Below are 113,727 nucleotides of genomic sequence, written 5' to 3'. Positions count from 1 at the left end.
GCCGGACGCCCCCGAGTTGGCCACGTTCCGCTCGGCGATCGCAACGTCCTCGCCGGCACGGGCGAGGAACAGGGCGGTCGCCAGCCCGGCAATTCCGCCACCGATGATCAACGTTCCGACCTGGGTCGGCGGCAACCGCTCGCCGGGGGGAGCAGGTCGGTCCGGCAGATGGGCGCGGCGATGGCCGCCCCACTCGGGCTTCTCGACCGCCAGCGCCGCCAAAGGCACGGGCCGCAGGGGCATTTGGGCCGCGAGCTTGGGCGCGACGGCCCGCGCCTGTGGATCGCGGGCGGCGAGTTGGGCAAGAACCGGTCCGCAATACCGGCCTTGGCAACGGCCCATTCCGGCGCGGGTCAGCCGCTTCAGGCTCGCCATGTCGCCATGGGCGCTCCCGCGCAGGGCGCGCTCGATCGTCTCGAAGCTCACCGCCTCGCAGCGACAGGCGAGGGTCTGCGGCGCGGGCCGAGACGGTTCGTCGGCCGCGAACAGCGACCAGAGGGCCGCCTGAAAGCGCTCGTGGCGGGCCAGTCGCCGCCGGTCGGCCCGCTCGTCCCCTTTCGCGCCCTCAAGGTTCTGACGACGGGCGATCTCGCGCGCTGCAAGCCGTCCCTGCGCCATCGCCACATGGGCACCGGCGAAGCGGCCCGCTTCCCCCACCACGAAAACGTCCTCCAGCGATGTCGCGCCGTTCTCGTCTCGCACAACTTCCAAGCGGCCGTCCGCCTCGCGATGGGCGCAGCCGAGAAGCCGCGGAAGCTCGTTGGCGGACGCAAATCCGTTGCCGACGACCACCGCATCGACAGCGACGCGCCGCTCGCCCTCCGCCGTGGAGAAGATCGCCGCCTCGACTTGGCTCTCGCCTTCGATGCGAAGGAGGCTGGCGCCCCAAAGGAGTTCGATCCGCTGGCGCGCCAGCCGCGCCATCTGCTCCAGGCCGCGCAAGGCCAAGGCGGGATGCGCCGCGATGAGCCGCGTGGCCTCGCGGCGGCGGGACGAGGGAGACGGCGCCCGTTCCAGCACGGCGACGACGTCCGCGCCCGCCTTCTTCAGTTCCAGGGCGACCTGGATGTTCAGCGGCCCGTTGCCGGCGACGAGAACGCGGTGTCCGATCGGAACGCCGTAGGAGCGGATCAGCGTTTGCGCGCCACCTGTCGTGGTCACGCCCGGCAGCGTCCAGCCCGGCACGGCGAGCGGGGTCTCGAAGGCGCCGGTCGCGACCACGAGCACGCGCGGGGCGATGCGGCCCGCGCGCCCGTTCGCCACCGTCGCGAGCACGAGGCGCCCCACAGCATCGCGCTCGGCTCCCCATACGAATGTTTGTTCCCGCAAGACGACCCCAAGGCCCCGCACCCGAGACACGAGGTGCGCGCCCTCGCGCATCTGACGGTCGGGCTCACCTATCGCGGGGTGCGCGCCTTGTTTGAAGTACTGGCCCCCAGGGGCGGGACGCTCGTCGATCACGACGACACGGATGCCGTGCGAGGCCGCCGTCTCGGCCGCTGCCAGCCCCGCCGGACCGGCACCGACAACGAGCATATCGACCGCTTCTTCGGGTATGGCGATGGGCGGCTGCGCAAGATCGGCGAGCGTGGGATCGAGCAGGTCGGGCCTTGCGGGCTGAGTCTCGATCCGCTGGCCATCCACGATCTTGGTCAGGCAAGCGCGCTGGCCGGCGGAACCGTCCACCATTACGAGACAATCGTGACAGACGCCCATGCCGCAATAATGGCCACGCGAGCTTCCGTCCCTCCCCTGCGACTGCGCGCGGATCCCCGCCGCCACAAGTGCGGCCGCGACGCTCTCGCCCGGGACGGCCGCCAGCGGGCGACCATCGAACGTGACCGTCGCAATCGCGCCATCACGAACCGAGGTGGGCCGAACCACGCGCATGGTCTCAGGCGGCCAGAGAGCGCGTCAGGCCGAAACGCTCGACGAGAGCCTTCATGCGCGCGTCGTCCGCAGCCGGTAAAGGCAGACGCGGCGGACGCGGACCCCCGACAGAGAAGCCCATATGGCCGAGCAAGGACTTCGTGCCGGCAACGTAGAAATGTCCGCCGACCGCTTCGATCAACGGCAGCCATTCGAGATAGAGCGCATGCGCTTCCGCGATGCGGTTCTCGTCCTTCACCAGTTCGAAGATGCGCGCCATCGGGCCAGGGGCGACATTGGACGCGACGGCCACCCAGCCTTCCGCCCCCTCCACGAAGGATTCGAACCCGAGAATGCCACCGAACACGGTCATGTCGTTGCCGGCCTTGCGAATGATGTCGCGGACCCGCGTGACCTCCAGCGTCGATTCCTTGATGTAGTCGCAGCCGTCGATCTCGGCGATACGCGCCACAAGATCGGGCTTCAGATCGACATTGGCCGTCGCGGGATTGTTGTAGACCATGATCGGAATGCCGACGCTCTGCGCGATCGTGCGATAATGGTGGACGATCTCCTCGTCGGTCGGTGTGGAGTAGAAGGGGGGAATGATCATCGCGCCGCTGGCGCCGAGGTCCTCCGCCTGCCGCGTCAGGCGCACGGCCTCTCGCGTGTCCTCCGCGCCGGTGCCCAGCAGCACCGGCACCCGGCCTGCCGCCGCCCCGATCACGGTGCGGGCCACGGCGAGACGCTCGTTCTCCGACAGCGACAGGAACTCGCCGGTCGAGCCCAGCGGAATCAATCCGTGGATGCCCTCCTGGATCTGCCAGTTCGTGAAGGCTTCGAGGGTCTGGAGATCGAGTTCCCCGTCAGCGTCGAAGGGTGTGATCATGACGGTGTAGACACCGCGGAAGGCTTTGGCCATGTCGAGGAGATCCGTTGAAGGGATGGGTCAGCGTCGGTCGGCAGCCGCAAGCGGCTGGTCGGCGCGTCCGAAGCGGCGCTCGATGCGGCGCTGCACGATGTCCCAGAGCGTTGTTAGGAGGAGGTAGTAGAGTGCCGCGACGGTGAAGAGTTCCAAGACCTGGAACTGCTCTTGGATCAGCACCTGCGTGCGCCGCAGAAGCTCTTCCATCGAAATCACCGAAGTCACCGAGGTCGTCTTGAGAAGGCCGTTCACCGAATTGCCGAGCGGCGGCACGATGATCTTCAGCGCCTGGGGAATGACGATGTAACGCATGATCTGCGGCTCGCGCATGCCGACCGCGCGGGCGGCGCGGACCTGCCCTTTCGGAACGGCCTCGATGCCGGCGCGGATGATCTCGGCGAGATAGGCCGCCTCGTTGAGGGACAGGCCGATGAGAGCGGCCTGCCAGACGTTGAAGCGAATGCCGAGTTCGGGAAGCGCCGTGTAGATGACGATGAGTTGGACGAGAAGCGGCGTGCCCCGGAACAGCCAGATGTAGGCCCCCGCCACCCCCGACAGGAGACGGCTCGGGGAACGCCGCAGGAGGGCAAGGCCGAAGCCAAGCGCAAGTCCGGCAAGAATGGCGACCACCGTCAGCCAGAGCGTCGTGAAGACGCCTTGGAGAATGAAGGGGTTCACGAGGTAGCCGAAGAAACCCGGCCAGCTCCAGTTCAGCATCTGCTCTCGTCCTTCCGCGCGAACGGCTTCAGCTCAGCGAACGGCTTCAGCTCGCCGGTCCCTTGACAGCGAGCGCGCCCGCCGCCGGCTCGACCCCGTATTGGGCGAAGAGCTTGTCGAAGGACCCGTCGGCCTTCATCTCGTTCAGAACCTGCAGGACCGCGTCGGCCAGGGGGCGGCTCTTCATGGCGAGCGCCACCGGCGTCGGCCCGATGCCCCCGAGGGCGCGGTGGAACTGGCCGCGCTTGGCATATTCCTCCGCGACGCCGTCGATGGACACCATCGCATCCACCTGCCCCGCGCGCAGCGCCTGATAGGCGAGGGCGAAATTGTCGAAGGTGCGGACGGTCAGCCCTTCCAGACCCTTCTCGCGCAGTTGCGCGTCGATGGCCTTCGCCTGCTTCTCTTCGAACCCGCCGATCTCGACACCCACGGAATGGCCGGCGAGATCCTCCAGCTTCTCCACCTTCACGGCGGACTGGGTGGCGGTGGAAATGCTGATCGCCTGATTTTCGTAGGGGATCATCTGCATAATTTTCGCGCGCTCTTCGGTAAAGAAGATGCCGGTGTTGATGAGGTCCCAGCGGCCGGACTGGAGGCCCGGCACCATCGCCGAGAACTCGATCCGCACATATTCGGGCTCCAGGCAAAGGCGTTTGGCGATCTCGGTCCCGAGTTCGACCCGCATGCCCTTCAGCTGCCCCGAGGAGTCCACGAACTGAAGCGGGGGCAAGGTCGGGTTGGTCGACATCACCAGCTTGCCGGGCTGAATCAAGGCGTCGGAGGGAACACGCGGCTGACAGTCCTGCGCGTGAGCGATCGTGGACAGGAGGGACAGGCCGAGGGTCAGGGCGGAAATCGCAGCACGCATCTGATGGGAGCTTTCTCAGGGAGGAACGATCATCGCATTCTAATGGTATACCACTATCATGCAGCAAGATTTTCGCTTCCGCAAGCGCCTCCGATGCGATGAGAGAATAAGGTTCGAATGTCGGACGAGGGCCGAGAGCATGCCCTCCCCCGCCGATCTTGCGTACCTGCCTCGGGGGTCTGCCTCGGTGGCTGTGGCCGCCTCTCTCTAAAAGCGTTCGAGAATGCGCCGCCGGATGCCTTCGAGATGATGTCGCATGGCCTCGGCGGCGTCTTCGGAGTTGCGGGAGGTCAAAGCGGTGAGAAGGTTCCGATGCTCCGGCCCGTCGGCGTTGCGCAGCGGCCGACGCCCCGTCTGGCTCTCGTAGAGAGTGGTGTAGCGACGCATCTCGCTCAGCACCCGTTCCATGAAGGGATTGCCCGAGCGCGACGCGATGGTGCCGTGCAGGTCGTCATCGAAGGCAGCGAGGGCCTCGCGCGAGGGATCCGCCTCCGCTTCCAGGCTGGACAGGCCGGCGTCGAGGCGTTGGAGATCGTCCTCCCCGATGGCCCGCGCGGCGAGCGCGGCCGCCGAAGGCTCCACCAAGGTCCGCATGTCGAGGCTCTGGAGATAGTCCGAGAGACTGATCGCCCGGATCGTCAACGCGCCGGTATTGCCGCGCACGAGAAGCCCCTCCCCGGCAAGGCGGCCGAGCGCATCGCGCAAGGGCGAACGGGACAGGCCGATCTCGGCCGCCAGACGTCGTTCCTGGATCGGCGTGCCGGCGGCCAGGCGTGCCGAGAGGATGCCCGACAGGATATGTCGATAGGCCTGTTCCGACAGGCTGCCCGTTTCCTCGTTTTGCAGATGGTCGCTCATCGTCGAAGGTTTCCCGTTCCCTGCTTGCCGACAAGTGGTATACCGGCAATCGAAGCAAAGCGTGAGCGAGGACAGGCGGGCCGAATGGAACCATCGAGCGCAGCACCGGGTCGCGCTGCGATCAGCGAGCGCGGTCTCAACCTCGTCGGACTCGCCTATCGCTCCGTTTCCGACATGATCCGCGACCGCCGCCTTCGTGGCGGGGATGTGATCGTCGAGGCCAAACTCGCCGAAACCCTTGGAATTTCACGCACGCCCATGCGCGAAGCCTTGCAGAGGCTGGAAGGAGAAGGTCTCGTCCACAAGGGCGATGGCCGCAACTATGTCGTTCGCCGGGTCGAGCTCGGCGAATATCTGCAAAGCCTGAAGCTGCGTCTGCTGATCGAGCCGGAGGCGGCGGCGCAAGCGATCGGCAGCATCCCGAACAGGCAGATTTTCGCCGTTCGCCACGAGATCAACGAGTTGCTGACGGCCACGACCTACCATACGGATCGGCATTGGCTGTCCGATGACAATTTGCATGGCATGATCATCGAGCATTGCGGCAACGAGGTCATGGCGCGCGTTTTGCGCGAGCTTCGAGCGACGACGCGCCTCTTCGAGATCGACCAGCTGAAAGACCGCTTGATCCCGGACTCGACCGAGCATCTGCGGATCATCGAGGCGCTTCAGGCCTCCGCCGTCGCCGAAGCGAGGGAAGCGGTCGCGGCTCATGTGCGCAGCCTCATCGACTTCGCGCTGCAATCGCTCCTGCCGAAGTAAGCCAGCGGAAGCTCTCCCGTTGTCGAATTCCGAGAAGAGCCGGCAGCCGTTTCGTTTCAATGCCTCCGGGCTGTCCGGCTTTTCCAACGCGAAGCCTTCGGAACACCTTCGAAGCCGTGGAACGAGGCCAATGCTATGGCGCCCTGACATTGGCCGGCCGGGTCCTATCTTCGTCCTCGACGATCCGATGACGACAACCCTTCGAGGGACTGAACCATGGACTTCGTGAAGCTCGGCCGCACCGGCCTCGACGTGTCACGCCTATGCCTCGGTTGCATGAGCTACGGCGAACCGGGGCGCGGCAACCACGCCTGGACGCTGCCCGAGGCGGAGAGCCGGCCCTTTCTTCGCAAGGCGCTCGATCTCGGGATCAATTTCTTCGACACCGCCAATGTCTATTCCGATGGCTCCAGCGAGGAGATCGTCGGACGGGCGCTGAAGGAGTTCGCGCAGCGCGACGAGGTGGTGGTGGCGACCAAGGTGCAGGGCCGCATGCGGCCGGGGCCGAACGGAGGCGGCCTGTCGCGCAAGGCGATCCTCAGCGAAATCGACGCCAGCCTGCGCCGGCTCGGCATGGACTATGTCGATCTCTACCAGATCCACCGCTTCGACCCGGAGACGCCGATCGAGGAGACGCTGGAAGCGCTGAACGACGTGGTGCGCGCCGGCAAGGCCCGCTATATCGGCGCGTCCTCCATGCATGCCTACCAGTTCGCCAAAGCGCTGGCCATTTCGGAGCGCCGGGGCTGGGCGCGCTTCGTGACGATGCAGAACTACGTGAATCTGCTTTATCGCGAGGAGGAGCGCGAGATGCTGCCCCTTTGCCGCGAGGAGGGAATCGGGGTCATTCCATGGAGTCCGCTCGCGCGTGGGCGTCTGACACGCGACTGGGACGAAGCGACGAACCGTTCGGAGACCGACACGTTCGGCCGAACCCTTTACGCCGACACGGCCGACGCCGACCGCAAGGTGGTGGAAGCGGTGGCTGCGGTCGCCGCCGCCCGGGGCCTGCCACGGGCGCAGATCGCGCTGGCCTGGGTGCTGCAGACGAGCCCCGTCGCCGCCCCGATCGTCGGCGCCACCAAACCCCATCATCTCGACGACGCCGTTTCGGCCCTCTCCGTTCGACTGACGCCCGAGGAAATCACGGCGCTGGAAGAACCCTATGTTCCCCATGCGGTGACAGGCTTCTCCTGAGTGCTTCCGCCAATCCACGCGGCATAGCGCCTCTTGGAGCGGCACGCCTGTGAGCTCGATCTGAAGATGGCCGAGCCGATAGGCGTTTCTCGGAGCGTAAGGTTCGGATAGGCGGCGGGCGCGCGATCGACGCCCATGCGATCGCCGATATTTTAGTTGCGACCAGAGACTGGGCGCGGCGGATCGTTCCTCCAGTTTCGTCGTCGTTGACGGGATGCACCACCGGAACAGGAAAAGCGCCCGGCACCGTGCCTCCATTTAGCGAACCACAGCCGGGTCCGATTGCCGTCATGACGCTCGAAATCCTGATCGCCTTTCTCGCACGCCTGTCACTCGTCCTTCTGTTTCTGCCTTTCAGCGCGCTCGACAAGCTGCTGAACTTCGCGGCCGCGACCGAGCAAGCCGGTGAGGCCACGAGCAGCCGAGGGCTGGCGAAGGCTCTCATCCTCACCGGTCTCTTCGTCGAGGTGGTGATGTCGCTGGGCGTCCTGACCGGCGTCGCGGACCGGCTCGCCGCTTTCGTCCTGGCCGGGTACTGCGCGGTCACAGCCGCTCTGTTCAAGCCATTCTGGCGTGCCCCCGACTTCCGGCTCCGCGGACCGTCGAAGGGGCGCGAGACGATGTGGGACTTTCCCAAGAACTTCGCCGTTGCCGGCGGCTTCCTTCTCATCACCTTCGGGACGCAGGCCGGCGATGCGGATGCATTCTTCGCCGCGCCCCTATCATCGACCCACCCCTATGCCACCGGAGCCAACCCATGAGCGACGACAAGCCCACCGTTCCCTATTGGCACCTCTACACGGACGACGACGGCGTCAGCCGGCAAAAGCGCTGCACGATGACCGAGTTCGAGCTCAAGAGCATGCAGCCGCCCGCGGCGCCGCAGTGGCAGGGTCACAAACATCACGACGGCATGACGGTGATGGTGACGGTACAGCCGGCGGGTTGGGAGGGCGCCTGGCACGAGAACCCGTCGCCGCAATGGATTATCCCGCTTTCGGGTCGCTGGTACGTCGAGTCCATGGACGGCACGCGCGTCGAGATGGGGCCGGGCGAGATTTCCTTCGGCGAGGATCAGGGCACGCGCGAGCGGGACGGCCGCAAAGGCCATATGTCGGGGACGGTGGGCGACGAGCCGGCCGTCCTGATGGTGGTGCAGTTCGACACCAAGCGCGAGCAAACGACGCCGTGCCGCTTCGTTTGACCACCCGCGTTCCGGATGTTGGCTTGGCCCAGGCCGACTTCCGATTCGAGACGGTGGAGCCCGAGTTCGACCATCTGACGCTGTCCAACGCGCCGGTGGAAGTGCTGGCGACGGGCTTCCGCTGGATCGAGGGGCTCGTGTGGATGGGCGACTGGGGGACGCTCCTTTTCCAGGATCTGCCGCGCGGGCGCACCATGGCGTGGAGCGAGCGAGGAGGGCTCGCCGTCTGGCGCGAGCCTTCCGGCAACGCCAACGGCCAGGCGCGCGATCGGGAGGGCCGGGTGGTCGCCTGCGTCAACCTCGAACGCGCGGTCGTGCGGATCGAACACGACGGGAGCATCACGCCGCTCGCCACCCATTTCGAGGGGTGCCGGCTGAATTCGCCCAACGACGTCGTGGTGAAGTCCGACGGGTCGATCTGGTTCACGGACCCGCTCTACGGCATCGCCAACGACTACGAGGGTGTGCGGCAGATGTCGGAACTTGCCCCGACAATCTATCGCCTCGCCCCCGAAAGCGGCGAACTCACCGCCGTCTCGCGCGACTTCCAGGGGCCGAACGGCCTCGCCTTCTCACCCGACGAAACGCTCCTCTACGTCGCCGAGACGGGCGACCAGCGGCATTCCGATCCCACGCAGGTCTTGCGGGTGCTGCCGGTCTCGGACGACGGACGATCGCTCGGGCCGATGCGCGATCTCGCCAAGGTAGCGCCCGGCTACACCGATGGGTTGGCCGTAGACGAGGCGGGGCGCATCTGGTCGAGCGCGGGCGACGGCGTCCATTGCTTGAGCCCCGACGGTCGGCTTCTCGGGCGTATCCGATTGGGCATGACCGTCTCGAACCTCACCTTCGGCGGCGGCTCGTATCTCAACCGTCTGTTCATCGGAGCGAGCCATACGCTCATGGCCGTGTTCCTCAACACGCGGGGGGCGCGCTGGCCATGAGAGATCTGCGCATCGCGGCCGTCCGACTGGCTTGCCGGAACGTCGAGGCGGCACTCGGTTTCTACGTCGCAGCTTTCGGGTGCCGCGAGACGGCCTCGGGGAACGGCACGCGCGCCCTGCTGCTTGGTGCGCAGCGTCTGGAGTTCATGCCTGCAACACAGGATAGCGGGCCATCGCCGCCCTCGAACGCCGCTGCCTTCCAGCATTGCGCGATCATCGTCTCGAATATGGACGAAGCGATGCAGCGTTTGGGGAGCGTGCCCGGCTGGACGGCGATCTCGTTCAATGGCCCCGAACGCCTGCCCGAAGCCTCGGGCGGGGCGAGGGCGTTCAAGTTTCGCGATCCGGATGGGCATCCGCTGGAGCTTCTCGAGTTTGCGCCCGACAAGGTTCCCGCCATCTGGCGCCGCAGCGATCCAGGCCCATTCCTCGGCATCGACCATTCGGCCATCACCGTATCCGATACGGACCAAGCCATCGCGTTCTGGCGCGAACTCGGCTTCGAAGTGACGGAGAGGCATACGAACCGCGGCCCCGAGCAGGCGCGGATGGACGGCCTTCACGTCCCGCACGCCATCGTCGAGGTGACGACGCTCATGCCGCCCGGCGGCGCACCACCTCATCTCGAGCTCCTCTGCTACGCCGAGCCCGACACCCTGCGCGAAAGGGCAGCGGACGGTTCACCCTTCGCAACCTCGCTGCTATTTCGTGACACCTCTTCCCGGAGCGGTTCGGGTGCGGACCCTGATGGGCATCGCTTCAGCATCCAAGCCTGAGGACCTCCAAACGCCCCATCATCAGATGATGGACGGTCACGATGATCCAGATCGTCGCTCCTTCCATCAGTCCGATCGTGGTCGGCGCGATCGGGCTTGAGGTCGCATCCATGTCGCGTGCTGACGGATTCGTCGCTCGCAGAACTTTGGAACCGCTCCAACGACGCGTCCCTTGTTGCTTCAAACGGCGCCCACCGCAGCGGTGACGCAGACTTGGAGACGACACGATGACACGTCCGCCCCTTCCCTACAGTCCCGACGTCGAGCAGCCGAGCGAGGGCGAGCAGAAGACGATCGACGGCATCATCCAGGGCATGACGCAGCAGTCGCAGACCGTGGAGAAGCGCGAGCACCACGCCGTGCGGGCGAGCCATGCCAAATCCACGGCGCTCGCGGTTGGAACGCTGGAGATTCCCAAGGGCCTGCCCCCCGAGCTCGCCCAGGGCCTGTTCGCCCGTCCCGGCACCTATCCCGTGGCGGTGCGCTTCGCGCAAGGACCGGGCGAGCATCTCGGGGACCGCGTTTCCACCCATCGCGGCATGTCGATCAAAATCTTCGACGTCCCCGGCGAGAAGCTGCCGGGCCACGCCACGGATACGCAGGACTTCGTCCTTGCCAGCGGCACGACCTTTCCCTCCGGCACGGCGGAAGGTTTCTTGCGCGACGGCACCGTGATCGGCAAGGCCACGGGCCTGCCGGAAGGCGCCAAGAGCGCCGTCGCCTCGCTGGCGCGCAACTTCAACCGGGTGCTGCATGCCTTCGGCACCGAAAGCCCGAAGGCCGACTTCTTCGGCCACCCGTTCTCGCATCCGCTGGCCGAGCCTTACTACAGCCAGGCCCCCATCCGCTTCGGCGATCATGTCGCCAAGCTCGGCGCCTTCCCGGTTTCGCAGGCGCTGGAGGCGCTGAAGGACTGGCGGCTCGACCCCAAAGACGATGAGGATGGCTTCCGACATGCGGCAGTGGATCATTTCCGGGCGAACGAGGTCGTGTTCGAGCTGAAAGCGCAGCTCTGGCGTGATGCGGACAGCCAGCCGATCGAGGACGCCTCGGTCGAGTGGTCGGAGGAGACGAGCCCCTTCGTCACCGTCGCCACGATCCGCCTGCCGGCCCAGGACGCCTACAGCACCGCCCGTCAGCGCTACTTCGACGAGGAAATGACCTTTCGTCCGGCGCACAGCTTGGCCGCGCACCGACCCCTTGGCTCCGTGATGCGGGCTCGCCTTCAGGTCTATCAGGCGCTGTCCGAGTTCCGGCATCTCGAGAACGGCATCCCCGAGCAGAACCCGGCCGCGATCGACGCCATTCCCGCGTGAAGGGTTCCGCCGGCTTGTCCCGGACCTGACCCCTCCCGGAATGGCGGTGCCATGGGTAAATTGGCCGCTGGTGAACCAAAACCAGCGGCATCCAATCGCCACGCGCCTGGAGGTGTCGGAGGCAAGAGCCTGGTGAGGTAGGCGATGCGCCGGTTGCAAGTCGTCGCGCGGATGACCAAAGAGCCGAGCGTCTTGTTGTTTTACGCAGGGATCTCGTTCCCGGTAGCCACCTGAAGGATTGCTTCCTAAGGAGTACGGATTATCAGGCGGCACCTCAGGATCACGCAAGGGATCACCATTAGGGTTGGTCATGCGAGCGGTTCCTCCCACGCTCGTGTTACCCATGGCGCCCTTGCCGGTCCTCCCCCGGCGAGGGCGTTTTCATTTCGACGATCCGTTTCCTGTCAGAAGGAGGATTGTCTGGCATCTTGGGTTCAAACCGGCCCGCAGCTATCGCCGAGGATCAAGGCCGGCTGGAAGATGACGTTTCGCGGTGCGGCCGCGGGGCCTCGCTCTATCCGATCGACCAGCAGCCTCAGCGCCTCGTTCGTCATTTCCGAGATCGGATGTTCCGTTCGCGTCAGGCGTGGGCGCAGGCCTCCGATGCCCGGAATGGTGTCGGTGGAGGCGATGGACACATCATGGGGACAGGACAACCCGAGGTCGGCGAGCGCCCGCATGACCCCAAGCGCCATGACGCCATTGGCGACATAGATCGCCGTGGGACGGTCCGCTCCCGTCAGAAGCTCTCGCGCGACCGAATAGGCGACGTCCTCGCGGAACGCACCATTGCGGACGTGCCCGGGCTCGGGCTCAAGGCCGCGAGCGGCCATTCCCTCGAGGAGCCCGTCCAGACGCCCCTGTCCCGTCGTCAGGTGAAGCGGGCCGGTGATGGTCGCGATGCGGCGATGACCGAGATCCAGCAGGTAGTTTGCGACCTGCCGAGCCGCCGACACATTGTCGATCGTCACCGTATCGCAGCGATCGTCCGCGACACGGCGGCCGAACAGGACCGTTGGAATTCGGCCCCCTTCCCCCTCGCGACCATCCAGGCGCAGGCTGGCATCGATGGGAACCAGCATCAGGCCGTCGCACGACAGGGCGCGGACCCGAGCGAGAATCCGCCGTTCGTTCTCGGGCTTCTCGTCGCTGTTGAACAGAACCAGCGAATAGCCCCAATCGGCCACCGCCGCCTCGGCGGCGCAGACGATGCGGGCGAAGAAGGGGTTGGTGAGGTCGGACACGGCGAGCGCGATCAGCTGGCTGCGACCGCGCTTCAGGTTCCGCGCGGCCGATAGCGGCGCATAATCCAGATCGTCGATCGCCGCCAGCACGCGGGCCCGCAGCAGGGGGCTGACATAGGCGGTTTCGTTGACCACCGCCGACACGGTCGCCGTGGAGACGCCGGCGGCCTTTGCGACGTCGCGGATTGTAGCCAAGCGAGCACCGTAGCTAAACGTTTCGGCAAGGCGTTCGGAACGCCTTCTGACTCAGATACCGTTATCCGATGGCGAGCGAACGTCAATGCCCTTGCATTCTCGAGATTGTTCGGAAAGATTAGCAAAACGGTTCGCTCTTGTTCGCCGGGAGGGCAGCGGGAGCCGAAGCAACCGTGGGAGGATCCGATGAACGCTTCAACGATCGCCATTGTCGTGGCCGGCCTTGCCGCGACGCTCGCCCCCGCCATCGCCCAGGACAAGCCGCTTCTGGGAATCGTCTCGATCTCGGCCACCGAAGCCAACAACGTGCGCTACATCGCGGGCGCGGCGGCCGCCGCCGAAAAGGCCGGCTGGACCGTATCGGTGATCGACGCCGCCGGCAGCGCCGATCAAGCCAATTCGGCGATCCAGAACTTCGCCGGGCGCGGCGCGGGCGCGATCATCGACATGGTCTTTCCTTATTCGTCGATCGGCGCGGGCTTGGCCGCCGCCAAGGATGCGGGAATTCCCGTCGTCACCTGGGGCGGGGGCCTCGGCTCCTCGGTGGCCGCGACCAACGGATCGGGCGCGCCGATCGCGCAGCCCGTGATCGAGAAGATGATCGCCGATCTCGGCGGCAAGGGAAGCCTGCTGGCCCTGACCTACCGCACCGGCGAGGTCTGCCGAAATCGCGAGGTTCTTCTGGACGAGATGCTGAAGGCAAGCCCCGGCATCACCGTCACGAAGAACGAGGTGCGCATTCCCGGCTATTTCGAGGACGGCGCGCAATATGCCAACGCCTGGCTCGCGTCGCACCCGGCCGGCGACGGCAATCTCGCGATCTGGGGCTGCTGGGACGATCCGGCCATCGGGGCGATCGGGGCGCTGCGCCAGCAGGGCCGCGACGACGTAAATGTCTATGGCGTCAACGGCAACGCCCAGGCGATCGAGAACGTTCAGAACGGCCACATGACCGCGACCGCCTGGGAGAACAGCTACTCCGAGGGCCAGCGCATGGTGGAGATGCTGGACGAGATCAAGAAGGCCGGAGCCGGCTGGACGCCGAAGGCCGCCGAAGTGCCCGCCATCCTGGTGACCCGGGACAGCGTCGCCGACTTCGTGAAGCAGCATCCCGAGGCACTCGGCAAGTGATGTTGCAGGCCGCGCCGCGACCGGCCGAGAGCAGGACCATGCCCGATGGGGTTCCCTTCCTCTTCGCCGAGGACATCGCCAAGTCCTATGGCGGCGTTCAGGCGCTCAAGGGCGTCTCGCTTCGCGTGCAGCCGGGCGAGGTGCATGGGCTGGTCGGAGCGAACGGGGCGGGCAAGTCGACGCTGATCCGCATCCTTGCCGGGCTGACGGAGCCCGATCGGGGGCGGATCGAGGTCGACTGCAAGCCGGTCACGATCACCGCGCCCCAGCGCGCGGCCGATCTCGGCATGACGTTCATCCATCAGGAACTCGCCTTCGTGCCCGGCATGACGGTTCTCCAGAACATCATGCTGGGCCTGCCCAAGCGGCAGCGCTTCGGCGTCGTGGACTGGCGGTCGATCGCCCGCGAGGTCGAGCCCGTGGCCCGGCGCGTCGGCCTCGCCGCCCCGCTTTTTTCGAGCGTCAAAGGCCTGTCGGTCGCCGAGAAATGGCTCATCAACATCTGTCGCGCCCTCGTGCGGAAGGCCCGCCTCATCGTGATGGACGAGCCGACCGCCTCCCTGTCGGCGACCGAGGCCGAGACGCTTCTGCGCATCGTGGAGGACTTGTCGCGCTCGGGCGTCGCGGTGCTCTACGTCTCGCACCGGCTCGACGAGATCCTGCGCATCTGCCATCGCGTCACCGCATTCCGCGACGGTCGGTCGGTGGCGACGCTCGAAGGCGCCGGGTTGACGAGACCCGCGCTTGTCGACGCGATCGTCGGCGGCGCCGTCGAAAACCTTGAGAAGTCCGCAGCCGACCTTGGTCGCAACGAGGTCGTGCTGGCCGTCTCCGGACTGACGCGGCGCCCGCGCGTGCGCGACGTCAGCTTCGAGCTTCATCGCGGCGAGGTGCTCGGCATCGGCGGGCTCGTCGGCGCCGGGCGAACCGAACTCGTGCGCCTCGTCTACGGCGCCGACCGACCCGACGGCGGCGCGATGCGCCTCGACGGCGTCACCTTCGCGCCGCGCCGCCCGGCGGATGCCGTGAAGGCCGGCCTCGGCCTCGTGCCGGAGGAGCGGCGCAGCGAGGGCTTGGTGCTCACGAAGAGCGTCGCCTTCAATCTCACCCTGTCCAGCCTGTCGCGGATCGTCTCCAGCCCGCATCTGCCGCTCGTCAGCGCCGCCCGGCAGCGGACGCTGTCGAACGATGTGATCCGCGACCTCGCGATCAAGACGCCGGATATGCACGCGCCTGTCGGGCGCCTCAGCGGCGGCAACCAGCAGAAGGTCGTGATCGGCCGCTGGCTGCTGCGCGCGCCCAAGATCCTCATCCTCGACGAGCCGACGCGCGGTGTCGACATCGGCGCCCGGGGCGAGATCCACCGCCTGATCCGCGATCTGGCGCGGCAGGGCATGGCCGTTCTCGTCGTCTCCTCCGAGCCGGACGAGTTGCCGGACCTTTGCGACCGGGTGCTGGTCATGGCCGAAGGCCGGATCGTGCGCGAATTGGCGGGGTCCGCCCTGACCCGCAGCGCCATCATCGAGGCAAGCTACGCCGAAGGGCGCAACGCCGGAGACCCGACATGACCGATGCCAGCGCCCCGACCCGCCGCCTTTCGCCCCGGGCGAAGACCGCGCTCGGCATCTTCGCGCGCTATGCGACGATCATCGGCCTCCTGGCCATGATCGCCGCCTTCGCGGTCCTGTCTCCGCGCGCCTTTCCGACCCTCAACAACTTCACCAACGTCCTGAACCAGGCGTCGCTGACCATGATCATCGCGGCCGGGCTGACGCTCGCGGTGGTGGTCGGCGAACTCGATCTGTCGGTCGGCTTCGCGGCCAGCCTGCACGGCATCCTCGTGACCGGCCTCATCGTCTCCAACGGGTTGCCGATCCCCCTCGCGATCCTGATCGTCCTTTGCGCGGGCGCTCTGATCGGCCTCGTCAACGGGCTGATCGTCACCAAGATTAAGGTCAACTCGGTGATCGCCACGCTGGGCGTCGGCACGATCCTGACCGGTCTCGCCTTCGCCTATTCCGCCGGCGTGCCCATCGTCTCGGGCGTGCCGGAGGCGTTTCTCCAGCTGTCGCTGGGGCGCTGGCTCTTCGGCATTCCCAACAACATCGTCATCATGGCGCTCGTGGTCGGCGGCCTGTGGGTGCTGGTGGAGCGAAGTGCGCTTGGCCAGGAGATACAGGCGGTCGGCGGCAATCCGGCCGCGGCGCGGCTCGCCGGCATCGATGTCGACCGCATCAAGATTCTGGGCTTCGTGATCTCGGGCGTCTGCGCCGCGCTGACCGGCATCCTCCTCGCCTCGCGCCTGGGCAGCGGCACGGCCAGCGCGGCCGACAGCTATCTTCTGACCGCCTTCGCCGCCGTGTTCCTCGGCTCCGCCACGTTGCGGGATGGCGAATTCCACATTTTCGGCACGCTGATCGGTGCTCTGATCATCGCCTTTGGCTTCAACGGCCTGAACATCTTCGGCGCGCCCACCTTCTCGCAATACGTCCTCCAGGGCGCCATTCTCATCCTGGCCGTCGGGCTTTCGAGCCTCGGCCGTTCGATCGCGGAAAGCTGACATCCATGCCCGACACCGACGCGCCGAATTGGGACGTTCACGTCATCGAGTTCGCCCGGTCCAAGGACCAGCTCGTGGCCGGCCTCGTGCACGGAGCCTATGACGAGGGCACCGTGGACGTGCCCTTCTCCTTCGTCCTTGCCCGAAGCGGGGATCGCGTGGTGCTGGTCGATACCGGCTTCATGAAGGAAGGCAGCGGCGAGGCCATGAGCGTGAAGTTCGGCGTGCCCTTCTGGGTGTCGCCGCTGCGCATGCTGGCGGCGCTCGGCGTCGCGCCGCAGGACGTCACCGACATCGTGCTCAGCCACGCCCATTTCGATCACATGGGCTCGATCCACGAGTTTCCCCACGCGCGTCTCCACATCCAGAAGACCGAACTCCTGTCCTGGATCGAGGCGCTCGCCCTGCCGCGCCAGTTCGGCTACCTCACGGAGATCATCAATCCGGACGATCTGCGCAACGCCTTCGACGCCTCGCTCGAGCACCGTCTGAACCTCGTGGAAGGCGACGTCGACGACCTCCTGCCCGGCCTGCACCTGAGGCTGGGGGCCGGCCACACCGTCGGCCAGCAGTTCGTGATCGTCGAGACCGCGCGCGGTCGCCTCGTCATCTCGGGCGACTGCGTCTATTCCAAGCGCAACATCTGCGGCCACAATCACGACGGCGTCTATGTCCCGCTCGCCAACGCCACGGGCAGCGTCTGGGATCAGCTCAAGACCTTCGACCGCATCAACCGCGAGATCGCAGGCGATCTCGGCCGCCTCGTGATCCTGCACGACATGCAGCGTTGGCCGAACCTGCCGGTGGTCGAGGAGATCGAGGGCTTCCGGATCGTGAAGGCGTCCTGAACCAGGGGTGATCCGTTCCGTTTGGAGACGTCGGTCCATGTTGCGCCGGAGGCGGACGGACCTCGATGGGCCCGAGCGGTCGTGGCGCGCGATCGCCCTCCTCTGTCTCGCCTTCGCGATCGCCTTCGTGGAAGAGGATCAAGCGACCAACACGGGGCGACCGGGCCTTGGGTCCGCCCTTGAGGTGAGCCGTTCCCTGTCGGATGGCTGCTCACTTGCTACGACGAGGATAAGGAAGGATGGCTGTTGGAAGATGTAGGCCCCTCTCCGAAGGCTAAAAATGGATCGCTGGACCGAGTTTCAGGTGTTCGTCGCCATCGCCGACGAGCGAAGCATGACCCGGGCGGCGAGCGCGCTGGGCCTTTCCGTCTCCGGCATCAGCCGCCACCTCATGAATCTCGAGGCCCGTCTCGGCGCGCGTCTCATCCAGCGATCGACACGCCAGCTCAGCCTGACGAGCGAGGGCGAGGCGCTTCTTTCCGACGCCAGAGAGCTGCTCTCGACCTGGGCGGCAGCGGAAGCCAACGTCACGGCTCGCTCGCACGCCCCGACGGGACGGCTCCGCGTCGGGGCGTCGCTGTCCTTCTCGCTCTTGCACCTCATGCCCGTCGTGGCGCAGTTCCGGCGGCTCTACCCCGCTCTCTCGATCGAGATCGTTTCCTCGAACCGCTACTACGACATCATCGAAAACGGGCTCGACCTCGCGATCCGCACCCGCCGCGTCGAGGCCGACAGTTCGATCACCATTCGGCGACTGGGAGAGACGCGTCGGCTTCTTGCGGCGTCGCCGGATTATCTGGCCCAAAGGGGTGTGCCTGAGCACCCGCGAGAACTCCTCGGTCACGACCTCGTTCTCTACACATTGGCCGACAATTGGAACGAGTTCCGCTTCCGCCGGGGCGAGGAGGAGGCCACCGTCAAGGTCGAGGGGGCGATCCTCGCGAACGACGGGCAGTTGATCTGCCAGGCCGCCCGCGACGGGCTGGGGATCCTCGCGCAACCCACCTACATCGTGCAGGATGATCTCGATGCCGGGCGTCTCGTCCGGGTCCTCGACGACTGGGACCTGCCGCGCCTCATCATGAACGTCGCCTATCCCAGCAAGTCCTTCGTCCCGGTGAGGACGCGGTTGTTCATCGACTTTCTCATCGACCGGTTTCGCTTGAACGACTTCGAGAACCGCTGGACGCGCTGACAGGCTTTTTGCTTCGTACGCAATAATGTTTCCCAATCTGGCTTCTTTGTCTCAGCTGGAGTGAATGTTAGGCAATCCTTGTCGCCACGTCTCGTGGCCCACGAACTGCTGATCACCGACATTCGACTGGGAGGATGATATCATGAAGGGCCTACTCGCCGCATTCCTGGTTTCCGCCGCGTCCCTTGCGGGCGCCGCTCACGCGCAGACGGCGGAGAAGGTCTTCTTCCTTCTGCCGAACACCACGACCATCCGCTTCGAGAGCCGTGACGCGCCCTTCTTCGTGGAGGCGATGAAGGAGATGCGTCCGAACGCTGAGGTCACCGTGCAGAACGCGCAGGGCGACCCGCAGCAGCAACAGAAGCAGATCGAGGATGCCATCACGCAGGGCGCGAAGCTCATCCTTCTGACCTCGGCCGACGCCAACCTCGTTGCCGGCGGCATGGCCGCGGCCCAGGCCGCCGGCGTGCCGGTCGTTCTCTACGACCACGACGCCGTCGGCGGGAAGGCCGAGGCCCATGTCGTGTTCGACACCCTCGCGGTCGGCCAGGCTCAGGGCAAGCGCGCCGCCGAGCTGATCGGGAAGATGGACAAGACCCCCGTCAAGGTCGCCCGCGTCAAGGGCAACCAGGGTGAGTATGGCACCGGGCAGTACGAGAAGGGCCAGGACGAGTTCCTGAAGCCGCTGATCGATAGCGGCAAGGTCAAGGTCGTCTGCGAGCAGTACACGCAGAACTGGGACCCGACGCTGGCCCAGTCCTTCGCCGAGGACTGCCTGACCAAGAACGGCGGCGACGTCGACGTCTTTCTCGGCATGAACGACGGCACGACGGGCGGCTCGGTCGCGGCCCTGCTCAGCCAAGGCTACAAGCCCGGCGACAAGCTCGTCACGGGCGGCCAGGACGCGACCGTCGAGGCTCTGCGCTACGTCGCGCAAGGGTGGCAGGACAATTCGGTTCTCAAGGACCTCAAGGTCGAGGCGACCGAAGCGGCCAAGGTCGTCACCTCCATCCTCGACGGCAAGGGCGTTCCGCAGGACCTCGTCAACGGCAAGGTCAACAACCAGTTCATGGACGTGCCGGCCATCCTCCTGCCCGTCGAGAACATCACGAAGGACAACCTCGGCGAAGTCGTCACGAAGGGCGTCTGGACTTGGAAGGAAATCTGCCAGGGCATCGAGACCACCGAGGTCTGCAAGGCGAACATGTAACCAACGGGGCGGACGGCCCCGCCGTCCGCCCTCTCTGATCTCGGGAGGATCGACCATGTCTGCACTTATCGCCGAACGGCCAGCCGCAGCCCAAAGTCGCGGGACCCCGTTGGTCTCGCTGCGCAACATCCAGAAGCATTTCGGCTCGCTGCACGCGCTGCGCGGCGCGTCCGTGGAGGTCTATCCCGGAGAGATCGTCGCCCTCGTGGGGGACAACGGCGCCGGCAAGTCCACCCTGGTCAAGGTGATGGCGGGCGTCCACGCGGCGGACTCGGGCGAGTACCTGTTCGAGGGCAAGCCCGTCACGGTGAAGAAGCCGACCGACGCGACCGCGCTCGGCATCCAGACGGTCTACCAGGACCTGTCTCTGTGCAGCAATCTCGACGCCGTCCAGAACCTTTATCTCGGCCGCGAGGTGACCGGGTCCTGGTGGGGCGGCGGACGGATTCGCCGCGCAGAGTGCGAAGTCAGGGCCCGTGAACTCCTCACCCGGATGCGCCTCGGCAACCTGTCCCTGACGCGGCCGGTCGGCGCGATGTCGGGCGGCCAGCGCCAGAACATCGCCATCGCCCGGTCGATCCTCGAAACGCCCAAGGTCGTCATCCTCGACGAGCCGACGGCAGCCCTCAGCCACTCGGCGGCGGAAGGCGTGGCAACGCTCATCCGCACCCTGGCCGACCAGGGGCTCGGCATCGTGATCGTCAGCCACGACATCCACCATTTCGTGGTGAACGCGACCGACCGCATCGAGGTCATGCGCCTCGGCGCAAATTGCGCCAGCTTCAAATCCAAGGACGTCACGGGTGAGCAGGTCGTCAACGCGATGGTCGGCGGCAACGAAGGCGTCAATCTCGCGGGTTGACCGCGCTTCCCCCATCTCGAGGTAAACCCGATGGCCACCACCATGACCGTTGATGCGCCCGTGAAGCGTCCGCGTCGGAGCTTCGGCGAACTGCTTGCCAACGACCTGCGCGCCCTGCCGATCGTCATCGGCCTGATCGCGCTCGGCATCTTCTTCGCATCCCAGAGCGACGTGTTCCTGACGTCGCGCAACCTTTCGAACCTGCTGCTCCAGAGCACGGTCGTCGGCATCATGGCACTGGGCCTGATGTTCGTGCTTCTGGTGAAGGAGATCGACCTCTCGATCGCCGCGATCAACGGTGTGACCTCCGTGCTCATGGCCAAGTTCGTGGTCGAGTTCGGCGTCTCTCCCTGGATCGCCATTCCCATCGCCATCCTGGTCGGCGCCGCCATCGGCAGTTGCTCGGCGCGCTGGGTGACCTTCGTCGGCGTTCCTTCCTTCGTCGTGACGCTCGGTCTCGGCCTCGCCCTCAACGGCCTGCAACTGATCCTGCTTCCGCAGACCGCGCGGTACGGCTTGCAGCAGACCGGCATCGAGAAGATCGCCCTCACGAACATCAGCGGCGTCTGGGCCTGGTTGGCCCTGGCGATCGGCATTCTTGTCTACGCGGCCCTGGTTCTGTCGGATGTCGCACGCCGGAAGAGGAACGGCCTCGAGGTCTCCTTCCTCCCGTCCGTCGTCGTTCCGATCGCCGCCGCCGCTGCGTTCGGGGCCGTGGTCGTGGCGATCCTGACCGCCCACCAGGGCATTCCGCTGATCGTGCTCATCTTCGCGGTTCTCCTCGGCGTCGGCGGCTACATCCTCAACAGCACCCAGTTCGGGCTGTATCTCTACGCCGTCGGCAACAACGAAGAGGCCGCCCGGCGGGCGGGCATCAAGGTCTCCCGCATCAAGATGGCGGCCTTCGCCATCGCAGGCGGGATCGCGGCCCTGGCGGGCGTCATCGCGGCCTCGCGCACGCTCGGCGTCGGCGTCTTCTCCGGCGGCGGCGTCGGGGGCGGCACGCTTCTCCTAGAGTCCATCGCGGCGGCTGTCATCGGCGGCGTCAGCCTCTTCGGCGGCCGAGGCTCGATCCACGCGGCGCTGCTCGGTGCCCTCGTGATCGGCACCGTCAGCAACGGGCTCAACCTGATGGGCGTTGAGAACGAGGTCCGCCTGATCGTGACCGGGCTCCTGCTCGTGCTCGCCGTCTCGATCGACAAGCTCATCGAACGGGCGACGGGTCACCAGAGCTTCTGATACCGCCAGCGTCCCGGGCATCACCAAGTCCGGGACGCGGGACAAGCGACACGACAAGGGCCACCGACATGAAGATCGACGACATCGAACTCTGCGCAAGCTACTGGACGGTCGCCGGGCCGGTGTGGCCGGGCTCCCCGACCGAGGTCAGCCCCTTCTCACTTCAGGAGCGGGCAGAGGTCTGCGGGCGGATCGGCTGGCGCGGCATGGGCTTCGTCCTCGACGACATGAACGCCGCGATCGAGCAGTACGGCCTTCCGACCGTCAAGCGCATCTTCTCCGACAACGGCATCCGCCATGTCGAACTCGAATTCCTGGTGGACTGGCACCTTGCCGACGCGAGGCGCGTGGCGTCCGACGCCATGTTCGAGCGGAAGCTGGAGATCAGCGCCGAACTGGGCGTCGAGAAGATCAAGATCGGCGGCGGCGTGTTCGAGGAGGGCGAGCCGGACGTGCCCGCCATGCGCACCGCGCTCGCCAAGATCTGCGAGCGGGCGGCGCCCCTCAACATCGACATCGTCATCGAGTTTCTGCCCTTCGCCAGCATCAACTCGATCGAGCGTGGTGTCGCGCTCTTCGACGGGCTCGGGGCCGCGAATGGCGGCCTTTTGGTCGACACCTGGCACATCCAGCGCGGCGGGATGACGGCGGACGACATCCGCAAGATGCCGCCCGAACTCTTGAAAGCCGTGGAACTCGACGATGCCGGACCGGAGGTCCTCGGGGACCTGTTCAACGACTCCACCCACTACCGCCGCCTTTGCGGCGAGGGCTCGATCGACATCGCGTCGCAGATCCAGGCGATCCTCGACGTCGGCTATCGCGGCTACTGGGGCGTCGAGGTGATCTCGGCCTATCACCGCTATCTTCCGCTGGAGATGGCCGCGCAGCGCGCCTTCGACACGACGATGCGGCAGTTCCAGTCCGTGAACCTGCCGGTCGTCTGACCCACTCGTTTGGAGCCCGCCGGCTCCGTTGCCGAACATCGAGGAATTTCGAACAATGGTTAGAATTGCAGTTCTCGGCGCAGGGCGCATCGGCAAGATCCACGCGGCGAGCGTGGCAGCGAACCCCAAGGCGACGCTGGTCGCGGTCGCCGATCCCTATCCGACGACGGTTCAGCCCGTGGCTCAGGCGCATGGCGCCGAGGCGATGACCGACGTCCTGGCGGCGATCACGCGCCCGGATGTCGATGCCGTGGTCATCGGCACGCCCACCGATACCCATGTCGAATATCTGACGAAGGCCGTGGAGCTCGGAAAGGCGGTTCTCTGCGAGAAGCCGATCGATCTCGACATCGCCGAAAGCGAGAAAGCCGCCGCCAATGTCGAGCGTCTGGGCGGCAAGGTGATGCTTGCCTTCAACCGTCGCTTCGACACGACCTTCGCCGAGATCCGCCGGTCGATCGACGCCGGGCGCATCGGGGAGGTCCGTCAGGTCGTCATCTCCAGCCGCGACCCGGGAATGCCGCCTGCGGCCTACGTGAAGAGCTCCGGCGGCATCTTCCGCGACATGACGATCCACGACCTCGACATGGCCCGCTGGCTGCTCGGCGAGGAACCGGTGCTGGTCACGGCCGTCGGTTCGCGACTGGTCGATCCCGACCTTCTCGAACAATATGACGACTACGACACCGTCATGATGACCTTGCAGACCGCGAGCGGCAAGCAGGCGGTCATCAACAACTGCCGCGAGGCGGTCTATGGCTACGACCAGCGCGTCGAGGTGCTGGGCTCCACCGGCCTGCTGACGCACGACAACCTTCGTCCGACGACGATGCGCCTCACCACGGCCGAGATGACCGACGCGCAGGAGCCGCTCCTGAACTTCTTCCTCGAGCGCTACGCGCAGGCCTACCGGGCCGAGATGAATGCGTTCATCGACGCGGTCGCCGGCGACAAGCCGATGCCGACCACCGTGCGCGACGGGGTCCTGGCCCTGCGGTTGGCGGAGTGCGCAGTGGAGTCCGTCCGCACGGGTCGCGCCGTCGCCGTCTGAACGACAAGCAGAATGGGAGGAAGACCGTCATGACCTACGCCATCGGAAACGACGTCCCGCTCGGGATCGCCTGCCTCGGCATCACGCACCCTCATACCTCGGGACGCGTGAAGGCGTTCCAGCGCATGTCGAACGCGAAGCTGCTCGGCGCCTTCGACAACAGCCCGCTCCTCGACCCATTCGTCGACGCCATGGGGATCGCCAAGCGCACCAAGGGGGAGATCCTCTCCGACCCGGACGTCCACGCGGTCCTGATCCATCCAAAGAGCTACCTCATGGCTGACTGGGCCATCGAGGCGATGGAGGCCGGCAAGGCCGTCCTCTGCGAGAAGCCCGCCGGCCGTGGATCGGTCGACACCGTGCGTCTGGTCGAAGCCGTCGAGAAGACGGGTCAGCTTTTCCAAGTCGGTTACTGCTGGCGCTACGCACCCTCCGTCGACCGGATGCAGGAGGTCCTGAAGGCGGGCCAGCTCGGCAAGGTGCTCCAAGTCCGGGCCCACGCGGGCTGCTCGCATCATGAGGCGGACACCGACCATATGCGCCAGCCCGGCGACATCGGCGGCGCCTTCTACGTGATCGGCTGCCACACCATGGATCGCCTGCTCCTGCATTTCGGGATACCGACGTCGGTGAATGCCCGCATCACCAAGTTCGAAGGGGTGATGACGCCGAACGCCCGCGAGGACGCGGTCGGGGCGATCCTGAACTACCCCGACAAGATCATCACGGTCGACTTCATGTCCTGGGACCCGCTGCCCTGGACCGAGAGCTGGGACATCACCGCCTACGGCACGGAGGGCGTCATGCACTCTCGTCCGCTCCCGGCGTCCTACAAGCTCTACAGCACGGGCAAGGCCGGGCTCCCCGAGGGCTGGACCGAGTGGAACGAGACGAGCTTCCCGGAGATTTGGGCCGTCCGAAAGACGGTCTACTCGCCCGAGATCGCCGAGATCGGGAACCCCGTCTATTTCGACCGCGAGGCTGCGGCCTTCGCGAATTCCCTGCGGACGGGCGCGCTCTCGAACGTCCCGGCGAGCCAAGCCCACAACATCAACCGTATCCTCGAGGCGCTCTTCCAGTCGTCCTCCCAGAACGGTGCCGAGGTCCAGCTCTGACCCGATCCGGGACGGAGATCGTCGTGCGAGCCGAAACGTCCTACCCGCTGCCGGAGTCGATCAATGATCAAGCATATCGTGATGTGGAACATGGCCGGCGAAACCCGGGAAGCCCGCTCCGAGGCGGCGAACTTCCTGCGGACCCGCTTCGAGGAGCTGCGCGACGAGGTGCCCGGCCTTCTCCACCTCGAAGTCGGCCTCGACCATAGCTGCGTCGACTATGCCTGCGACGTCGTTCTCTACACCGAGTTCGAAAGCCAGGAGGCGCTCGACGCCTACGCGACCCATCCCGCTCACATGCGGGTGAAGGGCGAGCTCGGCCAGATGCGGATCGCACGCTACCAGGTCGATTACGCCGTCGCCGGAAGCGCTGCCTGACCCTGTTACAGGACTGATGCCATGAAGGACTTCCTCTACACGGCGCATCCCTCCCGGGTCCTCTTCGGATCGGGAAAGGTCGCCTCCGTTCGCGACGAGGTCGAAGCTGTTGGGTCGAGCCGGGCGCTCGTCCTCTGCACGCCGCCTCAGCGTGCGCAGGCCGAGATGGTCGCGGACCTGCTCGGCTCCCGCCTCGCGGGAATCCATGATGGGGCCGAAATGCATGTTCCGATCGAAAGCGCGCGCCGAGCGCGCGAGATCGCCGCCGAATTGGGAGCGGACTGTGCGGTCGCCGTGGGCGGCGGCTCCACGATCGGCCTCGGCAAGGCGATCGCCCTCGAAGCGACGATCCCGATCGTCGCGATCCCGACCACCTACGCCGGCTCCGAGATGACGCCGATCTACGGAATCACGGAGGGGGGTCTCAAGAAGACGGGCAAGGACGCACGCGTTCTGCCGCGCTCCGTCATCTACGACCCCGACCTGACGATGTCCCTGCCGCTCGGCATGTCGCTCGTCAGCGGCATGAACGCCATCGCCCACGCCGCCGAGGGGCTCTACGCCCAGGACGGGAACCCGGTGATGTCACTGATGGCCGAGGAAGGCATCCGTGCCCTCGCGCAAGGCATGCCCGGGATCGCCAAGGCGCCCGACGACAGGGAAGCGCGGTCGCTCTGCCTCTACGGCGCCTGGCTTTGCGGCACGGTGCTCGGGCATGTCGGCATGTCCCTACACCACAAGCTCTGCCACACGCTCGGCGGCAGCTTCAACCTGCCGCACGCCGAAACGCACACGGTCGTGCTGCCGCACGCTCTGGCCTACAACAGCCCCGCCACGGCCGAGGCGATGGGCCGGATCGGACGGGCGATCGGCGCCTCCGACGCGCCCGCCAGCCTCCACCGCATGGCGTCCGACCTCGGCATGCCGACGGCGCTGCGCGATCTCGGCCTGAAGGAGGCCGATCTCGACCGGGCCTGCGAGATCGCGTTGTCGAACCCGTACTGGAACCCGCGCCCGATCGAGGCGGCGCCGCTGCGCGCCCTTCTGCAACGCGCCTGGGAGGGCGCGGAGCCACAGCCTTGAACACAGAGATATTCGCGTTCGGCCTCGACCGATCGTGAGCGCCGGGGACGGCAACCGACCGTCGCCCCCCGCCGCTTGCCGAAGACAGGACCCGACGCCGAGAGGGAGAGAACGAGATGACCCCCTACTTCACAGAGGAAGGCTCCGTAGAGGCGGTGAACGCCCGCATGACGCCGGACGCGAACCCGCGCCTCGCCCATATCATGGCCTCGCTGGTCAAGCACCTCCACGCCTTCGCGAAGGAGACGCAGCTCACGCAGGAGGAGTGGGAGGTCGGCATCGACTTCCTCACGACGACGGGCAAGATGTGCTCGAACGAGCGGCAGGAGTTCATCCTCCTCAGCGACACGCTCGGGTTCTCCATGCTGGTCGACGCCATCAACAATCGCCGCCCCGAGGGCGCGACGGAGAACACGGTGTTCGGTCCCTTCCACGTGGCCCACGCGCCCGTACGTGAGATGGGGGACAACATCTCGCTCGACGGCAAGGGGGAGAGTTGCCTCTTCGAGGGCCGGGTGGTGGACCTCGAGGGCAACCCGGTCGAGGGCGCCCGGGTTGACGTCTGGTCCGACAACGCGGAAGGCTACTACGACGTGCAGCAGCCCGACATCCAGCCGAAGTGGAACAACCGCGGCATCTTCGTCACCGGAGCCGACGGCCGCTACAGCTTCGCCGGGATCAAGCCCGTCTCCTACCCGATCCCGGACGACGGGCCGGTCGGCAAAATGCTTAGGCACCTCGGCCGCCATCCCTACCGCCCCGCGCACATGCACTACCTCGTGACGGCGCCCGGCTTCCAGAAGGTCGTCACCCACACGTTCGTCGGGGACGACGAGTACCTCGACTCCGACACAGTGTTCGGCGTGAAGCGGTCCCTGGTGGCTCCCTTCGAGCGCGTCGAGGACGGGGACACGAACTGGCGCTCGCCCTTCGACTTCGTGCTCGTGCCCCTCACCGGGACGAACGGCTCCTCGGCCCACTAGGAAGACGCAACCATGGACAAGACAGTTTCGGACCTGGCGACCGCGGTGGCGGTCGTCGAGGACGGCATGACCGTGATGATCGGTGGCTTCGGCGGCTCGGGCGCGCCGATCGAGCTGATCCACGCGCTGATTGACCGCTTCAATGCCACGGGCTCGCCCAAGGACCTCACCGTCGTCAACAACAACGCGGGCAACGGCCATGTCGGGCTCGCGGCGCTGATCGAGCAGGGCATGGTGCGCAAGCTTATCTGCTCCTTCCCGCGCTCGGCCGACCCGAAGGTCTTCACCGAGCGGTACCTGGCCGGACAGATCGAGCTGGAGCTGGTGCCGCAGGGCACGCTCGCCGAGCGCATCCGGGCCGGCGGCGCGGGCATCCCCGCGTTCTACACGCCGACGAGCTACGGGACCGACCTCGCCAAGGGCAAGCCCGTCGAGGAGTTCGACGGCCGTCCCTATGTGCGCGAGCGCTGGCTGAAGGCCGACGTCGCGCTGATCAAGGCCTACGAGGGCGACCGCCTCGGGAACCTCGTGTTCAACAAGGCCGCCCGCAACTTCAACCCCCTCATGGCGACCGCCGCCGCGGTGACGGTCGCGCAGGTCTCGCAGATCGTCGAACCGGGCACCATCGATCCCGAAGCGGTCGTGACACCCGGCATCTTCGTGCAGCGGGTCGTCGCCGTCGCCGATCCCGCGCAAGAAGAAGACCTCAACCGCGCCAACGCCGTCTATCCTCCGAGGGCCGCATGAGTTCGAAACTCTCCTCCACCCAGATCGCCTGGCGGGCCGCCCAGGACATCACTGATGGCGCCTACGTGAACCTTGGCATCGGCTTCCCCGAGATGGTGGCGAAGTTCCAGCCCCCGGGGCGCGAGGCGATCTTCCATACGGAGAACGGCATTCTCGGCTTCGGCGAGGCGCCCAAGGTGGGCGAGGAGGACTGGGACCTCATCAATGCCGGAAAGAAAGCCGTGACCCTGAAGCCCGGCACGGCCTTCTTCCACCATGCCGACAGTTTCGCCATGGTGCGTGGCGGGCATCTCGACGTGGCGATCCTCGGCGCCTACGAGGTGGCCGAGAAGGGGGATCTCGCCAACTGGTCCACGGGGCCGCGGGGCGTGCCCGCTGTCGGTGGGGCGATGGACCTTGTCCACGGCGCCAAGCGCGTCGCCGTCATCACCGACCACGTGACGAAGGACGGCAAGCCCAAACTCGTGAAGCGCTGCTCGCTGCCGCTGACGGGCGTCGGTTGCGTCACCCGCGTCTACACGAGCCTCGCGGTCATCGACATCGAGAACGGGCGCTTTGTGCTGCGCGAGAAGCTGCCGTCCCTGTCAGTCGAGGACCTGCAAGCCCAGACGGGCGCCGAACTTGTCGTCCCCGGCCCCGTCGCCGACCTTGTCGTACCGGAGCTTTGAAATGAGCGAAGCCTTCATCTGTGCCTACCTGCGCACGCCCATCGGCCGCTTCGGCGGCGCGCTGTCCTCCGTCCGGGCCGACGACCTCGGGGCCGTGCCCCTGAAGGCGCTGATGGAGCGTCATCCGTCAGTCGACTTCGGCGCGGTGGACGAGGTGATCTTCGGCTGCGCCAATCAGGCGGGCGAGGACAACCGCAACGTCGCGCGCATGTCCCTCCTGCTGGCGGGCCTGCCCGAGACCGTGCCGGGAACGACGATGAACCGCCTTTGCGGGTCCGGCATGGATGCCGTCATCACGGCAGCGCGGGCGATCAAGTCGGGCGAGGCCGAGCTGATCATCGCGGGCGGCGTCGAGTCGATGTCGCGCGCGCCCTTCGTCATGCCGAAGGCCGAAACAGCCTTCTCGCGTCACGCCGAAATCCACGACACGACGATCGGCTGGCGCTTCGTCAACCCGTTGATGCAGGCGCAGTACGGCGTCGATTCCATGCCCGAGACGGGCGAGAACGTCGCCGAGGATTTTGGCATCTCGCGCGAGGACCAGGACGCCTTCGCCCTGCGCTCGCAGAACAAGGCCGCGGCGGCGCAGGGCAACGGGCGGCTGGCGAAGGAGATCGTTCCGGTGACGATCCCGCAGCGCAAGGGTGATCCGAAGATCGTGGATGCGGACGAGCATCCGCGCGCGACGACGATCGAGACCCTGGCCAAGCTGCCGACACCCTTTCGCAAGGGCGGCACGGTGACGGCGGGCAACGCCTCAGGCGTCAACGACGGCGCGGCGGCGCTGATCGTGGCGAACGAGGATGCTGCGCGTCGCCACGGCCTAACGCCGATCGCGCGCATTCTCGGCGGCGCTACGGCGGGCGTCGCCCCGCGCATCATGGGCTTCGGGCCGGCGCCGGCCTCGAAGAAGTTGATGGCCCGCCTGGGGCTCTCCCAGACCGACTTCGACGTGATCGAGCTGAACGAGGCCTTCGCGAGCCAGGGCCTCGCGACGCTGCGCGACCTCGGCATCGCGGACGACGACGCGCGCGTGAACCCGAACGGCGGCGCCATCGCGCTCGGCCATCCGCTCGGCATGTCGGGCGCCCGCATCGCCGGCACGGCGGCGCTGGAACTTGCGCTGACGGGCAAGCGCCACGCGCTCGCGACAATGTGCATTGGCGTCGGCCAAGGCATCGCCATCGCGCTGGAACGGGCGTGAGGCGCTTGCCTAGCGTGGGCTAGACCCAGGAATCATCGATCAGAGCCAAACGATGATGATAGCGGCGGTCCAGTTGGTTGAAGAGAAAGTGTACGCGCATCGGTCGTAGCGAGTTGCGATGCGCCTGACGTCCTTGAGCTTGGGGAACAGGTTTTCGACCTTGTGGCTCTGGCGGTAGAGGATCGTGTCGTAAACCCTGACGACAAGTCGAACCGACGTGCATGCACGGGAAACGCGATCACCAGCCTTTGGCCGGGTATCTCATTATACCAGTTGACAGGCTTGGCTCCGCACGATTTCCTTCCCTCGACATATAGCCTGGGAGGGTGATCATGCGAACATATCGGGATGCGATCGGCGCCGTCGGACTCTGCGCAGCCACTCTTCTGGGCAGCACCGGTTGGGCCAGCGCGCAGGCACAGACCTTGACGTTCTGGACGCTGAATTACGACGCGGCGTCGGCAAATCAGGCTCTGCGCGACATCGCGACGGAGTTCGAAGCCAAGAACCCGGGCACCAAGATCGAGATCGTTCAACGCGCGGTCGACGAGCACAAGACGGCTCTGCGCGTCGCAGCCGGCTCGAATCGCGGCCCCGACATCTTCTTCAGCTGGGCGGGTCTGGGGCTCGGCGGCGAGTATGTGAAGGCCGGCCTGTCGCGCCCGCTCGACGCCTATTACACCCAGTACAAGTGGAACGACGAGCTTCTGCCCTCGGCGGCGGCGTTCGCCGACCTCTATCCCGGCGGCAAGCACGGCGTGCCGTTCACCTTCAAGGGCGAGGCGGTCTACTACAACAAGAAGCTTTTCCAAGATGCCGGCATCACGGCCGAGCCCAAGACCTATGACGAACTTCTGGCCGCGGCGGAAAAACTGAAGGCTGCGGGAACCCCGGCCTTCACCTTCGGCGGTTCGGTCAACTGGCATGTCATGCGCCTGCTGGACGTTATTCTGGAAACGAAATGCGGGGCGGACAAGCACGACGCCCTCAAGGCGATGAAAACCAGTTGGACGACGGAACCCTGCGCCACGCAGGCGTTTACGGAGTTCGCCAAATGGACGAAGGACTACACGTTGCAGCCCTTCATGGGCATCGACAACAAGCAGTCGTTCAGTCTGTTCGTCGCCGGTCGCGCGGCCATGATGCTGGAAGGCGACTGGCTCGTGGCGCAGCTCGCCGGCACGGCCAATCTGGACGACTACGGCGTCTTCCCGTTCCCGACGGACACCAACCGCCTTTACGGCTTCGCCGAATACAATTACGTCAGCAGCAAGAGCGCCAATCCCGACCTTGCCGCCAAGTTCCTCGACTACTTCATCTCCACGGACACGCAGCAGAAGCATCGGGGCCAGATCAGCGCCATCTCGGTGAACAAGAACGTGCGCTATGACGACCAGCGGCCCATGGAGGCCGAGTGGCTCGGCTTCTTCAAGCAGTACGACAAGATCTACATGAACGGCGATCAGGCGTTCCCGCTCGACGTGACGACGGAGTATTTCCGTCTCATCAACGAGGTTGCCGGTGGCAACATGGAGCCGGCGCAGGCCGCGGCCGATCTTCAGGACTTCATCGAGAGTCGCGGCTGAGCTAGGCGCCCGCTTTCCTCGATCCGAGCGTCCGCACAGGCGGACGCTCGAGCCCAACCGGACAAGGCCGCCGGAACGGCGACGCTCGGCCCAAGAGAACCCGTGATGACCCTGCGATCCCGATTGAGCGATCCGCGCGTGCAGGCCTTCGTGCTGCTGGCGCCGGCTTTCCTGATCTATGCCACCTTCGCGCTCTACCCGATGATCGACGTGATCGGGCTGAGCTTCCACCGTTGGAACGGGCTGGACCCCGAACGTCGCTTCGTCGGGCTTGCCAACTACCGGGCGATCTTCACCCGCGATCCCGTTTTCTGGAGAGCCTTCCACAACACGGTCCTGTGGACCGTCCTGTCGATCGTCTTCCCGCCGATGACGGGCCTTCTTCTGGCCCTCGGGTTGAACCGGAAGATTTTCGGCCGCAACTCCTTCCGGGCGATCTTTTATCTTCCCGTGATCATCGCGCCGATCGCCGTCGCGACGATGTGGAAGTGGATGTACGACCCGTTCTACGGCCTGTTCAATGGCCTCCTAACCTCGCTGGGCCTCCAGGCTTGGATCATGGATTGGCTGGGCGATCGCGACATCGCGCTCTACTCGATCTTCGTCGCCTATTTCTGGCAGTCGGTCGGCTTCTCGATGGTCCTGTTCCTGGCCGGGCTCCAGGGTGTCTCGGGCACGCTCATCGAGGCGGCGCGCATCGACGGCGCCGGGCGCTGGTCGATCTTCCGGCACGTTACGCTGCCGGCCCTGCGCCCCACGATCACCATCGTGCTGGTCCTGTCCACGATCTCGTCCCTCAAGGCCTTCGACATCGTCTACGGTCTCACCGGAGGAGGTCCGGCCCAATCGACGCAGATGCTCGCGCTCTGGGCCTTCACGCAGGCCATGCAGATCTTCGATTTCGGCAGGGGCGCCGCGATCTCAGTGGTTCTTCTTCTCATCACCTTGGCTATCGTCGTTCCCTATCTGCGCTGGACGCAGAAGCACGAGGAGCGCGACCAATGAGCTTGGCCCCTCCTTCGCTGACCTCGAAAAGTGTGGACGTCATCGCCCGGCCCAGCGCGCTGAGGGACCCCGTCCTTCTCGGATTGTTCGTCGCGCTCCTGCTGGTCGCCGTGATCTGGATCGCGCCCTTCGTGTTCATCGTCTTCACGTCGCTGAAGACGCAGGCCGCCGTCACGGCGACGGGCGCCTTCGTGCCGCCCAGCGAACTCGCCTTCGAGAACTATTCCGACGCCTGGAGCCGGGGGAACTTCGCAAGCTCCTTCTTCAACAGCGTCATCATCACCCTCGTGAAGGTGCCGATCGGCCTGATGCTCTCCGCCATGGCCGCCTATGCGCTGGCCAAGATCCAGATGCGCTGGGGCAAGCTGCTCCTGCTGCTCATCGTGTTCGGAACCATGATCCCGTTCCAGGTCATGCTGGCTCCGCTCTTCACGCTCGTGAACTCGCTCGGCCTCATCGACACCTATGCCGGCGTGATCCTCCCCTATATCGCCTTCGGCGTTCCCTATCAGGTCTTCATCCTGCACAGCTTCTTCCGGGGCATTCCCAAGGAACTCTCGGAAGCGGCGCTGATCGACGGCGCGGGGCATTTCACGATCTTCCGGCGCATCTTCCTGCCGGTCTGCCTTCCCGTTCTGGCCGCTCTTCTCATTCTCGACTTCGTCTCGACCTGGAACGAGTTCGCGATGGCTCTGGTGCTGCTGCAGGATCAGGGAATGTGGACGCTGCCATTGGGGCTCATGTCCTTCCAGGGCCAGTTCTCCAGCAATTACGGCCAGTTGAACGCGGCCATCGTGATGACCGTGCTGCCCGCGACGCTCGTCTACCTCATCTTCCAAAGGTACTTCGTGTCCGGCCTCACCTCCGGCGCGGTCAAGGGCTGACCGAACCTCCATCGCCTTTCATGCAAGGGAATTCCATGATCAGTGCATCCGTCGAAAAATGGGGCGTGTTCGAAACCTCGCTCGAAGGACCTTCCAGCGGCAATCCCTATCGCGACGTCGAGCTGGACGCGCTCTTCATCCAGAAGAGCCGGGAAATCCGCGTTCCCGGTTTCTACGACGGGGACGGCGTCTATCGCATCCGGTTCATGCCCGACACCGAGGGCGAGTGGACCTACCGGACCCGGTCGAACTGCGCGGAGCTCGACGGCCAGTCAGGCGCCTTTCAGGTCGGCCCCGCCGGGGCGGCCAACCACGGCCCGGTTCGCGTGCGCGACAAGTTCCACTTCGCCCATGCCGACGGAACGCCGTTCCTGTCGTTCGGAACCACCTGCTATGCGTGGACGCACCAGCCGCTCGAGATGCAGGCGCAGACGCTGGAAACCCTGAAGCAGGCGCGATTCAACAAGATCCGCATGGGCGTTTTCCCGAAGGACTATCCCTACAACACCAACGAACCTTTGCATCGCTGCTTCGAGACCGGCGCCGATGGCAGCCAAGATTTCGACCGCTTCAACCCCGCGCATTTCCGCCATTTCGAGCGCCAGGTCGCCGCTTTGTGCGATCTCGGCATCGAGGCCGACATCATCCTGTTCCATCCCTACGACCGCTGGGGATATAGCGACATGAGCGCCGAGCAGGACTATCGCTACGTCGCCTATCTCGCCGCGCGTCTCTCGGCCTATCGCAACGTCTGGTGGGCGCTGGCCAACGAATACGACTTCCTGCTGGACACCAAGCCGATGGAACAGTGGGACCGCTACTTCCATATTCTGGAAGAGAACGATCCCTACCAACATCTGCGGTCCATCCATAACGGCGAAGCGACGATGAACTTCAATCATCGCAAGCCGTGGGTCACCCATGTCTGCATCCAGAATCCCGACGTCAAACGAACGCAGGAATGGCGTGACGCCTATGGAAAGCCGGTGGTCAACGACGAGCCGGAATACGAGGGCGACATCGTTCAGAGCTGGGGCAATCTGAGCGCTCAGGAGTTGGTCCATCGCTTCTGGCTCACGGTGACGCGAGGCGGCTACGCCGGACACGGCGAGACCTATTCCCATCCTGACGACCTGATCTGGTGGGCCAAGGGCGGGGAGCTGCGCGGCGAGGCCTGGAAGCGCATCGGCTTCCTGCGCGACCTTCTGGAAAAGGACGACGTCACCGGCCTCGACCCTCTGGGCAAGTTCGGGTCGTTTCCATGGACGCGCGTGTCGGGGGCCAGCGACGGGCGGACGCGCTACATCTATCTCGGCGAGCATCAGCCCATCGTCTGGTCGACGGGCTTGCCCACGGAAGGCGACGACTACGAGGTCGACATCATCGACACCTGGAACATGACCGTGACGCCCGCGCGCAAGGTCGAGGCGCCCATCCCTCACCCCACACGGCATGGCTCGATCGTGCGGGGCGGCAAGGCGGACGCGGCCTTCGGCGTGGAACTTCCAGGCCAGCCCTATCTTGCGCTGCGCGTGCGCCGTAGCCGCTGACCGACGCCGGGCGAAGGATCAACTCATGGCCACCCTGAATGTGCGCAACCTCAAAAAATCCTACGGCAGCGTCGACATCATCCACGGCGTCGACATCGACATCAAGGATGGCGAGTTCGTCATCCTCGTCGGCCCGTCGGGCTGCGGGAAATCGACCCTTCTGCGCATGATCGCCGGTCTGGAGGACATTTCGGGCGGCGAGATCCTAATCGACGGCGGCGTGGTCAACGGCCTGCAGCCGAAGGATCGCAACATCGCCATGGTGTTCCAGAACTATGCACTCTACCCGCAGATGACAGTCGCGCAGAACATGGGGTTCGCCCTGGAGATGGCGGGCGCGAAGCGGGCCGAGATCACGCAGAAGGTCGGCCGGGCGGCCGACATTCTCGGCCTGACGCCGCTTCTGGACCGCCGCCCCTCGCAACTGTCCGGCGGCCAGCGCCAGCGCGTCGCCATGGGCCGCGCCATCGTGCGCGATCCCAAGGTCTTCCTGTTCGACGAACCCCTCTCCAATCTCGACGCCAAGCTGCGCGTGAAGATGCGCGCCGAGATCAAGGCGCTCCACCAGCGGCTGAAGACCACGATCGTCTATGTCACGCACGACCAGATCGAGGCGATGACCATGGCCGACAAGATCGTCGTGCTGCAGGGCGGCCGGATCGAGCAGATGGGAACGCCCCTGGAACTCTACGACCGACCCGACAACATCTTCGTCGCCGGCTTTCTCGGCTCGCCCGCGATGAACTTTCTGGAGGGGCGCCTGCGGGCGGGCGAGGCGCCGGTGCTGGAAACCAAGGCGGGAACCGTGGTCCCCCTTCTGTCCGCTCCGGCGCAGGCGGCGGATCGCGACATCGTCGTCGGTATCCGTCCCGAGGATATCGCGTTCGGTACCGAAGGGGATGGCGTGCCGGCGTCGGTCACGGTGGTGGAACCGACGGGATCGGAGACCCATGTCGAACTGGACGTCGCCGGCACGCCGATGACCTGGGTCCTTCGCCAACGCGTCGATTTCCAACCCGGCAACCGCGTGATGCTGTCGCTGGCGTCGGCCAACACGCACTTCTTCGACAAGGCGACCGGCAGGCGTCTTTAGCGCTCCAGTTGCGTTTTGGACGAGAGATGGGCCTGTCGAGCGTCGGCTCGATGGGCTCCTCGCCAGAGCGACCACGCGAAGACGCCGGCGGGCCGAAAATCCCGATCGCCATCCCTCGCCGCTTCGGGCGAAGGCACTTATCCAAGCAGCGGACCGTCCTTTTCAGGGAGCCGATCCGAGCCGGACCCTCCGATCTGCGTGGCGATCCAACTCGCGAAGGATTGCGCTATGGGAGCGGAAATCTGGCCGTCGGGTATGGCGATGTAGTAGGCCATCTCGGTGGCGAGCGGCTTGCCTTCGATCGCGACGAGTTGCCCGACCTGCATCTCACGCTCGATCAGATAGGTCGGCAGAAGCGCCGCGCCCATTCCCGCCAAGGCGGCTTCGATCAGGAATGAAAACTGGTCGAACCGATGCCCGCGAAATCCGCGCGTCACGTCCCCGCCGTTGAGCGAAAGCCATTGCGACCAGAGCGCGGGGCGCGATGTCAGGTGCAGCAGCGGGATGTCGTCCCGGAGCGAAGGACCCTCCGTCAGACAGAACGGAGCGGCGACGGACACCACTGTTTCGGCGCAGAGATAGGAGCAGGTCGCACCGGGCCAGGTCGGTTTTCCATAATGGATGGCCAGATCCGCGCCGGCCTCGACCAGATCGAAGCAGTCCGAGCGGGACAGGATCGTGGCTTGAAGCCCGGGATGGAGTTCCAGAAAGCGAGGCAGGCGGGGCGTCAGCCAGCGGCTGCCGAAGGTCGGCAGCGTCGCGATGGTCAGATGACCCGTCACGTCGCGCGAACTGGCGGCGCGAAGCGTCAGATCTTCCACGCCGCGCAAGATGGCGGCGACCTCCCCCCGCAGCCGCTGCCCCGCGCCCGACAGAACCACGCGCTGGCGCACGCGTTCGAACAGAACGATGCCCAGCTGCGCTTCGAGGTCGCGGATCTGTCGGCTGACGGCGCTCTGAGTGAGATTGAGCTCGACGGCCGCCCGGGTGAAATTTCCATGCCGCGCGGCGGCGTCGAACACCTGCAGCGCCGAGAGTTCAGGCATCAGGCTACGGCTCAACTTCATTCCCGCCTCGCATCAAGTCAGTCCAAAAAAGCGGGATCGCCGCACTGCCTTATGCTGTATGAGGATCATCTCAACGTAAAGCTCTGCGGACGACGCCATGACCGAAAGCCGCCTCGCCTCCCCCGACGCCATTCGCGCTCGATTTTCCAACGCCATGTCGGCCATGTATCGCCGGGAGGTTCCGGCCTACGGCTCGCTCATGGAACTCGTCGGCGAGGTGAACGGCGATGTCCTGAAACGAGACACGCGCTTGGCGCAGGATTTGGCGGAAACCGAACAGCTCGGCCGCATCGGCGACGAGCGTCACGGCGCCATCCGCTTGGGAACGGCGCGCGAACTGGCCACGATCCGCCGACTGTTCGCGGTGATGGGCATGGTGCCCGTCGGCTATTACGATCTGTCCGAGGCCGGCGTGCCCGTTCATTCCACCGCGTTCCGCCCCGTGGGCGAAGCTGCGCTGCGCATCAATCCGTTCCGCGTCTTCACCTCCCTCCTGCGCCTGGAACTCATCGACGACGAGGCGTTGCGAGCCGAAGCGGAAGCGGTTCTCGCAACGCGCGATATCTTCACGCCCGGCTGCCTCGCGCTGATCGAGAAGGCCGAGATCGAGGGCGGCCTGTCGGACGAGGATGCGGACCGGTTCGTGGCGGAAGCGCTCGAAACCTTCCGCTGGCATCCCGAGGCTCTGGTCAGCGCCGATCTTTACGGGCGGCTGCACGACGCCCACCGTCTGGTCGCCGACGTCGTGTCCTTCAAGGGCCCGCATATCAACCATCTGACGCCGCGCACGCTGGATATCGACGCGGTGCAAGCCGACATGCCGAAAAAGGGCATTCAGCCCAAGGCCGTGATCGAAGGCCCGCCGACGCGCCGGTGCCCGATCCTCCTGCGCCAGACCTCGTTCAAGGCGTTGGAGGAGGCCGTGACCTTCCCGGGTGCCGAGGCGGCCAGAGGCTCGCACACGGCGCGCTTCGGCGAGATCGAGGCGCGGGGCATCGCCCTCACCCCGAAGGGGCGCGCCCTCTACGACAGCCTTTTGACGAAGGTCCGCTCGCGGATCACCCCGGCGGCGGACGGCTCCAACGCGGCGGAGTACGAGCGCGTGTTGGCGGAGGTCTTCGAGGCCTTCCCGGACGACTGGCGCGAGATCCGCCGGCAGGGGCTCGGCTATTTCGAATGGCGGGGAAGCGCGGCCGGCATCCCCTCGCCCGATCTCGAAGCCCTTTTGGACCAGGGCGTGCTGCGCTGCTCGCCCATCGTCTACGAGGATTTCCTTCCCGTTTCGGCAGCCGGCATCTTCCAGTCGAATCTCGGCGATGAAAGCGTGCAGAGCTTCGTGGCCAGCCCGAACCAGCGGCGCTTCGAAGCCGATCTCGGCGCGCCGGTTCTGGACGAGTTCGCCCATTACGCCGCCATCGAACAGGCATCCCTCGACGCCTGCCTCGCCGGCGGCTCGTCCCTCGCATGACGGCCCTTCTCGACGCGCTGCGAGGCGCGCTGGGCGCCGAATTCGTGATCGAGAACCCGGCGGATCGCGAGCGGTACGAACACGGCGCGCGCTACGACAAGGGGCAATGCCTGGCGGTGCTTCGTCCCGCCGATACGGCGGAAGTCGCCGCGTGCCTGCGGCTTGCCGCCGAAAGCGGCGTTCGGATCATTCCCCAGGGCGCCAATACCGGGCTCGTGGGCGGATCGACGCCGGATGGCGCGGGCCAGGATCTCGTGCTCAGCCTGGAGCGGCTGAAGAGTTTCGCCTTCGATATCGACAATGGAGCGGTGCGCGTCGGCGCGGGCCTGCTTCTGTCCGACCTCAACGCCCGGCTCGAACCCGAAGGCATGGTCTTTCCCATCGATCTCTCAGCCGACCCGTCGATCGGCGGCATGATCGCCACCAACACCGGCGGCGCGCGCTTCCTGCGCCATGGCGACGTGCGGGCCAATGTTCTGGGTCTGACGGCCGTCCTGCCGGACGGGCGCGTGGTTCGTCTGGGCGGGGGCGTGCGCAAGAACAACACCGGGCCGGACTGGAAACATCTTCTGATCGGCACAAGCGGCGCGTTCGGCGTCGTGACGGAAGCCGAGCTTCGCGTTTCGGCCCTGCCGCGCGAGACCGCCGTGGCGCTTCTGGTTCCCGCCGCTCCGGAGGCCGTGCTGCCCGTGCTGCGCGCGATGGAGCGCCGCTTCGGTCCCATGCTGAGCGCGTTCGAGGGCATGTCGTCGGGCGCGGTGGAAGCCGCTCTCGCCCATGTCCCGGCCCTGCGCAATCCCTTCTCTCCCGATCCGATCCCCGACTACGCCATGCTCGTCGAGATCGCCCGGACCATGCCCGCGCTGGAGGGGGAGGTTCCGCTCGAAGACCTGCTCCAGTCCGGCCTTGCCGCCTTGATGGAGGAAGAGCCCGATCTGCTCCTCGACGCCCGCTTCGGGCCGCCCGAGCGCGGTTGGGCGCTGCGTCATGCCCTGTCCGAAGGGGTGAAAGCCGCCGGAAAGCTGATCGCCTTCGACCTCGGCTTCCGGCGGGGGCAGACCATGCCCTTTCGCCTTCACATGCAGCGCGAGCTGGCGCGGTTGCATCCCGAGATCCGCGTCTGCGATTTCGGGCATTTCGGAGACGGCGGCCTGCATTTCAATCTCGTCGTTCCCTTCGGCAGTCGCTGGGCGAGCGACGAGGCGGCCGAGAAGGCGCTGCGCGACCGCGTCATCGCCGTGGCGGTCGAGGAGTTCGGTGGAAGCTTCAGCGCCGAACACGCCATTGGACGGCGCAACCAAGCCTATTTCGATGCCTATTCCGACCCACGGCTGAAGGCGTGGTCGGCGGCGATCCTGCAAACTTCGGGCGACACGCGCATCGGCGCCGCCCGCTTCGACTGACGAGGACACGAGATTGACCGACACCATCGCCAAGGACACGGCCGACCTGCTGGGCCGCATGAGCGTTTCCTCCAGCTTGTACACGGGCGGAACGCTGACGAGCTTCTCGCCGGTGACGGGCGAGGCCATCGCCGCGCTGCCGGAGCAGAATGCGGCGGCGGCCGGGGAGGCCGTCGGCCGCGCGGTTCGCGCTTTCCGGCTTTGGCGCGACGTTCCCGCCCCGCGTCGCGGCGAGCTGGTGCGGCTTCTGGGCGAGGAGCTTCGCGCCGCGAAGGCGGACCTCGGGCGCCTCGTATCGATCGAAGCCGGCAAGAGCCCCTCCGAGGGTCTTGGCGAAGTGCAGGAGATGATCGACATCTGCGACTTCGCGGTCGGCCTGTCGCGCCAGCTCTACGGTCTGACCATCGCGACCGAGCGGCCCGGCCATCGCATGATGGAGACCTGGCATCCGCTGGGGCCCGTTCTCGTCATCTCAGCCTTCAACTTTCCCGTGGCCGTTTGGGCCTGGAACGCCGCGCTCGCGCTTGTCTGCGGCAATCCGGTGCTCTGGAAACCGTCCGAGAAGACGCCGCTGACGGCGCTGGCCTCGCAGGCGATCCTCGATCGCGCCCTCGCCCGCTTCGGCGATGCACCCGACGGCCTGTCGCAGGTGCTGATCGGCGGCCGCGATCTCGGCGAGGCGCTGGTGGAGGACCACCGCGTTGCCCTGGTTTCCGCGACCGGCTCGACCCGCATGGGGCGGCAGGTCGGCCCGAAGGTCTCGGCCCGTTTCGGCCGCTCCATCCTGGAGCTCGGCGGCAACAATGCGGGCGTCGTCTGCCCGTCCGCCGATCTCGACATGGCGCTGCGGGCCATCGCCTTCGGTGCCATGGGCACGGCGGGCCAGCGCTGCACCACGATGCGCCGGCTCTTCGTGCATGAGAGCGTCTACGACGCGTTCGTGCCTCGCCTTCGAAAGGTCTACGGGTCCGTTTCCATCGGCAACCCTCTGACCACCCAGGCCCTGGTCGGCCCGCTGGTGGATCGGGCGGCCTTCGAGGCCATGAACGGGGCTCTGACAGCGGCGCGCGCGGCGGGCGGCGTCGTCCATGGCGGCGAACGGGTGGCGGAGGCCGGGCCGGACAGTGCGTTCTATGTCAGGCCCGCGCTGGTCGAGATGCTCGATCAGACCGGCCCCGTCTTGGAAGAGACCTTCGCCCCGATCCTCTACGTCATGCGCTACGGCGACTTCGCCGACATGATCGAGAAGCACAACGCGGTCGGCGCGGGCCTGTCCTCCTCGATCTTCACGCTGGACCTTCGCGAGGCGGAGATGTTCCTGTCCGCCTCGGGGTCGGACTGCGGCATCTCGAACGTCAATATCGGCACCTCGGGCGCCGAGATCGGCGGAGCCTTCGGCGGCGAAAAGGAAACCGGGGGCGGGCGCGAAAGCGGCTCCGACGCCTGGAGGGCCTATATGCGCCGCGCCACGAACACGATCAACTACTCCCGCGCGCTGCCGCTGGCGCAGGGCGTGGTGTTCGAGATCTGAGGCGCGTCATGAACGGGACAGGGCCAAGCTTCCGCCCGGCGCGGCGGATCGAGGAACTCGGCGTTTCGGAAATCCTTCAGATCACCGCCCATGCGGCGGCCCGCAAGCGCGAGGGGCGTCCGGTCGTCATTCTGGGCGCGGGCGAGCCCGATTTCGACACGCCCGATCACATCAAGGAGGCGGCGATCGCCGCCATCCGGCGCGGCGAGACCAAATACACCGCGCTCGACGGATCGCCCGAAATGAAGCGGGCCATCCGCGACAAGTTCCGCCGCGAGAACGAACTGGACTTCGCCCAGAACGAGGTGACGGCGGCGGCCGGCGCCAAGCAGATCCTCTACAACGCCATGATGGCGAGCCTCAACGAGGGCGACGAGGTCGTCATCCCGACGCCCTGCTGGACCAGCTATTTCGACATCGTGCGGATCGCCGGCGGCGTGCCCGTCGCCGTTCCCTGCGGTGCCGAAACGGGCTTTCGCCTGACGCCCGAGGCGTTGGAGGCCGCGATCACGCCCAAGACGCGCTGGCTCCTCGTCAACTCGCCGTCGAACCCGACCGGAAGCGCCTATGGCGAGGAGCACTATCGTCCGCTGATCGAGGTGCTGCACCGCCATCCGCATGTCTGGCTGATGGTGGACGACATGTACGAGCACATCGTCTACGACGGCTTTCGCTTCGTGACGCCCGTGGCTCTCGATCCCTCGCTGAAGACCCGCAGCCTGACCGTCAACGGCGTGTCCAAGGCCTATGCGATGACGGGCTGGCGCCTCGGCTATGCCGGCGGCCCGGCCGAGCTGATCGCCGGCATGGCCGTGGTTCAGAGCCAGTCGACCTCCTGCCCCTCCTCCGTGACGCAGGCCGCCTCCATCGCGGCGCTGGACGGGCCGCAGGACTTTCTCGCCGCGCGCCGCGAGAGTTTCGCTGCCCGCCGCAACCTCGTGGTCGATGCGCTGAACGCCATTCCGGGCCTGTCCTGCCGGAAGCCCGAAGGCGCGTTCTACACGTTCGCCAGTTGCGAGGGCCTGCTCGGACGCCGCGCGCCGGACGGACGCACGCTGCGCACGGACCGCGAATTCTGCGCCTATCTGCTCGACGCGGTCGATGCCGCGGTCGTGCCGGGCGCGGCTTTCGGCCTGTCCGGCTACTTCCGCATTTCCTATGCGACGTCGCACGAGGAGTTGCGCCAAGCCCTCGATCGCATCGCTCAAGCCTGTTCGCTGCTGACGGAAGGACACACCGCATGAAGATTCTGGTCTGCGTGAAGCGTGTGGTCGACTACAACGTGAAGATCCGGGTGAAGTCGGACGGTTCGGGTGTCGAGCTGGCCAATGTGAAGATGTCGATGAACCCGTTCGACGAGATCGCGGTGGAAGAGGCGGTTCGGCTGAAGGAAAAGGGCGGCGCGGCCGAGATCGTGGCGGTCTCGGTCGGCTCGGCGCAGGCGGCGGACACGATCCGCACCGCGCTCGCCATGGGCGCCGATCGCGGCATCTTGGTGAAGGCCGAAGGGCCCGTCGAGCCCTTGGCCGTGGCCAAGATCCTGAAGGGCGTGGTGGCGGCGGAAGCGCCCGATCTGGTGATCCTCGGCAAGCAGGCGATCGACGACGACTGCAACCAGACCGGCCAGATGCTGGCGGGCCTTCTCGGTTGGAGCCAGGGCACCTTCGCCTCCAGGCTCGAGATCGAGGCCGGCGCGGCCAGCGTCACGCGCGAGGTGGATGGCGGCCTGCAGACGGTGGGCCTCCAGCTGCCGGCGATCGTCACCACGGATCTGCGCCTCAACGAGCCGCGCTATGCCTCGCTGCCCAACATCATGAAGGCCAAGAAGAAGCCGCTGGAGGAGAAGACCGCCGCCGATTACGGCGTCGACACCAGCCCCCGATTGGAGGTCTTGAAGACGGCCGAGCCCAAGGGCCGGCAGGCCGGCGTCAAGCTCGGCTCGGTGGACGAGCTGGTCTCGGCGCTGAAGGGCGCCGGGCTGGTTTGACGAGTCTCGTCTGAGCCGGGCCGCCCGATCCTGCTTCCATCTGTTTTCGAGGTTCCTTCCATGACCACGCTTTTGATCGCCGAACACGACAACGCGCATCTGTCCGGCGAAACCGCCAAGGCGCTGACCGCCGCGCTGCAGCTGGGCGGCGAGGTGCATCTTCTCGTCGCCGGCGAGGGTTGCGCGCCGGTGGCGGACGCCGCCGCCCAGCTCTCAGGCGTCGCCAAGGTGCTGCTCGCCGACGCCCCACTCTATGGCCATGCCCTGGCCGAGCCGCTGGCCGCGCTGCTGGTTGCGCTCGCCCCCGGCTATGGCGCGATCGTCGCCCCCGCCACGGCGTCGGGCAAGAACGTCCTGCCGCGCGCGGCCGCGCTTCTCGACGTCATGCAGGTGTCGGACGTCATCGCCGTGCACGGCGCGGACACGTTCGAGCGCCCGATCTATGCCGGCAACGCGATCGAGACCGTGCGCTCGCGGGACGCGATCAAGCTCCTGACCGTTCGCACCAGCGCCTTCGCGGCCGCCGGCGAGGGCGGGTCCGCGCCGGTGGAGAGCGTGTCGGCCGCCGCCGACCCGGCCGTGTCGCGCTTTGTCGGACAGGAGGTCGCCCATTCCGAGCGGCCGGAGCTGTCGGGCGCCAAGATCGTGGTGTCGGGCGGGCGGGCGCTGGGGAGCCGAGAGAAGTTCGAGGAGGTGATGCTGCCTTTGGCCGACAAGCTGGGCGCGGCGGTGGGCGCCAGCCGGGCGGCGGTGGACGCGGGCTACGCGCCGAACGACTGGCAGGTGGGGCAGACCGGCAAGGTCGTGGCGCCGGATCTGTATGTCGCGGCGGGCATCTCGGGCGCCATCCAGCATCTGGCGGGCATGAAGGACTCGAAGGTCATCGTCGCCATCAACAAGGACGAGGACGCGCCGATCTTCCAAGTCGCCGACTATGGCCTCGTCGGCGATATCTTCACGCTTGTGCCCGAACTTACGTCCAAGCTCTGAGAGCACCTGACAAGATCCCGTAGGGTTGGCTGGTCGGGGAGCTTCTTAGCGCACGGCCGGAGCGTCGCTGCTCGCCGATCCTATTCCGCATAGACCCAGAGGACGATGGCGTCTTCGTCGCCTTCCGATGTCCAGAGATGGCCGGTCGAGGCTTCGTAATAGATGGAGTCGCCCGTCTCCAGTCTTGTCGGCTCGTAATTCTGGCTGTGGAGGATGAGCGTCCCCTTGAGGACGGTCAGGAAAATCTCGGCGTCGTAGCGCGCCCATTCCTCGTAGGCCGACAGGTCCCGCGCGCGGACCCGCGTGCGGATCGGCGTCATGCGCCGGTTCTTGAGATCGCTGCAGAGCACGGCATTGTCGCAGGCGCCCGTCGCCGTGCTCTTGGTCTCGCTCGCCCGCGAGAGACTGCGCCGGGCCATTCCCATGGGCGGACGCGGCGACTCCAGAAGCTGGCTCAGCGTCAGGCCCATTCCATGCGCGATTTTCGTCAGCGTCGTCACGGTGGGCGAAAGCTCGTGGCGCTCGATCTTGGACAGGGTCGAAAAGGCGACGCCGGTCTGGCGGGCCGCCTGCTGCAGCGTCCATCCATGATCGGCCCGAAGCTGCGCGATGCGGCCCCCGACGTCGATCGGCTCCTGCGGCGCCGACCAGGCCGGTTGCGGAGAACGCGACGCGGTTATGTCGAAATCCATGGAAGCCGCCGTTGAGAGCATCGGAATGCACATCCATTAGGCGAATTTCGTCAAAGGTGCAATGCAGCACAATAATACTATTGATTTTCGTATAGGACAATTTGTAGTCTCTGCGACAACATCGATAAAACGGGACGCAGGCCATGCATGCTGACGATCTTCGGGGAATTCTCCCGGCTCTTCCCACACCTCTCCAAGCGGATGGGCGGCCGGATCTCGAAGCTCTGACGGATCTGATCGAGCGCAATCTCGCCGCCGGCGTGACGGGCCTCGTGCCGATGGGGGGAACGGGCGAATACACCGCGCTTGCCCCCGAGGATCGCGTCGCCGTGGTCCGGCGCACCGTCGAGGCCGCCAAGGGCGCGGTTCCCGTGCTGCCGGGCGTCCTGTCCACCGGCTTCGCCGAGGCGGTCGGCATCGGCGAAGCGTTTCGCGCCGTCGGCGCGGCGGGGCTCATGCTGGTGACGCCGTTCTACGTGATCCCCACGCAGGAAGGCGTTCTGCAATATATGCGAGCCTATCGCTCGCGCGTCGACCTGCCCCTGATCTATTACGACATCCCCGCCCGGACGGGTTTCAAGACCGCGACCAGCACGCTTTCCACGCTCGCCCGGGAGGGCGTCGTGATCGGCGCCAAGGTCTGCAACACGGACGCGCATTACTTCAACTGTCTGGCCGACGCCGTGGAAGATCGGATCTCGCTTCTGTCGGGAGACGACATGCTCTACGCGATCCATGTGATGCATGGCGCGCGCGGCGGCGTCCTGGCGAGCGCGCCCCTTCTGCCCGAATACTGGATCCGCATTCACGACACGCTCGCCAAAGGCGCGTTCGCCGAAGGCATCGCGCTGCATCGCAAGCTGCTTCCCATTTTCGAAGCCCTCTTCAACGAAACCAATCCGGGGCCTTTGAAGGCCATGCTGGGGGCGCTCGGCTCGCCAATGGGCGGCGTGGCGCTGCCGCTGCTGGCGCCTGGCGAGCGCACCAAAGCGCTGATGGACCACGCCCTCAGTGTGATCCGCGCGGAGGCGATGGCAGGACCTCAGCGCCAGGGCGCCCGGCTTGGCGCAAACGCCGTTCCCGCCTGAGAGACGCGCAGTCGGCACCGCCCATCCAACGAGACCGCAGGAGGACAGAATGTCGACATCGCCGGTTTCGGTGCAATTGGAGGGCGTTGGCCGCGACTTCGGGCCCATCACCGCCCTCTATGACATCGACCTCCAGATCGAGCCTGGAAAATTCGTCTCGCTGCTCGGCCCCTCCGGCTGCGGCAAGACGACGACATTGCGCCTCGTCGCGGGGTTCGACAGTCCGACGCGCGGGCGCATCCTGCTCGGGGGCCGGGACGTCACCCGGCTGCCGCCCAACCGGCGCAAACTCGGCATGGTGTTCCAGAACTACGCGCTGTTCCCGCACATGACGGTCGCCGAGAATATCGGTTTCGGCCTCAGAATGGCGGGGATGGACAAGGGGCGGATCGCTGAGAAGGTCCGGCGCATGCTGGACCTCATTCACCTGTCGCAACATGCCGAGCGCATGCCCTCGCAACTGTCGGGCGGCCAGCAGCAGCGCGTGGCCATCGCGCGGTCGCTGGTCACTGAGCCGGCGGTGCTTCTCCTCGACGAGCCCATGGGCGCGCTCGACAAGAACCTGCGCCAGAGCATGCAGGCCGAGCTGCGGCAGATCCAGCAGGACTTTCAGATCACGGCCGTTCTCGTCACGCACGACCAGGACGAGGCGCTGACCATGAGCGACAAGGTCGTCGTCATGGAAGGCGGGCATATCCGGCAGGTCGGCACCCCCGAGGAAATCTACGAGCGGCCTACAAGCGGCTTCGTCGCCAACTTTCTCGGCGCATCCAACAATCTGCCCGCCATGGCGAGGCAGGACGGGCGGGTCGAGCTCTGCCTTCCCGGCCTCGAGCCGGTTCCCGTCGCGTCCGACGGCCGCGCGCTGTCGGGTCCCGTCACGCTCGGCATCCGGCCCGAGCGCATCCGCCTGTCGGACGGACCGCCCGCATCGTCCGATGGCATGATCGTCCTGCCCGGCACGATCAGCGGCCATGTGTTCCGGGGCGCATGCCACGACTACACCGTGTCGCTCGGCCCCGAGGCGCCCCCGCTCAACGTCTTCGAGCACGGGCGGGACGGGGATCTGGGCGCGCGCTGGGCGCCCGGCACGCCGGTCTGGGTCGAATGGCCGGTCGGCGCGCAAAACCTCTTCGCACGCAATTCCTGACACGCGCAATTCCTGAGACGGAAAGGGCCCTCCATGAGCATCGATCCCATCACTCTCGAGATCCTCAGCAACAAGGTCGGCGCGGCGGCCGAGGAGATGAGCCACACGCTCCAGCGCACGGGCCGCACGCTCTTCGTCAAGGAAACCGCCGACTTCGCGACGGCCCTGGCCGACCTGACGGGCAAGTTCTTCGGCTATCCGCGCGCGATCGGCGTGTCCAACTACATGGACCTCGACTGCATGCCAGCCATCGCCGCCTTCGACGATCTGGCGCCCGGCGACGTCATCATGACCAACCATCCGTTCGAGACGGAAGGGCTCGCCACCCACCTGCCCGACCTCCACATGATCCAGCCCTATTTCCACGAGGGGCGGATCGTCGCCTATGGCTGGTGCTTCATCCACTGCTCGGACGTGGGCGGGCGCGTGCCCTCCTCCATCTCGCCGTCCAACACCGAGATCCATCAGGAAGGTCTTCTGATTCCGCCGGTCAAGGTGATGGTGGGCGGCCGCGAGAACCGCGACTTCCTGCGCATCTTCCGCGCCAATTCCAGAACGCCGGGCGACAATGCCGGCGACATCAAGGCCATGATCGCCTCGCTCGCCACCGGCGAGGCGCGCGTCGCCGACCTCATCGCCCAGCACGGCGTCGAGGCCTTCGTGGAAAGCCAAGAGGCCTTGCAGGCCTATGCCGGCGCCAAGGCGCGCGCCGTGCTGCGCCGCATCCCCGACGGCACTTACGAATTCTCCGACTATCTCGACGACGACTTCACCTCGCCTGTGCCGATCCGCCTGAAGGTTCGCATGACCGTTTCGGACGGACTCGTGCATCTCGACTATGCCGGCACGGACGGACAGGTCGCCTCCGCCTACAACATCCCGACGGGCGGCAAGCGCCATCCCTGGCTGACTCTGCGCCTCATCGCCTTCATCCTGACCTATGACAAGACCGTCGCGATCAATGCCGGTCTCTACCGCAACTTCACCGTCGCGGCCGAGGCCGGAACCGTGGTCAATCCGGTCTACCCGGCGGCGGTCGGGGCGCGCCATGCGACGGCGACGCGCGTCAACGATGTTCTGAACGGCGTTCTGGCCAAGGCGGCGCCGCACCTGATGAAGGCGCCGAGCGGCGGCGTGACCGTGCCGGTCGTCTTTACCGAGCCCAATCGCGAGACGGGCGGGCGCAAGGTGCTGGTTCTGGAACCGCTCGTGGGCGGTTCGGGCGCACGCATGGGGGCGGACGGCGTGGACGGACGGGACAGCGGCATCGCCAACCTCGCCAACAATCCGATCGAAACCGTGGAAAGCAGCGCGAGTGTGCGCGTGCGCTCCTTCGCGCTGCGGGCCGGATCGGGCGGCGCGGGGCAATGGCGGGGCGGCCTCGGCCTGTCGCTCGAGTTCGAGGTCCTGGCGGATGATTGTCAGGTTCTGGGACGCGGCACCGAACGCTTCCGCTTCGCCCCCTGGGGCATGGAAGGCGGACGCGAGGGCGCCCTGTTCCAGGTTCTTGTGACCCGCGCGGACGGAACGCGGATCGACGTCGGCAAGCTCGACGTGCTCGGCGTCGACAAGGGCGATGTCGTGACCATCCGCACCCCCGGCGGCGGCGGATACGGCCACCCGTTCCTGCGCGAGGCGCGCGCCGTCTGCGAGGATGTCCGCCGGGGCTTCCTCGGCGCGGCGGACGCTCTCGCCCTTTACGGCGTCGTCCTCGATGGCGACGCCGTGAACGAGGAGGCGACGAAGGCTCGGCGCGCCGGCGCCGCGCCGGAGAGCGGGGGCTTTGCCTTCGGCGCCGAGCGGGACGCCTGGGAGACGGTGTTCGGCGACGGGATCATGGATGTGTTGAACGCGCTTCTCGGCCGGCTTCCCACCAGCGTTCGGCAGAAGCGTCGCGCGGCGATCTTCGACCGGGTTCTGGGCGGGGTGCCGCGCACCGGAACCACGCCGATCGCCGAGCGGATCGCTGAGACGGGCGACTGCGCCGAGCGCATGAAACGGGAACTGGCGTCGCTTCGCACCGAACTCGACGGCGCTCCCGCCAGCCTGGACGCCGCCGCATGAGCGTCCTGGCCGAGACGATCAGCATCCAGCGGCGTCGCGGCCTGTCGATCCCCCCGCAGGTGTGGGGGATCGCGCCGGCGGTGCTGTTCCTCATGCTCTTCTTCATCGCGCCGCTCGTCGACAACACGCTCAACAGCCTGCAGACCGACGCGGGCTGGTCGGTCGGCAACTATGCGCGTCTTCTGACCGACGGCTATTATCTCTCGGTGATCGGCCGCACCCTCTGGGTCAGCCTTCTCGCCACGCTGATCTGCGTCGTGATCGGCTATCCCGTCGCCTACCATCTCGTGCGGCACTCGGGCCGTTTGTCGACGTTTCTGATCTTCCTGCTGGTGGCGCCTCTGATGACCTCGATCATCATGCGCACCTACGGATGGCAGGTTCTGCTGGCGCGCGGCGGCATGGTCAACACCGTCCTGATGGGCGCGGGCCTTCTCGACAAGCCGCTGCGCATCATCAACAGCCCGGTCTCGGTGATGATCGGCATCGTCCATATCCTCGTGCCCTACATGGTCATCTCCATCGCCGCCGTGCTTCAGGGGGTCGATCGGCGGCTTGAGGAGGCGGCCGGGATACTGGGCGCGGGCCCGCATCGGGTGTTCCTGAACATCACCCTGCCGCTCAGCCTGCCGGGCATCGTCACGGGCTCCATCATCGTCTTCATGATGGCCAACGGCAGCTTCCTGACCATGCTGCTGCTCGGCAACAACAGCGTCGTGACCCTTCCGGTGCTGATCTACCAGCAGTTCACGCTCGTCGGGAACGCCAAGCTTTCCGCCGCGATGGGAAACATCCTCCTCGTTCTGGCGCTGACCTGCCTTTATCTGCAGCTTCGGCTCGTGCGCCCCAAGCGGGGGCGCGCATGAGCGGCCCCGCCTCGAACACCCCTGGCGCGCGGCTCGCCGGAGCCCTGCTGACGGCCTTCGTCATCGCCTTCTTCGTTTTCCTGCTCGCGCCAATCGTGGTGGTGGTGCTGTTCTCGTTCGTCGACGCGGCCTTCGTGCAGCTGCCGATCGAGAGCTTTTCGCTGCGCTGGTACGCGCGCATGATCGAGTACCGGCCGTTCCTGACATCGCTCGGCTTCAGCCTGTTCGTGGCGGTCGCCTCGGGTCTTCTGGCCCTTGCGATCTCGCTCCCGGCCGCGCTGATCCTGGCGCGATCCAAATCGCCCTTCGCCGAAGCCATCGTCACGCTGCTTCTGGCGCCCCTGTCAATGCCGATGATCCTGCTCGGCGTGGCCCTTCTCTACTATCTCTCGTGGATGGGGCTCGGCGTTTCGGTTCCCTCGCTCTTGATCGGGCATGTCGTCGTCTCCGTGCCCTACGTCACCCGCACGATCATCGCCGTCTACCAGGGCACGAGCCCAAGTTTCGAGGAAAGCGCCTTTATCCTCGGAGCCTCCCGCTGGCAGGTGTTCCGCCATGTGACGCTGCCGCTGGTACGCCCCGGCATCATCAGCGGGCTCCTGTTCTCCATGCTCGTGTCGCTCGACAACCTGCCGATCTCGCTCTTCTTCGCGGGCTCCTCCACCAACACGCTGCCGGTGGTGATGCTCGCCTACCAGCAGAACCAGTTCGACCCCGCCATCGGGGCCATCAGCACCGTTCAGCTCGCCGTGGCGATCCTCGCCCTCCTGCTGATCCAGCGCGTCACCGGGCTGAAGCACCTGGTGAACCAGAACGTCCGCTAACAAACCCAAGACGGAGACCATTGCATGGGAATCTCGACCTCTTCCCTGCGCCTTCTCGGCGCCGGTTTCGCCCTCTGGCTCGGCTCGGGTGCCGCGCTCGCGGCCGACGTCACGGTGACCGCCTTCGGCGGAAGCTGGGAGCAGGCCTTTCGTCGCTGCTACGCCGAGCCGCACACGGCCCGCACGGGCCAGAGCGTCGAGGTCATCATCGGCGGCCCGCCGCAATGGATCAGCCAGATCGCGGCCAATCCGGCCAAGCCCCCGATCGACGTCCTCGTCAACCTCATGGACACGGCCAACACAGCGATCCGCGACGGTCTCGTCGAGCCGCTCGATCCCGCCAAGATCCCCAACCTCGTCAAGGTGCCCGATCGCTTCAAGGAGCCGCTGAAGGGCTTCGGCACGGTCATCAACTATGGAGCGGCGGGTCTCGCCTACAATTCCAAGACCGTGAGCGAGCCGCCCAAGAGCTGGAAGGACTTCTTCCAGGGCGCCATCGATGGGGACTATGTGGCCGCCCTTCCCGGCATCAACCTGTCGAGCACGACGCCGACGGCGCTCCTGTGGAACATCGTCAATCTCTATGGCGCCAATATCGACGATGCCGACGCGCTGTTTGCCGAGCTGAAAAAGCTGAAGGACAGCGGCAATGTCGTCTTCTACAACGACATCAACCAGTTCCTGACGCTGATCCAGTCCGGCGAAGCCGACATCGGCCCCTATTGGGACGGGCGCGCCTGGCTCGCCCATGACGGCACGATCCCCGACCTCCAGTTCGCCTATCCGCAAGAGGGCGGCGTCATCAGTCCCTCCGTGATTCAGAAGGTGAAGAACGGTTCGGAAAACGGCTGGGCCTTCATCGACACGCTCCTGGCGGCCGAAAACCAGAGCTGCTTCGCGCAGGCCATCGGCTACGCCGTCGTCAATCAGGACGTCACCTACGACGGCAAGCTGAAGGAGCGCGTTCCCGACATCGACGCCATCCGCTGGCCGGATTTCGCCGGCGTCGCCGAGCGCATGCCGCAATGGATCGACCGCTGGAACCGCGAGATCGGCCAGTAAACTCGGCGAGCCCAGCGAACCAGAGCGCCCGCCCGAACCTTCGAACAGACGCAGGAACACCCATGCTGAAACCCCAATGTCGCATCGGCATCGATGTCGGCGGCACGTTCACGGACTTCGTGCTCGTCAATTCCGCAACGGGCGAGACCACCTTCTTCAAGGAGCCGAGCGTTCCCTCGGACCCGTCCGCCTCCGTCGAGCGGGGCATCGTCAAGGTGATCGAGAAGGCGGGCGTTTCGCGCGACGACGTGGAGCTTGTGATCCACGGCACGACGATCGGGCTGAACGCGATCATCCAGCGCCGGGGCGCGCGCGTCGCGCTCGTGGTGCCCAGGGGCTTTCGCGACATCCTGGAAATCGCGCGCTCGCGCATGCCCAATTCCTACGACATGAACGCCGAGAAGGAGGAGGTTCTCGTTCCGCGCGATCTCGTGTTCGAGGTCGGGGCCTGCGTCGCGGCGACGGGCGAGATCCTCTCGCGCCCCGATGCTGCCGAACTCGACGCGCTGGCCGAGCGGCTGCGCGCGAGCGGCGTGGCGGCCGCCGCCGTCACGCTGCTTCATGCCTATCTCTACCCCGAGCTCGAACAGGACATCGTCGACGGGCTTTCGGCGCGCGTGCCGGAGGTTCTCGTCACCGCCTCGGCCGGGATCTGGCCGGAAACGCGCGAATACGAGCGCACGCTTGTCGCGCTCCTGAACTCCTACGTTCATCCGCTCATGACCAGCTACTTCACGTTGCTGCAGCAGCGGCTGGCCCGTCTCGGCCTGACCATGCCGGTCTACATCACCTCGTCCAACGGCGGCACGCTGTCGATCGACACGGCGCGTGATCGACCGATCGACACGGTTCTGTCCGGCCCGGCCTCCGGCGTCGTCGCCGCGCAGGTCATCGCCTCCCAGGCCGGCGTCGATCGCATCATCACCTTCGACATGGGGGGAACGTCGAGCGACATCGCCGTGACGCGCAACGGCGACCCGGAATACACGACGCGCACCCATGTCGGCGACTTTCCGCTGGTTCTGCCGGTGGTCAACGTGTCGGCCATCGGCGCGGGCGGCGGCTCGATCATCTGGGTGGACGAACACGGCGTCCTGAAGGTCGGTCCCGGCAGCGCTGGCGCCGATCCGGGGCCGGTCTGCTACGGGCGGGGCGGCGCCTCCCCTTGCGTGACCGACTGCTATGTCGCCATCGGCCTGATCGACCCAGACCGCTTTCTGGAAGGGCGCATGAAGCTCGACCGGCAGGCCGCGCTGGACGCGCTGGCGGGTGTGGGAGCAAAGGTCGGCATCACGGGCGAGAACGCGGGCGTGCGCACGGCGGAAGCGGCTCTGCGCGTGGCGACCGCCGTGATGGGAACCGAGCTTCGCAAGTCGCTGGCTCAGCGCGGCGAGGACCCGCGCACCTTCGCGCTCATGCCCTTCGGCGGCGCGGGGCCGACCCATGCCAACATGCTGGCCGCGGAGGTCGGCTTGAGCTCCATGATCGTGCCGGGCGCCCCGGGCACGTTCTGCGCGATGGGCGCGACGCTGGCCGACATCAAGCGCGACTATCTCCGCTCGCTCCGCCATCGCATCCTAGACCCCGCCGCCACGGCCGACCTCCTGAACCGCACGCTGGCCGATCTCATGCAGACTGGCAGCGCCTGGATCGCGGGCGAGGGTCAGAATCTCGGCGAGCCGGTCTTCGCCGTGACCGCCGACCTGCACTACGAAGGCGAGGCCTTCGACATCAATGTCGAGGCGCCGACGAGGAACGGAGCGATCGACGTCGCCGCGCTTTGCGAGGCCTTCCATCGCCAGCACGAGCGGCAATACGGCTTCCGCGACATGGACAGCCCGATTGAGGTCGTCACGCTGCGCCTGCGCGTCATGGCAAACCTGCCGCGCGTTCCGACCGGGACGAAGGTCGGCGCCATCGAGGCCGAGGCGAGCGAACACCGGCAGATCTGGCACGAGGGAAGCTACGTCGCCGCCGCCGTCTACGATCGGCGCAAACTGGCACGCGGGCAGAAAGTGTCCGGCCCGATCGTCCTCGAACAGGAGGACACCACGACCTGGATCCTGCCCGGATGGGACATCGAGGTTCGCGACAACGGCACGGTCTTGGCCCAGCTCGCCGGCTGAGACAGCCAGTTCTCCAACGAAAAAAGGCCCGGAGCGATCCGGGCCTTTTGCTTTCGTGGTCGGAGATCTCGTCGTCAGAGGATCGTGCCGGGGTTCATGCGCCGATTGGGATCGATGACGCCTCGTATCGCGCGCATCAATTCCAGGCGAACCGGATCGGCGCGCCGCGCCAGCTCGTCCTTCAGCTTGCGCCCGATCCCGTGCTCGGCCGAGAACGTGCCGCCTAAGGCCTCCACTTGGTCATGGACGATCCGCATCACCTCGTCCGTCACGGCCTTCGGATCGTCGAATGCTCCCCATTCCGCATGGGTGAAGTGGACGATGAAATGCACGTTGCCGTCGCCGATATGCGAGACGATGAGGATATTGGCGCCGGGATAGACGGCCTGGACGCCCTCGCGGCAAGCCTCGATCATGCGCGGCACGAGCGAGGGGCGCACGGCGACATCGTGCGAAAGCGAATGGCCGTGGATCTTGTTGGCCTCCGAAACGGAATGCCTGACATGCCAGATGTCGCCGCCCTGCGCCTCGCTCTGCGCCACGAAGGCGTCCGTCACGGTGCCGTCCTCGAAGCGCTCGGCCAGCCATTCCTCCAGCGGCCCTTGCAGATCGGCGCCCGCGTCGGAACTGCCGAGCTCCACCAGCAAGGACCATTCGGTACGCGTTTCCAGCGGGTGCCGGGTGCGGGGAATGTGGTTGAGAACGAGGTCGACCTGGCTGGCGGACAGAAGTTCGGCGGCCTGGACGGCGGTGTCGAACCGGTCCTGCAGCCCGGTCAGAACCGTGACGGCGGCCTCCAAATCGGCCAGGCCGATCCAGGCATGGCCCGACGCGCGCAGCATGGGATGCATGCGCAGCGCGGCGGCGGTGACGATGCCGAGCGTGCCTTCGGCCCCGACGAAGAGATTGCGCAGGTCGTAGCCGGTGTTGTCCTTGCGCAGAGCGCGCAGATCGCTGAACACCCGGCCGTCCGGCAGCACGACCTCGATGCCGCAGACGAGCTCGCGCATCGGACCGAAGCGAAGGGCGCTGGTCCCGCCTGCATTGGTGGACAGGAGACCGCCGATCTGCGCGGTGCCTTCGCTGCCCAGATTGATCGGCACCCGCCGCTCGACATCCGCCGCCGCCGCATGAACGCTCGACAAGGTCGCGCCCGCATCCACCAGCATGACGCCGGACGGCTTGTCGATCTCGCGGATGGAGGCCATGCGCCGCAGCGCGACGACGATACCGTCTCCGCCCTCTGGCGGCACCGAACCCTGGCAAAGGCTGGTGTTGCCACCCTGCGGAACCAGGGACCGGCCATGCTCGGCGGCGAGCCGGGCAAGGGAAGCCACCTCCCCCGTGCTGCCCGGAAGCACCACGGCAAGCGCGGTGCCCTTGCTGTAGCCGCGCCAATCCTCGAGATATGGCGCCATGTCGGACGGGTCCGTCAACACATTGCGGGCTCCGACGATCTGGCGGAGCCCCGCCAGGACATCCTCGGCTGCGATGGGAGTTGTCATGCGACCATCCTGTTCTTCTTGATCTATCGGACTTGCCATCTGGGGGCTCGCCGGCGCGCTGAGGGCCGGCGGCGCTGCGACGGCCGCCTCAGCCGATCCATTCGCAGGATCGAAGTTCTGCAAGGTTCGGCGCCCCGCTGAACGCAAGGAAACCGCGCAGCTCCTCGGTCAACTGGTTCAGCATCGCGGCAACGCCCGCCTGCCCACCGGCTGCCAGCCCATAGAGCGGTGCCCGGCCGAGCAGGACGAGATCGGCCCCCGCCGCCAAGAGCTTGGCCGCGTCGGACCCGCGCCGCACGCCGCTGTCGGCAAGCAGGGTCACGGACGGCCCGACGGCTTCGCGGATGCGGGGCAACATCTCCAGCGGGCGCACGGCACTGTCATGATTGCGCCCCCCATGAGACGAGACCACCACGCCGTCGCAACCGAGCGCGAAAGCCTGCGCCGCGTCCGACGCGGCGAGAACGCCCTTCAGGATCAGACGCCCCTTCCAGCGCCGCCGCAGCTCGCGCACGAAGGGTTCGTCGAGCACCATGTCCAGGGCGAAGCGCCCGTCGCCGATCGCCGACGCGACGGACCGCGCGGCCCCAGGCGGGTAATGCGCGTAGGTGGGCAGCCCGCCGCGACGTAAGAGATAGCGGCCCATCACACCCGCCGTCCAGCGGGGGTGGCGGGCAAGGTCGGCGCCCAGCCGAAGGGAGGGTTTCAGCGGAATGCCGAACCCGTTGCGCGAGTTGTGGACCTTCTTGGGCGAGGCCGGGGTGTCCACCGTCAGAAGCAGCGTGTCCACGCCGCAGCGCGCGACGCGCTCCAACAGGCTCCAAGTCTCCGCTCGATCCCGCCAGACATAGAGCTGGAACCAGAGCTCGGCCCCTGGCGCGCCCTCAGCGATGGCCTCGATCGCCGTGGAGGACTGCGTCGAGATGGTGATGGGCACGCGCGCGGCGCAGGCGGCGCGCGCCGCCAGCACCTCCCCGTCGAACCGCACCAGCCCGGCCAGAGCCGTCGGCGCGATCACGAAGGGCGAAGGTCTTGCAGCCTGAAAGGAGCGGGTGGAAAGGTCCGGCGCGGACACCGGGCGCAGAATTCGCGGCACGACGCGCCTTGCATCGAACCCCTCGCGCAGGGCGGCCAACGCCCGTTCGCCCTCGGTGCCCCGGTCGATGTAATCGAAGAGCGCGCGCGGCAGAAAGGCGCGTGCCGCCCTGCGCGCCTCGTCGAAATCGCGGAACGTCGGAGGGGACGGCATGGGTCAGACCCCAGCCTCCGAAGGAGAGAGCCCATCCTGGAAGCCGCCGACGGAACGTCGCATCAGTGCTCGACCCGCGACAGGAAGCTGCGAAGCCGCTCGGTCCGTGGCTCGCGCAGGACCTCGTTCGGCGCCCCCGTTTCGACAACGATGCCCGCCTCCATGAAGATCACCTTCGAGGCGACGTTGCGGGCAAAGCCCATCTCGTGCGTCACCACGATCATCGTGGTGCCGTCCTGGGCGAGACCCTGCATCACCTCCAGAACCTCGCCGACGAGTTCGGGGTCGAGCGCGGAGGTCGGCTCGTCGAACAGCATCACCTGGGGATCGAGGGCGAGCGCGCGCGCGATCGCCACCCGCTGCGCCTGACCGCCGGAGATCTGGGCGGGATAGAGATCCGCCTTATCGGCGAGCCCGACGCGGACGAGAAGCCGGGTCGCGAGCTCATGCGCCTCGGCTTTCGACTTCAACCCGTTGAGATAGGGGCCGGAGGCGACGTTCTGCAGCACGGTCATGTGCGGGAAGAGGTTGAAGCTTTGGAAGACCATGCCGGTCTTGGCGCGAAACTCGGCTTGGCGGCGCTCGGGAATGCGCGTCGCGGGCGTGAAGGACAGGCGGTTGCCCGCCACCTCGATCTCGCCCGCCGTCGGCCGTTCCAGAAGGTTCAGGCAACGCAGGAGGGTCGACTTTCCGCAGCCCGAAGGGCCAATCAGAACGGCGACCTGCCCCTGCTGCACGTCGATGTCGATGCCCTTGAGAACCTCGCGCTCGCCAAAGGACTTTCGGAGCTGATGGGTGGAGATCACGCTCGCCTCAGTGCTTGAGTTCGAAACGGTTCGCCAGGAGCGTCACCGGCGTCAGAATTACGAGGTAGAGAAGCGCCGCGAACGTGTAGACCTCCAGCGGTCGGAACGTCGACATCGTCAGCGCACCCGCCGCGTACATGATGTCGGGCATGGCCACGACCGAAAGCAGCGAGGTGTTCTTAAGCTGCAGGATCGCCTGATTCACGATCGGCGGGATCATCCGGCGCGTCGCCTGCGGCAGGATGATGTGCCGCATCTTTGTAGCGTAGGAGAAGCCCAGAACGGTGGAGGCTTCCCACTGGCCCTTCTCGATGGAGATCACGCCGCCCCGGAAGATCTCCGCCGCGAAGGCGGCCATGTAGAGCGTGAGGCCGAGCCCGGCGGCGAACCAGTCCGGCATGGTGAAGCCGGTCATCATCGGAAGCGCGTAGAAGAACCACACGATCTGCACGAGGAGCGGCGTGCAGCGGAAGACGTGGATATAGAGCCGCACGATCAGGCCCAGGACGGGTATCCTCGAGACCAGGACGAGACCCAGCACGACGCCCAGCGCAAGCCCCACCAGCGTCGTCACCACGGCATAGGCCGTCGTGACGAACATGGCTTGCAGCCAGAGCTGCGGGTCGAAGACCACCGACCAGTCGAACTCGTACATGAAGCCTCCGTTGCGCAACAGCCGGCTTTCGTCGATCCGACCCGCTGGCGAGAGAGTTTTGATAAGCCAAGCTTAGGCGGAGACGTTGCGGGAAATCTACCCGTCCGATCGCGAATATGCAAAAAACCATTCTAAACCGTCAATCTTATTTCTATACGATAACTTTTCATCTTGAAGCCACAAATCTCGTACCCGTCTTTGCGATTTTCAATTGTTGGACGATCCTGGGTGTGAGACCATGCCTGCGATTGCAGCGCCCTTCGCACCTGCACAATCGCACATCAGATACGGGAGAATGAGCATGACCATTCACTGGGGAATCGGGCTCGCCGCCCTGGGCATCCTCGCGGCCACGCCCGCGTCGGCCGAAGCGCTCTGGGACAAGATCGAGCGCACCGGCGAGGTCGTCTGCGGCGGAGTCCACGCCTACAAGCCCACCTCCTTCTACACCGGCAGCGATCTGGTCTATGAGGGTTACGGACCCAATGTCTGCCGCCAGATGGTCAAGGATCTGTCGGAAAAGATGGGCAAGCCTCTGACGGTCAAATGGCACGAGACGACCTGGCAGACCGTGGTCCTCGACCTTCAGGCAGGGCGCATCGACATCTTCCCCGGCATGACGGCGACGGAAGAGCGCAAGAAAGCGCTCGACATGGCCGGACCGCTCTACCGCATGACCGACTGCGTGATCGCCGGCAAGAAGGCCGAAACGCGCGCGACCTGGCAGGATTACAACAAGCCGGACGCCACCTTCGCCATGGTCACCGGCACCGCGCAGACCCAGTTCATCAAGGACGAGATGCCGAACGCCAAGGTCATGACGCTCAAGGAGATGAACGAGGCGATCATGGCGATCCAGTCCGGCCGGGCGGACTATGTCGTGCAGGAACTCCCGATCTGCCTCCAGACCTTCTCGACCACGCCGCAGGTGTTTTCCGGCTACACGGTGCCGACGCCCGAGCGCGGCATCCCCGCCGCTGCCGGCCTTCGCAAGGACGGTGACGGGCGGCTGCGCGATTTCCTCCAGGCCTGGGGAGAGCGCAAGCGCGCCGACCAGTCCATCGCGCCGCTCCTGATCGACGGTTTCAAGGCCGCCGGGATGGACACGGATTCGATTCCGAAAGGCATCGAGTTCTGATTGAGAGCCTGATCGAAAGGCGCCGGGTCTCCCCGGCGCCTTTTTGCTGTTGAGCCCTCGGTTCTTGTGGGCGCTCAGTTCTTGCGATCGAAGAACTTCGCCATTTCGGCCTGCGTCTCGCCCGCTTCGAAGGCGCGGCGATGAATCTGCCGGGCCAGCTCGAAGGTCTCGTCGAAGCTCGCCTGCGTCGCCGCTGCGATGCGCTGCTTGTTGAAGGCGTAGGCGCGCTTGGGCTTGGCCGCCAGGAACCGCGCCAGTTCGAGGGCGCGCGCCATCACCGCGTCGGGCTCCACGATCTCGTTGATCAGGCCCAGACGATGGCACTCCTCCGCTTCGAGGATCCGCCCGGTCTGCACCAGATCGATCGCCCGAGCCAGACCCAGCATCTCGCGCAGAATCCAGAAGCCGGTCGCGCTGGCGATTCCACTGTTGATCTCGGGCTGGCCCATGCGCGAGCGCGCGTGCCCGATCCGGAAGTCGGCGAGAAGCGCGACCTGGAAGGCCGAGCCCGCCGCAATACCGTTCAACGCGACCACGAACGGTTTCTCGCAGCGGCGGATCGAGTTGTAGAGCGTTCTCCACTCCTCGATCCAGAGTTCGGCGCGGTCGGCGTCGAAGCTCTTGCCCTCGTTGAGGTCCTGTCCCGCGCAGAAGGCTCTGTCTCCGGCGCCCGTCAACACGATGGCTTCGACCTCCGGCGCCTTGGACGCCTTGAGGATCGCCGTCACGAGATCGTCGCGCATCGGCTTGTCCCAGGCATTCAGCCGCGACGGCTTGTTGAGAGTGATCACGCGGACGGTTTCGTCCATCCGCTCCAGGATCGCATTGGTCTGTTCGCTCATGGGGCTATCCTTCTTAGAGCCTGTTTGGAAGCTCGGGCGGGTCGGTCCGTCGGTGCTTTTCCGCCATCGCTTCGTTGCCAATCCTCGCCGATGCGCCCTCGCATCGACTGCGTTTGGCGCCTCGCGACGCCAAAAAATCCCTCGCCGGCCCTCCGCCGCCGAGTTTCCAAACAGCCTCAGGAGCGGGTCCAGTCACCCGCAGGGGTCGCATCGAGCCGATGCTTCATGATCCGCTGGCTGGGCGTGCGCTCGAAGGCGGAGACGAAGGCGATGTGTCGGGGAAGCTGATGGGGCGCCAGGCGGCCGCGAACCCACTCGAAGAGTTCGGGCGGCGTGAGCGGCAGGCCGGGCGCGAGTTCGACGAAGAGCTTGATGTCCGCTTCCCCGATCTCGGCCTCGACCGGGATGACCGCGCAGGCCGCGACCGCTTCGTGCTGGGCGACGACATGCTCGACCTCCCAGGCCGACACGTTCTCGCCCCGCACGCGGATCGTCTCCTTCAGGCGACCGTGGAATTTCAGCCACCCCGCCTCGTCCATCTCGCCGAGGTCGCCGGTATGGAGACGGCCGCCGCGCAGCGCGTCGCGCGTCGCCTCCTCCGAGTTGAGATAGCCGGTAAACAGCGCGGCCGCGCCCTTGCCCACCGGCGTCACCACGATTTCCCCCCGCACGCCCGGCGCGCAGGGCGTCCCATCGGGCGCCAGAATGGCGACGTCAAACCAGGGCAGAGCCCGGCCGACAAAGCCGGGGCGGTTCTCGTCGTTGATCGTCGTCAGGCTGGACGCTTCGGTCATGCCGTAGCACTCCACCATGCGCGTGCCGAAGCGGTCCGAGAACGCTTCCCAGACATGCGGCGTGCATCCCCCGCCCCAGGCGACGGCCACGCGGTGGTCGCGATCACGCGGGCTGGGGGGCTGCTTGAGAAGCATCTGGAGAATCCCGCCGAGATGATGGATGCGCGTGGCGCCGCAAGCACGAACCTCGTCCCAGAAGCGGGACGCGGAAAACCGCGAGGTCAACGCCAGCGTCACGTCCCGGATCAGCGGCAGGATGATGAGTTGCGCGCCGCCGATATGGTGGAACGGCTCCCAGACATAGAGCACCTCGCCAGGGTCCGCCCTGGCCGCGCGCGCGGCAGCCTCGGCGGCAAAGCGCATCATGGCGTGGGTGACCGGCACGGACTTGGGCCTCCCCGTCGTTCCCGACGTGAAGCTGATCATCAGGATGTCGGAAGGCTGCACCTCCGGCTGGGGCAGGTCCGCCGTCGAGGCGAGCGCGGCGGCGAGGCCCTTTTCCTCCTCGCGCAGAACCAGCGGCATGTCGGGGCGGGCCGCGCGAACCGTATCAGTGAGCCTCGCCTCCGCCACGACGAGGCCGACGTCGCTCTCACCAAACATATAGTCGAGCTGCGCCGGCAGGAGGCGGGTTCCGACGGGCACCCAGATGGCGCCCAGCCGGGCAATGGCCAGGATCAGACAAAGGTGGTCGCTATGCGTGTCGAGCAGGCAGGCGACGCGATCGCCCTGCCCGACACCCCGCTCCGCCAGACCTCGGGCGAAGAGGGCCGAGCGCTCGGCGATCTCGGCCATCCGGTGCGCAACGAGTTCGCCGGAGCGAAACTCGGTTGCGTAGATTCGGTCGGGCTCCCGCCGCGCCAGTTCGGCGAGTTGATGCAAAAAGCCTTGCCCTTGCCAATCCATCCGACCACCTGTTTTATCGTATTGCAATAATTGTTATTTCTTGAAGCCCATTTTTATGCTATTTATAAGCGATAAGCCATAGGGATGATCGCAATGAAAGAGTCGATATCCGAAGAGCGCGGCGATCCGCTGATGGTGCGCGCGGTGGAAAAGGCGTTCCGCGTCCTTGGAACATTCGACGCCTCTCACCCGCGCCAGACCTTGACCCAGATCGCCGGGCGAACGGGGCTCGACCGCTCGGCCGCCCAGCGCTTCATTCACACGCTCAGCCAGCTCGGCTATTTGAGAAAAGACGAGCGCACGAAAGCCTACGAGCTGACGCCGAAGGCGCTGAGCCTGGCCTACCAATATTCGCGCTCGAGCCCCCTCGTGCTGCGCACCCACCCCTACCTGTCGCATCTGAACCGGACCACGGAGGAGACGATCTCGCTCACCGTTCTGGACGAGGGCGACATTATCTATCTCTCGCGCTACCTCTCTCCCAACGTCCTGGACACGGACGTCAATGTCGGCAGTCGCCTTCCGGCCTATTGCACGGCGGGAGGGCTGGCCTTGCTGTCCGTTCTGAAGGACGAGGAGGTGAACGACCTTCTGGCCCGCTCGCAGCTGCGCGCCTTTACGTCGAAGACGATCTACGACGTCGAGGGGATCTGGCGGCAAATCCGGCTGGTGCGCGAACGCGGATTTTCGCTGGTGCAGGAGCAGATTTACTCCGGCGACATCTCGATCGCCTGCCCCATCGTCTCAAGCGATCGACAGACGATCGCAGCCGTCAGCCTCGGAGCGTCCAAGTTTCGATATGACGAGGAAACGATCATCCATCGTTTCATCCCAACCCTGATCGCGGCGGGGCGCTCGATCTCTCAGGTTCTTCCCGGTTAGCGAGTATCTCTCTGGATTTTCTATTGATGGCCCAGCTGATCTAAATCCGGATCGAAGTTGAACGATTTCGAATAGAGCTCTCGTCTAGGCCGACCAGAGCTTTCGATCTTTCCGGGGTCATCACGGTTTCACGCCCGCGTAACGACGGGTCGCCGAACATCCGACCCGACACGAAGTCCGTCGGTCAGACCCCGCCGGCATTCTGCGCTGCGTCGTGCTCCATTCGATATCGCGACGACGACCGTCGGCGCTTCGAGCTGCGCGTGCGGATCGAAAACCCCTCATCCACGCCGCCTCATTCATGAAGCCTCGGACGGACACTCCGAGAGGCAATCAGACAATCGCACGCACCCATCCGCTGCGCGCAGCTTGACAGGCTGACTGATCAATTCCATTATTCAGCATAATAAACGAGTTCAATATTTTGAACAAGCCTGGGAGGGCGAATTGAGCGGGCGTGGTGCGGAGCGGATTCTCGATTTGCTGGAATGGCTGTCCGCGCGCTCGGAAGGGGTGTCGCTGACCGAGACCGTGCTGGCGCTGGACGTGCCGAAAAGCAGCGGCCTTCTTCTTCTTCGTCTCCTGACGGAGCGGGGATATGTCGAGCGTTCGAAGGGCGGCACGTACACGCTCGTGAGGCTTCCCGGCGAAGTTCGCCGGGGCAGCGACGCATGGGGCACCTTGCTACGCGTCTCGGACGTCCCGTTGCGCGATGCGGTGGAGGCCTCGAACGAAACGGGCTTCGTGGCGGTGCTGGAAGGCGCGCAGATCCGCTATCTCACCAAGTGCCTGCCGAGCCGCGAAATCCGCTACGACCGCGACATCACGCATCTGCGCCAGGCGCATCTGGTGGCGAGCGGCCTGGCGATCCTGTCCGGCTTCGACGAGGCGGCGCTCCACGCCCATCTGGAATTCGCGCTGCCGATGCCCGAAGCGCGCTCCGACGTTCTCGCCGCCGTCGCCAGGGCGCGGGAGAGCGGGTGCGCCGTCAACCTCAAGGGCGTGGTCGAGGGAGCGGCGGGAATCGCCGCGCCGATCCGGGACGCGGACGGACGCATCGTCGCCGCCATCAACATATCGGGACCACGCGAGCGCATCGTCGCTCACGTCTCCGAACTGACCGACATCACCATCCGCACCGCGCAAAGAGTCTCGGAGGAACTCGCGCGGCGAAGCCGGATCAAACCAGCATCCAAGGGAGGAAACGACGCATGACCAAGATCAGGATGGCCCTATGGGCGCTCGGTGCCGCCATCGTCTCGGCGGGCACCGCAGGCGCGCAGGACGCCAAGGTGCCCGAAGGCTACCCCGCCGACTACCAGACCGTCATCGAAGGCTCGCGCGGCGAGAAGGGCCTCGTGATCTATTCCAACATGGCGGACAACAATTGGGGGCCGGTGCTCGAAGGCTTCCGCGCCGCCTATCCCTGGATCAAGGTCGAGACGCTGGATCTCGGCTCGGGCACCGTGCATTCGCGCTGGGAAGCCGAGGCGGGGTCGGGATCGCGCACCGCCGACGTCCTCGTCTCCGGTGCCAACGACCGTTGGGCCTCCTACGGCATCGACGGCAAGATGATGCCCTACGAGAGCCCCGAACTCGCCAAGCTGCCGGACTTCGCCAAGCCCTATCCCGGCGTCACGGTCCTGTCGGCCGATCCGCTGGTCATCACCTACAACGCCGCGCTCCTCACCGAGGAGCAGCGCCCGACCGGCTTCGCCTCGCTGGTCGAAGACGCGCTGGCCGACAAGGGCGCCTTCGACGGCAAGATCACCACCTATGACGCGGCGCGCAACTCGTTCGGTCTGGCGGCGTGGTGGAACTACATGAAGGTCAAGGGCGACGACGGCTGGAAGCAGCTCGCCTCCATCGGACCGATGATCCGGGGCGAGGTGTCGGGCGGCCCGATGAACGAGAAGATCGCCACCGGCGAATACGTCACCGGCATCGCGGTCTCGGGCATCACCATCTTCCCGCGTCTGGAGCAGCCGGGCGGCGAGCTGCTCGGCTTTGCCTTCCCCGACGACGGCACGATCATGATGCTGCGCGGCATGGGCATTCCCAAGGGCGCCGCCAATCCGAACTCGGCCAAGCTCTTCGTCGACTATGCGCTGAGCCACGACGGCCAGACGCTCATCGGCAAGGGCGGCCTCACGCCCTACCGCGACGACGTGGACGAGAAGCAGGTCCGCTACACGTTCCAGGGCATCGCGGCCCAAGTCGGCGAGGACAATCTCATCGTCGCCGGTTTCGACAAGGGGCTGATCGACGAGGCGCCGGCCTTCGTCGAGAAGTGGAACGCCGCGCTCGCCGGGCGCTGACCGTCCGACCCGCCGGGCGCGGCGGCTAGACGCCGCGCCCCACATCCTCGATCAGCGGATCCAAGCCATGACAACGACCGCGCTGGACCGGGCCGACACGCCCGGTATCGACCGCTCGCGCCTGATCTTCTGGGGCGTTGCCGTCGTGACGACCCTTCTGGTGATCGGGCCGATCGCGCCCATCATCGCCCAGGCCTTTCTCGACAAGCCGCTTTACGCACCCGACACCGAGTGGACGCTGACGAACTTCGCGCGCCTGTTCGGCGATCCCGCGATCCTGACCATCTTCGGCAACACGCTTTACTTCGCGGTGCTGACCATGGTGGTGGCGCAGGTCTTCGGCTCGGTGATGGCCGTGGTGATCGGGCGCACCAACCTGCCGGCGCGCAAGTGGATCGGCGAGATCCTGATCTGGCCGCTCTTCGTCTCCAACCTCGTGATCGCCTTCGGCTGGCTGTCGATGTACGGACCCTCGGGCTACATCTCGCTCGCCGTGCGCTCGTGGTTCGGCTTCATCCCGTGGAACCTCTACTCGCTGACCGGCATGGGCATCGTCGCCGGGCTCAGCCAGGCCCCGCTCGCCTATCTCATGTGCCTGGGCGCCGTGACCAAGGCCGACGCGCAGCTCGAGGACGCCGCCCGCTCGGCGGGCGCCGGCCCGTTCCGCGCCCTCTTCTCCGTCACCGTGCCGATGATGCGGCCCGCGATGATCTATTCGGCGGTCCTCAACTTCGTGATCGGGGTCGAGATGCTGGCGATCCCGCTCCTGTTCGGCGCGCCGAGCGGCATCAACACGGTCACCACCTTCCTCTACAATGTCGGCATCAACGCCGCGGTGCGCCCGGACTACGGCATCGTCGGCGCGGCGGCGCTGATCCTGCTCCTCGTCGTCGCCGGCCTCGTCTGGCTGCAGGGCTTCCTGATGAAGGGGTCGGGACGTTTCGTCACCGTGCGCGGCAAGGCGAGTCGGGCCTCGACGCTCGACCTCGGCCCCTGGCGCTGGATCGCCTTCGCGCTGGTCGCGGCCTATGTGCTCTTCACGATCGTCGCCGTCTTCGCGGGGCTCGTGATGCGCTCGGGCGTGTCCTTCCTGACGCCGCTCATTCCGTTCTGGAAGCTCCTGACAACGGCGAACTACGAGACCGTCTTCGCCTCGGACACCTATGTCCGCTCGATCGTCAACTCGGTCCTGATCGCGCTGATCGGGGGCGTCATCGGCACGTTCTTCATCGCCGTGATCGCGCTCGTCGCCCGGCGCTCGGAGTTCCGCTTCGCGCGCGCCTTGGAGTATGTCGCGCTCTTCCCGCGCTCGCTGCCGGGCATCATCGCGGGCCTCGGCTTCTTCTATGCCGTGGTCTGGATTCCGGGTCTCGACGTGATCCGCGGCACGATCTTCATTCTGATCATCGCCTTCATCCTGCGCTACATCCCGGTCGGCTTCGGCGCCATCGCGCCGGCCCTCTCGCAGATCGGCGACGAACTGGATCGGGGCGCTCGCATCTCGGGCGCGGACTGGTGGACCACGGTAACGCGGATCATCCTGCCGATCCTGAAGCCGGCGCTCTTCTCCTGCTTCGCCCTCCTCTTCATCCACTTCTTCAAGGAATACGTGACCGCCGTGTTCCTGTACCAGCCGGGGTCCGAGATCATCGGCTCCACCATGCTGCAGCTGAGCGCGCAAGGCGACAACGGACCGGTCGCGGCGCTGGCCACGATCCAGGTCGTCATCACGGCTCTCTTCGTCATCCTCGCGCGCCGCATCTTCGGAGCAAAGATCTATGGCTGACCTCGTCCTCGATCACCTCACCATCCGCTATGGCGGCGTCACAGCCGTCAACGACATCTCGCTGACCGTGGGCAAGGGCGAGTTCCTGACCTTTCTCGGCCCGTCGGGTTGCGGCAAGTCCACGACGCTGTTCTCGATCGCCGGGCTGAACCACGCGACGTCCGGCACGATCCGGATCGGCGACACGGTTCTGTTCGACGGCCAGCGGGGTATCTCGATCGCGCCCGAGCGCCGCGACATCGGGCTCGTGTTCCAGTCCTATGCGCTCTGGCCGCACAAGACGGTGGCCGAGAACCTCGCCTTTCCGCTGAAGCTTCGCAAACTCGGCCGCGCCGAGCGCGACGACCGGATCCGCGAAGCGCTCTCGCTGGTCGAGATGATGCCCTATGCCGAGCGCTATCCGTTCGAGTTGTCGGGTGGCCAGCAGCAGCGCGTGGCGCTGGCCCGCGCGCTGGTCTACCGGCCACGCCTCCTCTTGCTCGACGAGCCCCTGTCCAACCTCGACGCCAAGCTGCGCGAGCGGGCCCGCGTCTGGCTGCGCGAGCTTCAGGAGCGGCTGAACGTGACGACGATCTACGTCACGCACGACCAAGCCGAGGCGCTGGCCGTGTCCGACCGGATCGCGGTGATGAGCATGGGCCACTTGCGCCAGCTCGGCACGCCCAAGGAAATCTACGAAAACCCCGCCGACGCCTTCGTCGCCGACTTCATCGGTTCGTCCAACTTCCTCACCGGCAACATGATCGGCGAGGCGGGCGGCCGCGCGCGGGTTCGATTGGGCGACGGGACCGAGCTTTCCGTCCCCGCGGGCCGCGCCTCGCCCGACGGCGGGCTTGTGGTCGCCGTGCGGCCCGAGCGGATCGAACTCGTGGAGGGGCCGGGCGAGAACGCCATTCCCGTCGAGATCGCGCAAGGCACCTATCTCGGCTCGGTCTACCAGTACGAGGTTGCCGGCGGCGGCTCGCGCTTCCGCATCCAGACCACGCGCCCCGTCGAGACGAAGACCGCCTTCGTGCGCATTCCGCCCGAAGCCGCGTCGATCTTCGCGGCCGGTCCGGACGCGAAGTGAGGAGCCATGTCATGACGAACAGCCCCAACGTCGTCCGCTTCGACGCGGCCGCGACCGGCCCCCTGTCGGGCGTCCGCGTCCTCGACCTGTCCCGCCTTGTGGCCGGCAACATGCTATCGGTCCAGCTCGGCGACTTCGGCGCCGACGTCGTCAAGATCGAGTCCTCGGCGGGCGACCCGCTGCGCGACTGGACCGACGACGGACAGTCGCTTCACTGGAAGACCTACGGCCGCAACAAGCGGTCCGTGCTTCTCGACCTGCGGCAGAGCCACGACATGGACGCGCTCGTCGCCCTCGTCCGCACGGCCGACGTCTTCATCGAGAACTTCCGGCCGGGCACGCTGGAGACGATGGGCCTCGCCCCGGAGCGGCTTCTGGAACTCAACCCCGACCTGATCGTGGTGCGCATCTCCGGCTTCGGCCAGACCGGCCCCTACGCGCAATATCCCGGCTTCGGCACCCTGGTCGAGGCGATGAGCGGCTTCGCCGCGCGCACCGGCTTCCCCGATCGCGAGCCCGTTCTGCCGCCCCTGGCGCTGGCCGACATGATTTCCGGCATCTACGGCGCGCAGGCCGTCACCATGGCGCTTCTGGCACGCGAAAAGGGCCAGGCGCGCGGACAGGTGATCGACCTGTCGCTTCTGGAGCCGATGTACGCCGTGCTCGGGCCGGAGGCCGCGATCCACCGCGTCACCGGCAAGGTGAAGCAGCGCACGGGCTCGGCCTCCAACACGGTCTCGCCGCGCAACGTCTACCTCTGCTCCGACGGAAAATACGTCGCGCTGTCGGGCTCCATGCAGGTGGTCGCCATGCGCATCTTCGACATTATCGGCCATCCCGAGATGAAGAGCGACCCGCGCTTTGCCACCAATGTCGAGCGCGTTCGCAACCGCGCGGCGGTGGACGAGGCGGTGGGCGCCTGGTTCACGCGGCACACGCGCGACGAGGCGCTGCGCATCATGCGCGAGGCGGGCGCAACGGTCGGTCCCGTCTACGACATCGCCGACATCGCCGCCGATCCGCATTTTCGCGAGCGCGGCGTGATCGTGGAGGTCGAGGACGCCGACAACGGCACGCTACCCATGCACAACGTTCTGCCGCGCCTGTCGGAGACGCCCGGCGGCTGGCGGCGCCCAGCGCCCCGCCTCGGCGAGCACACGGACGAGATCCTGAATGAGGCCGGCATCACGCGCGCGAGCCGCGCGGAGCCCGGGAAGCGCGCCTCGTGATCCGCTCCCTCCTCTATGTTCCCGGCACGAGCGAGCGCTTCATCGCCAAGGCGCACGAGCGCGGCGCGGACGCGATCGTCGTGGACCTCGAAGACGCCGTCACGCCGGAACGCAAGGTCGAGGCGCGCGACAAGCTCGCCGAAACCGTCGCCGCCGTGCGCCGGGGCGGCGCGCTCGTCTTCGTGCGCATCAACAACGACCCCGAGCTTCTTCTGCCCGATGCGCAAAGCGCCTGCCGGGCGGGGGCGGACGGGCTCTACGTGCCCAAGGTCGGGGACCCCGCGCTGCTGGCGCATCTCGCCGCAGACCTCGCGCCGATCGAAGCCGCCCTCGGCCGCCGCCCCCTCGCCTTCGTTCCGCTGATCGAGGACCCAGGCGCGATCTTCGACGCGCGCGCCATCGGCCGGGGACCGCGCGTCCTCGCCCTCAGCGCGGGCGCCGAGGATATCGCCACCGCCATGGGCGCGGAGCCGACGCCCGACGTCCTGCGCCTTCCCAAGCTGCTGATCCACATGGCGGCCAAGGCGGCGGGCGTCCTGTCCTTCGGGCTTCTTCGCACGGTCGCGGACTATGGCGACCGGGCCGCGCTGGCGGCAGCCGCCCGCGAGGCCCGCCAGTTCGGTTTCGACGGGGCGAGCTGCATTCACCCCAGCGTCGTGCCCGTGCTGAACGAGGCCTTCGCCCCGGGCGAGGCCGAACTCGACTTCGCCCGGCGCGTGGTGGATGCCCAAGCCGACGCGCGACGCGACGGGCGCGGCGCCTTTCTGGTCGACGGGCGGTTCGTCGACGCCCCCATTCTCGCCCGCGCCAAACGACTGCTGGCCCTCGGCGCGACGGTTTCTTCGAAGACAGGAGGTCGTGATGCCTGACGCATCCCCCAAGGAAGGCACGCGCACGCGCCGCATTCTCGTGACCCACAATTCCATCGCGCCGTCCGCGATCGAGCTTTTGAACCGTCACGACGTCGACGTCTTCTTCTCGCCGCCCTACGACGCGCCGGAACTCGTGGCCGAGCGCGCGCGCCGGCTGGAGGTCGACGCCATCATGGTGCGCCAGGGCAAGGTCAACGATCTCGTCATCGGCGCCTCGCCCAAGCTCAAGGTCATCGTCAAGCACGGCGTGGGCATCGACAATATCGATGTCGTGGCCGCCGCCCGTCGCGGCATCCCGGTGCTGCGCTCGCTGGGCAGCAATTCGCTGGCCGTCGCCGAGCACACGATCGCGCTGGCGCTGACTCTCCTCAAGGAAGTCCATCGGCTCGACGCGGCGGTGAAGGGCGGCGAGTGGCCTAAGCCCAGCTTCATCGGGCGCGATATCGCCGGTTCGGTAATTGGCCTCGTCGGCTTCGGCGCCATCGGTCGCGAAACGGCGCGCCTTGCCGATGCGCTCGGCATGGAGGTCACGGTTCACGACCCGATGGCCAGCCCCGGCGCGATCGAGGCCGCCGGCTACACCAGCGCCGAGCGGCTGGACGATCTCCTGCGCGCGGCCGACATCGTCAGCCTCCACTGCCCGCTGACGCAGGGCACGCGCCATCTCATCGACTCGCGCAGCCTGTCGCTGATGAAGCCGACGGCGCTCCTGGTGAACACGGCGCGCGGCGGCATCGTTGACGAGGCGGCACTGGCCGCGGCCCTGACGGAGCGGCGCATCGCCGGCGCGGCGCTCGACAGTTTCGCGAGCGAGCCGCCGGCGACCGACAGCCAACTCTGGCAAGTGCCGAACCTCCTCGCGACCCCCCATATCGGCGGCGTCACGAACGGGTCCGCGCGGGCCATGGCGGAGATCGCCGCTCGCCACATCATCGACGTTCTCGACGGAAAGGCCCCCGATGCGGCGAGCCTGTCCTCGCCCGACGCCTTCGCCGCATAAAACCCTTTTGGAGGACGCAACCCATGCCCGTGGGCTTTCGCATCAACCGGACCTGGACCCGCATCGCCGCCGCGATCGTCGAGGACGCCCGAACCCTCCCCGTCGCCAATGTCAGCGATTGCATGTCGCGCATCGCGGCCGGCGGGCCGCAGCTTCGCCCGATGCATCGGGCCGGCGTGCTGGCCGGGCCGGCCCTCACGGTGCGCACCCGCCCCGGCGACAATCTCATGCTGCACAAGGCGATCGACATGGCCGAGGCCGGTGACGTGATCGTGGTGGATGCGGGGGGCGACTGCACCAACTCGCTGATGGGCGAGCTGATGCTGGCCCACGCGATCGGACGCGGCGTCGCCGGCTTCGTGCTCTACGGCGCGATCCGCGACGCCGAAGCCTTCCGCGCACGCAACCTGCCGGTCTTCGCGCTCGGCGTCACGCATCGGGGGCCCTATCGGACAGGGCCGGGCGAGATCGGCTATCCCATCTCCTTCGAGGGCATGACCACGATGTCGGGCGATCTCGTGCTCGGCGATTTCGACGGCGTGGTCACCGTTCCACGGGCGGACGCGGAGGCGGTCATCGCGGCGGCCCATCGCAAGCACGCCGCCGAGACACGTCAGATGGCCGAAACAGAAGCGCGCACCGTCGACCGCTCCTGGGTCGACAAGGCGCTGAGCGAAGCCGGCTGCACCTATGAAGACTGTCAGTTCGCCTGAGCTTGACGGCCGCACCCGCTTTCGGCCCGCATCGAGCTCATCGAGGCGAAGCGGAGACCATGATGCGATCTGCCACATGCGGCAGGGCGAGACTTCGGGAGGCGGGAGCACCATCTTGCTGACATGACGGAACTGACGGTCTGGTACGACGGGTCGTGCCCCTTATGTCGACAGGAGATCGCGCTGATGCGTCGGCTCGATCGCCGGGGCGCGATCCGCTTCATCGATGCGGTGGAGGCCGGACCGGCCAGCTGCCCTCTCGACCGGGGCGACCTCCTTGCCCGCTTCCATGCATCGCAGAATGGTCGCCTGTTCAGCGGTGCCGAAGCGTTCGCCGCCATGTGGCGCGCCATTCCGCTTCTTCGCCCTCTCGGATGGGCGTTTCAGCGCCCCTTCGCCCTGGCGCTTCTGGAGCGGCTCTACCGCCGGTTCCTGCGGGCGCGCCCGGCGTTGCAGAGATTTGCCCGTCGGCTGGAGCGCCCATGAGACCGAAGCCCGAGCCCGCCGCCCCCGGCCAGGAAAGCGTCTGGTCGTTCCCTCGCCCCGCCATCGCCCAGCCGACCGAAGCCCATGTCGTCATCGAGCATCGTGGTCGCCGGATCGTCGACAGCCGCCGCACGGTCCGCACGCTCGAGACCAGCCATCCGCCGAGCTACTACATCCCGCGCGAGGATATCGAACCCGGCGTCCTCGCGCGGACCGAGGGCAGCTCGTTCTGCGAATGGAAGGGCGCGGCGGTCTACTGGAACGTCGTGATCGACGGTCTCGTGCTCGATCGGGTCGGATGGAGCTATCCCTCGCCCTCGCCCACCTTCGCCGTTTTGAAGGACCACGTCGCCTTCTATGCGCGTCCGTTCGATCTCTGCTCCGTCGACGGGCAAAGGGTGACGCCGCAGGCCGGCGCCTTCTACGGCGGGTGGATCACCGATGGATTCGCAGGCCCGTTCAAGGGCGGACCGGGCAGCGCGGGATGGTAGGCGCGTAGGCGTCGGGGCGACGGCCCGAAGCGGCGTTCTGGGCCGTGCGGTCGGCCGTTGCGGCAGGGCAAATGGAGCGGGTGCTAGCGAGCATCCCGAAGCGTCTTGCCGAAGAACGCCGCCAAGACCTCGGCGGCTTCGTCGATGAAGGGGCGCTTGTCGTACAGGTCGTAATGCCCCGCGCCCTCGACGACATGGAACCCGCGTCGATTTCGAGCGCGCTCGAACAAGGTCTGGCCGTCGGCGTAGGAGAAGGTGGCGCCGAGCCTGCCCGCGACGATCACCTGCAAGGGTTGGATCAGAAGCTCGCCGACCAGATGAAACGCATCGAAGCCCATCATCGGGCCAAGACTGGTGAAGATGCGACGGTTGGTCGAATGTTCGCTGTAGCCGCGCGGCGTTCGGTAGAAGTCGACGGCATCGAGGAGATCGGGGTCGGTGATCCCCGCCGCGTGCGCCTCGTCGAGCGTGTCCGGTATCCAGGCTTCCCGCTTCGGCGCGCCGCCGCGAGCCTCGATCGTGCGCTGTCGGCCCACGGCTTCCAGCATCTCGCGGATGGCATCCGGCGTGCGACCGCCCTGGCGGCGCGCCCGTCCGATATTGACGGGCACCACGGTTCCCAGCGCCTTGACCCGGTATTCCGTCAACGCCGCGCTGACCGCATAGCCGCCGCCCGCGCAGATGCCGAGAAGCCCGACGCGCTCTTCGTCGACAGCCGGCACCGTCATCAGGTAATCGACAGCGCACCGTATGTCCTCGATACGTGCCGCCGGGTCTTCGAGGTCGCGCGGTTCTCCCCCGCTCTGCCCTTGGTAGGACGGGTCGAAGGCCAGCGTGACGAACCCTCGCGCCGTCAGTCGCTCGGCATAGTTCGCGCCGATCTGCTCCTTCACGCTGCTTCCCGGCGTCGCGATGATCACCGCCGGGAAGGGTGGCTGGCCGTCGTCCCCGTGCGGTATCCGGAGATCGCCGGCGAGCTCGATCGCGCCGTTGCGGAACGACACGTGGGTCAGTTCGTGGGTCAGTTCGTGGGCCATGCCTTGGGTGTCCTTCAAGCTGAGCCGTGCCTGTCGAGATCGCACCCGGGAGCGATGCCCGGCCGGGTCGGAGGTCCTCCTGATCTATGCTTCCATCGGCCGACCGGAAGGGAGGCAGCGATGGCAAAAGCTTTGTCGGTCGATCGTCCGCCTCCGGTTTTGCGGCCGATGCGCTGGGTTTCGTGGGATCGCCGCTCGGGTCCGGGCGAGCAACGCGGCATCCGTGCTCGCCAGCTTGCAATGTAAAACGATCGCTTTACATGGCCGTCCTTGGAAACCAAGGGAACGGCCATGGACACGAAAACCAAACTCACGGCTGTCGCGGAATCCCTTTTCGACCGCCATGGCTACACGGCAACCGGCATCGATCGACTGACCGAGGCCGCCGGGCTGTCGAGCCGCACATTCTACAAGCACGTGGGCAACAAGGCGCAGCTCATGGCTCGCGTGCTCGCCGAGCGTGACCGGCGCTTCATGGCCGGGATCGAAGTGAAGAGCGTCGACGCGCTGTTTGCCGCGCTCGAAGACTGGGGCCAGGCCGAGGGCTCTCGCGGCTGTCTGTTCCTGCGGGTCAACGCGGAGACGGGCGGGACCACACCGGAGATCGCCGAGGCCGTCGCCGCGCACAAGCTCGCCTTTCGCAAGCGTATCGGCGAGATCGTCGCCGCCGATCTCGGGCATGACGACCCGGCGTTGAGCGAGCAGGTCCTGGTTCTCATGGAGGGCGCCACCCATGCCGCCCTCTATCTCGGGCCAGAAGCCGTGCGCGCCGCGCGGTCGGCAGCGCGCATCCTGACTGACAGGGCGCGGGCATGAGCCCGGCCCTTCGCATCGGCGCGATGGGTTTCGGCCTGATCGCGCTGTGCTACGGCTTCGCCCGTTTCGCCTTCGGTCTGTTTCTGCCTGAGATTGACAAGGATCTCGGTCTCGGGACCTCCTTGAGCGGCGTGATCTCAGGCGGCGCCTTCGCGGGATATTGCATCGCCATCGCCGCCTCGGCTGCGCCGACCGAACGGGCGGGGCCTCGCATGGTCGCGACCGCTGCGGCCATCGTCGCGGCGCTGGGCATGGCGGGGATCGCCCTCGCCCCGTCGCCGACGATCCTGGCCATGGCCGTCATCGTGGCCGGCTTGAGCACGGGTCTGGCGTCTCCCCCCATGGCGGCGGCGGTGGCGATCGCCGTTCGCAACGATCGGCAGGACATCACCAACACCACGATCAATGCCGGGACGAGCGCGGGCGTGGCTCTGTCCGGTCTGGTCGCTTTGGCCATGAGTGGGCAATGGCGGTTGGCCTTCGGCCTCTTCGCGTTCGCGGCGGCTCTCCTTGCGATCGCGGCCGCGACGTCGCTTCCGTCCGCGGCGGGCCGCAAGGCCGCCGGCGGCTTTCCCGTGATCACGGGTCCGATGCGGCGCCTGATGGGAGCCACGTTCCTGGCGGGTATGGCGAGCACCGCCCTGTGGTCCTTCGGCGGCCAGCTTGTCTCGCAGCGCCTCGGCTGGGGGCCGAGCGAAACCGGAATCCTATGGAGCTGCATCGGCGTCGGCGGTGTTCTGGGCGCTTGGTCCGGGAGCCTCGTCTCCCGCTTCGGGCTCGACCCTGTCCATCGCACGTTCCTGGCGCTGATGGCGGCGAGCATCCTTTTGATCGGCTCAAGCTGGGTGACACCCGCGCTCGCTTTGATCTGCGGCCTTTTGTTCGGAGCGGCTTACGTGATGCTGACCGGGGTCTACCTGCTCTGGAGCGTGCGCGCCGTATCGGACCGCCCTGCGGTCGGACTGATGATCGGCTTTCTGACATTCGCCGTGGGCCAAACCGCCGGCGCGCCGATCTTCGGGTTTCTGATGGCAGGTCCTGGCCCAGGGCCGGCGGTCTTGTGTTTCGCCGCTCTTGCTGTCTCGGCCGGGATCGTCCGCGCGGGGAAATCGTGCCGAGAATAGCCCTCGAAAATGCTCGTCCTGTCAGGCGCGCGCTTCGAGATCCATGACGAGGCTTCGCTTGGGCCGGAGCGTGACCTTCATGATCGCTTCGGGATCGGACGCGCCGCGACGCGCGAGCCGGTGTTCCGGCAGGAGAACCGCTAGGATGGCGACCGCCTCCATCAGCGCGAAGACATTGCCGATGCAGACGCGAGGACCGGCGCCGAAGGGCATATAGGCGTAGCGGTGACGGGCCTTGGCTGCGTCCGGCGCGAAGCGGTCGGGATCGAAGGTTTCGGGATCGTCCCAAAGGGCGCCGTGATGGTGAACCGCGTGGATCGGCACGTAGAGCACCGTTCCCTCCGCGATCTGGCGGCCGCCCAGAACGATGTCCCGAAGCGCCGTGCGCGTGATGATGGGGGCGGGGGGATAAAGCCGCATGGCTTCGGAGAAGACCTGCTTGGTATAGGCGAGCTCCGCGATATGCTCCGCCTCCACCGGTGCGCCGCCCGTAACAGCGGCGATCTCCGCCAGCACCTTCGCCTCCACGGCCGGGTGTTTCGCCAGGAGGTGGAAGGTCCAGGCGAGGCCCAGCGCCGTGGTCTCGTGGCCCGCCGTGATGAAGGTCATGAGATTGTCGACCATCTCCTCGTCGCTCATGGTCCGTCCTGTTTCGGGATCGGCGGCGGAGAGGAGCATGCCTACGAGATCCTGCCGGGTCTCGCCGCTCCGGCGGCGCCCGGCGACGACCGAGGCCAGGCTGGAGCGCAGAAAGGCGACGGCGGCCTGCGCCTTTCCCCGGCCGGGATACGGCATCCAGTCGGGCGCGCCCAGGATGCCGAAGGCGAACACCCAACCGCTCGGGGCGAGATAGTCGGTGATGCCGCGCTCCACCCGCGCCACGTCGATGCCGGCGCCGCCCGACATCATGGTCTCCACGATGATGTCGAAGGTCGTGCGCATCATCTCGTGGGAGATATCGACGCTTTCGGCCCGGTCCGCGCGCCAGCGCCCGCTCGTCCGCCGGGCCGCCGCGATCATCGCGGGCTGAAGGGCCAGCAGCTTGTCGTGGCGAAAGGCGCCGGCGACGGACTGGCGCTGCCATTTCCAATGGGCGCCGTCAGCCGTCAGCAGGCCCTGCCCGAGCGCCGGTCCGAGCGCGCGGCGCACATCCTCGCCCTTTCCAAGCGCGTCGGCGTTCTTCACCAGGGCTTCGTGAATGAGAACGGGATCGGAGAGATAGACCCGGTCCCTCCTGGCGAGGCGCGAGACGACGACGGGTTCGCTGTAGACCTCCGGCGGCAGCGCCTTCAGCGGATCGCGAACGATGGCGACCAGGGCGCGAGCCGTCGAACCCGCCTCCCGCAGGAAGCCGGGCGTGGTGGAAGAAGATGGAAGTTCGGCTGCGTGGGTCATGGAAATGCCCTTGAATGCGAGTCGGAAGCGGCCAGTTGATGGTATAAGGTAGACGCCTTAATCGGGCAGAAATAAGGTGATCACCTTACAGAGGGCGGCGGGTAACGATGATGATCGAGAGAGAGATGGGCGGGCCGAAGCGCGGCCGAACACGCGAGCGCATCCTCGACCTCACGCTCGCGCTCTTCAACGACCGCGGCCCCGAACGCGTCACCACGGCGGAGATCGCCCGCACGGCGGGAATCAACGAGGGCAATCTCTATTACCACTTCCGCACCAAGGAGAGCCTGGTGCTGGCGCTGTTCGCGCGGTTCGAGGACGAGGCTGGCGCGCTCGCGGACCGGGACGTCCCGCCCTCGCCCGGCGAGGCGCGAACCTATGGCGAGTTCCTGGCCTCGTGGTTCGCGATCGTCTGGCGCTACCGCTTCCTGTTCCGCGATCTCCTGGCGCTGACGACGGAGAGCCCGTCCCTGGTGGAGCCGATCCGGGCCTTGAGCGGGCGGATGCGCGTAGCCGTCGAGGCGCTGGTGCGGCGGATGATGGCCGATGGCCTCGTCTTCATTCCCGAGGACGACCTCCCGGCGATCCTCGCGAATGTCTGGATCGTCTCGACCTATTGGGCGGTCTATCTCAGCCTTCAGGAAGGCGTCGATCGCCTCGACGACACGCATCTGGGCTGGGGCCTGAACCAGGTGTCGAGCCTGTTCAGGCCCTATCTCACACCGTCTGCCAGGGACGCGTTGTTTTCGGCGTCCGAGCCTGGGGACCCGCCAGCGGTGTGAGGCAATCGGACGATTGAGTGAGAGCCTTTAAGCCGTCACTCCGCAAGCGAACCGCGTCCCGCGATCGCACGGTTGCCCAGCCGTCGCAAATGCGGTCGTATGTCGGTCGCCGTTCGAAGGCGGCTCGAAGCGGTTTGCCGAAAATTGGCTCGGCGTCCGTCTCGCATCGATGATTGCCCTCAGCTTTTCCGAGGAGGACCCATGTTCACTCACGTCATGATCGGCAGCAACGACCTGGAGCGGGCAAGGGCCTTTTACGACGCCACGTTCGCGGCTCTCGGAGGCAAGCCCGGCGAGATGGATGCCAGGGGCCGGCTGATCTACCTCCACGAGAACGGTCGCCTGATGATCACCAGACCGATCGACGGCAATCCGGCGACCGCGGCCAATGGCGGAACGATCGGCATCGCGGCGGCGAGCCGGGACCATGTCTTGGCATGGCACGAAGCCGGCACCGCGAATGGTGGCACCGCGATCGAAAGCCCGCCCGCCGAGCGCCCGAACGGCGCCTTCGTCGCCTATCTTCGCGATCCAGATGGCAACAAGCTGACGGCGCGAACTCAAGCTACGAAGTAACGGCAACGCAGACGACTTCCGTCTCCTGCCTCCGGCCGATCGGCCATTCCAGACAGCGGACTTTCAGTCCTCGCTCGATACCTCTGCGTGTCTGCGGGCATTCAGACCTTCGAGGGGGCATGAGGTCGGCTCAGATGGCAGGGCCGAACGCTTGGCTGTTTTTGTCCGATTGGCCTTGGTCGACGGCAAGACCTATTGACCGCAAGCGTTGCGCAACCAAGTTCATCCGACGTGTATCCTGGAGGCAAGTGTACGAATGCCCGAGCGTCATACCGCGATCTTGGCCTCGATTGCTTTCGGTCTGCTTCTGGTTGGTGGCTGCACCTCCACCAGACCAATCTCCCCAACCAATTACGCTGCCTATGCGGAGGGGTTGAAAGGAAGTCCGGCGCTTCGGCAGGATGAAATCCAAAAGTGTGCGTCCAATCTTCGCGTCAATCCTCAGAAACGTGAAACACTCCGAAAGCTGATGAACTTGGCGCCGGGGCGTGATCCGCTTCCTCTAGCATGCCGGCGCGTGACGGATGCCATCGCTTCCGGGCGACTGACCTACCGTGACATGGAACAGGTTCGCACGGGTCAGGCCACGCCGAAGACCATCCGCATCTTACAGGCCCGTTAACGGATATTATTGAGAGTTGCAGCGCCGCAGCACGGCTGCGCGGGGCAGGATTGGAAGCGGCCTTCCAACTATCGCCCCCTCAGGTCGTTAACAGCACTTTTTTCCATTGCTTCAAACCGGTCATCATGACTGTGGGCTTCCATATGGGCCCGCCTTCAGTTCGCGCCTTCGTCATGGAAGCCCAACAGATGGAAAGACGAATTCAGTCGAACATTTTCGGCCCCTTATTCGTCGTCTTCTGGTTTGGTGCTATGGCTTGGATAATAACCTCTTGCTCGTTCAAAAGGAACGATGTCCTCCACCAATTGTCCAAAACACCGGAATATCAGTGTTTGGCCCAAGCCAGGAAGAGACGCCCTTACGTCACATGGTCTGGCATTCGGCACTTGCGTGTCGGTTACGGCGGAGCGACGTTGGCCAAGATTCGGGATCGTAACGGAGGCAGATGCATACCCGATGGTGATGCGGTGACCTTCATCACACTTCTTTTGACTTCAGGAAACGAGCGAAGTTTGGTCCGCATTCCTGGAGGGATAGTGCATGAAGTCTATCGTGGGATGGATCAATGGCTCGATATCATGAACGAGGACGGATCTGTCCATTATAGGAATGATGGCAAAGGCTATCGGCCCGTCCAACCATAGTTTTCTTTAATTTTGGACGAAACATGGATCCCATCCGTGTGTCTGTTGCTGGAAGGTAGCGATCGAGAGCTGCCGGGCGGCTTTTCGCCCAACGCAGTCCTTCGGCTATGCTGTCCCAACTTGGGGACAATCTCGAAATTCGATCGGCATTTCCATTGCCGATCAACCGCGCGGCGGGCCTTCTCCCGTTCGAGCCCTATCCTTCCGCTCTGGGAGGATTCTTCATGCGCATGACCCGTATCTCACTTGCCATCGGCGCCTGTCTCGCGCTCGGCCCCGCACCGGTCATGGCCGAACAGAAGGCCATGACGGCGGAGGCGCGGATTCCAGCCGATCTCCATTATCTGCTGTCCACGCCTCGCGGCTACGAGACGTCGGGCGAGACCTATCCGCTCATCGTCTGGCTGCATGGCGGCGACCAGGGCGGGAGCGACATCGACAAGGTGCGCTCGAGCGGACTGCCGGCCCTGATCGACGGCGGCCGCGACATCCCCTTCATCGTCTTTTCGCCGCAGAACCCGAGCGAGGAACTGCTCTACCCCATCGAGAAGGTGAAGGCCGTGCTGGACGAGGTCATGGCCCGCTACAGGGTCGATCCCAGCCGCGTCTCGGTGGTCGGCTACAGCCGGGGTGCGTTCGGGGCCTGGGCCATGGCCGAGCAATACCCGGAGACCTTCGCCGCCGTCGTGCCGATCGCCGGTGGCGGCAACCGGCACTATCTCAACCGGACAAGCGAGAACGCGGCGTTCTGGGTCTTCCACGGCACCGACGACGACGTCATTCCGCTGTCGGACTCCGTGGTGCTCTACGAGCGGCTCAAGACCCTCAAGCGCGACGCACGGCTGACCGTCTTCGAGAACACCAGCCATCAAGCGGTCGAGGCGGCGGCGCTGGACGAGACCGGCTTGTGGGACTGGCTGCTGAAGCAACGGCTGGCCAGCAAGCCGGCACCGTAGAGGCAGGGAGATCGCGAGGGGCTCGGCGTTCGGCCCGGAGCGAACCGGACCTCTCGCAATCGAGGCGGCGTGGGCAGATTGTTCGGCTCGCCATGCGACGGCGCGCACGGATTCGAAAAGGTCGCGATTTCGGACACCGGGACCGTCGGCGCCAAGGGCCGAGTCGACGCCGAGGGTGACGCCGATCTCGCCGGCCACCGTCGCCCGGCCGACTTCGGGCGCGCTGCCTCGAACCAGCCGATCGCAGCGGCCGACCCTTGGCGGCAGCGTCAGCTCGCCCATTCCCTCCGCAGGATCGCGTACTGCATCGTGTCCTCGTAGCGCGGCGTGCCGTCCGGGGCGTCGGTGAAGGTGACGAACTCGATGAACGTGCCCTCAACGCGCATCCCGAGCTTTTCGCACAGGCGCCGGGAGGGGGCGTTGTCGACCTCGACATAGGCGTAGAGGCGCCGCGCGCCCTTCTCTTCGAACAGGTGCGAGAAAAGCGCCCGAGCCGCCTCGTGCGCGAACCCGGCGCCCCCGTGCGCGGCGTCGAGGTTCCAGCCCACCGAGTAGGTATCGGGCTCCTCGTGCATGGCGAAGAGGTCGCCGATCAAGCGGTCGGACCCGCGAAGGGCGATCGCGACGTGCTCGTCGGACGAGCCGCGGCGGATCGCCTCCGCCTCGGCGGCCGCAAGGTCCGCCAGCCGCAACGACAGGAAACACCGCGCCTGCGGCTCATGCAGGTAGGCGAGAAGCCCTTCCGCGTCGCCCGCGCAAAAGTTCCGCAAGCGCAGCCGCTCCGTCTCGATCCTGTCCATCCGTTCGCCCCTTCGCCTGCCGTCGCCCGCGCCGCCGATCAATCCCAGGCCAGCGCGCCGCCGTTCTGATACTCGATGACACGGGTCTCGAAGAAGTTCTTCTCCTTCTTCAGATCCATGACCTCCGACATCCAGGGGAACGGGTTTTCCGTGTCCGGGAACACGGGGGCGAGGCCGAGCTGGGCGCAGCGGCGGTTGGCGATGAAGCGCATGTAGCTCTCGCAGGCGCTCGCGTTCAGCCCGAGGAAGCCGACGGGCATCGTGTCGCGGCCATAGGCGGCTTCCAGCTCGGCGCCCTCGCGCAGCATGGCGCGCAGCTCGTCCTGAAAGGCGGCCGTCCAGAGATGGGGGTTCTCCGCCTTGATCTGGTTGATGACGTCGATGCCGAAGTTCAGATGGATCGACTCGTCGCGCAGGATATATTGATACTGCTCGGCAATGCCCTGCATCTTGCCCCGTCGCCCGAGCGACAGGATCTGCGCGAAGCCGGTGTAGAACCACATGCCTTCGAACACGACGTAGAAGGCGACGAGGTCCTTCAGGAAGGCGCGGTCCGCCTCCGGTGTGCCGGTTCGGAAATGCGGGTCCTCGATGCCCTGCGTGTGCTGGAGCGCCCAGGCCGCCTTGTCGGTGATCGACGGGACTTCGCGATACATGTTGAAAAGCTCGCCCTCGTCGAGCCCGAGCGATTCCACGATGTACTGGAACGTGTGCGTGTGGACGGCCTCCTCGAAGGCCTGGCGCAGCAGGTACTGCCGGCATTCGGGGTTGGTGAGGTGGCGATAGATCGCGAGCACGATGTTGTTGGCGACGAGCGATTCCGAGGCGGCGAAGAAGCCCAAGTTGCGCTTCACCATGCGCCGCTCTTCGGGCGTCAGACCCTCCGCCGACTTCCAAAGCGCGATGTCGGCCTGCATGGAGACCTCGGTCGGCATCCAGTGGTTGTTGCAGGCCGAAAGGTACTTCTCCCAGGCCCAGCCGTAGCGCATGGGCAGGAGCTGGTTCACGTCGGCGCGGGCATTGATCATCCGCTTCTCGGAGACCGAGACGCGGCCGCCGTTGCGATCGACGGCCTCGGTGCCAGTCGCCGTGGGTGGCCCGACATCGGGGATGGGCGTGGCGGCGTCGGCGGTGGCGGTGTCGTTCCAGTCGAGCATCGGGTGGTCTTTCTAAAGCTGGGGGACGGCCCGCCGCCGTTCGGCGGGCCTGGGGGAAACCGAGGGAAGCGGACGGGCCTTATTGGCAGGCCTCGCACTCGGGATCGTCGATCCGGCAGGCCTTGCCCCAGGCCTCGTCCGGCACGCGGATTTCCTCTGGTGCCCCCGCCAAAGGCGCCGCCGAAACGGCATTCAGCTTGCCGTCCGTCCCCTTCAGAGTGGACTTCTCGACATGCGTCGCCGAGCGCGTGCGCAGGTAGTAGGTCGTCTTGAGACCCCGCTCCCATGCGAGCCGGTAGAGCGCGTCGAGCGCCTTGCCCGATGGGGCGGCGAGATAGAGGTTCAGCGACTGCGCCTGGTCGATCCACTTCTGGCGCCGTGCCGCGGCCTCTATCAGCCACGCCGAGTCGATTTCGAAGGCCGTGGCGTAGAGGCGCTTCAGGTCCTCCGGCACGCGGTCGATGGGCCCGAGCGAGCCGTCGTAGTATTTGAGGTCGGAGACCATGACCTCGTCCCAGAGCCCCCTCGCCTTCAGGTCGCGAACCAGCGCGGCGTTCACCACCGTGAAGTCGCCCGACATGTTCGCCTTGACGAAGAGGTTCTGGTAGGCGGGCTCGATCGACTGCGACACGCCACAGATGTTCGAAATCGTCGCCGTCGGCGCGATCGCCATCGTGTTGGAGTTGCGCATGCCGACGGTTCGGACACGCTCCCTCAGGGCCGCCCAGTCGAGGGTGCTTGAGCGGTCGAGGTCGAGCGTGCCGCCGCGCGCTTCGGCCAGCAGCTCGACACTGTCGATCGGCAGGATGCCGCGCGACCAGAGCGAGCCGTCGAATGAGGGGTAGCGCCCGCGTTCGGCTGCGAGGTCCACCGAGGCGGAGATCGCCTCATAGCTCAGCACCTCCATGCTCGTGTCGGCGAAGGCCACCGCCGCCTCGCTGGCATAGGCGAGCCGCAGCGCCTGGAGCGCGTCCTGGAAGCCCATGAGGCCGAGGCCGACGGGACGGTGCCTGAGGTTCGACGCCCGCGCCTCGGGAATCGTGTAGAAATTGATGTCCACGACATTGTCGAGCATGCGCATCGCGGTCTTCACCGTCCGTGCGAGGAGCGAGCGGTCAAGCCCTTCGGAGTTGACGTGGCTCGCGAGGTTCACCGAGCCGAGATTGCAGACCGCGACCTCGGAGGCGGAGGTGTTGAGGGTGATCTCGGTGCACAGGTTCGAGGAGTGCACGGTGCCGATATGACCCTGCGGCGAGCGGATGTTGCAGGGGTCCTTGAACGTGATCCAGGGATGGCCGGTCTCGAACAGCATGGTCAGCATGCGCCGCCAGAGATCGACCGCCTTCACGCGGCGGTGGACGCGGATCTCGCCGCGCGCGGCCCTGATCTCATGCCCTTCGTAGGCCTCAGCGAAGGCCCGCCCGTAAAGGTCATGCAGGCCCGGCACCTCGTCGGGCGAGAACAGGGTCCAGTCGCCGTTCTCGGCCACGCGCTGCATGAAGAAATCGGGCACCCAGTGCGCCGTGTTCATGTCGTGCGTGCGGCGCCGATCGTCGCCCGTGTTCTTGCGCAGGTCGAGGAACTCCTCGACATCGATATGCCAGGTCTCGAGATAGGCGCAGACCGCGCCCTTGCGCTTGCCGCCCTGGTTGACGGCGATGGCCGTGTCGTTGGCCACCTTCAGGAAGGGCACGATGCCCTGGCTCTGCCCGTTGGTGCCCTTGATGTGGGCGCCGAGGCCCCGCACCGGCGTCCAGTCGTTGCCTAAGCCCCCGGAATATTTGGCGAGCAGCGCGTTGTCCTTCACCGCCTTGAAGATGCCGCCTAGATCGTCGGCGACGGTGGTGAGGAAGCAGGAGGAAAGCTGCGGGCGCGGGGTCCCGGCGTTGAACAGCGTCGGCGTCGAGGCCATGAAGCGGAAACTCGACAGAAGCTCGTAGAACTCGACGGCGCGGGCCTCGCGATCAACCTCGCGCAGCGCCAATCCCATGGCGACGCGCATGAAGAACCATTGTGGCAGCTCGAAGCGGACCCCTTCCGTCTGGAGGAAGTAGCGGTCGGTGAGCGTCTGCAGGCCGAGGAACTGGAAGAGGTTGTCGCGCTCCGATGTCAGCGCCGCAGCACATCGCGCCACGTCGAAGCGGGCGAGTTCGGGATCGATCAGCCCGGCCGCGATGCCCCGGTCGAGATAGGCCGGGAAGGTCTCGGCGTAGAGCACCGCCATGTCGGCCTGCGTCGCCGTCCTGGGCGAGCCGGCGAGGAACGACAGCGCCTCGCCGCGCAGCTTGTCGAGTAGCAGCCGAGCCGAGGCGAAGGCATAGTTCGGCTCGGTCTCGATCAGGGTCCGCGCCGCCATGACGGGCGCCTCGGCGAGTTCACTGAGCGTGAGTCCATCGTAGAGGTTGCGCCGCGTTTCAGCGAGGATCGCGTCCGGCGACACGCCGTCGAGGCCGTCGGACGCTTCCGTCACGACGCGGGCCAGACGGGCTTCGTCGAGCGGCGCGAGGGAGCCGTCCGCCTGCCGGACGGACAACGCGGGCGCGGCCTGTGTTTGCGACGCGGTGGCCTGCGCCGCGCGGGCGCGGGCGTGCTCCTCGCGGTAGAGGACATAGGCGCGGGCGACCTTCGGATGCTCCGAACGCATCAACGCGAGCTCGACCTGGTCCTGGATGTCCTCGATATGAAGGAGGCGGTCGCCGCCCGAGCGGCGGGTGAGCGCGGCGACGACCTCGTCGGTCAGCTGCCGCACCGTGTCGTGGACGCGGGTGGAGGCGGCGGCCTGCCGCCCCTCGACGGCAAGAAACGCCTTGGTCATCGCGACCGTGATCTTCGAAGCGTCGAACCCTGAGACGGCGCCATTGCGGCGCAGGACGCGCGCTGCCAGCGAAGATGCGAGATCGGCTGCACCGGCATCGACGGACAGGACCGGGAACGGCGACGGCAAGGCCGTGGAAGAAGGAAGAAGAGACATTCGGCTGCTCCAGCGAGTGGAGGCAAAGGCCGAGCGGACGCATGCAAAACGACCCAGGCGACCCAGACGAAGGGACCCCAGCCGCGACAGGCACACGATCCACCGGGACACCCCGCCCAGGGAAGGTTCAAGCAAGTCGCGGCAGGTCTCCTGGCTCGCGGGTCAAACGCCTTCCGTCCGGCCTTCCCGGAGCTTGGCTCCAGTGACGCGGATTGGACGAAGGGCTCGCCGCTTACAGTTGCGGGGGCAGCCCCGGCCTCGCCGTTCCATCTCTGGATCAGCTCACCGGGTTCCCTCTTAGCCACCACATCTTGCGACGCAGCGGACCGTGACTGCCGCATATGGTGCGGCAACCACCCGGTGAGTCAACGCGCTCTCGGGCCTTATCCCCAAATCCGGCTTGCGGTGAGTCCCGCCCCGAGGCGGAATGAGGACCTCTCACCCGTCGCGACCATCACGGACAGGGAAGCGGAGGATCATCAACCAAGAGCAGACGCTGCGACGCTCGGCCTCTGTCCGAGCATCGCGCCAGTGTCCCTCCCATTTCGACATCCACCTCGCACCCGGACGATCATGGACCACTGCACGCCTGTCGAGACGCGGCGGCGGTAGCCTCGCGATCAGATCGATGCCATGGAGCGTGAGCCCTTGATGGGAAAGGATGAAGCGCAGCCATTCCCACCTTCGTTCCGACCAGAATTCCGTTTCCGGAATCGTCAAAAGCTCGACCTCGGTCACATCCGGGAAATCGGCCGCGATCGCCTGTCCGCACTCGCTCGGTCTTGCGCGCTCTTCGGCTCCGATCTCGCCGGCATGAACAGTTATGAGATCGCTGGCCCCCGCCGAGGCCGTGCTGCGTGGGATCGACCCGCGCAGCAGGATCGCCTCGATCTTCTCCGGAAGAACATCGCGGGTGGCCTCGCAAACGGCTCGCAGCGGTTCAGCCCAAGGCGCGATGGCGTCCGGGTAGCCGATCCATGGGAGAAACCCGTCTTCGTTCGCGTAGGCGATCCGACCGACTGGGAGGAGGTTCGCCGATCTCAGCTCCTTCCTAGCCTGAACCACGCGCGATCCTATCACAGACGCGGTGTTCTCCGTGGAGGGCTCCTCTGTTACGAGCGGCAGTCCGATGGTTTGGGAAGTTGGTCGGGTGCAGTCCTCCGTCCGGTCTGTTGGTGTCTCCAGAGCCAGTTGATGACGCTGGTGGGCTGGCGAAGACCGTCCCCAACTGCTTTGCAGGCCATGATGCCTCCGACCTCGAAGAGGTCGGCCGAGCTTTCCCGAAAGCGGATGCACGATCGTTCGGATTGCCGATCTAGCCCGCAAGTGATACAGACCTGTCTCACCTACAGTGGCAAGCGAGCCGATGATGTCCGACAAGCGGCAGCAGATCGTGGAAACCGCCTATCGCCTGTTTCGGGCGGATGGCTACCATGCGGTCGGCATCGACCGGATCATCGCGGACGCGGGCGTGGCGAAGATGACGATGTACCGCCACTTCCGAGCCAAGGACGAGTTGATCTGCGCTGTCCTGCGCTTTCGCGCCGAGCGCTTCGAAAGGCAGCTCGACCGTCTGGCCGACATGGCGCCGAGCGCCGCCGCTCGGATCGAAACGATCGTGAGCTGGTACGAGCAATGGTTCGCCCGGCCGGACTTCCATGGCTGCGCCTTCGCCCATGCGCTGGCCGAGTACGGCGATCCCGGCCATCCCATCTTCCAGGCGGCCGCTGCCCAGAAGGAGGCGTTCGAGATGCGGCTGCGCGCGCTTCTGCTGCCGGAAACCGACGAGGCGCAGGCGACGCGAACCGCAGCGGTGCTCGCCATGCTGTTCGAGGGCGCCACGCTCAAGGCGCAGACGAGCCGGGCCGAGGAGGCGATCCGCGGGCTGCGGGATGGCACGCAGGCGCTTCTTGCCCGGGCGGGCATCCGCTCGTGAGCCCGCTCGTCATCGGCCTCGCTCTCTCGGCCGCGTTCGCCCATGCCTCGTGGAACGCCTTCCTGCGCTCGGGCGCCGACCGCTTCTGGGTCGTCACGGTGATGAGCCTGACGATGGTTCCCGTGGCGCTGCCCTTCGCCTTGCTCCTGCCCTTGCCGCCCGCCGACGCCTGGCCGTTTCTCCTGCTCTCCTCGCTCTTGCAGACCGGCTACAGCCTGTTCCTCGTGGCCGCCTATCGCCACGGCGATCTTGGCCAGGTCTACCCGATCGTTCGCGGCACCGTGCCCGTTCTGGCGACGATCGGCGCCTTCATGCTTGCGGACGAGGTCTTGTCGCCGACCAGCGTTCTGGGGATTGCGCTGATCGCCTGTGGCATTCTGGGTCTGGTCGTCGGGCGCGGGCAGGTCGCCGGGAGACCGCTCCTCTGGGCGCTGGCGACTGGCGCACTCGTTGCCGCTTACGCGACCGTCGATGCGCTGGGCGTGCGCCATGCCGGCGACCCGATCGGCTACGCCGCCTGGATCTGCCTCTTTTACGGCGCCCTTCTGCCCCTCGCCTTCCGGCTCACGCGTGGGCCGCTTCGGATCGACCCTCGCTCAGTGGAGACCTGGAGGGCCGCCGGCGGCGGCGTGGTCTCGCTGGTCGCCTATGTCCTGGTGGTGACAGCCTTTTCGTTGGGCCCCACCGGGCCGGTCACGGCTCTTCGCGAGACGAGCGTCGTGTTCGCGGCTCTGATCGGCGCGGCTTTCCTGGGCGAAAGACTGACGATGCGTCGGCTTGCCTCCTGCCTTGCCGTCGCGCTTGGCGCCGTCTGCATCGGCCTTCGAGGGTGACGAGGCGGTTCACTTCGGTTTGTTGCAGTCAGGCAGCGGACCGTCCCGTTTGCACCCTTTCCACCTCCGGAAGCGCGCTTTCGCAAGCGTTCGTCACGCCGCCAAGCGCGGCCTCGCCATGGCCTCGCGAAGGGTGCGCACGAGTTCGTCGAACGCCGCGCCCCGCGCGCTGTCGGCCCGGTGCAGGGTGATGGCGTAGCTCGGCAGCGGAGGCAGGCCGGCGTCCGGCGCGACGATGTCGAGATCGGCTGGAACGGTGGTGGCGAGCCAGGCCGACACGGCCATGTCCATGCGGACCATCGTTCGCGTCGCGTCGAGCCCGCCGTTCTCGAACACCATCCGGCTGGCGCGTTCCGCCTGCGCCAGCGCCGCCAGGACGGCGGGCCGGAACACGCAGGTCTCGGCCACCAGCGAGATCGGCATTGGGCTGCGAAGCGGCGCCTGGCCCGCCCGTGCCGAGACCCAGACGAGGCGGTCGATCGCCAGCGTCTCACCGCTGGCCGACCCGGCCTCCTCCTCGACCACCGCGATGTCGATGCGTCCCTCCCCGATCAGGTCGAGAAGATCGGGCGAGGATGCGCAGGTGAGCGAAAGGTCGATGCGCGGAAAGGCTTCGCAATAGTCCTTCAGAGCACTGGCGAAGCAGGGGCCGACGAGATCGAAGGGCAAGCCAAGCCGCACCGGGCCGGAGGCGACGCCGCCCTCGATCTCCGACCAGATTTCGTCGTTGGCGGCGATCAGCGGACGCACGCGCCGCAGGAGGCGCTCGCCGGCGGGCGTCAGGCGCAGGCCGCGCGGATCGCGCAGCAACAGGGCGTCGCCCACCATCCCTTCGAGCCGCGCGATCTGCTGGCTGATCGCCCCTTGCGTGAGATGCAGGCGCTCGCTCGCGCGCGTCATGCTGCGCTGGTCCGCCACGGTCGCGAAGGTTCTGAGAAGAGCGATGTCGAGGTTTCGGGCCATGCGTCATTAATGATGCTAATGTCGGTCTTTAGCAAGATTAGCTTTGCTGCATCGCGACCCGCCGATAGTGGGGTGGCAGGTTCTGCTGGAGCAGTCTCGATGAATACAATGGCGCCCCTCGTCCTCTTCGCCCTCGTCTCGACCATCAGTCCGGGTGGAGCGACGACCCTTGCCACCATCTCGGGCGCTAATTTCGGCTTCCGTCCCTCCCTTCCCCTCATCGCGGGCATCGCGGCGGGTCTCGCTTCGATGGCGGCGCTGGCCGGGTTCGGCCTGGCCGGGCTCCTTCTCGCACTGCCCTCGCTCGCCCTCGCCATGAAGGCTTCGGGCTCGGCCTATCTGCTCTGGCTGGCGTGGCAGACCGCGCGGCGGGGCGCCCCGCGCCTGGACGGGAATGCGCGGCCGAGCGGCTTTCTCGCAGGCGTCTGGATGCTCTGGCACAATCCGAAGGGCTGGGCGATGACGACGGGAGCGGCGGCCTCCTTCGTGGCTGTTGCCTCCGGCCCGGTGCAGCTCGGCGCACTTCTGGCCGCCGTCTTCGGCCTTCTTGCCCTCGCCTCGCTCGCGCTGTGGTGCGCGGCGGGTCTCGTTCTGGCGCGGGCCATGCGCGGCGATCGGCACTGGCGAAGGCTCAACAGGCTGCTCGGCCTGCTCTTGGCCCTCTCCATTGTCCCCGTCTGGCTATAACGAATGGAGGACCCGATGGACCCGATCAACCTGATCGCTGCCTTCGACGCCGTCACGCAGCATTGGTCGCCCAAAGTGGTCGGCCGGGTCAACGACCAGTATGTCAAACTCGCCAAGGTGCTGGGCGAGCTGGCTTGGCACAGGCACGACGAGGAGGACGAACTCTTTCTCGTGGTGCGCGGCCGCCTGCGGATTGAGTTCGAGGGCGGCGCGGAGCGCGTGCTCGAGCCCGGCGAGTTCTGCGTCGTACCCAAGGGCGTCCTGCACAACCCCGTCGCCGACGAGGAATGCTGGATCGTGCTGATCGAGACCGTCACGACGAAGCACACCGGCGATGTCGACACGCCGCTGACGAAGACGATCGAACAGCAATTGGCGTGAGGTGGCCCGACGGAAGAGCTTCGCGGACGCGGCGGTGCGGTTCGCGGTCTTGCCGAGCCCGCTGGCGAACGAAGGGGCAAGCCCACCATCCTGATCCGGCCGCCATGGATGCGGCGGTGCGGGCGCGCCTCCACGAAACCTTCACCGAACCCACACCTTTTCTGGACAAAAAGGAGCGAGATTGCCCTTTGAACGGGGGCGGCGATGCTCGCAAGACACTTTACCATCACATGCATACTCGTCGCCATGATGGGCCTTGGCGTGTCCATCCTGATCGACAAGGGTCGTGATCGCCCATTGCGGCCGCGCTGCGAGTGCTCGTCGCTCGCATGCCTCTGCCACACGGGCCGGTGATCGGTCACGAGGAGCCCATTGGGCAACGGCCGCCGACGATCAGCACGCGAAACCACACCCGACCGCAAGAAGGTTCAGTCCATGCGCGGCTTTCCCCTTTCCATCGCCTTCGCGCTGGTGCTCGCCGGGACGCTCGCCCCCTTCGCGAGTGACGCGAAGGCGGGCGTGGTGCGGGTGGCGGTCTATCGCGGCCCGGCGGGCTGCGAGGGCTGCTCCGAAACGGCCGGGGAAGCGATCCAAAGCCTCGGCTCCCAATACCGCGTCGACTTCGTCGGCCCTGCGGAGGCGATCGACATCACGCCGGAGACGCTGCGACGCTACGATGTCTATGTCCAGCCGGGCGGCGGACAGGACATTCCGGCAGCTTTCGCGAGCTTCGGCGATGCGCGCGTCGAGGCGATCCGGACCTATGTTGCTGGCGGCGGGCGCTATCTCGGCCTTTGCATGGGCGCCTATCTCGCCAGCGGCTACGGGCTCGGCCTCATCGAGCAGGAGCTCGATTCCGAGGTCGGACGCCCCGGCTTCCCCGTGGACACGATCGAAAGCACGGCGGTCTCGACGCGCTGGAACGGACAAACGCAGACCGTCTTCTTTCAAGACGGGGCCTATCTGCCGAAGGCTAGGGACGATCCGGGCTTCCGAACGATCGCGACCTACGAGAACGGCGACATCGCGGCGGCGCGCTACACGTTCCGCCGTGGCGTCGTGGTGCTCAGCGGCCCCCATCCCGAAGCGGACGAGAGCTGGTTCGAGGAGAACGGCATTCCCCTCGCCAAGATGCCGGGCGACGATCTTCTGCGCTCACTCTTCACGCAGCTCGGCGGATAAGCGACGGAACAGGCGGCGCCAGTCGGCCCACGCGCCGATCCTGACGCGAGGCGATGGGGTCAAAGCCAACGCTGCCTCATCCCCACGATGATCGACATCAAGCGGCGGCGCTTATGCGCGCCCGCTGCGGCCTTGGCGTGCGCTCGTGCGACTTCTGTCGAAGTGGCTTATATATGCCAGAGGCGCCTTTGACGCTTCCCATCCCGTTCATTCCGGTTGAGACAGCATGCTTCCACTGATCATTCGCAACGCCAGCACCGATGACGAGCCCCGCGTCGCCGAACTCTGGCGGGAGTGCGGCCTGGTTGCGAGCTACAACGACCCTGCTACGGACTTCCGTTTCGCCTTGGCGGGCGCGGCATCGGACGTGCTGGTGGGCCAGGACGAAGCGGGACATGTCGTCGCCAGCGTCATGGTCGGTCATGACGGCCATCGCGGCTGGCTTTACTACGTCGCCGCCGATCCAACGGCTCAGGGGCAGGGCTTCGGTCGTCAGATGGTCGAGGCCGGCGAGGCCTGGCTTCGCGAGCGCGGCGTCGTGAAGGTGCAACTTCTGGTGCGGGAGACAAACACGAAGGTCGTCTCCTTCTACGAGCATCTGGGCTTCGAGGTCGCGCCGCGAACCGTCATGGCGAAATGGCTCGTCGACACCCCCTGACAGTCGGGTAAAGCGCGATCATCGCGTCTCGATCGGTTTAAGCCCCACCGCCTCATACCTCGGCGGCATTGGGCGGGACGCGCGAAAGATACCGCGTGAGGTGGACCAGGGCCTGCGAGGCGGCGGGGGAGAGCTTGCGGCTTTTGCGGACCAGGAGATGCATCTCGGCTCCGCTCATGATCTCGCTCTGGATCGGCAGGGCCAGAACTTCGCCTGAGCGGATCTCGTCCTGCATCACGAGGGCCGGCATGAAGGTGGCGCCGAGGCCCGCCAGCACGAAGGCGCGAAGACCGGCGAGCGAGTTGGTGACGACCTGCGGCGCGAAGCGAACGCGCTCGATGAACTCCACGACCTCCACCGCCTTCTGAAGGCCGAAGCCGGTTTTCAGGAGCGCCAGCGGAAACTCCAGAAGGTCGGGCACAGAGAGGGCCGTGCGGCCCCTCACCAGGGGATGGTCGGCCCGCACGATCAACTCGATGGGCAGAGGCCGCGTGTGAACAGCGCGCAGCGCGGGATGGGGCTGCGAATTGTGGGCGATGGCGATCTCGAACTCGTCGCTCGCCACGCCCTGCACCATGGCGTCCACGGTCATGGCCTCGATGCGCAGCACGACCTCGGGGTGCTGGCGCAGGAAGGCGGCGACGGGCTGGCGCAGGAGATCGACCAGAAACCCCTCGCCCGTCGCGATGGCGACCGAGCCCGAGCGCAGGTCCCGAAGGTCGCCGAGCTTGGCCAGAAAGTCGTGGCTGTGGATATGCCGCTCGCGCACGAAGCTGAAGAGCATGCGCCCCGCCTCGGTCGGGCGCATCTGCCGCCCCACCCGGTCGAACAGGGAGACACCGAGCTGACGCTCGAGTTGAGCGATGTGACGGCTGACGACGGAGGCGTCCATCTCCAGCCGCTCCGCCGCCGAGCGCACCCCGTCGCAGGCCACGACCTCGTAAACGACGCGTAGGCGCCGCTCGTCCAGAAGGGTTAAAGGGTTCGCGTTCCGTTGCATCATGTGCAACGATAAGGTCTATCGGTGTCATTGATCAATGGCAGTGCAGCCAGAAAGATGCGTATCGAAGAGGCATTCGAATGGGATGGCTCAACGGCATGGATCTCAGATGAAACTCTTCATCGCCGCTCTCGGAACCGAGACGAACACATTCTCTCCCATTCCCACGGGCCGGTCCGCCTTCGAAGACGATCTCTACCTCCTCTCGGACGCATCCCGCACCTCCCGGCACTGGTTCGCCGGCCCGATGCGCGAATGGCGCGGGCTCGGCGAGGCCGAAGGCTACGAGGTCGTGGAGAGCCTGTCGGCCTTCGCCCAGCCCGCCGGCCCGACCCGCCAGGACGTCTGGGAAGAGCTGCGCGACCGCATTCTCGCCGATCTCGACGCGGCGGGTCCGGTCGACATGGCGCTGCTTCAGCTGCACGGGGCGATGGTGGCCGACGAGGAGCCCGACTGCGAGGGCGAGCTGCTGCGCGCGATCCGGGAGCGCCTCGGGCCGGAGGCCATCGTCGGTGTCGAGCTCGACCTCCATTGCCACCTGACGGACCGCATGGTGAGTGCCGCCAACGTCGTTCTCGCCTACAAGGAATATCCCCATATCGACGTGGACGACCGGGCCCGCGATCTGTTTCAGCTGTGCCACGACGCGCGCGCGGGGCGGACCCGGCCCGTCGTCGCGGTGGCCGACTGCCGCATGCTCGGCGTCTGGCGCACGCCGCAGGAGCCGGTGCGCGGCTTCGTGGATCGGATGAGCGCGGCGGAAGGGAAGGACGGCGTTCTCTCCCTCTCCTTCGTGCATGGCTTTCCCTGGGCGGATGTGCCCGAGGTCGGCGCGAAGATCATCGCGGTGACGGATGGCGACGCGCATCTGGCGCGGCGCACCGCCAGCCATCTGGCCGAGGAAATCTGGACCCTTCGCGATCGGACCACCGAACGGCTGCTGGGCCTGGACGAGGCCGTGCAAATGGCCCTCTCGCCGCCCGACGGGCTGACGGTGCTGGCCGATGTCTCCGACAACGCGGGAGCGGGATCGGCGAGCGACTCCACGTTCCTTCTGCGCGCTTTGGTGAACGCGGGCGCGCGGCGCTGCCTGACCGGCTGCTACTGGGACCCGGTCGCCGTGCGCATCTGCATGGACGCGGGCGAAGGCGCGCGGCTGTCGCTACGCGTCGGCGGCAAGACCAGCCCCATGTCGGGCGATCCCGTGGATCTGCATGTGCGCGTTCTCGCGCTTCGGCGGGACGCTTTCCAGACCTTCGGCAATGGCAAGCAGGCCATGGGCGACACGGTGCTTCTGGAGGCGGACGGCCTGCATCTCGTCCTCAACGCACTGCGCACGCAGACCTTCCACCCCGATGCCTATACGCAGTTCGGCGTGGCGCTGCGCGATTACGACACGGTGTTCGTCAAATCCGCGCAGCACTTCAACGCCGGCTTCGCGCCGGAGGCCGATCGCGTCGTCTATGTCGGCGTCGAAGGCAGCGCATCGCCGGACTTCGCCTCGCTCCACCTGCCGAGCGCCGCGCGCCCGCTTTGGCCGATCGTCGACAATCCGTTCGCCATCGACCCGATCCGGCAGGGGGCGGCATGAGCGAGGGCGCGCCGCTTCTGCAGCTGCGCGGCATCGCCAAGAGCTATGGCGCGCACCGCGTCCTGTCGGGAGTCGATCTCCAGCTCGACCGGGGCGAGTCCATCGCGCTGATCGGCGAGAACGGGGCGGGAAAGTCGACCTTCTCGCGCATCCTGACGGGTGTGGCGCAGCCGGACGAGGGCGAGATCCTTCTGGACGGAGAGCGCGTCAGCTTTTCCGCGCCGCGCGCCGCGCTCGCCAAGGGCATCGCCTTCATTCCGCAGGAGCTGGCCTATCTGCCCGACATGAGCGTGGCGGAGAACATCCTTCTCAACCAATGGCCCGCCCGCGCCGGGATGACGCGCCGCGCCGCCAGCATTAGGCGGGCCGAGGAAGAGTGCCGGCGCTACGGCATCGACCTCGGCGACCTCTCGCGCCGCATGGGCGACCTCAAGCTCGCCGACCGTCAGATCGCAGAAATCGCCAAGGCGCTGACGCGCCGCGCGCGGCTCATCGTGCTGGACGAGCCGACGGCGGCATTGAGCGAAGCGGAAAGCCGGGCGCTCTTCGCCATTCTCGGGCGGCTCAACGCCGAAGGCGTCGGCATCATCTACATCTCGCACCGGATGGACGAGGTCTTCGGCTTCAGCCACCGCGTCGCGGTGCTGCGCAACGGCTCGGTGGTGGCCGTGCGCCGACCGAGCGAGACGACGCCGGGCGAACTCATCGCCGACATGCTGGGGCAGGCCGCCGGCGAGGCCGTTCATCGCGGCGGGGCTGACGCCGCGCGAGGCGAGCCGGTTCTGCGTCTTGCCGACTGGCGCCATGGCGGCACGGTGGCACTCCACGGCGTTTCGCTGGAGATCGGCCACCAGGAGATCGTCGGTCTCTACGGCTTGCGCGGCTCGGGCACCGATCTTCTGGCCGAAGGGCTCGGCGGCCTGCGACCGGAGATGTCGGGCGAACTCGTCTTGAACGGGATCGCCCGGCCTCCCTTCCGCTCGCCCCTCGAAGCGAGGCGGGCGGGCGTCGCCTATCTCCCCGCCGAGCGCAAGCGCAACGGGCTCGTGCTGGGCCACGCCATCCGCAACAATCTCTCGGCCATGGTGCTGAAGCGCCTGTCGCGCTTCGGTTTCCTGCGGCAGAGGGCGGAGCGGCGCGCGGCGGGGGACGTCGCCAAGCGCTTCGACGTGCGCTGCCGCAGCATCGAGCAGCCCGTGGGCGAGCTCAGCGGCGGCAACCAGCAGAAGGTGCTTCTGGCCTCGCGCATGGCGGCCGACCCCGACGTGCTCGTGCTGCACGAGCCGACGCGCGGCGTCGATGTCGGCGCGCGCGTTCAGATCCATCATTTTCTTTCGGAAAACGCCTCGCGCGGCTGCGCGACGCTCCTCGTCACCTCCGATCTGGAGGAAGCGGTGGCCATCAGCGACCGGCTGCTCGTCATGCGCGAAGGGCGGATCGTTGGCACGCTGACCGGCGCGGGCAAGACGCAGGGCGCGGCCGTGGCGCTCGCGGCAGGACAGGACCTCGACCCCTCATGAACGACACCCCGATCATGTCCGCCACCGCCCCGCCGTCGGGCTTCGAAGCCAATCGCGCCAAGGCGGTCCGCCGCCTCGTGCAGACGCTGGGGATCGGCTTCTTCTACATCCTGGTTCTCGTCTTCTTCTCGATCGCCAGCGGCAATTTCTTCACCTATTCCAACGCCCTCAACATCCTGACCAATGTCGCGGTGATCGGCATCGTGGCGCTGGGACAGGCGCTGACGATCATCTCGGGCGGCTTCGACCTGTCGGTGGGCGGCACCATGCCGCTCGGCGCGGTTCTCTTCGCCCTCTTCTCCAACGCGGGCTACGGCTTTCCCTTGTCCTCAGCCCTGGTGCTCGCCGCCGGGGCCAGCGTCGGCCTGTTCAACGGGTTGGTGATCACCAAGCTGAAGATCAACCCGCTGATCGCGACGCTCGGAACGCTCTCGATCACGTCCGGCCTCGCCTTCACCGTATCGGACGGCGTCACCATTCCGCTCGCCGACGCGGCCGACGGCTGGCTCGCCGACTTCGCCTTCAACGGCGTCTCCTACTATCTCCTGGCCTTCGCGGTTCTGGCCGGCGCCATGGCGGTGCTCCTGCGCTTCACGCTGTTCGGGCGGATGCTCTATTCCGTCGGCGGCAACCGCGAGGCCAGCCATCTCGCCGGCATCCGCGTCGATGCTGTGACGGTCGCGGTCTACATGATCTGCGCCGCGCTCTCGGCCTTCGCCGGCATCGTCATCGCCAGCCAGCTTCTGGCGGGCTCGGCCACGGTCGGCTCGGACGCCGCCCTCTCCTCCATCGCGGCCGTGGTTCTGGGCGGCGCCTCGCTGACGGGCGGGATCGGCGGGATCGGCGGAACGCTGATCGGCGTCCTCATCCTCGGCACGATCGCCAACGGCATGGTGCTGATGCAGGTGCCGGCCTTCTACCAGCAGATTGCGACCGGCGCGATCCTGCTTCTGGGCGTCGGCTTCGCGCGGCTGCGCGAGAGCCTGTCGCAGCGCGCCGGCTGACCGTCACGGGCGGCGACCGGCCCCCCGACCTCTTCGTCCTCAACCCCGACCCACTGGAGAAGCGCATGTCCTTCTGGTTCCGCAAAGCCCCTCTCGACCGCCGCCGGCTCCTGCGCGGCGTGGCTGCCGCCGGCCTTCTCGCCGCGCTGCCGCTTTCCTCGGCCTCGGCTGAGGACGCCCCGAAGGACCTCCACTTCTCCTTCGCCAACATCCAGGAGCAGGGCGAGCTCTTCAAGCAGCTGGGCGATGGCCTCGCCAAGGCCGCCGATGTCGCCGGCATCAAGCTGTCGCGCTACAACAACAAGGCCGACGGCCCGACCACCAGCAACAACGCCCGGCTGATGGTGCAGGAAAAGCCGAACGTCATCATCGAATATACCGGCGTCGAAGGCATCGGCGCCTCGCTCAAGCGCACCTTCGACCAGGCCGGCATTCCCTTCATCGCCGTCAACATTCCCGTGCCGGGCGGCCACTGGTTCAACCTCGTCAACAAGGAACTCGGCCAGGACGCGGCGAAGATCGTGGTGGAGGCCGCCAAGGCCAAGGGCTGGACCGGCGCCGACACCACCGTCATCGTCGCCCAGGCCGCTTTCGCCGGCGTCGAGGTGAACGACTGCGTGCGCTATTTCTACACGACCGCGGCCGAGATGATGGGTCTCGACAAGGTCGAGCCCGCCGAGATCACCGCCAAGACCACGACCATGGGCAAGACCGGCATTCAGGTGGACGGCAAGGGCACGCTGGAAGACACCTACGCGGCGGTCAAGAACGTGCTGCAGACCGTGCCGCAGGACCGGCACATCCTCCTCTTCGCGGTGAACGACGACTCGGCCATCGGCGCGTGGCGCGCCGTCACCGAATCCGGGCGCGCCGACAAGGCGTTGATCGCGGGTCTCGGCGGATCGGTCGCGGCTCTGAAGGAGCTTCGCACCAACGCGAACTGGGTCGGCGAAGGCTCGATCTTCATGTCGGACTGGGGCCAGTACATCATGGCGATGGGCGTCGCGATCACGCAGGGCGTGACCCCGCCGGCTCTCACCAAGTCGCCCCAGATCGTTCTTTCGAAGCAGACGGTCGACAAATATTACGACGCGAACGGCAAGGTCATCCTCCTGCCACCGCTTGTGCCGGAAAACGCCTATCTGAAGGACACGGGCGTTCTTCAGAAGTTCAAGAACGTCGAAGGGCTCTGAGGCTTTTGGAGCGGCGCGGCGATCAAGGCCGCGCCGCTCCCAACAGGAGGGAAGCGGGATGGAACGGCTGGAGACGAACGGGCTGGGCGACGAGACCTGCGGGCGGCTTTCGCTGTTCGCGAAGGACCTGTCGACCGGGCGCACGATCGAGGCCGATGCGGACCGCGTGATGGGCACGGCGAGCTGCATCAAGCTCTTCATCCTGATCGAGCTTCTGCGCCGGGTGAGCGCAGGAGACCTCGCGCTGGGCGACCGGATCGCGGTGGACGCAGCGCAGCAGGTCGGCGGCTCCGGCATCCTGAAGGCCCTGTCGGCTGGGCTCGACATGACGCTGCGCGACGCCGCCGTCCTGATGATGGCGCTCAGCGACAACACCGCGACCAACATGCTGATCGACCTTCTCGGCCTGGAGCGGATCAACCGGACCGCCACCGAGCTCGGCTGCGCGCACACGCGGCTGATCAACCGCATCGACTTCGAGGCGATCGACGGCGACATCACGAGACTTTCGGTCGGCACCACGCGCGACTTCGCCCTCGCGCTGGAACGCATCGCCAGCGGAGCGCTGTTCGACGAGGCCGCCTCGGCCGTCGCGCTCGACATTCTGAGCTGCCAGCTCCATGTCGATCTCCTGCCGCGCTACCTCTCCTTCAACCCCTACGCGAAGGATCTCGGCGCCAGCCAGGATCTCTGGGTCGCCAACAAGACGGGCTTCTTCCCCGGCTTTCGCGGCGACGTCGCGATCTTCACCCTGCCGGACCGCCGCATCGTGGCCGCCGCGTTTCTGGACGACATCGAAGACCTCTCCTTCGCTCCGGAAAACCCCGGAGCCCGCCGGCTCGGCGAGGTCGGCGCCGCGCTTCTCGCTCGATTCGCGGGATAGGAAGCGAGACCAGCGGGCCGACTTTTCCAGCCGCCATCGATCCATTGGGGGCTGTGCAAGCCCCAATACGACCTGCCGACAAGCGGACCTTGCACAGGATTACCCCGCGTGGCGGCCGGCTCCATCGTCTCCGTAGGTCTGCGACGTTCCCTTGCGGCTTCGCTTGGCCGCGTAGAGCGCGGCATCGGCCTGGCGCAGCAGGATCTCGCGATCACCGTCCGCGCTCGCGGACCACGCGATCCCGACCGTTCCCGCAACTTTCGCGGTATATCCGGGTTCGCCGCCGTCGAAGCGCAAATCCCTCAGAAGCGTCTCGACCATCGACACCAGCCCGGAGCGGCCGAGCTCGACCGGCACGATGACCGCGAACTCGTCGCCGCCCAGGCGTGCCGGGAAGCACCCGTCTTGGCCAAGCCTGAGAAGCCGATCGGCCACACGGCGCAGCACGTCGTCGCCCGCCGCATGCCCCAGCGCGTCGTTGACGCCCTTGAACCCGTCGAGGTCGATCAGGAGCACCGCCAGTTCCTGGCCCTGCGCGCGCGCGTCGTGAAGGCGCTTGTCCAGCACGCGGTTGAACTCCGCCCGGTTGGGAAGCTGTGTCAGATCGTCGGTGCGCGCCTGGTGTCGAAGACGCTCCTCCAGCCTGTGCCGATCCGTGATGTCCTGGACCAGTCCGATAAGGGCGTTGGGACTGCCCTTCGACAACTCGATCTCGCAGGAAACGCGCACGCGGCGCCCGTTGCCCTTGGCCGTCACATAGTCCGTGTCCATCTCGAAGGGCTCGCCCGTATCCAGCGTGCGCAACACCGCATCGAGAAAGCGTGTGCGATCGGGCTCCGGGAAAAAGTTCAGAAGCTCGCCGTTCGGCACGCCGCCGCTGACGGGGAGCTCGTGGATCGCGAAGACGCCATCAGACCAGACCGTCGTGTTCTGGGCGATGTCGTAGCGATACGACCCCATGTCGGCCATACGCTCGGCCTGCTTGAACTGGCGTCGCTCGCGCTCCAGTCGCTCCACCGCCAAACGGCGCTGTTCGGCCGCCTCGGCTGCTCGCAGGGCCACGGCGCGCGCATCGACGAGGGCTTCCGCCAGACAAGCGAGCTTGTTGAGGATGTCGAGGTCGCTGGCCTTCGGCTCGCGCGGCTTGTCGTCGAGAACGCAGAGCGTTCCGATCGTCACCCGGTCGCCGTTCACGAGGCGAACGCGCACCGGCACGCCGGCGTAGAAGCGGATATGGGGCTCGCCCGCCACGAAGGGGCTGGCGGCGAAGCGCGGATCGAGGCTCGCATCGGCAACCATGAGGGGCGCCTCGGTCTCGAACACCACCGTGCACAGAGCCGGGCCACGCTCGGTCCATGGCGCCAGCGGGCCGCAGCGCGCCTTGAACCATTGACGCTCGGGATCGATCAGTGTGACGGACGACATGCTCGTCCCCAGCACCTGCTGCGCGAGCTGGGCCAGCGTATCGAACTCCGCTTCGGGCGGGGTATCCAGCAAGGCGATCTCGGCCAGAGCCTTCTGGCGAAGAGCCTCGCGCTGGGTGTCGGGCATGCGTTGTCCTCAACCGACAGGGGCCATGGGACCGGTAGGCTTGCCCATGCCGGATGCCTAACTTAGAATCTTTAAGGCCGGGTGATTTCGGCCATCACGATAAACGGCGCAAAACGTCGGCTCGCCGCCCCCTGCATCATTCGAGGCGGACGGTTCAAACGACGAGACCGAGGCGCAGAAGGCTTTCGGCACTGGCCACGATCGCCTCGCGCGCGGAGCGCGGCGACCAGCCGAGAACCCGCCGGGCCTTGGCGCCGCTGGCGTCGCGGCGCTCTGCGGGGTCGCTCGAGGGCTGGCTGGGTTCGAGAAGAGATGCGGCGACACGGTTCGCCTTCTCGCCGAACTCCTCGCGAAGGATCTGCGCCACGTCGCGAAGCGATATCGCGGGTCCCGCAACGGCGATGAACCGTTCGCCGGCCGCCTCGGTGCCGGTCATCGCCCGCAGTTGGAGATCCGCGACGTCGCGTACGTCCACCACGCCGAAGCTCATGGCCGGCGGCGCGGGCGTTTCGCCTTCGAGGATCGCCTTCACCAAGCCGAGGGAGGCGGAAAGGTCGGCGCTGAGGGCGGGGCCGAAAATGCCGGTCGGGTTGACCACGGTCAGTTCCAGACCCCCGCCCTCGCGGGCGACGAAGTCCCAGGCAGCCCGCTCGGCGATGGTCTTGGAGCGGATATAGGGGGCGTTGGGCGCGTCTTCCTCGGTCCAGTCCGTCTCGTCATAGGCGCGGCCCGGATGCCTCCGGCCGTAGCCGATCGCGGCGAAGGACGAGGTCAGGACGACGCGCTTGACGTCGGCCTCGCGGGCGGCCCTGAGCACCCGCAGGCGGCCGTCGCGCGCGGGTGCGATCAGCTCGTTCTCATCCTCCGGCTGGCGTGCCGGAAAGGGCGAGGCGACGTGCAGGACCTTGTCGCAACCCTCGACGGCCGCCTCCCACCTCGCGTCGCTCATAAGGTCGGCCGCCGCAAAGGACAGCGGCGCGTCGGCAGCCGCGCCATTGGCCTCCAGAACCGCTCTCAACGACGCTTGCGTGCCGAGATCGCGGAGCGTGGCGCGAACGCCATGTCCCTCGCGAAGCAGTTGAAGAATGCAGTGGCCACCCAGGAAGCCGCTGCCGCCGGTGACAAGAACTGTGCTCATGGGATCTCCTTTCTCGACCACGAGACCTTAAACCGTCGGCACGGTTCCGCCGTCGATGACATATTCCGTGCCGGTGATGGAGGCGGCCCTCGGCGAGACGAGGAAGGCGATCAGGTCGGCGACCTCCTGCGGCTTGGCGGGGCGGCCGAGCGGAATGCCGCCGAGGCCCGCCATGATGATGCGCTTGCCACCTTCGTAGTCCGTGCCCCCCTGTTCGGCGAGACGCTCCGCCAGCCGCATGGCGGCCTCCGTCTCGACCCAGCCCGGCGAAACGCGCACAACGCGAACGCCCTTCGGCGCGACCTCCTTCGACAGCGCCTTGCTGTAGGTGGCGAGCGCCCCTTTCGCCGCCGCATAGGCGATCGTCGATTCCGGCAGCGGCAGCTCGCGCTGGATGGAGGTCACGTGGATCACGACCCCCGAGCCGCGCTGCGTCATTCCCGGCAGAAAGGCCCGGTCGAGCCGGACCGCCGTCATGAGATTGCGGTTGATCTCGCTCGCCCAGATGTCGTCGTCCAGCGCCGCATAGCCGCCGCCCGGCGCGCTCGACCCGCCCAGGACGTTGACGAGAATGTCGACCCCGCCGAACTCGGACAGGGCGAAGCGCGCGAACTCGGCGCATCCCTCCGCCGACGTGAGATCGGCGGCCTTGAAGCGCACGGTCTCGGGCAGGCCCTCCGGCACCGAGCGCGCCGCCGTCGCGACGGCGGCGCCTGCGGAGGCGAGCGCGGTCACCACGGCGCCACCGACCCCCTTGGTGCCGCCCGTCACCACCGCGCGAAGGCCAGCGAGATCGATCCAAGGCCCGCTCATCACGCGATCTCCAAGGCGGCGATACGGTCGCTGTTCAGGGTGAAGCGGTGGTCGAGAACAAGGGGGCTGCCGGGAAAGGCGCCCGTGACCTCCGCCGGCACGATCACAATGCCGTCCTTCGTCTCGACGGAGAGCGGACGCGCCGTGAAGGGAGTGCGTGCCATCGTGTCGATGCGCCACGCGCGGATCGCATCGAGGCCCCCGTAGGCTCTCGTCTCGTCCCGCACTTTGGCATCCCCGGCGAAGACGCGGGCGAGATCGGCGACGGTGGCGTCCGTCGGCAGCGAGAAGTAGAGCGCAATGGGTTCGGGAAGAAGCGGCATGTCGTCACCAAAGTTTCTTGGTTGTCATGCCCGTGAAGTCGTCCTATCCCGTAGATATGACAAGTACGCACGAAAAAGTCGGGCACTTACCCGAAAGTAAGCCCGTAGCGCATACCGCGATGACGGCGGCCGCCGGCATCGAGGCGGCGTTCGGCATGCTGGAGGGGCGCTGGAAGCTGGTGATCCTGTTTCACCTCTTCGGCGGCAGGCTTCTGCGCTTCTCGGATCTCGAACGGGCGATCCCCGCCGTCTCGCAGAAAATGCTCATCCAGCAGCTCCGGCAGATGGAGGCGGATGGCATCGTCACCCGTCTCGTGCACCATCAGGTGCCGCCCAAGGTCGAGTACGGGCTGACCGAATGGGGCCAATCGCTTTGCCCGGCCCTGGACGCGCTTCTGACTTGGACCGAAGCCAAGCCCTAGAGCATCACCAGGGCAAAGCGGACACGCCCTGCCTGGTGGCCGGCTCAAACGTATTTGCGCCAGTCGTGCTCTTCCCGGAAGCCCAATACCTCCCGGATCTTGCGGTTGGAGAGCGGCGCCTCGTTCGGGCCCATCTCGCGCGTCACGGGCACATTGGGGCAGTGCTTGGCCAGAAACTCCGTCGTCGGCATGTCCGCAGTAATCGTGTCGTTGGTCGCGTTGAAGACCTGGAAGCCGAGGCCGTCCGTCTCGATGCAGCGATGGACGATCTGGCCGAGATCGCGCGCGTCGATATAGCTCCAGGCGTTTCGCTTGCGCGACATCGGGTCGGCGACGAAGCCGGGAAACTGCCCGTATTCGTGCGGCTCGATCACGTTGCCGATCCGCAGCGCGTAGATATCGGCGCCCGAGCGCATGGCGAAGGCGCGCGCCGTCTTCTCGTTGAGAAGCTTCGACAGGCCGTAGCTGTCCATCGGATCGCTGTCGTAATCCTCCTCCAGCGGGAAGGAATGGAAGTCCTTGTCGCCTTCCGCGAAGCAAACGCCGTAGGTCGTTTCCGACGAGGCGATGATGATCTTCCTCACGCCGAGCTTCACCGCCGCCTCGATGACGTTGTAGGTGCCGATCGTGTTGATGCGGAAGGTCTCGTTGTCTGGCTTGAGAAGCACGCGCGGCACGGCCGCGAAATGCACCACCGCGTCGGGCGCGGCCGGCAGGCGTCCGGTCTCGTAGCCCTCGAAGCCGAAATGGGTGGAGAGCGCGTTGAACATCTGCCCGTTGTCGGCGATGTCGGCATAGAGCGTGTTGACGCCGGGAACGTCGGTCGGCGCGAGGTCGACATTGAGGACGGCGTGGCCCTGGTCGACGAGATACCGCACCGCGTGGCGGCCGGCCTTGCCGGATCCGCCAGTGAAGACGATTCGCTTGCTCATGATGAAGTCCCTTTGATTGGTGCGGACGGCGACGGGCCGTCTCGATGTATCAGGTTCTCGAGCGAAGCGTGCGGATGCCGTCGGAGAAAGACGCTGGGCTTCGATCCTCGACAACTCGAAGGGCCAACATCGCGCCCGCCAAGTCCTTCGCCTTCCCGTACCGCTCCTGCGCCGTGCCGGCGACATCCCCCCGGCCTCGCGTGGTCGATGTCTAGCCCCTCCCCACACCCTCCGAACGCATTGCCGTCTATGTCGACATTTTTGTCCACTTGACAAACGGACAAAAGCGTCCGATTTCCTGAGCATGTCCAAGCTTCGCATCGACGCCGCCCAGAACCGGGCCGACATTCTCGCCGCCGCCGAGATCGTGTTCGCCGAGCATGGGGTGAACGCGCCTCTCGATCTCGTGCGGCAGCAGGCCGATGTCGGCCGCGCGACGCTTTATCGAAACTTTCCCGATCGCCATGCGCTGCTGGTCGCGCTCTTGGATCGTGCGGTGGAACGGACAGCGGAGCATATCGGCGGCCTCGGCGAGGACCCGAACGCCCTGTTCAGCATTCTCCGGTTCATCGCCGAGACGCTCTGCACCAACACGGCGCTTTCGGACTATTGGCGCGCCGCCTATCCCGAAATGCCCGAGACGGTGCGGGCGCGCGAATGGTTGTTCGATCTCGTCCGCCCTCATTTGGAGCGGGCGATAAAGGCCGACGTCTGCCGTTCCGATCTGACGATCGAAGACGTGTCGCTGCAGACCAGCATGCTGGGCGCCGCCCTTCGCGGCCGCACGCCGGAGGAGCGCGCGCGTCTGGCCGCCCGCGCCCTGTCCTTCCTGATCGACGGCCTGCGGGCACGGCCCGAGCTGTCATGAAACAGCCCATCCTGCTGGAGACCCCGCCGAACTGGACGGCGGACGAGCGGCCGATGATGCCCGGCTCGCCCGCGACGCCCTACCACCGCCCGCCGGTGCGCCTCGCCTATGCGTTCGTCGGGGTTCTCGTCGGCATCACCGGCGGCCTCGGCAACGCGCTGATCTCGGCCAATCTGCCGCAGATCCAGGGTCATCTCGGCCTCACCCCGGTGGAAGGCGCCTGGTTGCCGGCGGCCTATGTGATGACCAACGTCACGTCGAACCTGATCCTCTTCAAGGCGCGGCAGCAGTTCGGCATCCGGGCCTTTGCCGAGCTCGGCATCTTCGCCTACGTCCTCCTGACCCTCCTGCACCTTTTCGCCGACGACTACGCGACCGCGCTCCTGCTGCGCGCCGTCAGCGGCTTCGCCGCAGCCCCGATGAGCGCGCTGGGCCTCTACTACATCCTGCAGGCCTTTCCGAAGGCTCGGATGGGGTCGGGCCTGTGCATCGCCCTGGCGCTTTCGCAGCTCGCCGTCCCGCTCGCCTGGCTGATCTCGCCCTCGCTTCTCGACATCGGCGACTGGCACGGCCTCTACGTGTTCGAACTCGGCATGGCGCTCTGCTCCATGGCCGCGATGGTGGTCCTGAAGCTTCCGCCGGGGCTGCGCATCAAGGTCTTCGAGCCGCTCGACGTCCTGACGTTCCTTCTTCTCACCCCGGCCGTGGCGTTGATCGGCGCGGTTCTGGCGCAAGGCCGCGTCCAATGGTGGCCGGACCATCCTTGGATGGCCTTCGCGTTGGCGGCGGCGTTTCTCCTGATCCTCATTGCGGGCTTCATCGAGCATTACCGGGAGAACCCGCTGATCCAGACGCGGTGGCTGGGCGCGGCCGCGACGCTTCGCTTCGCGCTCGGCGCGCTCGGAATCCGGTTGCTCCTTTCGGAACAAACCTATGCGGCGACCGGGCTTCTGCGGACCCTCGGTATGGGGCCGGACCAGTTCCGCCCGCTTTATGCCGTCATCATGGCCGGAACCGCGATCGGCGCGGTCGCGGCGGCGGTCCTGTTCGGTCCCAAGCGTCTCGTGCCTCTCATCATCCTGTCGGTGGTCCTGATCATGGCGGGCTCCATGATGGACCAGGACGCGACCAATCTGACGCGGCCGCACGACCTGTTCCTCAGCCAGTTCCTGATCTCCTGCGCGGCCGGCATGTTCATGGGCCCGCTGGTGATCCTCGGCGTCATGCCGGCGCTGGCCAAGGGGGCTGACTTCATCGTCACCTTCGTCGTTCTGTTCGCGGTGTCGCAGAGTTTGGGCGGCCTGCTCGGTCCCGCCATTTTCGGAACGTTCCAGCAGTACCGGCAGCACGAATATTCCGCGCAGATGACCGCCAATGTCGATCCGACCGATCCGGTGGTCGCCCAGCGCCTGCGCCTCCAGGCGCAGATCTATGCCCCGGTGATCACCGACCCCGTGCGCCGCAACGCGCAGGGCACGGCCCTCCTATCGCAGAGCGCGACGCGCGAGGCCAACGTTCGCGCCTACAACGACGTCGTGGTGCTCAACACCCTTATCGCACTCGCCTTTCTGTCCTGGACGCTCGTTCGAACGGTGATCCTCAGCCGGAAGGCCAAGCCCGCTACGGGCGCGATTGCCACCGCCAAGGGAGCGGTCTGACCTTCATGGATACGATGCAGAATGGAAGCGACCAGCGCCTCGCGGATCACAATCGCTCGCCGGAGGATCGCGAGGCGCCCGGTGAGATCCCCGCCACCCTGGCGACGGACGCCACCCCCAGCGAGAGCAAGGGCGACGGCGCTGGGCAGCCTGCCGCTTCCGCCCCGCCCGCCACGCCCACGCAGGCGCCCGCCGACGACGGCCCGCCGAAGAAGCTGAAACCGAGGCTTTCCACGGTGCTGGCCATGACGCTGGTCGCCATCGTCGGCGTCGGGCTGATCTTCTACGCCTGGCGTCTCGGCCCCTTTGCCAGCCCGGTCGTCACCACGGAAAACAGCTACGTGCGCGGGCAGATCACCGTGCTCGCGCCGCAGGTGAACGGCTATGTCGCGGAGGTCCTGGTGCGCGACTTCCAGCATGTGAAGGCCGGCGACGCGCTGATCCGGATCGACGAGCGCATCTATCGCCAGGAACTGGAACAGGCCGAGGCCACCCGCGAGCAGGCCCGGGCCAATCTCGCCAATGCCGACCAGACCGTCGCGCAGAACGAGGCCGAGATCGGGGCGCGCGAGGCCGACCTCTTTCAGGCCGAAGCCGAGCTTGCCCGAGCAAAAGCCAATGCGGCGCGCGCCGACACCCTGACCAATCAGGGACTGAAGCCGCAGGCCGAGACCGACCAGGTCGTCGCCAATCTGCGTTCGGCCGAGGCCGGCGTCCTGCGCGCCAAGGCGGCCATCGAGATCGCCCGCCAGACCCTGCGCTCCACGCAGGTCAACAAGCGCAGTCTGGAGGCCAGCGTGCGTGTTGCCGACGCCCGGATCGGCCTTGCCAGGATCAACCTGTCGAACACCGTCATCCGCGCCCCGCGCGACGGGCAGGTCAGCGAAGCCTCCGTCAGACCGGGCCAATATGTCTCCGCCGGCTCGCAGCTCATGTTCCTGGTGCCCGAGGCGCTGTGGGTCGTGGCCAACTACAAGGAAACGCAGACTCATTACGTGCGGATCGGTCAGCCCGCCTCCTTCGCGGTCGACGCCCTGGGCGGCCAGCGGTTTACGGGAACGGTGGTCGAGCTATCGCCCGCCACCGGCTCGGAGTTCAGCGTGCTTCGTCCCGACAACGCCAGCGGCAATTTCACCAAGGTGGTGCAACGCCTTCCCGTGCGCATCGCGCCCGATCCGGATCAGCCCGATATCGAGCAGCTGCGCCCCGGCATGTCGGTGGTCACGCAGGTCGATACCGCCAGCGCCGCGCCGGCCGAACAAGGCGCTCTCCATCGCCTGCTACCGGACTTTCTGCAGCGGTGATCTGAACCATTTCGAAGCGATCAATCTCCCGCATGGGCGATGTGGGTTTCCGGGGCGCCTCCGAGGAGCCCCATGGCCCGCGCCAGCGAAACGGCCATCGTGCGCCGACTGGCGCCGAGCTTGGCGAAGAGGTTCTTCAGGTGAAACTTCGCGGTCGCCTCCGTGACGCCGAGTTCGCGGGCGATTTCCTTGTTGCTGAGCCCCTGCGCCAGGAGAGACAGGACATCGGCTTCGCGAACCGAGAGCAGACCCTCTCGCGGGCGAAGACCGCCGTCCTCGCCGGTGGCGAGGATGCGGTTCAGAAAGGCGGCGCTGTCCTGCTCGAAGGCGCTGAGGCCCCAGCGCCGCACCATGCCCCGCACGGTCTCGCGGAACGGCTCTCCCTCGAACACGAAGGGCTCCAGAAGATCCTGCGGCTTGGCCAGTTGGGTCGCGCGCTCGAGATGGAGACGCGCCGCCTCCGCGTCGCCGCAGGAAAACGCAGCCTCCGCCAGAAGGATCTGCGCGGTCAGACCGCTCAGCGCGTCGTCCTCCTCGCGCGCGCCGGCCAGGAAGGCGAGAAGGTCGGCCCGCGCCCCGGCCGCATCGCCGCCCCGGAGCCTCAGCCTTGCCAGCGTCACCTGCCCGTCGCGCTGCTGGCGGCGCGCCGGCCAGCCCTCATCGCGCTCCGGGTCGGGCAGCGCTGCTGCGGCCTCGCGCGCCGGCGAAAGCATCAGGGCGGAGGTCAGGGTCTCGACCCGAAGAATGTCCGCGACGAGGCGCAGGCGCGGCAGGCCCCGGTCTTCCGCGACATCGCGCGCGTCGTCGGCCACGCGCAGCGCCGCTTCCACGCCGCCCAGTCGGTAGCGGCAGCGGGCGAAGGTGACGAAGCCTCTCGTGTAGACATCGACCCAGCCTTCCCCACGCGAGACGATCGGCAGCGCCTCGGCCAGCATGGCGTCGGCGGCGCGCACATGCCCCTGTCGGTAGAGGATCTCGGCCATGGGAATGCGCGCGATGGCGAGAAGGTTTTCGTCCGTCCACTGCGTTCTTTGAACGAGGTCCTCGGCCTGCCGGGCGTAGGTCGCGGCGGCCGCCAGGCGACCGCCGAGAAGGTTCACGAGAGCCAGATGGATCAGCATGAAGGTCTGCGCATAGGCGGCGCCCTCCTCCCGGTAGCAGTCGAGCGCCTTGACCGCATGGATGCGCGCCTGCCGCAGCCCACCGCGCCTCGTATGGGCGATGCAGAGATGATTGTGCAACCAGCCGCGCTCCCAGGTGTCCTTCAGGCGATAGGAGCGCAGCCGCGCTTCCAGCCAGTCGATCTGCTCGTCGCCGAGATGGCGGTCCTCGTAGGCGTCGAAGAGACAGTCGATATGGACGAGGACCTGTTCGGGCAGTTCGGCCTCGGCATCCTCGCCGGTGAGGCCCTTCAGCTCGTCCAGCGCTTCGCGGGCCGCGCGGATCTGGCCTTCCTTCGCCATCACCAGCGCGGCGCAGAGGCGAAGGCCGGGCGAGGCGTGGACGACGGAGGGCGGCAGCCCGTCCAGGAGCCGGCGCAGCACCGTGTAGCCGGCGCGCAGGAAGAGGTCCACGCCGCCCGCCGCCCGGATCGTGTTGGCGGCGAAGCCGAAATCCTCGGCCTTCCCCGCATGGTGGACCGCCTTGACGATCTGCCCGTCCGAGGCGAACAGGGCCGCCGCCTGCGAATGGCGCGTCTTCACCAGGGCGGCGGGCAGATCGAGCGCCAGAACGCCGCGCACCAGCGGATGCAGGAGGAACCAGCCCGGTCGCTCCGCCAGAGGGGCGACGATCGGGTACAGCGCCTCCAGGCGCTCCGCCGCCCGCGTCTCGTCCAGCCCGGCCAGCCGGCAGGCGAAGGCGGGATGGATCTCGTCCAGGATCGCGGCGGCCAAAAGGAGCTCCCGGATGTCCGCCGTCCATCCGGAGAGGATCTCCTCGCGCAGAAAGGTTCGGATGTCGCCGTGCAGCCCGGAAAGCAGGCGGGATCGCTCGTGCGGGTCGATCGCACCGGCGAGCCGGGGGACGATCAGCTTCACCAGCGCGGGCCAGCCCCGCGTCGCCAGTTGAAGGGTTTCGAGGTCGCCGGGCGCGAGCGAGCCGCAGAGATGGCGCATCTCGTTGCGGGCGAAGGCGAGATCGTCGGCGCCGATCTCCGCGAGGAGACCACGCATGCGAAATCTCGACAGGGGCGCGCTGGGTGTGGCCCGCATCGAGACCACCACCCGCAGCTTGTCGGGAAGAGCGGCCAGGAGCGAGGCCAGACCCTCGTAATCCCTAGCGAAGCCATCCAGAAAGATCGTGACGCGCGGCGCGGGGATGGCGACCAACGCATCGAGAATCCGGTCCAAGCTCAGCCCGGGATCGGCCGCCAGATCGGTGAACCCCGCCGCTTGGGCCAGTTCGTTGGCAAAGGCCGCGCCGTTTCGCGTGTCGGCGGTCAGCCAGACGACCTGCTCCCCCGCCGAGCGCAGGCTTTCGAAACCGGACGAGAGAAGCTCGGTCTTGCCGTAGCCGGCAGGCGCCTGGACGAGAACGATCTGACCATCCAACCCGGCCAGGACCCTGGCGACGAGTTGCCGACGCTCCAGGCTGCCGGCCGCGCGGCGCGGCGGGCGGAAGCGGTCGGACCGCCCATGGGCCAAGCTCGAAACCGCCCTCACCCCGCCGATCGCTCCCTTGATTCCGGTAAGCTCCAAGATCAGACTTGGCTCGCCGGGACGCAAGGGCCGATCAGTCCGCCGCGAGCGGACGATAGGTATGCGGGAGACCGAAGGCGGCCGGGCCGAACACGGCCAGAGCCTCGGGCGTGCGCATGATCGGCGGCACGCGCACGGCCAGGATGTTGACCCGCTGCCCATAGCGCAGGCGCTCGGTCGGAATGGCCTCCGCCGTGTCGAGATCGAGGATCGCGATCAGGTCGGGCACGACGGCGAGCACTTGGCCCCCCTGCTCGGCCACGAGATTCTCGTTCTGGATCTCGACCAGGATGGGCTCGGCGTCCGCTTCGAAAGGCTCGATGCGCACGGTTCCGACCGACCAGCCGTTGACCTCCCGCCGCGACAGGTCGGCGACCTTGCCGGCGCCGATCAGGCGAGCATAGCCGTAATGCGTCTGTGCGAAGAAGGCGACGAGCGCCTCGATCGGATCGCGCTTGCCCGCCTTCGCCTCGCGCAGCGTCCGGCCGATGCCGATTGCCAGCGACATGGTGCCGGGCACGGAAACGCGGCGCGCGGTGGCGCCGTCCATCCCGTAATTGGCGACATAGGACTGGCCGCCCATGCGGATCGTCAGGCCGCGCGCGATCCATTCGGCCTCGGCCGCGCCGCGCGTCTCGATGACGGAGACATTGCCCTTCTCGTCGGCGAGAGCCGTCGGGCAGGCCGGCACGCCGTAGACGTTGAAGGTTTCCATTTCGAGCTGCGGAAAGGCGCGCCCCATGCCGTCGGCGTCGATCACGGGAAGGCCGCGCCGCGCGGCGATCGCGATCGGCACCATGGAGTTGACGCCGCCCGCCTCGAACGGGATCACCGCCTCGACCCGTTTCCCGGTCCGGTTTTCCCAGGCCGCGAAGGCCGCTTCCATCTCGTCGCCGCCCGGCAGCTTCTCGATCAGGATCGTGGGCGCGCCCATGGCGCCGCAGGCGACGACCTGCGTCCTGTCCGGCACATCGTCCAAGGCCAGGAGCGGCACCGGCCCATGCTCGGCCAGCGCGGCGCGGGCGACGAGCTTGCCGATATAGGGGTCCCCGCCCCCGCCCGTGCCGAGAATGGCCGCGCCAATGGCGAGGTCGTCCAGATCGTCGATGGTGATCGTGCGCATCAGAGGGCCATCGTCTCGATAGGAATGAAAGGGTGGTCGAGGCCGAAACAGGAGGGCCCGAACACGGCCAGCGCCTCGGGCGTGCGCATGATCTCGGGAACCGCCACGGCCATGACCGACACGCGCTGTCCGTAGCGCAGATTTTCCGTGGTGATCGGCTCGGCGGTCTCGGAATCCATGATGCAGATCAGGTCGGGCACGATGGCCTTCACCACGCCGTCGACGCGCGCGATGAGGTTCTCGTTCTGGATCTCGATCTCCATCGTGCCGGAGAAGCGCCCCAGCCCCTCGATGCGGGCGGAGCCGAGCGAGAAGCCGTTGCGCGTTTCCCGCCTCATGTCGGCGATCTTGCCGGTGAAGATGATGCGGCCGTGATGGTAGAGCGTCTGAGGCAGGAGCTCGAGCAGGGCGTCGAACGGGTTGAGATGGCGCGACTTGGCCTCGCGCAGGGTCCGGCCGATGCGCATGGCGAGCGTCAGCGTGTTGGGAATGGCCGTGCGCTTCACGTCCGCGCCGGACATGGCGTATTCCGCGATGTAGGCGCAGCCGCCCATGCGGATGGCGACCCCGCGCGACAGCCATTCCATCTCGCGGTTGTCGCGCGCCATGATCAGCGCCTGATCGCCGTCCTCGTCGGAGACGACCATCGGACTGCCCGACACACCATAGACACCGAAGGTCTCCATTTCGAGTTGCGGGAAGGCGCGACCCATCCCGTCGGCATCCACGATCGGCAGGCCGAGGCGCGCGCCGACCACCAGCGGAATGGTGGAATTGATGCCGCCGATCTCGATCGGCATCGTCGCTTGAGCCTTCCGGCCGAGATGCCGCTCCAGCGAGCGCAGCGAATTCACGGCCTCGTCGCCGCTCGGGATCTTCTCCACCAGGACGGTCGGCGCGCCCATCATC

105 protein-coding genes and 1 riboswitch (2 of these 106 running past the window's edge) are annotated in these 113,727 nt (G+C 66.7%); of the genes, 75 read left to right on the top strand and 30 right to left on the bottom strand.

The features are described 5' to 3' along the window. The 5 genes from M673_RS20100 to M673_RS20080 all read right to left on the bottom strand — a co-directional run. On the bottom strand, positions 1-1,884 hold the 5' portion of the coding sequence (locus tag M673_RS20100; protein ID WP_244493230.1) for an FAD-dependent oxidoreductase. The gene continues 1,020 nt to the left of window position 1, outside the view; only the first 1,884 of its 2,904 coding nucleotides appear in the window; the start codon lies at positions 1,882-1,884; its stop codon lies off the left edge, out of view. A gap of 10 nt (positions 1,885-1,894) precedes the next feature. Further along, on the bottom strand, positions 1,895-2,791 hold the full coding sequence (locus tag M673_RS20095) for a dihydrodipicolinate synthase family protein (protein ID WP_061978500.1): 897 nt from the start codon (positions 2,789-2,791) through the stop codon (positions 1,895-1,897). A 27-nt stretch (positions 2,792-2,818) separates the two neighbouring features. Then, entirely contained in the window at positions 2,819-3,511 is a 693-nt protein-coding gene (locus tag M673_RS20090; protein ID WP_061978499.1) for an amino acid ABC transporter permease, read from the bottom strand. A 46-nt stretch (positions 3,512-3,557) separates the two neighbouring features. Continuing rightward, positions 3,558-4,382 (bottom strand): ABC transporter substrate-binding protein, encoded by an 825-nt coding sequence (locus M673_RS20085; RefSeq protein ID WP_061978498.1) that lies wholly within the window; start codon positions 4,380-4,382, stop codon positions 3,558-3,560. A gap of 207 nt (positions 4,383-4,589) precedes the next feature. After that, positions 4,590-5,240 (bottom strand): GntR family transcriptional regulator, encoded by a 651-nt coding sequence (locus M673_RS20080; RefSeq protein ID WP_061978497.1) that lies wholly within the window; start codon positions 5,238-5,240, stop codon positions 4,590-4,592. Between the two features lie 84 nt (positions 5,241-5,324). Here M673_RS20080 and M673_RS20075 point away from each other — a divergent pair, with 84 nt between their 5' ends. The 7 genes from M673_RS20075 to M673_RS20045 all read left to right on the top strand — a co-directional run bounded on the left by M673_RS20075 (position 5,325) and on the right by M673_RS20045 (position 11,439). Continuing rightward, positions 5,325-6,002, top strand: coding sequence for a GntR family transcriptional regulator (locus tag M673_RS20075; protein WP_061978496.1), 678 nt, complete (start codon positions 5,325-5,327; stop codon positions 6,000-6,002). 216 nt (positions 6,003-6,218) lie between these two features. Continuing rightward, complete coding sequence (locus M673_RS20070; protein WP_061978495.1) at positions 6,219-7,199, top strand: aldo/keto reductase; 981 nt, start codon at positions 6,219-6,221, stop codon at positions 7,197-7,199. Positions 7,200-7,489: 290 nt separating this feature from the next. After that, positions 7,490-7,960, top strand: coding sequence for a DoxX family protein (locus tag M673_RS20065; RefSeq protein WP_061978494.1), 471 nt, complete (start codon positions 7,490-7,492; stop codon positions 7,958-7,960). After that, positions 7,957-8,403, top strand: coding sequence for a cupin domain-containing protein (locus M673_RS20060; RefSeq protein WP_061978493.1), 447 nt, complete (start codon positions 7,957-7,959; stop codon positions 8,401-8,403). The genes M673_RS20065 and M673_RS20060 overlap by 4 nt, the downstream gene beginning before the upstream one ends. A gap of 23 nt (positions 8,404-8,426) precedes the next feature. Next, the gene (locus M673_RS20055) at positions 8,427-9,347 is read left to right on the top strand and encodes an SMP-30/gluconolactonase/LRE family protein (RefSeq protein ID WP_061978694.1); all 921 of its coding nucleotides are present in this window, start codon (positions 8,427-8,429) and stop codon (positions 9,345-9,347) included. Continuing rightward, complete coding sequence (locus M673_RS20050) at positions 9,344-10,123, top strand: VOC family protein (RefSeq protein WP_061978492.1); 780 nt, start codon at positions 9,344-9,346, stop codon at positions 10,121-10,123. Before M673_RS20055 ends, M673_RS20050 begins: the two co-directional genes overlap by 4 nt. Positions 10,124-10,350: 227 nt before the next feature. Next, a complete protein-coding gene (locus M673_RS20045; protein WP_061978491.1) occupies positions 10,351-11,439 on the top strand; it encodes a catalase family protein in 1,089 nt (362 codons plus the stop codon). 434 nt (positions 11,440-11,873) lie between these two features. Here the strand turns inward: M673_RS20045 and M673_RS20040 are convergent, their stop codons facing one another. Further along, the gene (locus tag M673_RS20040; protein WP_082639906.1) at positions 11,874-12,878 is read right to left on the bottom strand and encodes a LacI family DNA-binding transcriptional regulator; all 1,005 of its coding nucleotides are present in this window, start codon (positions 12,876-12,878) and stop codon (positions 11,874-11,876) included. A 186-nt stretch (positions 12,879-13,064) separates the two neighbouring features. Between M673_RS20040 and M673_RS20035 the strand changes: the two genes are divergently transcribed. The 22 genes from M673_RS20035 to M673_RS19925 all read left to right on the top strand — a co-directional run bounded on the left by M673_RS20035 (position 13,065) and on the right by M673_RS19925 (position 36,217). Continuing rightward, a complete protein-coding gene (locus M673_RS20035) occupies positions 13,065-14,009 on the top strand; it encodes a sugar ABC transporter substrate-binding protein (protein WP_061978490.1) in 945 nt (314 codons plus the stop codon). 38 nt (positions 14,010-14,047) lie between these two features. Beyond that, complete coding sequence (locus M673_RS20030) at positions 14,048-15,577, top strand: sugar ABC transporter ATP-binding protein (protein ID WP_244493231.1); 1,530 nt, start codon at positions 14,048-14,050, stop codon at positions 15,575-15,577. Continuing rightward, positions 15,574-16,569, top strand: coding sequence for an ABC transporter permease (locus M673_RS20025; RefSeq protein ID WP_061978488.1), 996 nt, complete (start codon positions 15,574-15,576; stop codon positions 16,567-16,569). The genes M673_RS20030 and M673_RS20025 overlap by 4 nt, the downstream gene beginning before the upstream one ends. Positions 16,570-16,574: 5 nt before the next feature. Next, the gene (locus tag M673_RS20020; RefSeq protein WP_061978487.1) at positions 16,575-17,417 is read left to right on the top strand and encodes an N-acyl homoserine lactonase family protein; all 843 of its coding nucleotides are present in this window, start codon (positions 16,575-16,577) and stop codon (positions 17,415-17,417) included. Between the two features lie 280 nt (positions 17,418-17,697). Further along, on the top strand, positions 17,698-18,612 hold the full coding sequence (locus M673_RS20010; RefSeq protein WP_061978485.1) for a LysR family transcriptional regulator: 915 nt from the start codon (positions 17,698-17,700) through the stop codon (positions 18,610-18,612). Between the two features lie 142 nt (positions 18,613-18,754). Next, positions 18,755-19,822 carry an ABC transporter substrate-binding protein gene (locus tag M673_RS20005; protein WP_061978484.1) on the top strand — a complete coding sequence of 356 codons (1,068 nt, stop codon included), beginning with the start codon at positions 18,755-18,757 and terminating at the stop codon, positions 19,820-19,822. Positions 19,823-19,877: 55 nt separating this feature from the next. Then, positions 19,878-20,684 carry an ATP-binding cassette domain-containing protein gene (locus tag M673_RS20000; RefSeq protein WP_061978483.1) on the top strand — a complete coding sequence of 269 codons (807 nt, stop codon included), beginning with the start codon at positions 19,878-19,880 and terminating at the stop codon, positions 20,682-20,684. A gap of 30 nt (positions 20,685-20,714) precedes the next feature. Next, the gene (locus tag M673_RS19995; protein ID WP_061978482.1) at positions 20,715-21,923 is read left to right on the top strand and encodes a sugar ABC transporter permease; all 1,209 of its coding nucleotides are present in this window, start codon (positions 20,715-20,717) and stop codon (positions 21,921-21,923) included. A 68-nt stretch (positions 21,924-21,991) separates the two neighbouring features. After that, positions 21,992-22,870, top strand: coding sequence for a sugar phosphate isomerase/epimerase family protein (locus M673_RS19990; protein WP_061978481.1), 879 nt, complete (start codon positions 21,992-21,994; stop codon positions 22,868-22,870). Positions 22,871-22,925: 55 nt separating this feature from the next. After that, positions 22,926-23,921 (top strand): inositol 2-dehydrogenase, encoded by a 996-nt coding sequence (gene iolG / locus M673_RS19985; protein WP_061978480.1) that lies wholly within the window; start codon positions 22,926-22,928, stop codon positions 23,919-23,921. Between the two features lie 29 nt (positions 23,922-23,950). Further along, positions 23,951-25,036, top strand: a complete 1,086-nt coding sequence (locus M673_RS19980) for a Gfo/Idh/MocA family protein (protein WP_061978479.1) — start codon at positions 23,951-23,953, stop codon at positions 25,034-25,036. 63 nt (positions 25,037-25,099) lie between these two features. Continuing rightward, positions 25,100-25,414 (top strand): Dabb family protein, encoded by a 315-nt coding sequence (locus M673_RS19975; RefSeq protein ID WP_061978478.1) that lies wholly within the window; start codon positions 25,100-25,102, stop codon positions 25,412-25,414. Between the two features lie 21 nt (positions 25,415-25,435). Then, the gene (locus M673_RS19970; RefSeq protein ID WP_061978477.1) at positions 25,436-26,497 is read left to right on the top strand and encodes a maleylacetate reductase; all 1,062 of its coding nucleotides are present in this window, start codon (positions 25,436-25,438) and stop codon (positions 26,495-26,497) included. A 116-nt stretch (positions 26,498-26,613) separates the two neighbouring features. Next, a complete protein-coding gene (locus M673_RS19965) occupies positions 26,614-27,480 on the top strand; it encodes an intradiol ring-cleavage dioxygenase (RefSeq protein WP_061978476.1) in 867 nt (288 codons plus the stop codon). Positions 27,481-27,492: 12 nt separating this feature from the next. Further along, positions 27,493-28,227 (top strand): 3-oxoacid CoA-transferase subunit A, encoded by a 735-nt coding sequence (locus M673_RS19960; protein WP_061978475.1) that lies wholly within the window; start codon positions 27,493-27,495, stop codon positions 28,225-28,227. Then, positions 28,224-28,895, top strand: a complete 672-nt coding sequence (locus tag M673_RS19955) for a 3-oxoacid CoA-transferase subunit B (protein WP_061978474.1) — start codon at positions 28,224-28,226, stop codon at positions 28,893-28,895. Before M673_RS19960 ends, M673_RS19955 begins: the two co-directional genes overlap by 4 nt. Before the next feature lies 1 nt (position 28,896). Further along, positions 28,897-30,099: a 3-oxoadipyl-CoA thiolase gene (gene pcaF / locus M673_RS19950; RefSeq protein ID WP_061978473.1), complete on the top strand. Its 1,203-nt coding sequence runs from the start codon at positions 28,897-28,899 to the stop codon at positions 30,097-30,099. Between the two features lie 332 nt (positions 30,100-30,431). Then, a complete protein-coding gene (locus tag M673_RS19945; protein ID WP_061978472.1) occupies positions 30,432-31,685 on the top strand; it encodes an ABC transporter substrate-binding protein in 1,254 nt (417 codons plus the stop codon). A 105-nt stretch (positions 31,686-31,790) separates the two neighbouring features. Further along, positions 31,791-32,690, top strand: coding sequence for a carbohydrate ABC transporter permease (locus tag M673_RS19940; protein WP_061978471.1), 900 nt, complete (start codon positions 31,791-31,793; stop codon positions 32,688-32,690). Continuing rightward, entirely contained in the window at positions 32,687-33,574 is an 888-nt protein-coding gene (locus M673_RS19935) for a carbohydrate ABC transporter permease (RefSeq protein WP_061978470.1), read from the top strand. The genes M673_RS19940 and M673_RS19935 overlap by 4 nt, the downstream gene beginning before the upstream one ends. A 35-nt stretch (positions 33,575-33,609) precedes the next feature. Next, positions 33,610-35,124 (top strand): DUF5060 domain-containing protein, encoded by a 1,515-nt coding sequence (locus M673_RS19930; RefSeq protein ID WP_061978469.1) that lies wholly within the window; start codon positions 33,610-33,612, stop codon positions 35,122-35,124. Positions 35,125-35,149: 25 nt separating this feature from the next. Further along, a complete protein-coding gene (locus tag M673_RS19925; RefSeq protein ID WP_061978468.1) occupies positions 35,150-36,217 on the top strand; it encodes an ABC transporter ATP-binding protein in 1,068 nt (355 codons plus the stop codon). A gap of 137 nt (positions 36,218-36,354) precedes the next feature. Here M673_RS19925 and M673_RS19920 read toward each other — a convergent pair whose 3' ends face one another. After that, positions 36,355-37,284, bottom strand: coding sequence for a LysR family transcriptional regulator (locus tag M673_RS19920; RefSeq protein ID WP_061978467.1), 930 nt, complete (start codon positions 37,282-37,284; stop codon positions 36,355-36,357). Between the two features lie 97 nt (positions 37,285-37,381). Between M673_RS19920 and hglS the strand changes: the two genes are divergently transcribed. From hglS to M673_RS19890, 6 genes are read left to right on the top strand one after another with little or no spacing between them, the layout of a single operon-like run. Next, positions 37,382-38,752 (top strand): 2-oxoadipate dioxygenase/decarboxylase HglS, encoded by a 1,371-nt coding sequence (gene hglS, locus M673_RS19915; RefSeq protein WP_061978466.1) that lies wholly within the window; start codon positions 37,382-37,384, stop codon positions 38,750-38,752. Next, complete coding sequence (locus M673_RS19910; RefSeq protein ID WP_061978465.1) at positions 38,749-40,155, top strand: FAD-binding oxidoreductase; 1,407 nt, start codon at positions 38,749-38,751, stop codon at positions 40,153-40,155. Before hglS ends, M673_RS19910 begins: the two co-directional genes overlap by 4 nt. A gap of 58 nt (positions 40,156-40,213) precedes the next feature. Continuing rightward, complete coding sequence (gene amaB / locus M673_RS19905; protein ID WP_061978692.1) at positions 40,214-41,686, top strand: L-piperidine-6-carboxylate dehydrogenase; 1,473 nt, start codon at positions 40,214-40,216, stop codon at positions 41,684-41,686. 8 nt (positions 41,687-41,694) lie between these two features. Next, a complete protein-coding gene (locus M673_RS19900) occupies positions 41,695-42,930 on the top strand; it encodes a pyridoxal phosphate-dependent aminotransferase (RefSeq protein ID WP_061978464.1) in 1,236 nt (411 codons plus the stop codon). Then, positions 42,927-43,673 carry an electron transfer flavoprotein subunit beta/FixA family protein gene (locus tag M673_RS19895; RefSeq protein WP_061977240.1) on the top strand — a complete coding sequence of 249 codons (747 nt, stop codon included), beginning with the start codon at positions 42,927-42,929 and terminating at the stop codon, positions 43,671-43,673. Before M673_RS19900 ends, M673_RS19895 begins: the two co-directional genes overlap by 4 nt. Positions 43,674-43,733: 60 nt before the next feature. Further along, entirely contained in the window at positions 43,734-44,663 is a 930-nt protein-coding gene (locus M673_RS19890) for an electron transfer flavoprotein subunit alpha/FixB family protein (RefSeq protein ID WP_061978463.1), read from the top strand. Positions 44,664-44,743: 80 nt separating this feature from the next. On the opposite strand, the gene M673_RS19885 is transcribed toward M673_RS19890, so the two are convergent. Beyond that, complete coding sequence (locus tag M673_RS19885; protein ID WP_202814324.1) at positions 44,744-45,355, bottom strand: helix-turn-helix domain-containing protein; 612 nt, start codon at positions 45,353-45,355, stop codon at positions 44,744-44,746. 143 nt (positions 45,356-45,498) lie between these two features. Here M673_RS19885 and M673_RS19880 point away from each other — a divergent pair, with 143 nt between their 5' ends. From M673_RS19880 to M673_RS19850, 7 genes are all read left to right on the top strand, one after another. Beyond that, positions 45,499-46,443: a dihydrodipicolinate synthase family protein gene (locus tag M673_RS19880; protein WP_061978461.1), complete on the top strand. Its 945-nt coding sequence runs from the start codon at positions 45,499-45,501 to the stop codon at positions 46,441-46,443. 49 nt (positions 46,444-46,492) lie between these two features. Then, entirely contained in the window at positions 46,493-47,593 is a 1,101-nt protein-coding gene (locus M673_RS19875) for an ABC transporter ATP-binding protein (protein WP_061978460.1), read from the top strand. Between the two features lie 33 nt (positions 47,594-47,626). After that, positions 47,627-49,657, top strand: coding sequence for a hydantoinase B/oxoprolinase family protein (locus tag M673_RS19870; protein ID WP_061978459.1), 2,031 nt, complete (start codon positions 47,627-47,629; stop codon positions 49,655-49,657). Then, complete coding sequence (locus M673_RS19865) at positions 49,654-50,523, top strand: ABC transporter permease (protein WP_061978458.1); 870 nt, start codon at positions 49,654-49,656, stop codon at positions 50,521-50,523. The genes M673_RS19870 and M673_RS19865 overlap by 4 nt, the downstream gene beginning before the upstream one ends. Then, positions 50,520-51,347, top strand: coding sequence for an ABC transporter permease (locus M673_RS19860; protein ID WP_061978457.1), 828 nt, complete (start codon positions 50,520-50,522; stop codon positions 51,345-51,347). The genes M673_RS19865 and M673_RS19860 overlap by 4 nt, the downstream gene beginning before the upstream one ends. Positions 51,348-51,371: 24 nt before the next feature. Then, entirely contained in the window at positions 51,372-52,409 is a 1,038-nt protein-coding gene (locus M673_RS19855) for an extracellular solute-binding protein (RefSeq protein ID WP_061978456.1), read from the top strand. Between the two features lie 62 nt (positions 52,410-52,471). Beyond that, complete coding sequence (locus M673_RS19850) at positions 52,472-54,535, top strand: hydantoinase/oxoprolinase family protein (protein ID WP_061978455.1); 2,064 nt, start codon at positions 52,472-52,474, stop codon at positions 54,533-54,535. A gap of 74 nt (positions 54,536-54,609) precedes the next feature. Here the strand turns inward: M673_RS19850 and M673_RS19845 are convergent, their stop codons facing one another. The 4 genes from M673_RS19845 to M673_RS19830 all read right to left on the bottom strand — a co-directional run bounded on the left by M673_RS19845 (position 54,610) and on the right by M673_RS19830 (position 58,768). Continuing rightward, positions 54,610-56,040, bottom strand: a complete 1,431-nt coding sequence (locus tag M673_RS19845; RefSeq protein ID WP_061978454.1) for an FAD-binding oxidoreductase — start codon at positions 56,038-56,040, stop codon at positions 54,610-54,612. A gap of 88 nt (positions 56,041-56,128) precedes the next feature. After that, a complete protein-coding gene (locus M673_RS19840) occupies positions 56,129-57,289 on the bottom strand; it encodes an alpha-hydroxy acid oxidase (RefSeq protein ID WP_061978453.1) in 1,161 nt (386 codons plus the stop codon). Positions 57,290-57,351: 62 nt separating this feature from the next. After that, entirely contained in the window at positions 57,352-58,095 is a 744-nt protein-coding gene (locus M673_RS19835; protein ID WP_061978452.1) for an amino acid ABC transporter ATP-binding protein, read from the bottom strand. 7 nt (positions 58,096-58,102) lie between these two features. Beyond that, positions 58,103-58,768: an amino acid ABC transporter permease gene (locus M673_RS19830; protein ID WP_244510316.1), complete on the bottom strand. Its 666-nt coding sequence runs from the start codon at positions 58,766-58,768 to the stop codon at positions 58,103-58,105. 283 nt (positions 58,769-59,051) lie between these two features. Here M673_RS19830 and M673_RS19825 point away from each other — a divergent pair, with 283 nt between their 5' ends. Beyond that, on the top strand, positions 59,052-59,888 hold the full coding sequence (locus M673_RS19825; protein WP_061978451.1) for a transporter substrate-binding domain-containing protein: 837 nt from the start codon (positions 59,052-59,054) through the stop codon (positions 59,886-59,888). Positions 59,889-59,962: 74 nt separating this feature from the next. Here the strand turns inward: M673_RS19825 and M673_RS19820 are convergent, their stop codons facing one another. Both M673_RS19820 and M673_RS19815 read right to left on the bottom strand, forming a co-directional pair. Then, positions 59,963-60,730 carry an enoyl-CoA hydratase/isomerase family protein gene (locus M673_RS19820; protein WP_061978450.1) on the bottom strand — a complete coding sequence of 256 codons (768 nt, stop codon included), beginning with the start codon at positions 60,728-60,730 and terminating at the stop codon, positions 59,963-59,965. Positions 60,731-60,906: 176 nt separating this feature from the next. Continuing rightward, positions 60,907-62,406 carry an AMP-binding protein gene (locus M673_RS19815; protein ID WP_244493211.1) on the bottom strand — a complete coding sequence of 500 codons (1,500 nt, stop codon included), beginning with the start codon at positions 62,404-62,406 and terminating at the stop codon, positions 60,907-60,909. A 117-nt stretch (positions 62,407-62,523) separates the two neighbouring features. On the opposite strand from M673_RS19815, the gene M673_RS19810 reads away from it, so the two are divergent. The 11 genes from M673_RS19810 to M673_RS19760 all read left to right on the top strand — a co-directional run bounded on the left by M673_RS19810 (position 62,524) and on the right by M673_RS19760 (position 73,276). Continuing rightward, positions 62,524-63,312, top strand: a complete 789-nt coding sequence (locus tag M673_RS19810; protein ID WP_187301359.1) for an IclR family transcriptional regulator — start codon at positions 62,524-62,526, stop codon at positions 63,310-63,312. A gap of 447 nt (positions 63,313-63,759) precedes the next feature. Continuing rightward, positions 63,760-64,527 (top strand): IclR family transcriptional regulator, encoded by a 768-nt coding sequence (locus M673_RS19805; RefSeq protein WP_061978447.1) that lies wholly within the window; start codon positions 63,760-63,762, stop codon positions 64,525-64,527. Then, positions 64,524-65,630, top strand: a complete 1,107-nt coding sequence (locus M673_RS19800; protein ID WP_061978446.1) for an ABC transporter substrate-binding protein — start codon at positions 64,524-64,526, stop codon at positions 65,628-65,630. Before M673_RS19805 ends, M673_RS19800 begins: the two co-directional genes overlap by 4 nt. Positions 65,631-65,697: 67 nt before the next feature. Then, the gene (locus tag M673_RS19795) at positions 65,698-67,416 is read left to right on the top strand and encodes an ABC transporter permease (protein WP_061978445.1); all 1,719 of its coding nucleotides are present in this window, start codon (positions 65,698-65,700) and stop codon (positions 67,414-67,416) included. Continuing rightward, positions 67,409-68,485: an ABC transporter ATP-binding protein gene (locus M673_RS19790; protein ID WP_061978444.1), complete on the top strand. Its 1,077-nt coding sequence runs from the start codon at positions 67,409-67,411 to the stop codon at positions 68,483-68,485. The genes M673_RS19795 and M673_RS19790 overlap by 8 nt, the downstream gene beginning before the upstream one ends. An 11-nt stretch (positions 68,486-68,496) precedes the next feature. Then, the gene (locus tag M673_RS19785; protein WP_061978443.1) at positions 68,497-69,714 is read left to right on the top strand and encodes a CaiB/BaiF CoA transferase family protein; all 1,218 of its coding nucleotides are present in this window, start codon (positions 68,497-68,499) and stop codon (positions 69,712-69,714) included. After that, positions 69,711-70,583, top strand: coding sequence for an HpcH/HpaI aldolase/citrate lyase family protein (locus M673_RS19780; protein WP_061978442.1), 873 nt, complete (start codon positions 69,711-69,713; stop codon positions 70,581-70,583). The genes M673_RS19785 and M673_RS19780 overlap by 4 nt, the downstream gene beginning before the upstream one ends. Further along, complete coding sequence (locus tag M673_RS19775; protein ID WP_061978441.1) at positions 70,576-71,586, top strand: hydroxyacid dehydrogenase; 1,011 nt, start codon at positions 70,576-70,578, stop codon at positions 71,584-71,586. Before M673_RS19780 ends, M673_RS19775 begins: the two co-directional genes overlap by 8 nt. Positions 71,587-71,609: 23 nt before the next feature. Beyond that, positions 71,610-72,299, top strand: a complete 690-nt coding sequence (locus M673_RS19770) for an RraA family protein (RefSeq protein WP_061978440.1) — start codon at positions 71,610-71,612, stop codon at positions 72,297-72,299. A gap of 123 nt (positions 72,300-72,422) precedes the next feature. Continuing rightward, the gene (locus M673_RS19765; RefSeq protein WP_061978439.1) at positions 72,423-72,785 is read left to right on the top strand and encodes a thiol-disulfide oxidoreductase DCC family protein; all 363 of its coding nucleotides are present in this window, start codon (positions 72,423-72,425) and stop codon (positions 72,783-72,785) included. After that, positions 72,782-73,276: a DUF427 domain-containing protein gene (locus M673_RS19760; protein WP_061978438.1), complete on the top strand. Its 495-nt coding sequence runs from the start codon at positions 72,782-72,784 to the stop codon at positions 73,274-73,276. Before M673_RS19765 ends, M673_RS19760 begins: the two co-directional genes overlap by 4 nt. 83 nt (positions 73,277-73,359) lie before the next feature. On the opposite strand, the gene M673_RS19755 is transcribed toward M673_RS19760, so the two are convergent. Continuing rightward, on the bottom strand, positions 73,360-74,313 hold the full coding sequence (locus M673_RS19755; RefSeq protein WP_061978437.1) for an alpha/beta hydrolase: 954 nt from the start codon (positions 74,311-74,313) through the stop codon (positions 73,360-73,362). Positions 74,314-74,604: 291 nt separating this feature from the next. Here M673_RS19755 and M673_RS19750 point away from each other — a divergent pair, with 291 nt between their 5' ends. Next, complete coding sequence (locus M673_RS19750) at positions 74,605-75,129, top strand: TetR/AcrR family transcriptional regulator (protein ID WP_061978436.1); 525 nt, start codon at positions 74,605-74,607, stop codon at positions 75,127-75,129. After that, entirely contained in the window at positions 75,126-76,253 is a 1,128-nt protein-coding gene (locus M673_RS19745) for an MFS transporter (protein WP_061978435.1), read from the top strand. The genes M673_RS19750 and M673_RS19745 overlap by 4 nt, the downstream gene beginning before the upstream one ends. 21 nt (positions 76,254-76,274) lie before the next feature. Here M673_RS19745 and M673_RS19740 read toward each other — a convergent pair whose 3' ends face one another. After that, positions 76,275-77,648, bottom strand: coding sequence for a cytochrome P450 (locus tag M673_RS19740; protein WP_061978434.1), 1,374 nt, complete (start codon positions 77,646-77,648; stop codon positions 76,275-76,277). Positions 77,649-77,755: 107 nt separating this feature from the next. Between M673_RS19740 and M673_RS19735 the strand changes: the two genes are divergently transcribed. The 4 genes from M673_RS19735 to M673_RS19725 all read left to right on the top strand — a co-directional run bounded on the left by M673_RS19735 (position 77,756) and on the right by M673_RS19725 (position 81,228). Beyond that, the gene (locus M673_RS19735) at positions 77,756-78,430 is read left to right on the top strand and encodes a TetR/AcrR family transcriptional regulator (RefSeq protein WP_061978433.1); all 675 of its coding nucleotides are present in this window, start codon (positions 77,756-77,758) and stop codon (positions 78,428-78,430) included. 201 nt (positions 78,431-78,631) lie between these two features. After that, the gene (locus M673_RS19730; RefSeq protein WP_061978432.1) at positions 78,632-79,006 is read left to right on the top strand and encodes a VOC family protein; all 375 of its coding nucleotides are present in this window, start codon (positions 78,632-78,634) and stop codon (positions 79,004-79,006) included. Positions 79,007-79,262: 256 nt separating this feature from the next. Then, the gene (locus M673_RS24345) at positions 79,263-79,628 is read left to right on the top strand and encodes a hypothetical protein (protein WP_148640198.1); all 366 of its coding nucleotides are present in this window, start codon (positions 79,263-79,265) and stop codon (positions 79,626-79,628) included. 874 nt (positions 79,629-80,502) lie between these two features. Further along, entirely contained in the window at positions 80,503-81,228 is a 726-nt protein-coding gene (locus tag M673_RS19725) for an alpha/beta hydrolase-fold protein (protein WP_061978690.1), read from the top strand. Positions 81,229-81,497: 269 nt separating this feature from the next. On the opposite strand, the gene M673_RS19715 is transcribed toward M673_RS19725, so the two are convergent. From M673_RS19715 to M673_RS19700, 4 genes are all read right to left on the bottom strand, one after another. Continuing rightward, positions 81,498-82,028, bottom strand: a complete 531-nt coding sequence (locus M673_RS19715) for a GNAT family N-acetyltransferase (protein WP_061978430.1) — start codon at positions 82,026-82,028, stop codon at positions 81,498-81,500. A 38-nt stretch (positions 82,029-82,066) separates the two neighbouring features. Then, entirely contained in the window at positions 82,067-83,185 is a 1,119-nt protein-coding gene (locus M673_RS19710; RefSeq protein WP_082639904.1) for a ribonucleotide-diphosphate reductase subunit beta, read from the bottom strand. A 79-nt stretch (positions 83,186-83,264) separates the two neighbouring features. Then, the gene (locus tag M673_RS19705; protein WP_061978429.1) at positions 83,265-86,156 is read right to left on the bottom strand and encodes a ribonucleoside-diphosphate reductase subunit alpha; all 2,892 of its coding nucleotides are present in this window, start codon (positions 86,154-86,156) and stop codon (positions 83,265-83,267) included. Positions 86,157-86,279: 123 nt separating this feature from the next. Continuing rightward, positions 86,280-86,502, bottom strand: a riboswitch (cobalamin riboswitch). Between the two features lie 92 nt (positions 86,503-86,594). Then, complete coding sequence (locus M673_RS19700; protein ID WP_061978428.1) at positions 86,595-87,221, bottom strand: hypothetical protein; 627 nt, start codon at positions 87,219-87,221, stop codon at positions 86,595-86,597. Positions 87,222-87,522: 301 nt separating this feature from the next. On the opposite strand from M673_RS19700, the gene M673_RS19695 reads away from it, so the two are divergent. After that, complete coding sequence (locus M673_RS19695; RefSeq protein WP_061978427.1) at positions 87,523-88,092, top strand: TetR/AcrR family transcriptional regulator; 570 nt, start codon at positions 87,523-87,525, stop codon at positions 88,090-88,092. After that, positions 88,089-88,925: an EamA family transporter gene (locus M673_RS19690; protein WP_061978426.1), complete on the top strand. Its 837-nt coding sequence runs from the start codon at positions 88,089-88,091 to the stop codon at positions 88,923-88,925. Before M673_RS19695 ends, M673_RS19690 begins: the two co-directional genes overlap by 4 nt. A gap of 93 nt (positions 88,926-89,018) precedes the next feature. Here M673_RS19690 and M673_RS19685 read toward each other — a convergent pair whose 3' ends face one another. Then, the gene (locus tag M673_RS19685) at positions 89,019-89,888 is read right to left on the bottom strand and encodes a LysR family transcriptional regulator (protein ID WP_061978425.1); all 870 of its coding nucleotides are present in this window, start codon (positions 89,886-89,888) and stop codon (positions 89,019-89,021) included. 99 nt (positions 89,889-89,987) lie between these two features. Between M673_RS19685 and M673_RS19680 the strand changes: the two genes are divergently transcribed. The 4 genes from M673_RS19680 (at position 89,988) to M673_RS19665 (ending at position 92,796) form a co-directional block, all read left to right on the top strand. Further along, complete coding sequence (locus M673_RS19680) at positions 89,988-90,575, top strand: LysE family translocator (RefSeq protein WP_061978424.1); 588 nt, start codon at positions 89,988-89,990, stop codon at positions 90,573-90,575. Between the two features lie 15 nt (positions 90,576-90,590). Then, a complete protein-coding gene (locus tag M673_RS19675; protein WP_202814325.1) occupies positions 90,591-90,956 on the top strand; it encodes a cupin domain-containing protein in 366 nt (121 codons plus the stop codon). A gap of 435 nt (positions 90,957-91,391) precedes the next feature. Further along, positions 91,392-92,138, top strand: a complete 747-nt coding sequence (locus M673_RS19670) for a BPL-N domain-containing protein (RefSeq protein ID WP_061978422.1) — start codon at positions 91,392-91,394, stop codon at positions 92,136-92,138. Between the two features lie 226 nt (positions 92,139-92,364). Beyond that, the gene (locus M673_RS19665; RefSeq protein WP_061978421.1) at positions 92,365-92,796 is read left to right on the top strand and encodes a GNAT family acetyltransferase; all 432 of its coding nucleotides are present in this window, start codon (positions 92,365-92,367) and stop codon (positions 92,794-92,796) included. Between the two features lie 52 nt (positions 92,797-92,848). Here the strand turns inward: M673_RS19665 and M673_RS19660 are convergent, their stop codons facing one another. Further along, positions 92,849-93,799 (bottom strand): LysR family transcriptional regulator, encoded by a 951-nt coding sequence (locus M673_RS19660; RefSeq protein ID WP_061978420.1) that lies wholly within the window; start codon positions 93,797-93,799, stop codon positions 92,849-92,851. A 106-nt stretch (positions 93,800-93,905) separates the two neighbouring features. Here M673_RS19660 and M673_RS19655 point away from each other — a divergent pair, with 106 nt between their 5' ends. The 5 genes from M673_RS19655 (at position 93,906) to M673_RS19635 (ending at position 99,987) form a co-directional block, all read left to right on the top strand. Continuing rightward, the gene (locus M673_RS19655) at positions 93,906-95,387 is read left to right on the top strand and encodes a M81 family metallopeptidase (protein ID WP_061978419.1); all 1,482 of its coding nucleotides are present in this window, start codon (positions 93,906-93,908) and stop codon (positions 95,385-95,387) included. Continuing rightward, a complete protein-coding gene (locus M673_RS19650; protein WP_061978418.1) occupies positions 95,384-96,907 on the top strand; it encodes a sugar ABC transporter ATP-binding protein in 1,524 nt (507 codons plus the stop codon). The genes M673_RS19655 and M673_RS19650 overlap by 4 nt, the downstream gene beginning before the upstream one ends. After that, positions 96,904-97,911, top strand: a complete 1,008-nt coding sequence (locus M673_RS19645) for an ABC transporter permease (protein ID WP_061978417.1) — start codon at positions 96,904-96,906, stop codon at positions 97,909-97,911. Before M673_RS19650 ends, M673_RS19645 begins: the two co-directional genes overlap by 4 nt. 65 nt (positions 97,912-97,976) lie before the next feature. After that, positions 97,977-99,104 (top strand): sugar ABC transporter substrate-binding protein, encoded by a 1,128-nt coding sequence (locus tag M673_RS19640; protein WP_061978416.1) that lies wholly within the window; start codon positions 97,977-97,979, stop codon positions 99,102-99,104. A gap of 58 nt (positions 99,105-99,162) precedes the next feature. After that, the gene (locus M673_RS19635) at positions 99,163-99,987 is read left to right on the top strand and encodes a serine hydrolase (protein WP_061978415.1); all 825 of its coding nucleotides are present in this window, start codon (positions 99,163-99,165) and stop codon (positions 99,985-99,987) included. Between the two features lie 99 nt (positions 99,988-100,086). On the opposite strand, the gene M673_RS19630 is transcribed toward M673_RS19635, so the two are convergent. The 4 genes from M673_RS19630 to M673_RS19615 all read right to left on the bottom strand — a co-directional run bounded on the left by M673_RS19630 (position 100,087) and on the right by M673_RS19615 (position 103,812). Continuing rightward, positions 100,087-101,538 (bottom strand): sensor domain-containing diguanylate cyclase, encoded by a 1,452-nt coding sequence (locus tag M673_RS19630; RefSeq protein WP_061978414.1) that lies wholly within the window; start codon positions 101,536-101,538, stop codon positions 100,087-100,089. A 154-nt stretch (positions 101,539-101,692) separates the two neighbouring features. Next, entirely contained in the window at positions 101,693-102,676 is a 984-nt protein-coding gene (locus M673_RS19625; RefSeq protein ID WP_061978413.1) for an SDR family oxidoreductase, read from the bottom strand. 27 nt (positions 102,677-102,703) lie between these two features. After that, complete coding sequence (locus M673_RS19620; RefSeq protein ID WP_061978412.1) at positions 102,704-103,489, bottom strand: SDR family oxidoreductase; 786 nt, start codon at positions 103,487-103,489, stop codon at positions 102,704-102,706. After that, positions 103,489-103,812: a hypothetical protein gene (locus M673_RS19615; RefSeq protein ID WP_061978411.1), complete on the bottom strand. Its 324-nt coding sequence runs from the start codon at positions 103,810-103,812 to the stop codon at positions 103,489-103,491. The genes M673_RS19620 and M673_RS19615 overlap by 1 nt, the downstream gene beginning before the upstream one ends. Before the next feature lie 56 nt (positions 103,813-103,868). Here M673_RS19615 and M673_RS19610 point away from each other — a divergent pair, with 56 nt between their 5' ends. Then, positions 103,869-104,234, top strand: coding sequence for a winged helix-turn-helix transcriptional regulator (locus tag M673_RS19610; protein WP_061978688.1), 366 nt, complete (start codon positions 103,869-103,871; stop codon positions 104,232-104,234). Positions 104,235-104,278: 44 nt separating this feature from the next. Here the strand turns inward: M673_RS19610 and M673_RS19605 are convergent, their stop codons facing one another. Further along, entirely contained in the window at positions 104,279-105,166 is an 888-nt protein-coding gene (locus M673_RS19605; RefSeq protein WP_061978410.1) for an NAD-dependent epimerase/dehydratase family protein, read from the bottom strand. 304 nt (positions 105,167-105,470) lie between these two features. On the opposite strand from M673_RS19605, the gene M673_RS19600 reads away from it, so the two are divergent. The 3 genes from M673_RS19600 to M673_RS19590 are packed head-to-tail and all read left to right on the top strand — an operon-like array spanning position 105,471 to position 108,996. Beyond that, positions 105,471-106,034, top strand: a complete 564-nt coding sequence (locus M673_RS19600) for a TetR/AcrR family transcriptional regulator (protein ID WP_061978409.1) — start codon at positions 105,471-105,473, stop codon at positions 106,032-106,034. Next, positions 106,031-107,692 carry an MFS transporter gene (locus M673_RS19595; protein WP_061978408.1) on the top strand — a complete coding sequence of 554 codons (1,662 nt, stop codon included), beginning with the start codon at positions 106,031-106,033 and terminating at the stop codon, positions 107,690-107,692. The genes M673_RS19600 and M673_RS19595 overlap by 4 nt, the downstream gene beginning before the upstream one ends. Before the next feature lie 5 nt (positions 107,693-107,697). Next, positions 107,698-108,996: an HlyD family secretion protein gene (locus M673_RS19590; protein ID WP_244493213.1), complete on the top strand. Its 1,299-nt coding sequence runs from the start codon at positions 107,698-107,700 to the stop codon at positions 108,994-108,996. 20 nt (positions 108,997-109,016) lie between these two features. On the opposite strand, the gene M673_RS19585 is transcribed toward M673_RS19590, so the two are convergent. The 3 genes from M673_RS19585 to M673_RS19575 form a co-directional block, all read right to left on the bottom strand. Continuing rightward, the gene (locus tag M673_RS19585; RefSeq protein ID WP_061978407.1) at positions 109,017-111,641 is read right to left on the bottom strand and encodes a LuxR C-terminal-related transcriptional regulator; all 2,625 of its coding nucleotides are present in this window, start codon (positions 111,639-111,641) and stop codon (positions 109,017-109,019) included. An 88-nt stretch (positions 111,642-111,729) separates the two neighbouring features. Then, entirely contained in the window at positions 111,730-112,818 is a 1,089-nt protein-coding gene (locus M673_RS19580) for a DUF917 domain-containing protein (RefSeq protein WP_061978406.1), read from the bottom strand. Beyond that, positions 112,818-113,727, bottom strand: partial view of a DUF917 domain-containing protein gene (locus M673_RS19575; RefSeq protein WP_082639900.1) — the 3' portion only. The gene runs 182 nt beyond the window's last position; only the last 910 of its 1,092 coding nucleotides appear in the window; its start codon lies beyond the right edge, outside the window; it ends in the stop codon at positions 112,818-112,820. The genes M673_RS19580 and M673_RS19575 overlap by 1 nt, the downstream gene beginning before the upstream one ends.

This window comes from Aureimonas sp. AU20 (genome assembly GCF_001442755.1).
In the GTDB taxonomy this organism is placed as follows: Bacteria; Pseudomonadota; Alphaproteobacteria; order Rhizobiales; family Rhizobiaceae; genus Aureimonas.
The sequence above is the reverse complement of the archived record's forward strand: the minus strand, read 5'-3'. Positions and strand labels throughout refer to the sequence as shown.

Coding starts and splice junctions, on each gene's coding strand:
- M673_RS20095 (WP_061978500.1), bottom strand. CDS start 2,791: ATGGCCAAAGCCTTCCGCGGTGTCTACACCGTCATGATCACACCCTTC.
- M673_RS20090 (WP_061978499.1), bottom strand. CDS start 3,511: ATGCTGAACTGGAGCTGGCCGGGTTTCTTCGGCTACCTCGTGAACCCC.
- M673_RS20085 (WP_061978498.1), bottom strand. CDS start 4,382: ATGCGTGCTGCGATTTCCGCCCTGACCCTCGGCCTGTCCCTCCTGTCC.
- M673_RS20080 (WP_061978497.1), bottom strand. CDS start 5,240: ATGAGCGACCATCTGCAAAACGAGGAAACGGGCAGCCTGTCGGAACAG.
- M673_RS20075 (WP_061978496.1), top strand. CDS start 5,325: ATGGAACCATCGAGCGCAGCACCGGGTCGCGCTGCGATCAGCGAGCGC.
- M673_RS20070 (WP_061978495.1), top strand. CDS start 6,219: ATGGACTTCGTGAAGCTCGGCCGCACCGGCCTCGACGTGTCACGCCTA.
- M673_RS20065 (WP_061978494.1), top strand. CDS start 7,490: ATGACGCTCGAAATCCTGATCGCCTTTCTCGCACGCCTGTCACTCGTC.
- M673_RS20060 (WP_061978493.1), top strand. CDS start 7,957: ATGAGCGACGACAAGCCCACCGTTCCCTATTGGCACCTCTACACGGAC.
- M673_RS20050 (WP_061978492.1), top strand. CDS start 9,344: ATGAGAGATCTGCGCATCGCGGCCGTCCGACTGGCTTGCCGGAACGTC.
- M673_RS20045 (WP_061978491.1), top strand. CDS start 10,351: ATGACACGTCCGCCCCTTCCCTACAGTCCCGACGTCGAGCAGCCGAGC.
- M673_RS20035 (WP_061978490.1), top strand. CDS start 13,065: ATGAACGCTTCAACGATCGCCATTGTCGTGGCCGGCCTTGCCGCGACG.
- M673_RS20030 (WP_244493231.1), top strand. CDS start 14,048: ATGCCCGATGGGGTTCCCTTCCTCTTCGCCGAGGACATCGCCAAGTCC.
- M673_RS20025 (WP_061978488.1), top strand. CDS start 15,574: ATGACCGATGCCAGCGCCCCGACCCGCCGCCTTTCGCCCCGGGCGAAG.
- M673_RS20020 (WP_061978487.1), top strand. CDS start 16,575: ATGCCCGACACCGACGCGCCGAATTGGGACGTTCACGTCATCGAGTTC.
- M673_RS20010 (WP_061978485.1), top strand. CDS start 17,698: ATGGATCGCTGGACCGAGTTTCAGGTGTTCGTCGCCATCGCCGACGAG.
- M673_RS20005 (WP_061978484.1), top strand. CDS start 18,755: ATGAAGGGCCTACTCGCCGCATTCCTGGTTTCCGCCGCGTCCCTTGCG.
- M673_RS20000 (WP_061978483.1), top strand. CDS start 19,878: ATGTCTGCACTTATCGCCGAACGGCCAGCCGCAGCCCAAAGTCGCGGG.
- M673_RS19995 (WP_061978482.1), top strand. CDS start 20,715: ATGGCCACCACCATGACCGTTGATGCGCCCGTGAAGCGTCCGCGTCGG.
- M673_RS19990 (WP_061978481.1), top strand. CDS start 21,992: ATGAAGATCGACGACATCGAACTCTGCGCAAGCTACTGGACGGTCGCC.
- iolG (WP_061978480.1), top strand. CDS start 22,926: ATGGTTAGAATTGCAGTTCTCGGCGCAGGGCGCATCGGCAAGATCCAC.
- M673_RS19980 (WP_061978479.1), top strand. CDS start 23,951: ATGACCTACGCCATCGGAAACGACGTCCCGCTCGGGATCGCCTGCCTC.
- M673_RS19975 (WP_061978478.1), top strand. CDS start 25,100: ATGATCAAGCATATCGTGATGTGGAACATGGCCGGCGAAACCCGGGAA.
- M673_RS19970 (WP_061978477.1), top strand. CDS start 25,436: ATGAAGGACTTCCTCTACACGGCGCATCCCTCCCGGGTCCTCTTCGGA.
- M673_RS19965 (WP_061978476.1), top strand. CDS start 26,614: ATGACCCCCTACTTCACAGAGGAAGGCTCCGTAGAGGCGGTGAACGCC.
- M673_RS19960 (WP_061978475.1), top strand. CDS start 27,493: ATGGACAAGACAGTTTCGGACCTGGCGACCGCGGTGGCGGTCGTCGAG.
- M673_RS19955 (WP_061978474.1), top strand. CDS start 28,224: ATGAGTTCGAAACTCTCCTCCACCCAGATCGCCTGGCGGGCCGCCCAG.
- pcaF (WP_061978473.1), top strand. CDS start 28,897: ATGAGCGAAGCCTTCATCTGTGCCTACCTGCGCACGCCCATCGGCCGC.
- M673_RS19945 (WP_061978472.1), top strand. CDS start 30,432: ATGCGAACATATCGGGATGCGATCGGCGCCGTCGGACTCTGCGCAGCC.
- M673_RS19940 (WP_061978471.1), top strand. CDS start 31,791: ATGACCCTGCGATCCCGATTGAGCGATCCGCGCGTGCAGGCCTTCGTG.
- M673_RS19935 (WP_061978470.1), top strand. CDS start 32,687: ATGAGCTTGGCCCCTCCTTCGCTGACCTCGAAAAGTGTGGACGTCATC.
- M673_RS19930 (WP_061978469.1), top strand. CDS start 33,610: ATGATCAGTGCATCCGTCGAAAAATGGGGCGTGTTCGAAACCTCGCTC.
- M673_RS19925 (WP_061978468.1), top strand. CDS start 35,150: ATGGCCACCCTGAATGTGCGCAACCTCAAAAAATCCTACGGCAGCGTC.
- M673_RS19920 (WP_061978467.1), bottom strand. CDS start 37,284: ATGAAGTTGAGCCGTAGCCTGATGCCTGAACTCTCGGCGCTGCAGGTG.
- hglS (WP_061978466.1), top strand. CDS start 37,382: ATGACCGAAAGCCGCCTCGCCTCCCCCGACGCCATTCGCGCTCGATTT.
- M673_RS19910 (WP_061978465.1), top strand. CDS start 38,749: ATGACGGCCCTTCTCGACGCGCTGCGAGGCGCGCTGGGCGCCGAATTC.
- amaB (WP_061978692.1), top strand. CDS start 40,214: ATGAGCGTTTCCTCCAGCTTGTACACGGGCGGAACGCTGACGAGCTTC.
- M673_RS19900 (WP_061978464.1), top strand. CDS start 41,695: ATGAACGGGACAGGGCCAAGCTTCCGCCCGGCGCGGCGGATCGAGGAA.
- M673_RS19895 (WP_061977240.1), top strand. CDS start 42,927: ATGAAGATTCTGGTCTGCGTGAAGCGTGTGGTCGACTACAACGTGAAG.
- M673_RS19890 (WP_061978463.1), top strand. CDS start 43,734: ATGACCACGCTTTTGATCGCCGAACACGACAACGCGCATCTGTCCGGC.
- M673_RS19885 (WP_202814324.1), bottom strand. CDS start 45,355: ATGGATTTCGACATAACCGCGTCGCGTTCTCCGCAACCGGCCTGGTCG.
- M673_RS19880 (WP_061978461.1), top strand. CDS start 45,499: ATGCATGCTGACGATCTTCGGGGAATTCTCCCGGCTCTTCCCACACCT.
- M673_RS19875 (WP_061978460.1), top strand. CDS start 46,493: ATGTCGACATCGCCGGTTTCGGTGCAATTGGAGGGCGTTGGCCGCGAC.
- M673_RS19870 (WP_061978459.1), top strand. CDS start 47,627: ATGAGCATCGATCCCATCACTCTCGAGATCCTCAGCAACAAGGTCGGC.
- M673_RS19865 (WP_061978458.1), top strand. CDS start 49,654: ATGAGCGTCCTGGCCGAGACGATCAGCATCCAGCGGCGTCGCGGCCTG.
- M673_RS19860 (WP_061978457.1), top strand. CDS start 50,520: ATGAGCGGCCCCGCCTCGAACACCCCTGGCGCGCGGCTCGCCGGAGCC.
- M673_RS19855 (WP_061978456.1), top strand. CDS start 51,372: ATGGGAATCTCGACCTCTTCCCTGCGCCTTCTCGGCGCCGGTTTCGCC.
- M673_RS19850 (WP_061978455.1), top strand. CDS start 52,472: ATGCTGAAACCCCAATGTCGCATCGGCATCGATGTCGGCGGCACGTTC.
- M673_RS19845 (WP_061978454.1), bottom strand. CDS start 56,040: ATGACAACTCCCATCGCAGCCGAGGATGTCCTGGCGGGGCTCCGCCAG.
- M673_RS19840 (WP_061978453.1), bottom strand. CDS start 57,289: ATGCCGTCCCCTCCGACGTTCCGCGATTTCGACGAGGCGCGCAGGGCG.
- M673_RS19825 (WP_061978451.1), top strand. CDS start 59,052: ATGACCATTCACTGGGGAATCGGGCTCGCCGCCCTGGGCATCCTCGCG.
- M673_RS19820 (WP_061978450.1), bottom strand. CDS start 60,730: ATGAGCGAACAGACCAATGCGATCCTGGAGCGGATGGACGAAACCGTC.
- M673_RS19810 (WP_187301359.1), top strand. CDS start 62,524: ATGAAAGAGTCGATATCCGAAGAGCGCGGCGATCCGCTGATGGTGCGC.
- M673_RS19800 (WP_061978446.1), top strand. CDS start 64,524: ATGACCAAGATCAGGATGGCCCTATGGGCGCTCGGTGCCGCCATCGTC.
- M673_RS19795 (WP_061978445.1), top strand. CDS start 65,698: ATGACAACGACCGCGCTGGACCGGGCCGACACGCCCGGTATCGACCGC.
- M673_RS19790 (WP_061978444.1), top strand. CDS start 67,409: ATGGCTGACCTCGTCCTCGATCACCTCACCATCCGCTATGGCGGCGTC.
- M673_RS19785 (WP_061978443.1), top strand. CDS start 68,497: ATGACGAACAGCCCCAACGTCGTCCGCTTCGACGCGGCCGCGACCGGC.
- M673_RS19775 (WP_061978441.1), top strand. CDS start 70,576: ATGCCTGACGCATCCCCCAAGGAAGGCACGCGCACGCGCCGCATTCTC.
- M673_RS19770 (WP_061978440.1), top strand. CDS start 71,610: ATGCCCGTGGGCTTTCGCATCAACCGGACCTGGACCCGCATCGCCGCC.
- M673_RS19765 (WP_061978439.1), top strand. CDS start 72,423: ATGACGGAACTGACGGTCTGGTACGACGGGTCGTGCCCCTTATGTCGA.
- M673_RS19760 (WP_061978438.1), top strand. CDS start 72,782: ATGAGACCGAAGCCCGAGCCCGCCGCCCCCGGCCAGGAAAGCGTCTGG.
- M673_RS19755 (WP_061978437.1), bottom strand. CDS start 74,313: ATGGCCCACGAACTGACCCACGAACTGACCCACGTGTCGTTCCGCAAC.
- M673_RS19750 (WP_061978436.1), top strand. CDS start 74,605: ATGGACACGAAAACCAAACTCACGGCTGTCGCGGAATCCCTTTTCGAC.
- M673_RS19745 (WP_061978435.1), top strand. CDS start 75,126: ATGAGCCCGGCCCTTCGCATCGGCGCGATGGGTTTCGGCCTGATCGCG.
- M673_RS19740 (WP_061978434.1), bottom strand. CDS start 77,648: ATGACCCACGCAGCCGAACTTCCATCTTCTTCCACCACGCCCGGCTTC.
- M673_RS19735 (WP_061978433.1), top strand. CDS start 77,756: ATGATGATCGAGAGAGAGATGGGCGGGCCGAAGCGCGGCCGAACACGC.
- M673_RS19730 (WP_061978432.1), top strand. CDS start 78,632: ATGTTCACTCACGTCATGATCGGCAGCAACGACCTGGAGCGGGCAAGG.
- M673_RS24345 (WP_148640198.1), top strand. CDS start 79,263: ATGCCCGAGCGTCATACCGCGATCTTGGCCTCGATTGCTTTCGGTCTG.
- M673_RS19725 (WP_061978690.1), top strand. CDS start 80,503: ATGACCCGTATCTCACTTGCCATCGGCGCCTGTCTCGCGCTCGGCCCC.
- M673_RS19715 (WP_061978430.1), bottom strand. CDS start 82,028: ATGGACAGGATCGAGACGGAGCGGCTGCGCTTGCGGAACTTTTGCGCG.
- M673_RS19710 (WP_082639904.1), bottom strand. CDS start 83,185: ATGCTCGACTGGAACGACACCGCCACCGCCGACGCCGCCACGCCCATC.
- M673_RS19705 (WP_061978429.1), bottom strand. CDS start 86,156: ATGTCTCTTCTTCCTTCTTCCACGGCCTTGCCGTCGCCGTTCCCGGTC.
- M673_RS19695 (WP_061978427.1), top strand. CDS start 87,523: ATGATGTCCGACAAGCGGCAGCAGATCGTGGAAACCGCCTATCGCCTG.
- M673_RS19685 (WP_061978425.1), bottom strand. CDS start 89,888: ATGGCCCGAAACCTCGACATCGCTCTTCTCAGAACCTTCGCGACCGTG.
- M673_RS19680 (WP_061978424.1), top strand. CDS start 89,988: ATGAATACAATGGCGCCCCTCGTCCTCTTCGCCCTCGTCTCGACCATC.
- M673_RS19675 (WP_202814325.1), top strand. CDS start 90,591: ATGGACCCGATCAACCTGATCGCTGCCTTCGACGCCGTCACGCAGCAT.
- M673_RS19670 (WP_061978422.1), top strand. CDS start 91,392: ATGCGCGGCTTTCCCCTTTCCATCGCCTTCGCGCTGGTGCTCGCCGGG.
- M673_RS19665 (WP_061978421.1), top strand. CDS start 92,365: ATGCTTCCACTGATCATTCGCAACGCCAGCACCGATGACGAGCCCCGC.
- M673_RS19660 (WP_061978420.1), bottom strand. CDS start 93,799: ATGATGCAACGGAACGCGAACCCTTTAACCCTTCTGGACGAGCGGCGC.
- M673_RS19655 (WP_061978419.1), top strand. CDS start 93,906: ATGAAACTCTTCATCGCCGCTCTCGGAACCGAGACGAACACATTCTCT.
- M673_RS19650 (WP_061978418.1), top strand. CDS start 95,384: ATGAGCGAGGGCGCGCCGCTTCTGCAGCTGCGCGGCATCGCCAAGAGC.
- M673_RS19645 (WP_061978417.1), top strand. CDS start 96,904: ATGAACGACACCCCGATCATGTCCGCCACCGCCCCGCCGTCGGGCTTC.
- M673_RS19640 (WP_061978416.1), top strand. CDS start 97,977: ATGTCCTTCTGGTTCCGCAAAGCCCCTCTCGACCGCCGCCGGCTCCTG.
- M673_RS19635 (WP_061978415.1), top strand. CDS start 99,163: ATGGAACGGCTGGAGACGAACGGGCTGGGCGACGAGACCTGCGGGCGG.
- M673_RS19630 (WP_061978414.1), bottom strand. CDS start 101,538: ATGCCCGACACCCAGCGCGAGGCTCTTCGCCAGAAGGCTCTGGCCGAG.
- M673_RS19625 (WP_061978413.1), bottom strand. CDS start 102,676: ATGAGCACAGTTCTTGTCACCGGCGGCAGCGGCTTCCTGGGTGGCCAC.
- M673_RS19620 (WP_061978412.1), bottom strand. CDS start 103,489: ATGAGCGGGCCTTGGATCGATCTCGCTGGCCTTCGCGCGGTGGTGACG.
- M673_RS19615 (WP_061978411.1), bottom strand. CDS start 103,812: ATGCCGCTTCTTCCCGAACCCATTGCGCTCTACTTCTCGCTGCCGACG.
- M673_RS19610 (WP_061978688.1), top strand. CDS start 103,869: ATGACAAGTACGCACGAAAAAGTCGGGCACTTACCCGAAAGTAAGCCC.
- M673_RS19605 (WP_061978410.1), bottom strand. CDS start 105,166: ATGAGCAAGCGAATCGTCTTCACTGGCGGATCCGGCAAGGCCGGCCGC.
- M673_RS19600 (WP_061978409.1), top strand. CDS start 105,471: ATGTCCAAGCTTCGCATCGACGCCGCCCAGAACCGGGCCGACATTCTC.
- M673_RS19595 (WP_061978408.1), top strand. CDS start 106,031: ATGAAACAGCCCATCCTGCTGGAGACCCCGCCGAACTGGACGGCGGAC.
- M673_RS19590 (WP_244493213.1), top strand. CDS start 107,698: ATGGATACGATGCAGAATGGAAGCGACCAGCGCCTCGCGGATCACAAT.
- M673_RS19580 (WP_061978406.1), bottom strand. CDS start 112,818: ATGCGCACGATCACCATCGACGATCTGGACGACCTCGCCATTGGCGCG.